Here is an 88835-nt window from a genome sequence, read left to right as displayed (position 1 = left end):
CGCTGCATCAAGCGCTACCTCGCCCGACGCCTCTACCGCCACCTCAACAACGCCGCCGCAACGACACCAGGGGTTGACGAGACATAGAAGCTTCATTCGTCCCCGGGCTCGCCCTGGCCCGCCTCCTCTACGAGGAGGCGGTGCGGCCGATCCTGGAAGAGGAACATCCGGGGATGCCGCACGCCGCCGCGCTGCTGGGTGCGGGCTCCGAGGTCCTGGGTTTCGACACGCCGCGGTCCACCGACCACGACTGGGGGCCGCGGCTGCTGCTCTTCCTCTCCCCGCAGGACGTGGCGGCGCACGGTGCCCGCCTCCACCGTGTCCTGGCCGAGCGCCTGCCCAAGCAGGTGCGCGGCCGGTCCACGCACTTCCGGCTGGTCAACGAGCGGGTCGGCCACCTGCACCCCACCGACGGGCCGGTCGACCATCGCGTGCTCGTGCTGGACGCCGGCTCCTGGTCGACCGGGCACCTCGGTTTCGACGCCGCCTCGGCCGAGCCCGCGGTCCGCGACTGGCTGGCCGTGCCGCAGCAGCGCCTCGCGGAGATCGCCGGGGGAGAGGTGTTCCACGACGGCATCGGCACGCTCACCACCGTCCGGGCGCGGCTGTCCTGGTACCCGGACCAGGTGTGGCGGTACCTCCTGGCCTGCCAGTGGCAGCGGATCTCCCAGGAGGAGGCCTTCGTCGGGCGCTGTGCGGAGGCCGGGGACGAGCTCGGGTCGGCGGTCGTCGCAGGTCGCCTCGTCCGCGACCTCATGCGACTGTGCCTGCTGCTGGAACGCCGCTACGCCCCCTACGGCAAATGGCTGGGAAGCGCCTTCGGCCGGCTGGCGGTGGCCGAGGAGCTGACCCCGTCGCTCCGGGGAGCGCTGGCGGCGACGGAGTACCGCCTGCGGGAGCGCCACCTGTGCGACGCCTACGCGAGGGTGGCCGCACTGCACAACGCGACCGGCCTGACCGGCCCGCTGGCGACCACCTGCCGGCCGTACCACGACCGCCCGTACCAGGTGCTGTTCGCCGAGCGGTTCGCGAACGCCACCGCGGAGACGGTGACCGATCCGCACCTGCGCACGCTGCCGCGGATCGGGACCGTCGACCAGTGGGCGGACAGCACGGACTTCCTGGGGTCGCAGGAGCTGGGGCGGTCCGTCCTCGACACCCTCCCCTGAGCGCCCGCCTGACCGACCGGCCCTGACCGACCGGCCCTGACCGGCCGCCCCTGGCCGGCCGCCGGGCGAAGATCCCGAGCCCCGGGGGCTGGCCCGCATCAGTAAATCTGACGTACCGTCAGGCAACTGATCCGGCAAGGAGGTCCGTGTGACGTTCCGCCCCGTCCCGCTGGACGAGTACCCCGTGCACCAGGTGCCGCTCTCCATGCGGCACGTCGCCACCGGCGACCGCAACGCGTACGACCGCTGCATCTTCCACGTCTTCGACCACGCGGGCCGCGCGCTGCTGATCGCCGGGCTCGGGGTCTACCCCAACACCGGCGTCATCGACGCCTATGTGACGCTCAAGGTGGGCGACACCCTGCACGCCGTCCGAGCCTCCGACGCCCTCGGCGAGGACCGGATGAAGCTGGCCGTCGGGCCGATCCGCATCGAGGTGGTCGAGCCGCTGCGCGCCCTGCGCCTCGTCTGCGAGGGCGGCGAGGATGGGGAGCTGGCGTGCGACGTTGCCTGGCACGCCCAGTTCCCGGCCGTGTGGGAGCCGCACCACGTCGGGTACAGCGGGGACCGGCTGACCCTGGAGGGCCGGCGGTTCGTGCAGGCCGGGGGAGCGGGCGGGTGGATCCGGGCCGGTGGGGAGGAGTTCAGGCTCACCCCGCAGGAGTGGACCGCGACGCGCGACCGCAGCTGGGGAGTGCGGCCGATCCCCGGCGAGCAGCCCGGCCGCGCCGCGGAGGAGCACCGCACCGAGGGGTTCCACTGGGTCTGGTGCCCGATCCGGTTCCGGGACCGGTTCGTCATGGTGATCCTCCAGGAGGACGCCGACGGCCACCGCTCCCTCAACGAGGCCGTCCTCGTCCACACCGACGAAACCCGCCGCGACGAACAACTCGGCTGGCCCTACGTCGACATCGCCTACGCGCCCGGCACCCGCGTACCGACCGGCGCCACCCTCCACCTCACCGACGCCGCCCGCAAGCCCTGGGAGATCCGCGCGGAACTGCTCGGGGGCACCCCGCTCGCCGTCGGCGCCGGCTACCCGCCCGCGCAGGACTGGCAGCACGGCACCTGGCAGGGCCGCGCCTGGGTGGACCGCCGCCGCTACGACCTCACCGACCCCGCCGACCTCGGCCTCGCCGGTTACGGCGTCACCGACCACGCCGCCCGGTTCACCCTCGACGGAGAGGTGGGTCACGGCATCTTCGAGCACGGCAGCTTCGGGCGCCACGACCCGTCCGGCTTCGCCGATTTCTCCTCCGTCGCCCAGTAGAAGCGGGAGCTCCGACCCATGGCCACCCCCAGCGCCCCGCGCCCGCGCACCTCGACCCGCGACCCCGAGCAGTTGCGCTCCCGCCTCCAGGCGTGGATCTCCGGCTGGCAGCCCGGCGCGACCGTCACCGAACTGAGCGTGCCCCAGTCCAACGGCATGTCCAGCGACACCGTCCTGTTCGACCTGCTCGGGCCGGACGGCGGCGTGCGGCCGTGCGTGCTGCGCCTGGCCGCCGACCCGGACGCCTACACCGTCTTCCCCACCTACGACATGGAGCGCCAGTACCGCTGCATGGAGCTGGTCGCCGCGCACACGAAGGCGCCCGTGCCGCGCCTGCTGCGCCTGGAGGGAGACCCCGAGGCGCTCGGCGCGCCCGCCTTCGTCATGGAACGCGTCGACGGACGCGTGCCGCCGGACGTCATGCCCTACACCTACGGCGGCAACTGGCTGCACGAGGCGAGCGACGCCGAACGCGGGCAACTCCAGCAGGAGAGCGTCGACCTGCTCGCGGAGCTGCACCGCGTGCCCGTCGCGCAGGCCGGCTTCCTGCGCTCCCGCGCGCCGGGCGACACGCCGCTGCGACAGCACGTCAACGAGGCGCGGGCGTACTACGACTGGGTCGTGCGCGGCCGCGCCGCCTCACCGCTGATCGAGCGTGCCTTCGCCCAACTGGAGCGCCTGTGGCCCGCGGACGAGGGCGAGACGGTGCTGAGCTGGGGCGACGCCCGGATCGGCAACATGATCTTCCAGGGCTTCACGCCCGTGGCGGTGCTGGACTGGGAGATGGCGGCGCTCGGCCCGCGCGAGCTGGACCTCGGCTGGTTCGTCTTCCTGCACCGCTTCTTCCAGGACCTCACCGTCGCCTTCGGCCAGGAGGGCCTGCCGGACTTCCTGGACCGGGACGCCGTCACCGCGCAGTACGCGCAGGCGAGCGGGCACACTCCGCACGACCTCGAGTTCTTCATCCTCTATGCGGCGCTGCGGCACGCGGTGGTGATGCTCAGGATCGGCTACCGCCAGGTCCACTTCGGCGAGGCGGAGGCCCCGGCCGACCCCGACCGGCTGATCCTGCACCGGGCGACGCTGGAGGCGATGGTCGAGGGCCGCTACTGGGACGCGTGACGACGCGTGAGGATGCCTGGCGGCGGCCGGCACTCAGGCGGCGGCGGCCTGCTGCTGGAGCGGCGTGGGGTGGCCCACGTGCGAGAAGGGCTGCCGGCGCCAGTCGAGCTCAGGGGGCAGCGTCAGGAACTCGGCGAGGGTGGGCTCCGGGCTCGCCAGCGGCCACTCCTCGTCGGCGTCGTCCAGCCAACGGCCGGAGCCCTGGCAGACGGTGGCGGAGAACGGGTGCCAGGCCGTGGTCACCACGGCGTGCTGCGGGAAGCGCTCCTCGTCGTCCAGAACGGCGATGGGACGGTGGCAGTCGGGGCAGCGGAACCGGGTGATCTCCCAGTTCTCGGCCTCGCCCGGGTCCACGCCCGGCGTTCTGACCTCGACGTCGGCCTCGTGGTTCCGGACAGCACTGAGCTGCTCGACAACAGTCATGTGAACTCCCCCTGGAGCAGGCACGCGGACCTGTGTGGTCGCGACCATAGCGAGCACTTCCCCGTGCGGGCACCCGATAATCCTGAGCGTGCCACGGGCATGGGCCAGGACCTGTGTCCTTGCTCACACGCCGGGTCGGATAGGTTGTCCGGGTGGAGGAACTCGACCGACAGATCGTGCAGCTCCTGGTCGCGGACGGCCGGATGAGCTACACCGACCTGGGCAAGGCCACCGGCCTGTCCACCTCGGCGGTGCACCAGCGGGTGCGTCGCCTGGAACAGCGGGGCGTGATCCGCGGCTACGCCGCGATCGTCGACCCCGACGCCGTCAACCTGCCGCTGACGGCCTTCATCTCCGTCAAACCCTTCGACCCGAGCGCGCCGGACGACACCCCCGAGCGGCTCGCGGGCATCGAGGAGATCGAGGCCTGCCACAGCGTGGCGGGCGACGAGAACTACATCCTCAAGATCCGTGTCGCCGCCCCGGGCGACCTGGAGGACCTGCTGGCCCGGATCCGCTCCGCCGCGGGCGTCTCGACCCGGACCACGGTCGTGCTGAGCACGCCTTACGAGGCCCGCCCGCCCCGCCTGAAATAGCCGCCTCCGGCGGCGGAGGCCGACGCCCGTGCGCAGGCCCGCCTCGGCGCCCGTCCCGCTCGTGCTTGCCGTCGCGCGCCCGTCGGCTCGCACCCACGGCCCGCAGGGCGCGTGCCGGGGTGTCCGGGGTGTCTCATAAGGTGGACCGCATGACCGCCGCCGCACCGCTCTCCGCTCTCGCCGACTCCGCCGCGCGCACCGTCCTGCTGCGCGGTGGCGACGTCTACAGCCCCGCCGACCCGTTCGCCACCGCCCTGCTGATGCAGGACGGCGTCGTCGCCTGGGTCGGCGAGGAGGGAGCCGCCGAGAGCTACGCGCGCGACGCCGAGCTGGTCGTGGACCTCGCGGGCGCGCTGGTCACCCCCGCGTTCGTGGACGCCCACGTGCACGCCACCTCGACCGGTCTCGCGCTGACCGGGCTCGACCTGACGGCCTGCCCGAGCCTCGCCGAGGCGCTGGCCCGCGTCCGGGCCTTCGTCGCAGCCTCCGGCGTCGGGCCGAGCGGCGTGCTGCTCGGGCACGGCTGGGACGAGACCAAGTGGCCCGAGCGCCGCGCGCCGAGCCTGGTGGAGCTCGACGAGGCCGCCGCCGGGACCGCGCTCTACCTCTCCCGCACCGACGTCCACTCCGCGCTGGCCTCCAGCGCCCTGCGCGCCCTCGCGGGCCCGGAGCTGAAGGCTCAGCCCGGGTACCTGCCGGAGGGGCCGCTCAGCCGGGCCGCGCACCACGCCGTCCGCGGCGCGGCCCTCGGCCACCTGACGCAGCGCCAGCGCGAGGCCGCCCAGCAGGCCACCCTCGCGCACGCCGTGACCCTGGGCATCGGCGCGCTGCACGAGTGCGCGGGCCCGCAGATCTCCTCCGAGGCGGACCTCACCGGCCTGCTGGCCCTGGCCGCCGCCGGCGGCGGGCCGGAGGTCTTCGGCTACTGGGGCGAGCTCGGCGCCGTCGACACCGCGCGCCGCCTCGGCGCCGTCGGCGCCGGCGGAGACCTGTTCATCGACGGCGCGCTCGGTTCCCACACCGCCTGCCTGCACGCCCCCTACACCGACGCCGAGCACACCGGCGCGTCCTACATCAGCGCCGAGGAGATCGCCGAGCACGTGCGCGCCTGCACCGAGGCCGGGCTCCAGGCCGGCTTCCACGCCATCGGCGACGGCGCGCTGGGGGCGCTGGTCGCTGGTGTGCACGCCGTCGCGCAGGACCTCGGCCTGGAGCGCGTCCGCGCGCTGCGCCACCGCGTCGAGCACGCGGAGCTGCTGACGCCGGACCAGATCGCCGCCTTCGCGGAACTCGGCCTGACCGCCTCCGTCCAGCCCGCGTTCGACGCCTTCTGGGGCGGCGAGTCGGGCATGTACGTCGACCGCCTCGGTGCCGAGCGCGCCCGCACCATGAACCCGTACGCGGCGCTGCTGCGCGCCGGCGTCCCGCTGGCCTTCGGCTCCGACGCACCGGTCACCCCGCTCGACCCGTGGGGCACGGTTCGTGCGGCGGCCTTCCACCACACGCCCGGGCACCGCATCTCCGCGCGGGCCGCGTTCACCGCCCACACCCGCGGCGGCTGGCGCGCCCTGGGCCGCGACGACGCGGGCACGCTCGTCCCTGGCGCCCCCGCGTCGCTGGCGCTGTGGGCCCCGACGGAGCTGGTCGTCCAGGCGCCCGACGAGATCATCCGCAACTGGTCCACGGACCCGCGCAGCGGCGTCCCCGGCCTGCCGGACCTCACCCCCGGGCGTGAGCTTCCGTGCTGCCTGGCGACCGTGGTAAACGGACAGCCGGTCTTCCTGGCCGACTGAGTCACACCTTGGGGGGAAAGTGACCGACTTCGCGGAGCCCGAGGGCCCGCTGCGCCGGCAGCTTGCTTTCGTCGGCCAGGAGGCCGAGAGGATCCTGGTGGCGGTGAAGCGGCACCAGAAGGGCGACCGCCGTCGCGCCTTCGGGCTGCAGATGGCGACCGTCACGCTCTCGGCCTGCTCCACGGTCCTGCTGGGCGTCCGGGTCGGCGATCCGGGCCGGCAGGTGCTGCTGGACATCGCGTTGGGCATCAGCGCCCTCGTCACCGTGCTGGCCGCCTGGGAGGCCTTCTTCTCGCACCGCTCCCTGTGGATCCTGGCCAGCCGCACCGTCCTGCGGCTGGAGATCCTCAAGGGCGACGTCGACTACTGCGCGGAGGGGCTCACCGGCGAACCGGACCGCGAGGCGGTCGACGCGTTCCACCAGCGGCTCAAGCAGATCCGCGAGGAGCACGAGACGGCGTGGGCCAAGCTGCGCGGCCGCGAGGACGCCACCGCGTAGGTCCGGGGAGTTCCTCGCCCCGCGTGCAGCCTCCCCGCCGTCCGCGGCATCAGCTCTGCGACAGGGAACACACGGAGCGGAGCAGGGGGTGGCACATCGCACCGCATCTGGCGGGGAAGGCCCTCCTGCCGGGCCTGCGCTGTGTGACCCGGGCCGACCGCTACGAGGGTGGCGGTCGGCCCGGCATCGTGGCACAGGAGCGGCCGACGCGCCCGGATACCGCCGAACGAAGGGTTGGACCGGACCAGGAAGAGGGACGGCCGCACCGCGCTGACCTGCGGTGTCAGGCCGTCTTCCCAGGTCGCGCGCCGGTTGACAGAGGCGCCGGACCCCCGAGTAGGTTCGTCGTCGTCCACCGGACAGCAGACCCACGCCAAACCCGTGACCGCCGTTGGCCTCCGCCGCCAGGAGCCCGCGCAGACGGACCGGGGAGCGTGGGCCTCGGCACCGGGGGCACGGCAGCGTGCCTCCGGACCGACAGGTGTGGACCCCGGGCTCGGCCCGGACGCTCAGTAGACAACGGCTTCTGGTCGACCCGCAGCCAGCAGGTCCCGAGCCGGACCGAAGAGCGTCCGGGCCGTTTCCGTGCCGTCCCGGTGCCGTCCCGGTGCCGTCCTGGTTCCGTCCAACTGCCGTTCGTGCGGGAGGACCGGAGGCACCTCTCTCACCTGCGCTTAACCGCAGGATGTACCGTCATCCCACAGCCCATGGACCCCACTGCTGCGGATTGGCGGCGAACGTGCCCTTGACCCTGGAATCGGAGGACCGTTCCAAGGACCTCGCGGAGTCCGGAGCGCGCCCCTCGCGCCTCCGCCGCATCGGCGCCCACCTGTGGCGTGGTGCCCCGCGCAGCGCCCTGGCGGCTCTCTGCGGGATCGCGCTCGCCCTGTCCTTCCCCTCGGCGGGCGTCTGGCCGCTGTCGGTCCTCGCGGTCGCGGGCCTCAGTCTGCTCACCTACGGGCGCACGGCCCGGCAGGGCGCGTGGACGGGCTTCGTCTTCGGCCTGGTCTTCATGCTCTGGCTGCTGACCTGGATCGACGTCATCGGCTACGACGCCTGGGCGCTGCTCTCCGTCGCGGAGGCCGCTTTCGTCGCGCTGATGGGAGCCGGGCTCGCCGTGGTCTCGCGGCTGCGCTTCTGGCCGCTGTGGACGGCCTGCCTGTGGGTCGCCCAGGAGTGGGCCCGCGACCGGGTGCCGCTCGGCGGCTTCCCCTGGGGCCGCCTGGCGTTCGCCAACACCTCCTCCCCGTTCACGCCGCTCGCCTCGCTCGGCGGGGCGCCGCTGGTCAGCTTCGCCGTCGCGCTCAGCGGCGCGCTGCTCGCCGCCGCCGTGCTGGTGCTGCGGACGCGTGAGGGCCGGGCGACCGGCCTGCGCGTCGGCATCGCGTCCGGCGTCGGCGCGGTCGCGGCCGGTCTGGTCGGCTACGCGATCCCGCTGCCGACCGCCGGTACCACCGCCGGCGGCCCGGCCTCCGCGCAGATCGCGGTGATCCAGGGCAACGTCCCGCACGCCGGAATGGACTTCCTGGGCCGCCCGATGCAGGTGCTGCAGAACCACGTCCAGGCGACCGTCAACCTGATGTCCAAGGTCGAGGCCGGCAAGGCGCCCCGCCCCGACCTGGTGATCTGGCCGGAGAACTCCTCCGACGTCAACCCCTACACCACCCCCGAGGCCTACGACGCGATCCAGGCGACCGCGCACCTCGCGGGCGTCCCGATGCTGGTCGGCGCGCTCGTCGACGGCCCGGACGCGCAGCACGTGCTCAACGAGGGCATCGTCTGGGACCCGGTCAAGGGCCCCGGTGCGCACTACACCAAGCAGCACCCCGTGCCGTTCGGCGAGTACGTGCCGTTCCGCTCGATCCTGATGAAGTACATCACCCGCCTCCAGCGCGTCGCCCGGGACTTCTACCCGGGCGACAGGACCGGCATCCTTCAGGTCGGCCCGGCGAAGGTCGGCGACGTGATCTGCTTCGAGGTCGCCTACGACGGCATCGTCCACGACGCGGTGGCCAAGGGCGGCCGGGTGCTGGTCGTGCAGACCAACAACGCCACCTACGAGCACACCGACCAGCCGGACCAGCAGTTCGCGATGTCGAGGCTCCGCGCGATCGAGCACGGCCGGGCCGTGGTCATCGCCGCGACCAGCGGCATCAGCGCGGTCATCGCGCCGGACGGGTCGGTCGTGGCCCGCACCCAGCTGGCCACCCAGGCCGAGCTCGACGTCAAGGTCCCGCTGCGCGACGGCCTCACCCTGGCCGACCGGGTCGGCGCGGGCCCGGAGTGGGCGCTGTCCTTCGTGGGCCTGGGCGCGGTGGGCTTCGCGGTGTGGACGCGCCGTCGCCGGAAGGCGTCCGGAACACCCGCCTGACCTCGGGCGTTCTACGGTGGAAGCCTGACCCGACCCATGAAGGGCCCTGCCGTCGTGCGCGCGTCCCGACTCAAGCGATTCCTGCCCCTGCTCGTCGCGGCCTACGTGCTGCTCGAACTGTGGCTCGTGGTGACCGTGGCCGGTCTGATCGGCTGGCTGCTGGTGCTGTTGCTGCTGCTGGCCGGCTTCGTGGCCGGCGCGTCCGTGATCAAGCGCGCCGGCCTGAAGGCGTTCGCGGCGGCGCGCAAGGGCAGCATGCCCGAGGGCGAGGCGCGGACCGCGGTGACCGTCGCGGGCGGGGTCCTGCTGATGGTCCCGGGCTTCCTCTCGGACGCCCTCGGGCTGCTCTGCCTGATCCCGCCGGTGGCCAAGCGTCTCCAGCGCGCCCCGATGGCCCTGCTGCGCCGCGGCCCCCTCGGTGACGCGGTCCGCCTCCAGGAGCAGGTCCGCATGCACCGCCCCGACGGCAAGGTCGTCCCGGGCGAGGTCGTCCACGAGGACGGCACCCCGGCCTCCGGCCCGTACGACTACGGCCGCCGCGACGACGAGGGCCCGTACGGCGAGCTGCGCCGCTGACCCGGAAGGGAGACGGGGGCATGGCTGACCCGCGGCGAGACCGTTCCGCCTCGTGGCCGGCCTGTCGCCTGAGCTCGAGCAACTTGCCGAGCGCCTGCGGTTGAGCATCGAGCGGAGCTGGGAGGACTTGAGCCGCTATGGAAGGCAACCCCTCCGGGGTTTCCTTCCGTGGGGAGATCGAGGCCGGCTTCGTCGACCTGCGGACCGGGTCGGAGGGCGGCTGACGCCGGCTGGAGAACGCGACGAGGCCCGGGCTCCCCTGGAGGGGGAGCCCGGGCCTCGTCGTCAAGGGCGCGCTAAGCGCTCTTGCGGTCCCGCGGGTGTACCGCGATGTTCATTCCTCCGGAGCGCAGTACCGCCAGACGCTCGGCGAGGACCTCTTCGAGTTCCTCACGCGTGCGCCGCTCCATCAGCATGTCCCAGTGGGTGCGGACCGGCTTGGTCTTCTTCTCTTCTGGCTCGTCACCGTCGATCAGCAGCGCTTCGCTGCCGCAGAACCGGCACTCCCAGATGTGCGGGATCTCGGCTTCCACCGAGAACGGCACCTCGAAGCGGTGTCCGTTCGCGCATGCGTACTCGACGGTCTGGCGAGGCGCCAGATCGATACCGCGGTCGGTCTCGTAGCTGGTCGCCCCGAGTCGCGTGCCGCGGAGAGCTCGCTCACTCATGAATCGTGCCTCCCGGGCTCTTGGCCCACAAGCCTGGATGTCGCTGTCTTCGTCGGTCCGTACAACGTGCGGCAACCGTCGAAGATTCCCGCGGTGGTGGCGTGACTTAGGTCGCGCCGACCAAGTTTGTACCCACCTGCGTCCGATTTGTCACATCTGAGGGCGATTATCACCCTCGGTTGACGTATCGTGCCGCGCAGTCACGAATGGACAGCCTCCGCCGGATGCTCACGAGATGTTCGGTGCCTCGTTGCCGACGGCCTCGATCGCCCGGCGCACCGGCACCCGGGTGAGCAGCAGGAAGCCGATCGCGAAGAAGACCAGCAGCGAGATGATCGCGATCCGGTAGCTGCCGGTCCACTGGAAGGCGAGCCCGAAGACCAGCGGGCCCATCCAGCTGGTGCCGCGGTCGCTGATCTTGTAGAGGCTGAAGTACTCCGCCTCGTGCCCGGCCGGGATCAGGTGGGAGAAGAGCGAGCGGGACAGCGCCTGGCTGCCGCCCAGCACCAGGCCGATGGCGGCGGCCAGCGTGTAGAACCAGATCGGCTGGTGCGCGGGCATCACGTAGCCGAAGGCGAGGGTGACCACCCAGGCGACCAGCGAGCCGAGGATGGTGCGCTTGGCGCCCCAGCGGCCGGCCATCCGGCCGAGCAGCAGCGCGCCGCCGATGGCGACGATCTGGACCAGCAGCACGCCCGCGATCAGCGTGGTCTGGCTCATGCCCAGTTCCTCGCTGCCGTAGAGGGAGGCCTGGGAGATGACCGTCTGGATGCCGTCGTTGTAGCAGAGGAAGGCGACCAGGAAGAGCAGCGTCAGCGGGTACTTCCGCATCCCGCGCAGCGTGCCCAGCAGCTCCCGCAGTGTTCCGCCCGCGTGCTCGTCCACGGGCCTGGTCACCGGGGCCAGCCCGGCGCGCTGGGGCAGCCGCAGCATCGGGAAGATCGTGAAGGTGGCCCACCACAGGCCCGCCGAGGCCAGGCAGAGCCGCACCGCGGTGCCGCTGGAGAGGCCGAGCGCGCTGTGGCCGAGGAAGAGGGCGAGGTTCAGTACGAGCAGCAGTCCGCCGCCGCCGTAGCCGAAGGCCCATCCCTTGGAGGAGATCGCGTCGCGTTCGTCCGGCGCGGCCAGGCCCGGCAGGAAGGCGTTGGCCAGCGCCGCCGAGACGGCGTAGCAGACGTTCGCGAGGACCAGCAGCGCTCCGCCGAGCAGGTAGTTGTGGCCGCCCAGGAAGAACATCCCGAGGGTGGCCGCCGCGCCGACGTAGGCGAAGGCGCCGAGCAGGGTCTTGTGCCGTCCGGAGCGGTCGGCCGCCGCGCCGGCCAGCAGCATGACGGCGACCGAGATGATCACGGAGAACGAGACCGTGTACGGGAAGTACGAGCCCGCGCGGACGGTGAGCCCGAGCGGGTGGACGTCGCCGTGGGAGTCCGCGGCGCTCTTGGCGATGTCGGTCAGGTAGGGGCCGAGGAACACCGTCAGGACGGTGGCCGAGAACGCGGCGTTGGCCCAGTCGTTGAGGTACCAGCCGAGCTGGGCCCGCTTGAGATCGGCGGTGGTCTCCGTCGGGGACGGCGCCGGTGCAGAAGTGATCAAATCCAGGCTCCGCGCTCGGTCAGGACATCGCGCAGGACGTCGATGCGATCCGTCATGATGCCATCAACACCGAGATCGAGCAGTGACGTGATTCGCTCGGCCTCGTTGACGGTCCAGACGTGCACCTGGAGGCCGAGCGCGTGGGCCGTCTCCAGGAAGGCGCGGTCGACCAGGCGCGGCCCGGTGTCGCCGCCGCCCAGCATCCGCTCGGGCACCTGCAGGCAGACGGCCCGGCGGCGCGCGGCACGGGCCAGCGGCACGCGCCCCCCGGCCAGCGCGCGCAGCTTGACCGCGGCGACCGCGCGCGGTCCCGCGGCGGTGGCCAGCCGCGGGCCTGCGGCCGCGCGGACCGCCGCGAGGCGCGCCTCGGAGAAGGAGCCCGCGCAGACGCGGTCCCAGGCGTTGGTGCGCCGCACCGCGTCCACGAGGGGGTGGACCGCGGCCGGCGCCTTCACGTCGATGTTGAACCGGGCCTCGGGGAAGGCGTCGAGCAGCTCCTCCAGGGTCGGTATGGGCTCGCGTCCGCCGATCCGGGCGGCGGAGACGGTGCGCCACGGCAGTTGGGCGATCGCGCCCTCGCCGTCGGTGACCCGCTCCAGGCGTTCGTCGTGGAAGGCGACCAGTACCCCGTCGGCCGTCGTGTGGACGTCCGTCTCCAGGTAGCGGTAGCCGAGCCGGACGGCGCGTTCGAAGGCGGCCACGGAGTTCTCCGGCCCGCCGAGGGTGCCGCCGCGGTGGGCGAAGGCGAGCGGGCCGGGGTGGTCCAGATACGGGTGGCGCACCGCTGGGCGGCCGCCCCCGTCAGTGGCGTGGAGCAGGGCGGAATGGCTGGTCACGCGCAGCAGTATGCCGTTTCGTGCGGGTTGTGCGGTGCATGACCGGTGTGGGCCTGCGCACGTTCTGGCGCGGGAGTGGCGCGCTGTTACCACACTGCCACCAAAAGTCATCAATCGCTTGACGGGCCTCACCCTCCTGGATGAAATTGAGGCGCCGACCGCGGGTGGCATATTCCACGGTGAGCTCCGTATTCTCCGGGCGTCTGTTCGGCATGCCTTTCTGCGCACTCTGTCATAAGTATCCGACGGAATCTGATCGAAATTGATAGGTCGATGTCTGAGCGAGATCGAATGACCCGTGCCTTACCTCAGGCCGTGGTCGCGGCGCTGACCGCGCAGAGCGGCGCGGGAGCGACCGGCACGCTGTCCGCCTCCGGCGACCCGGGCGGGCTGCTGCGGCTGCACGGTGGCCGTGTGGTCGGCGTCGAGAGCCCCGGCGCGCCGGGCGTGGAGGCGCTGCTGCTGCGGTCGGGCCGGGTCCTGGAGGCCTCCTGGGTCGCCGCCTACCAGGCCGGCGCGGCGCACGGCCGGCTGGCGATCGAGCTGGTCCGCCGCGGGCTGGTGGGCGCGGCCGAGCTGGAGGCGGTCTGCCTGATGGCCCTGTTCGACGCGGCCTTCGCCGTCGCGGCGGGGGCGGTCGACGACTGCCGCTGGGAACCGGCCGAACCGCCGGTTGCCGGCCCCGGGCCGGACCCGTCCGGCGGGTTCGGGGCCGCCGGAGGCGCCGGGCGTGAGTCGTGGACGTGGGGAGTGGCGCGGGTCGAGGTCGAGCAGGTGTGCGCGGAGACCGCGCGGCGGCTCACCGCGTTCGCGGAGCTGACCGCGCCGGTGCGGCCGGGGAAGGACAGGCTGGTGGCGGTGACCGACGTGGGCGCGGGGCCGGTGGCGCCCGGCGGGTCCGGGTCCTGGGCGGCCGCGCCGGGCTGGGGCGGCGCGGGACTGCGGGCCACCAGCGGTCTGCGTCGGGAGGTGCTGGGCCTCGCCGACGGGCGCCGGACCGCGCGCGACATCGCCTTCATGCTCGGACGCGGCGTCTACCCGGTCGCCGTCGAGGCCTCGCGGCTGGTCGCGGACGGGCTGCTGCGGATCGGCGGTGCGCACCACGAGGGCGGCGAGGTCCGCGCCCTGCTGGCGCCCCGCCATGCCGCGCCGCCGCCGGTGTCCCCGGCCGTCCCGGCCGATCCTCCGGGTGGCGCGACCTCCGGCGGGCCGGGCCCGTCCGGGCCGGTGGTGCTGCCGCGGCGGCCGAGCCGGGCGAGCCGCTCATGACCGAGGCCGGGACCTGGGCGGAGCACACGCACGGGGAGGCGGCTCCGGGGGCCCTGGAGAGCGCGATGCGGATTCCCGGAGCGGTCGCGGCGGCCTTCGGGGATCTGGGCAGTGGGCGGGTGCTCGGCACGACCTCCCGTCCGGCGCAGACCGGGGGCGTTCCGGTGCCGCTGGGAAAGGTGGCACTCGGTATAGCCATGGGCGCCGTCGCGGATTTCGGCGGGGTCGACGGCGGCCCACCGGAAAACGGTCAGGCGGTGGAGGAGGTCATCATCACCGGCCGCCGGTATTTCTGCCTCTGGCAGGCGGCGCGAATGCGTTCCGGTGAATGGCACGCGTTCATCCAGATTTCCCTCGACCGCACCAAGGCGAATCTCGCGATGGCCCGGCTGGACCTAAGGGCGGTCGCGGAATGCCTGCCTGGCGCGGTCGAGTACCACCGGCGTTCCGACCTGACGCGCACCGGCCCGCTTCCCGAGCCGCCCGCGGCTCCGGAGCCGTCGCCCGTGGAAGAGGGAGAGGACCTGCCGCGTCGTCGGCCGGGGGTGCAGATCCCCGGTGCGGTCCCGGCCGCGCGCGCCGCGCCCGTGGCGGAGTCGACGCTCCGTCAGATCCTGTGGGGACTCAAGCGGTACCGATGACCGGCGCACCGATGACCGGTGCCTGGGGAGGGAGAGAGTGGATGAGCCAGGAGGTGCTCGTCGCCGAGATCCGCGGACTGCGCGAGCGGCTGCCGGGGATCACCGACGCGGCCGTCGCCGCCGTCGACGGCTTGCTGGTCGCGGCGGACACCGCCGCTGAGGTGGACCCGGAGTCCTTGGCGGCGCTGGCCGCCGCCAGTCTGGGGCTGGCCCGTCGGACCGCCGCCGTATCCGGCCGCGGCCCGCTGCGCCGGACCGTCACCTACTGCGGCGGCGGCTACGCCGTCGTCTACGCGGTGGGGGAGACCGCACTGCTCGCGGTCCTCGGTGACGAGGGCCTCGACCTCGCGCGGCTGCATCTGGAGGCCGGCGCGCTCATCGAGCGCCTGGACGACCTGTTGCGCGGCCGCGCCACCTGACCGATCGCCACGACGTGAACTGTCGCGCCGCCCGAGACCGAGTGGGCGCCCGAGACCGAGTATGGGGAAGAGCATCATGAACAATCCATCGGCGAGCATGTCCGACCGGATCACCGAGCTCGTCAAGCATCTGCGCAACGACGTGCCCGACTGCCTGGCCGCGGGTGTGATCGACCTGGCCACCGGCATGCTGCTGACCGTGGAGACCGTCGACACCCACCCGCCGGAGGTCCTGGACCTGCTGGCCGCGGCGACCTTCGAGCTGTTCCAGGGCCGCAACGTGGTGATGATCGAGAACATCTTCAAGGAGCGGCGCGGGGTGAGCTCCGACCGGCACTACTTCCAGGAGGTGCTGGTCAACAGCGACAACCTGACGCACCTGTTCATCCGGATGGAGGGCGTGGACGAGATGGTCTCGGTGGTGGTCTGCCGCCGGACCGTGAACGTCGGGATGCTCTTCGCGCAGACCCGCCGGGTCATCAAGGAGCACGGCCCGATGTGAGGCGTCATCCGGCGAGCGTCAGCCCCTTCGCCGCCAGCGCCAGCTTCAGCAGGCGCAGCGCGCGGGGGCCGACGCCGTCCAGGGACCGGATGCGCGTCTCCGGAGCGCCGTGCAGGTCGGCGAGGCAGTGGTAGCCCGCCTGCTCCAGTGCGCGGCGGGCGGACTGCGCCAGCCCGGTCGGCAGGTCGTCGGTCGTCATGAGGGGAGGCCCTCCGGCGGGAGCGGGTGGGGACGGACGGGTAGGGAACGGCGCACGGCCGTCCCCTACCCGTTCCCGGTGCGCGGGTCACCTGGGCAGCGGCTCAGATGCCGCCCAGCTCACGCTCGACGGCCGCCAGTTCCTCGACGGAACCCTGCACCTTGGGCCCGGTGAACCAGTGCCGGGCCGAGAACAGCCACATGCCGCCCGCGAAGCCGAGCACCACCAGCACCGCGATCGGCGCGTAGTTGAAGCTGGTCCGGGTGACCGGACTGGTCGTCGGGAGCATGAACAGCACCGTGATGATCGCGACCCAGGCCACCGCGGCGATGCCGATCGGCCGGCTCCAGCGGCCGAGGTGCCAGGGCCCGCGCACGAACGAGTCGCCGAGGCGCACCCGCAGGAACGTCGGTATCACGTAGGCGATGTAGAGGCCGATGACCGCGATCGAGGTGACGGCCGTGTAGGCGGTCACGTTCCACAGGTACGGCAGCCCGAGCAGGAAGGCGCCGACGGCGGCCAGCCAGACGCCGTTGGTGGGCGTCTTGGTCCGCGGGTTGATCCGGTGCCACAGCGACGAGCCGGGGATCGCGCCGTCCCGCGAGAACGCGTAGATCATGCGGGAGTTGGCGGTCACCGAGGCCATGCCGCAGAACAGCTGGGCGCCGATCACCACCAGGAGCAGCAGCTTGCCGCCGGTCGCGCCGACCGCGTCCATGAAGATCTGCGCAGGCGGCTCGCCGGTGGGCGAGGCGAGCTCGCCGCTGTAGTTCTGGATGGCGAAGGTGATGCCGATGAGCAGCACCCAGCCCGCCACCAGCGAGACCAGGATGGACATCACGATGCCCCGCGGTCCGGAGCGGGCCGCGTCCTTGGTCTCCTCGGTCATGTGCGCCGAGGCGTCGTAGCCGGTGAAGGTGTACTGGGCCAGCAGCAGGCCGAGCGCGGCGACGTAGAGCGAGCTGGTCCAACCGGTGCCGTTGACGAAGTGCCCGAAGACGAACCCGGCGGACTGGTGCTTGCTCGGGACGATGGCGAGCGCGCCCACGATCACCAGCACCCCGACGATGTGCCACCAGACGCTCACGTTGTTGAGCAGGGCCACCAGCTTGACGCCGAAGGTGTTGAGGGCGCCGTGGACGAGCAGGATCACCCCGAAGGTGATCACGGTGTTGGCGGGCGTGGCGGCGTACCAACCCTGCAGCGCCGCCAGCGCGGTGATGAACTGCGCGGCGCCGAAGTCGATCGCGGCGGTCACGGCGACCTGGCCGAGGAAGTTGAACCAGCCGGTGAACCAGCTGTAGACCGGCCCGTTGTTCGGCGACAGCTTGGCCGCCCAGTAGTAGAGCCCGCCCGCGGTCGGGTAGCTGGAGCAGACCTCGGCCATGGCGAGGCCGACCAGCAGGGTCATCAGGCCGACGATCGGCCATCCCCAGACCAGGACGGCGGGCCCGCCGGTGCTCATGCCCGTGCCGTAGAGGGTCAGGCAGCCCGAGAGGATCGAGATGATGGTGAAGGAGACCGCGAAATTGGAGAAGCCGGACATGGTCCGGGCCAACTCCTGGGCGTAGCCGAGTTCGTGGAGGCGTTGTTCGTCGGAGGGGGCGTCGGAGGGGGCGTCGGCGGGGGCGAGTGCGGAGGATTCTGGGGACGACATGCGCACCTCTGCTGTGTGGGGTGCGGACTGCTCAATGGTATGAAGACAGTCCATTGGCGCCCTATTCAGCACCCCGGCGCGGGGCGCCGTCAAGGGTTCTCGCCCAGGAGGCGCCCAGGAGAGGCCAATTCTGTTGACCGGCACGGTGGAAGTCCGCGAGGCTTCCTCGCGATGACACGAACCGATCTGCCGCCGTCCTTCGACGAGCGCGCCACGCTGACGACGTTCCTCGACTACGCCCGGGAGACCGCCCGCGAGAAGTGCGCGGAGGTGAGCGCCGACGACGCCCGCCGCTCCCCGCTGCCCGGCTCGCCGCTGATGACCCTGTGCGGGCTGATCAGCCACCTGCGCTGGGTCGAGTACTTCTGGATCGAGGTGGTCTTCCTCGGTCAGCAGGACGAGGGCCCCTGGACGGAGGAGGACCCGGACCGCGAGATGACCATGGCGGTCGACATCCCGCTGGCGGACCTGCTGGCCGACTACGAGGCACAGAGCGCCCGTTACCGCGAGCTCGTGGCCGGCGCGGACCTGGACGCCCCGGCCGTCCGCACGCTCAGGGACGGCACCACCCGCCCCAACCTGCGCTGGATCCTCTTCCACCTGGTCGAGGAGACCGCCCGTCACAACGGGCACCTCGACATCGTGCGCGAGCTCCTCGACGGCAGGACCGGCTCCTGACGCACACCCACGACCGGCGCACGCCACGACGCAGCCCCCGATCGAGTCGATCGGGGGCTGCTGCGCTGACAGGTCCCGGAGGTCCCTCTCAGAGGAACCGCGGTGCCTCGGTCGGCATCGGGGGCACCTGGGGCATCGGGGGCAGTTCGACCGCCGGGAGGTCGAGCGGGGGGTGCTCGAGTCCGGACAGGTCGAGGGAGAGCGTCGGCTCCGTGGGCGTGGACGTGGACGCGGGTGCGGGCGTCGCCGGGATCGGCGCGAGGTCGGAGGTGGTCTCCGTGCGGGTGTCCGCGTGGGGGAGCAGGGCGATGACCGCGTCGCGCTGGTCGATCGGGGCCTCGTCGTCCAACGGGTCCGGGGTGGCCGGGACCTGGAGGCGGACCGGCGCCGCGTTGTTCAGCCGCGCGTAGCCGCGACCCGGCGGGGTGTGGCTGGACGGGGTGATGTCCAGCGGCGCACCCAGCGCGTCGAGCGCCATGTGCTGGCTGAGCGGCCCGAGCACGACACGCGCCTTGCAGCCCGCCCGGATGCCGGGACGGATCCGCTCCAGTGCGTCCAGGCGGTCCACCACCACGACGGTGACGTGCGCGGTGCGGCCGTGGCGCAGCGGGATCTCCAGCAGCTCCTGCGGATCGGGGCGGCCCTCCGCCTGGGCCAGCTCGCTGAGCTCGGAGGGGTGGTCGAGCAGCAGCCACAGCGGCCGCAGCGTGTCGGCGGGCGGCATGGCGCCGGTGCGCTTGGCCAGGTTGTGGGCGTCCAGGCGGCGTTGGGTCTCCGTGGCGGCCCACTCCAGTGCGGCGAGTGCGCCGTGCAGGCTGGTCTCCACGGTGAGGACGCCGGGGCGGCCCACCAGGCAGGCGTGCTCGCCCGTGCCCGCGCCGTCGACGACGACGATCTCGCCGTGCGGCAGCGCCTGCAACGCGAGCGAGCGCAGCAGCGTCGAGGTGCCGAAGCCGGGTGTGCCGAGCGCGAGCAGATGTGGCTCGGCCGAGCGCGGTCCGGTGCGCCACAGGACCGGCGGCTGGTGGGTCTGCGCGCCGTCCTGGTGGACCGGGATCATCCGGTTGGTGCTGGTGGTGTCGGTGAAGCCGAGCACCAGCTCGCCCGCGGCGGTGACGAAGCGCTGGGCGGCGATGTCGCCCGGCAGTGGCGGGAGCGCGGTCACCTGGAGGCGGTTGACCTCCTCGTCCCAGGTGAACCGGTACTCGCGGCTGCGTCCTACCTTGCCGTGGATCACCTGCTCGATCCGGGCGCGGGACTGCGGCTCGGTGTCGGTGAAGTAGGCCGGATAGCGCAGCTCCAGCTGGACCAGCCGGCCTTCCTCGTCGAACTCCCAGCCGCTGAAGGCGTCCTTGAAGTCGCCGCCGTGCGCGTAGAGCGGGTCGGGGTCGGACTCGTGGACCAGATACGGCGTCAGCGCCGTGTAGATCGCGGCGAGCTTGAGGTTGCTGGTGTCCGGCGCGGGCGGCGGCGGGGCCACGCGTTCGCGTCCGGCCCAGGCGGCGCTGCCCATCAGGGCGAGCAGGGCCAGCAGCGGCCCGTAGGGCAGCAGGGCGACGGCGGCGACCACGGCCACGACCAGGAACAGCGCGGGACCGCGCTTGTCCTTGGGAGTGTTGGCCCACCAGTTCTTCGCCCAGGCCAGGTGGGCCCGAAGGCCGCGGCCGATGGTGATCAGCGGGCCGAACATGTCGGCGGCGTGATCCCCGGCCGTGCGGGCCAGGGAGCGGCCGCGGGCCAGGTGTTCGGTGAAGGTCATCACGTGCTCCGGGGCAGGTGCGGGTGCGGTCGCGTCAGAACTTGATGCCGCCGAGCAGGCTGGCGAGGCTCGCTCCGCCGGCCTTGATGCTGGGCGCGATCGCGGTGCCCGCGAGGTAGAACCCGAAGAGGGCGCAGACCAGGGCGTGGGAGAGCTTGAGGCCGTCCTTGCGGAAGAACAGGAAAACGATGACTCCCAGCAGGACGACTCCGGAGACGGAGAGGATCACGAGGGGCTCCTCGGCTTTAGGGACAGCGGGGTGGTGTTGTCGTGGTGGCGGACCTGGTGGGACAGGACCGGTGCACTGTCGGTGTGACGCATCGTGAATCCATGGTCACGAAAAGTAATAAGTACTGGATAGCATGAGATCTGGTGATTCGCCGGGTCTGCACCTGCTTGCACGGGGATCGTGTCCCGTGTCGCCCGTCTGGCAGCGGCGGCGCGCGGGTGGTTCGCCCGGATGGCTGATCACCCGATTGGCCGGGGCCCGTCGGGCCCACCCCGTACGCTTCCTTCTGGCCGACCGGTTCCCTCGACAGAAAGCGCAGCGGAAGATGAGCGACCAGATCGACCCCGATGTCGTCGAGCTCGCGGGCAAGGTCTTCGACCTGGCCCGCTCGGGCGACGCCACGGCCCTGTCCGGCTACCTCGACGCCGGCGTCCCGGCCGACCTGACGAACGAGAAGGGCGACACGCTGCTGATGCTCGCCGCGTACCACGGCAACACGGCCGCGGTCCGTGCGCTCCTCGCCCACGGCGCGGACGCGAACCGCATCAACGACCGGGGTCAGACCCCGCTCGCGGGCGCCGTCTTCAAGGGTGAGCGCGACATCGTCTCCGCGCTTCTCGCTGCCGGCGCGGACCCGGACGCGGGCACCCCGTCGGCCCGGGCGGCGGCCGAGATGTTCGGTAAGACGGACCTGCTGCCGTAGCTGCAGGCCGCCCACCGCCCGCCCGGTGCCGGCCTCCGGCCCCGGGCGGCCCTTCCGCCTCGGCTACCCTCGCCGGACGTGCCCGGTCGCCGGAGCGGCTGGTCATGCGGGCCTGCTGCTGTGGCAGGAGGTGCGGATGGACCGGCTGGACATGGTCGAGGTGGTGAGCGGCCGCGCGTATCCGATGCCGAGGCTGCGGGACGCGTCCGGCGGCCGGTGGCAGCGCGCCGAGGTCGGCTGACCGGGGGCGCCGCGGCGGGCCCTGCGTAGACTCGGGCGCGGCACGTGAGGTGAGAGAACAGAGGGTGTGGGCGTGGAGCCGATACGAGTCGTCGGGTACGCGCACCCGGACGCGCAGCTGCTGATGGACGAGGTGCAGCAGGAGTACGTGAAGCGGTACGGCGACGGGGACGCCACCGTGCTGGACGCCGGGGAGTTCGAGCCGCCGAACGGCGTCTTCGCGGTCCTGTACGACCTGGACGACAGCACCCCGCTGGGCACGGGCGCGTGGCGCGCCCAGGAGGGCGGCGAGATCGGTCTCGCCGACGGCGACGCGGAGCTGAAGCGGATGTACACCCGCGCCGACGCGCGCGGCCGCGGCCTGGCCCGACGGATGCTGCGCTACCTGGAGGACGACGCCCGCCGGGCCGGCCGCGTCCGGATGATCCTGGAGACCGGCGACCAGCAGCCGGAGGCGCTGGCGCTGTACGCCTCCGAGGGCTACGAGCCGATCGTCAAGTTCGGCTACTACCGCGAGTACGACTCGGCGATCTGCCTGGGCAAGGCCCTCTGAAGGCCCTCTGACGGCTTCGGCGCCGACCCGCGCGGCCCAATCGGGGAGGCGGAGCGGGCGATCCCGCAGAAGACTGGACGCGTCTGCGTTCCCGCCGGACGCCGCTCCCGGGTGGCGTCCGGCGCAGTCCTCTCACGAAAGGGACGGCGCCATGGCCTGCCTGAACCGCAAGGATCTCGGACTGCTGGCCCTCCGGCTCGGCACCGGCGGCGTGCTCTTCGCGCACGGCGCCCAGAAGCTGTTCGGCTGGTTCGGCGGCGGCGGCCTGGAGGGCACCGCGAAGGCCATGGAGTCGATGGGCTTCCACCCGGGCGACCGCGCCGCGATCGCGGCGGGCCTGGGCGAGGCCGGCGGCGGCGTCTTCCTCGCCCTCGGCGCGGCCACCCCCGCCGCCGGCGCGGCGGCGGCCGGCGCCATGGCCGGCGCGGTCGCGGTGCACCGGCCCGGAGGCTTCTTCGCCATGAAGGGCGGCTACGAGTACCCGGCGTTCCTCGGCTTCGTCGCCGCGGGCCTCGGGCTGGCGGGCCCGGGCCGTTACTCCTTCGACCACGTGACCCGGCACCGCCTCGACCGCCCGGCGATGGTCGTCCTCGCCTTCGCGGCGAGTGCCGCCGCGGCGGCCGCGGTCGTCGGTAAGCGGGAGGCGACGGTCGCCGCACAGGCCGAGGTCGCCGAGGAGGAGGCCGAGGCGGAAGCGCAGGCCCAGGGTCCCTCCGGCTCCGCCTGAGCGCGCCTTTGCCGGGGCGCGTTGGCAGGTTGGCTACTCGTCGGTAATATCGCCTGCATGACCCAAGCCATGCCCTCGATCGCCGAGCTGCTGCCCGCCACCGTGCCGATGGTCCGCACGCTCAACCTCGCCTTCGACGAGTGCACCGCGACCCGCGCGGTGCTGCGGATGCCGGACCAGTCCGACTTCCACAACCACGTCGGCGGACCGCACGCGGGCGCGATGTTCACCCTGGCCGAGTCCGCCAGCGGCGCGATCGTCCTGGCCGCCTTCGGCGACCAGCTCTCCCGCGCGGTCCCGCTCGCCGTCGACGCGCACATCGCCTACCGGAAGCTCGCCATGGGCGAGGTCACCGCCACCGCCGAGCTCGGCCGTCCGGCGGCGGAGGTCGTCGCGGAGCTCGACGCCGGTCAGCGCCCGGAGTTCCCGGTCGAGGTGACGATCCGTCGGGCCGACGGTGAGGTCACCGGTGAGATGACCATCCGGTGGACCCTGAAGCCGAACCGCGCCCCCGAGCCCGGTCAGTAGCAGCTCCGGGCAGCACGTCACCGCGCGGCGGTGAAGGCCCCGTCCGTCAGGACCGGGACGACCGACGAGGCGTCCTGCTCGGTCGCGACGGCGACGTCGTCGGCGAAGCCGCCGTGGGTGAGTTCCCGTCCCGAGGAACTGCCCGCGACGGCGCGGCGCACGTCCGGCGTGGCCGTGAACGCGGCCGCCGCCGCGGCGGCCTCGACGGAGAGCGCGCCCTCGCCGGTCCGCTCCCGCAGCGCCGCGATGACGGCCCCCGCGCCCAGCAGGTCCTCCAGCGCGGGCCGCAGCGATCCGTCGGGCCAGTGCTCGCCCGAGGCGATCACCGCGACGGGCCGGGCGGGCGTGCCGTAGCCCTGCCGGTCCAGCCAGCGGCCCACGGCCGCCGCGTTGCGCAGCGCCCCGGCGACCACCGTGGCCCCGCGAGCCGTCGCGGCGATGGCGGACCCGTTGGGGGAGGGCAGCACCAGCCGCGGGGTGAACGGCGCCCGCCGCAGCGCGGCCGGTGACAGCGACCACGGCGACGCCGCCGTGGCCTGCCGGCGCCCGGCTGCCAGCTCCGCGTCCACCTGCCCGGCGAAGGCTGCGGCCGTCTCGTCGCGCCACCGGTACGGGAAGACCCGTGTCCCGGCCTCGGCCGCCACGGTGACGGAAGTGGTGAACGACAGGACGTCGACCACCACCAGGCACGCGACCCGCGCCGCCAGTCGCTCCGCGCCCGCGGCGCCCCACTCGAACCGGATCCCGTGCCCCGCCTGCGTGAACCATTCGTCCATGACGGACGATCATGTCATTCCACGAAGCGGGCAGGGGCCCGACGTCCGATCGTCCCACGATGCGTGGTCGCCCGACTACGCTGGGCTGCATGGTCGACAACCGCGTCCCGCCGCTCGCGATCCCTTCGAGGCGGCGCCCGCGCGGCGACGGGGCGGAGGCCGCCCCGGCCGGGGGCGGCGGAGGCCAGTGGATCCGGCGGGCGGGGCATCGGCCGCTGTTCGTCCGCCCCACTGGGCTCTCGGATGACGCCGACACCCGCACCGATGCGGCGCCCGACGCCGGGCCGGGCCCCGTCCGAGGGCGGCCAAGGGGGTCGGAGCGCTAAAATCCCACCATGGCAGAGCGCTCGGCAGCGCCGCAGCTCCTGCTGGAGACCGACGGCGACGCGAAGCTCATCAGCCCGGACCGCAGTTACCGGCTCGGGCGCGATCCCGACAGCGACGTGGTGCTCGCAGACCCGCGGGTCTCCTGGCATCACGCCGTGCTGCACACCGCACCTGACGGCCACTGGATGCTCGACGACGAGGGCAGTACCAACGGCACCTACGTCGACGGCCAGCGCGTCCGCCACCTGGACCTGTGTCCGGGCACTCTGCTGCGCTTCGGTGACGCCCAGGACGGGGCCTGGGCCCAGCTGGAGGCCGCGCCGGAGCCGACCAGGGTCAACCGGCGCCCCTCCGCGCTGACCGTGCTGACCGGCGCCTACCGGCCGCCCACCCGCATCGCGCCGCTGCCGCAGCGGGTCCTGCGGATCGGGCGCGCCGCCGACAACGACCTCGTCGTCGACGACCTCGTGGTCTCCCGCCATCACGCCGAACTGCTGGCCGACCCCATGGGCCGGACGTACGAGATCGTCGACCTGGGCAGCCACAACGGCACGTTCGTCAACGGTCAGCCCGTCGCCCGCGCGCCGGTCGGCCCCGACGACCTGATCGGGGTCGGGCACTCGCTGTTCTGCCTCGTCGGCGACGAGCTCCAGGAGTACGTCGACACCGGCGCCGTCGGCCTGGACGTCACCGACCTGACCGTCAGGGTGGGTGGCGGCCGGACGCTGCTGGAAGGGGTCACCTTCCCCGTCGCGGAGAAGTGCCTGCTGGCCGTCGCCGGACCCAGCGGGGCCGGCAAGTCGACCCTGCTGAACGCCCTCACCGGGCTGCGCCCGGCCGAGGAGGGCAGCGTCCGCTACGACGGCCGCGACCTCTACCGGGACTTCGCGGAGCTGCGACAGCGGATCGGGCTGGTCCCGCAGGACGACATCCTGCACACCCAGCTGACCGTGCGCCGCGCCCTCGGCTACGCGGCCGAGCTGCGCTTCCCCGGTGACACCAGCAAGGCCGAACGGCAGGCCAGGGTGACCGAGGTGATCGGCGAGCTCGGCCTGGAGCAGCGCGCCGACCAGGTGATCTCCTCCCTCTCCGGCGGGCAGCGCAAGCGCGTCTCCGTCGCGCTGGAGCTGCTGACCAAGCCCTCGCTGCTCTTCCTCGACGAGCCGACCTCGGGCCTGGACCCCGGCATGGACCGTTCGGTGATGCACATGCTGCGGCGGCTGGCCGACGACGGGCGCACGGTCGTCGTGGTCACCCACAGCGTGCTCAGCCTGGACGTCTGCGACCGGCTGCTGCTGCTCGCGCCCGGCGGCCGGATCGCCTTCTACGGCCCGCCCGCCGAGGCGTTGCCGTTCTTCGGCTTCCCCGACTGGCCGGACGCCTTCGAGGCGTTCGAGGACGACCGCTCCCGGGACTGGGCGGGGGAGTTCCGCGGCTCGGAGCCCCACCGCCGCTACATCGCCCGTGCGATGGCCCGTCCGGGCGGCGCCGATGGTGCCGCAGCGCCAGGCGGCTACGGCGGACAGGGCGGCGCCTACGGCGTGACCGGCGGGGCGGGTGCACTCGGCGGGGCCGGGGCCGTCGGCGCCGCAGGCGTCCACGCGGGGGTTCTGGAACCGCCGCCCAGCCCGCCGCCCCCGCCGGCGCAGAGCTGGGGTGCGCAACTGGGCACCCTGGTGCGGCGTTACGCCGCCGCGCTCGCCGCCGACCGGACCTTCCTCGTCATCATGATCGCGCTGCCCTTCGTCATGGGCGCCATGGCCCACGCCCTCGCCGGCAGCCGGCTGGACCAGAACTCGGCGCTGAACGCCCTGCTGATCCTCTGCGTCGGCGGCGTGCTGACCGGCGCCGCCAACGCCGTGCGCGAGCTGGTCAAGGAGCGCACGATCTACCAGCGCGAGAGAGCCGTCGGCCTCTCGCGTTCCGCCTACCTCTGCTCGAAGATCGTCGTGCTGGGCACCGTCACCGTCGTGCAGGCGGTGGTGCTCACCATGGTCGGCCTCTTCGGCGTGCGGCTGAGACCGCGCGGCGGACAGGGCGTGGTGACCGCGCCGCTGCTGGAGATCACGCTCACCGTGGCGCTGCTGTCGTTCACCGCGATGATGCTCGGCCTGCTGGTCTCCGCCCTGGTGCGCAAGGAGGAGGTCACCATGCCGCTGCTGGTGCTCCTCGCGATCGTCCAGGTCGTCTTCTGCGGCGCGCTGCTCAAGCTCAACGGCGTCCCGGTGCTGGACCAGCTCTCCTGGCTGGTGCCCTCGCGGTGGGCGCTGGGCGCCATGGCGGGCACGATCGACCTGCACAGCGTCGTCCCCGGCACGCTGACCGCCGATCCGCTCTTCGCGCACCGCACCGGCACCTGGCTGCTCGACCTGGGGATGCTGGTGGTCCTGTCGGTCGTCCTGGCCTTCGCCGTCGCCCGCCTGCTGCGGCGCCACGAGCCCGTGGTGATGCGGGGATAGGCGGGGGCTGATGTCGGCCTTCACACCGAGCCCGGCGCCCGGGACGCCCTCCGGGCTGAGCGGTCGGCGCGTCGCCGGGTACCTGCTGGAGCGGGAGCTCGGCCGCGGCGGTATGGCCGTCGTCTACCAGGCCAGGGACCTGCGACTGGAGCGCACCGTCGCGGTCAAGCTGCTGTCGCCGCAGCTCGCGCTCGACGACACCTTCCGGCGGCGGTTCGAGCACGAGTCGCGGGTGGCCGCCGCGCTGGACCACCCGCACATCGTGCCGGTCTACGAGGCGGGCGAGGCCGACGGCGTGCTCTACATCGCCATGCGCTACGTCCACGGGCGGGACCTGGCCGCCCTGCTGGACCGGGCCGGCCCGCTGCCCTCCGCGCAGGCGGTCAGGATCACCGCGCAGGTCGGCTCGGCCCTCGACGCCGCGCACGCCCACGAGCTGGTCCACCGCGACGTGAAGCCCGGCAACATCCTGCTGGCCGAGGGCACCGATCCGGAGCACCCCGAGCACGTCTACCTGACCGACTTCGGCCTGACCAAGAAGTCGCTCTCGCTGAGCGGCTTCACCACCGTCGGGCAGTTCGTGGGCACCCTGGACTACGTCTCCCCCGAGCAGATCAGCGGCAAGCCCGTGGACGGCCGCTGCGACGTCTACAGCCTGGGCTGCGTCGTCTACGAGATGCTGAGCGGCGCGCCGCCGTTCCGGCGTGACGACGACTTCGCGCTGCTGTGGGCGCACCAGTACGACACCCCGCCCGCCCTCACCTCCCTGCGCGCACAACTGCCCACCGCCGTCGACGCGGTGCTGGCCCGCGCCCTCGCCAAGACCCCGCAGGAGCGCTACGACAGCTGCCTGGACCTCGTCTCGGCCCTGCGCGCCGCCTTCGCCGGCCCGGTCCCCGTCGCGCCCGGGAGCCCGGTGGCGGGGCACGCCCCGACGAGGGTGGTCACCGCGCCTCGGCACGGTTCGGATGTCGAAGCCGGGCCCGGAGAGCCGCCGGTGCCGCCGCGCTGGGCCTGGCCGGTGTTCGCTCCGGGGGTGGATCCCCACTCCCACCTGCACGGTTGACGGCTCGTCGAACTCTGCCACACTATTCCACTAACAGAATAGTGAAAGGGTGGTGTGGACGTGATCGAGTACCGGATCGACCGGCGCTCCGGGGTCGCCACCTACCTCCAGATCGTCCAGCAGACCAAACAGGCGCTCCGGCTCGGCCTGCTCCAGCCGGGGGACAAGCTCCCCACCGCCCGCGAGGTCGTGGAAGCCACGGCCATCAACCCGAACACGGTCCTCAAGGCCTATCGGGAACTCGACCGGGAGGGGCTGGTCGAGCCACGGCCCGGCCTCGGCACCTTCGTCCGGCGCACGCTCGGCAACGCGGACGCCACCGGCGACGCGGCGCTGCGCGCCGAGCTGGGCGCCTGGGTCGACCGGGCGTTCGGGGCGGGGCTGGACCGGGAGGACGTGACGGCGCTGATGGGCGCCGTCCTGGACACATACGAACAACGGGAGTCCGCCCCGGCCGAGCAGGCCGTCGGCGGCAGGGAGGGGAGCGGTTGATGGGGGACAACGTGGCCGGGCGCGAACCGGCTCTGACCGGACGGGCCGTGGCCAAGAGCTTCCGGCGCCGCCAGGCGCTGCGCGGGTGCGACTTCGAGATACCCGTCGGAGCGGTCTGCGGCCTGGTGGGCCCGAACGGCTCGGGCAAGAGCACGCTGCTCTCGCTCGCGGCGGGCCTGCGGCAGCCGAGCCAGGGGGAGTTGCGCGTCCTCGGCCTGCGACCCGGCCTGGACGAGGAGTTGCGGTCGCGGATCGCCTTCGTCGCCCAGGACAAGCCGCTCTACGCGCGGCTGACCGTCGCCGACACGCTGCGGCTGGGCCGTGAGCTCAACCCGCGGTGGGACGACGCGCTCGCCGACGAGATCGTGCGGCAGGGCCAGTTGCCGCCGACCAGCCGGATCGGGCAGCTCTCCGGCGGCCAGCGCAGCCGCGTCGCGCTCGCCCTCGCGCTCGGCAAGCGGCCGGAGGTGCTGCTGCTGGACGAGCCGATGGCCGACCTCGATCCGCTCGCCCGGCACCAGCTCATGGGCACGCTGATGGGCCAGGCCGCCGAGCACGGGACCACCGTGGTCATCTCCTCGCACATCCTGAGCGAGCTGGAGGGCGTGATCGACCACCTGCTCCTGATCGAGGGCGGCCGCGTGCGGCTGTCCGGCGAGGTGGAGCAGATCCTGGACGCGCACCGGCTGCTGCACGGCGCCGAGGGACTCCCGCTGGACGCCCACGGCATCGTCGAGGACCGCCGCACCGGACGCGGCCGCACCGCGCTCGTCCGGGCCGACGGGCCGATCGCGGAGGGCTGGCAGGTCGAGACGCCCAGCCTGGAGGAGCTGCTCCTCGCCTACCTGCGCTCGCCGCAGGCGGATCCTGCCAACTCCACTGCCCACGCCTCGCGTTCGGAGGTCGCCGCGTGACCACCGCCACTCTCGCCCCTCGCCCGGCCACGCGGGGCGGCCTGCGCCCGCGCGGACTGGGCTGGTTGATCTGGCGTCAGAACCGCATCACCCTGGCCGTTCTGACGGTCGGCTGCGCCGCGCTGATCGCCTACCTGCTGCACGAGCGCTCCGCGCTGGACACCGTGGTGGCCAGGATGAACGCCCTGCACTGCGATCCGGACAATCTCTCCAGCACGGCGTGTGCGCAGGCCGACAGTGCGCGGTACGGCATCGCCGAATCCTGGCACCAGGCCGTCTCGGCCACGCTCCTGCTGCCGGGGATCTTCGGTGCGGTGCTGGCGGCGCAGCCGCTGGCGACCGACTTCGAGCGCCGTCGGCACCTGATGCTGTGGAGCCAGTCCGTCTCTCCGCGCAGCTGGTTCACGTACCGGATGGCCCTGCCCGGCGCCGCGTTGCTCGTGCTGAGCACGGTGCTGTCGGTTGTCGTCCGCTGGGGTGGCTTCTGGTCCCACCCCGGGTTCGGCCTCTCCTCCTGGGAATCCCCCGAGGACTTCTTCGCCGTGGTCCCGGTCTTCCCGGCGCTGGTGCTGGCCACCTTCGCCCTCGGGGCCCTGGTCGGACTGTTGCTGCACCGGCCGATCCCGGCTCTCGGCGTGACCGTCGTGCTGTACGTCGCGCTCGTCTGGGCGCTGGACAAGCTGCGCCCGCATCTGATGCCGACCTTCTCGATGGTCGGCGGAACGAACGCCACGGGCATGCCCGGAAACGCCTGGGTGGTCGACGACGGCATCGTGCTGAACGGCAGATGGGTCGGCTACGGCCAGTGCCCCGGCAGGGACTGCAGCAACGCGCAGTGGTGGATGCGCTACCACACCGTCGCCCAGTTCAGTCCGATGCTCTGGATCATGACGGGCATCCTCGCCGTCCTGACCGTACTCCTGGTCCTGGCCTCCTACCGCCGCCTGCGCGCGCTCACGCGCTGAGCGGCTGCCCGTCGCCCGCTTTGCCCGCCTTTCCCACGTGCTGAGACGGGTCGTCCCGCGCACTGGGAAGGCTGGCATGCTGGGACGGTGAGCGCGGTCCTGGAAACCCCCGTCCCGCGCCCGGTTCGCGTCGCGACCGGGCCCTCCCTGATTGCCACCGCCGTGCCCGGCCGTGGCCTGCTCGGGCGCCTTGCCGCGGTGCTGAGCGCGCACCCCGTCCAGGCGTTCGCCGTGCGGACGACCGCCGGCGGCCCGGCGGTCGTGGAGATCACCGTCGCGGACGCGCACCGTGCCCGGGTCCGGGCCAAGCTGCTGCGCATGGTCGAGGTGCTCGACGTCGTCGAGCCCTGACCACGTCGGGACCTGATCTCGTCGAGCCCTGAAGAGGCCGCGGACGGGCGGCGGGCGCATCCTGGAAGGGCCACCGGACCGTCCCGGGACGGCCCCGGGCCGGCGGCCGAGGGAGGTGTCTCGCGATCATGACTCTCTTCATGGACGTCCACCACGGCATGAACGGGATCACCGCCGAGCAGTTGGCGGCGGCGCACCAGGCCGATCTCGCCATTGAGGCGGAGGAACACGTCCACTTCAAGCAGGCCTGGGCGGACCCGGAGTCGGGCACCGTCTACTGCCTGTCCGAGGCGCCCTCGATGGACGCCGTCCAGCGCGTCCACGAACGGGCCGGACACATGGCGGACGAGATCCACGCGGTCCCGCTCATGGTCTGAGACCTCTCGCCTACCGTCGCCGGACCCGGCGTGGCAGCAGTGCCGGGACGCGGAGGCGGTAGGCGAGGAACCGATCGCCGAACTCGGCCGCCATCAGGTCGTCCTCGACCCGGACCCGGTGCAGTGCCCACGGCACGGTGACGGCCGTGTAGAGCACCCACACCCCGAATCCGAGGCCCAGCGCGGCGCCGAGCACCAGCCCGAGGAGTCCCGTGTAGATGGGATGCCGCACCAGGCCGTAGGGACCGGTGGTGCGCAGCTCGTGGCCCTCCTGCACCAGCGGGACACCCGCCCACATCACCCCGAGCACCAGCCGGGACCAGACCAGGAGCGCCGTCGCCGCGACGGTGAGGGCCGCACCCGCGACGCCGAGCACCGGGTTCCAGTACTGCAGGTGGCGCCAGAACGGGCCGTCCGGTCGCCGGGTCAGCTCGATCAGCACCAGGATGCCGGCCACCAGCGCCACCCGCGCCGGCATCGAGGCGCGCAGGCTGCGCAGCCACGCCCGACGGCGCTCCGGCGAACCGGCGCCGCGGGACCCGAAGTACACCGCCGCTCCCACCCAGGTCACGGCGAAAACCACGATGCAGCCGTAGACGACGCCGTGCACGGCAGTCTGCACTCCGCTCATGTCTCCAGGGTCGCGCGGCGTCGGCCTGCGCGGCCTCCACCCCGAGGTGGAGCCGTGGGTGGACACGTGTTTCTGACGCGCCAGTTGATTCGGTCACGATCGGGCAACTATGGTTCCCTTTCGAACCGCTGTGCAGTCGATCTTCCGAGGGGGGATCCGCGGCGGTTCCCGTCGAGTCTGTCGAGGGTTCGGTCGTTCCGCGCACGGCGTGGGCACCGGGGCCGAGACGGAGCCGGGGACCCACGTCCTCGGGGTGAATCGGCATCAGGTCGACCGCTACGCGCGGGCGCACGCAGGTGCGCACGGGCGGCGGCCGGTGAGATGTCGTAGGGCGAGACTTCCGGCCCGAACCCGTCAGCTCACCCGGTAGGCGGCCAGGAAGAAGGAGCCCGTCCAGGTGGCGTCCCACCGCCGTCCCGCCGCGCCCAGTCGTACCCGCACCCGAATATCCGCGCTCACCGTGGTCGCGGCCACCAGCGTCGGCCTCGCCACGCAGTCGGCCCAGGCCGCTCCGCAGCCGACCACGGCGCAGCTGAAGTCACAGCTGGACCAGCTGAACAACGCGTCCGACCAGGCCGTCGCCGCCTACGACCAGGCGCAGGCGCAGCAGCAGGCACTGCAGCACAAGGTCTCGATCCTGGAGGACGAGATCGCCCGCGAGCAGGCCAAGGCCAACACGCTGCTCGACAGCGTCGGCGCGATCGCCCAGAGCCAGTACATGACCGGTGCGGTGGACCCGACCGTCCAGCTGATCCTGACCAGCGACCCGAGCGAGTTCCTGCAGAAGGCCTCCTCGATGAACCAGCTGTCCGGCAACGAGGCCGCCCAGCTGAGCCTGCTCCGCACGCAGGAGGACCTCCTCTCGCGCGAGAAGGCCGAGGCGGAGCAGGAGCTCCAGGCCCTCCAGGCCGTCACCCAGCACGCCGCCGCGCTGAAGGCCGCCGCTGCCGCCAAAGTCAAGGCGACGCAGCAGCTCCTCAACTCGATGACGCCCAGCCAGCGCACCCAGCTGACCGGCGGCACGGGCTCCAACCTCCACCCGCACGGCACGGCGGGCGACTCGATCGAGATGGCGGCGTTCGCGGCGGCGAAGACCCGCATCGGCGACCCCTACAACTGGGGTTCCAAGGGCCCGAACGAGTTCGACTGCTCGGGTCTGATGCAGTGGGCCTACGCCCAGGCCGGCTACTCGCTGGGCCCGGACACCTACGCCCAGATGGCCGAGGGCACTCCGGTGGCCTCCGTCGCCGACCTGCAGATCGGTGACCTGGTCTTCTTCAACGGTGGCCAGCACGTGGGCATGTGGGCCGGTGGCGGGATCATCCTGCACGCCCCGCACACGGGGGCGTACGTGCGCATGGAGTCGATCACGACGGTCGGCACGATCTACATGATGCGTCACATCTGAGACACGGTTGCCGCGCGGCCTCCCGCCCACCGGGGACGGGAGGCCGCGCGTTCGCGTCACACGCGTCGTATGCGTCACATGCGCCAGTGCAGCGTCGTCGCGTCGTCGTGGCGCTTGCCGTGGAACGTGCCCTCGGCCAGGGCGAGTTCGGCCTTGCGGACGGAGTCGGTGAGGTGGGCCGGACCGTCGGCGGCGAGGGTGTCGAGCAGCTCGGTCCAGCTCCAGCCGAAGCGTTCCACCAGGCGGGTCACCCCGTCGGACAGCGCGGCGGCCTCGCGCACGCGGGCGAGTGGGAAGGACGCCGTCACCGCGTGCTCGGCGGCGTCCGGGCGGGTGGAGGCGACCCAGAAGCCGCCGGGCGTGTTGCGCAGCCCGCTGACCGACTCGCGGTCGTAGGCGGGCAGCTGGTCGATGCGGTCGTCCGCGACGACCTCGATCCGGCCCTCGGAGGTGCGGACGACGACGGGCGAGTCGGCGAGCACCAGGCAGTCGAGGCGGTCGGCGCCGGGGTCGGCACGCAGCAGCGCCACGGTGCTGGAGGGGCTGTCGGGGTTGCCGTGGTCGCACTGCGGGTGCAGGTCCCGGGTGCGCAGGATCGCCTGCCGCAGCACCTCCGGCAGCGGCTCGTCGGGGTGCGCCAGCAGGAACGCGCCGAGCTGCCCCGCGAGACGGGCCACGAACCACGGCACGTCGTGGACGCAGCCGGTCGGCAGACCGCTCGGCGTGGCGCCGTCGAGGACCAGGGCGAACTGCGGCCCGGCGAGGACGAAGTCCTCGTTCGCGGACGCGTCCGGGCTCGGCTCGCAGCTGTAGCGGATCTCCACGGCTCTCCTCGCGGGTCGACCTGTCGGGGGGCATATGCGACCTTCCCCGATCATGCCCCGAGTGGCCCCGGAGACGCGTGAGGCTTCTCTAGGCTGCTGCCATGGATCCCGAACCGGAGCCCGGCGAAGCGCTCGACGCCCGGGCCGCTGTCGAGGCCGCCTTCGGGGCCGCGAGCGGTGCTGCCTCCCGCTCCCAGGCCACGTCCGGGCCCGCTGGGGCCGCCGGGCCCGGACCGCGCGAGCCCGGTTCCGGGCCCGAGCCTGCGGTCGATCCCGTGGCCGATCCCGCGGCCGAGCGGGACGCCGGACCGCGTGAGCCCGCACCAGGGCCGCGTGAGCCCGCGCCAGGGCCGCGCCGGTTGGATCCGCCCGCCGCCGCAGCGCTGCTACGGCTCGCCGCGCGGGTCGAGCGCGACCTGCTCGCATCAGGGCTGAACGCCAAGCCGTACGAGGTGACGCCGTCGTCCCTGGCCGGCGTCGAGGTGGAGGTCGACGCGTTCGACGACGCCGTCGGCGGTGTCTGGCTGCACTGGCGCACCCACCCCTCGGTCGGTTCCGAGGGATCCGGCGCGACCTCGGTCCGGGTGGTGATGGCGGAGGCCCTGGTCCGCACCCTCACCGCGCTCGGCTACCGCGTCGAGCACGGCGACGACAGCCTGCGCCCCTACGCGGTGCGCCTGGTCGCGGGGCCTGACACGGCCGTCTGAGGCGGCGTTAGGTGGAAGACTGGGCCCGGTGAACGACGAGAAGTGGTGGGCGGACCAGTTCGAGACGCACCGGCCCAGGCTGCGGGCCGTGGCCTACCGGATGCTCGGCTCCTTCGCCGACGCCGAGGACGCCCTGCAGGACGCCTGGCTGCGGATCGTGCACGCGGACGCGCGGGCCGACGAGATCGAGAACCCGGCCGGGTGGCTCACCACGGTCGTCGGCCGGGTGTGCCTCAACGCGCTCCGCAGCCGCACGGCCCGTCGGGAGGAGGCGTGGGACGGGCACCTGCCCGATCCCGTGGTGGGCGCGGAGGGTCCGCCCACCCCCGAGGACGCGGTGCTGCTGGCCGACTCGGTCGGCCTCGCCCTGCAGATCGTTCTCGACACCCTCTCGCCGGACGAGCGGCTCGCGTTCGTCCTGCACGACATGTTCGAGGTGCCGTTCCCGGAGATCGCCGCCGTCCTGGAGCGCGAGAGCGCCGCCACCCGCCAGCTCGCGAGCCGCGCCCGCCGCCGCGTCGCCCAGGCCGACGCTCCCTCGCCCGACCGGGACCTGACCCGGCAGCGTGTCGTCGTCGACGCCTTCTTCGCCGCCGCCCGCAACGGCGACCTCGACGCCCTGGTCTCGGTGCTGCACCCGGACGTCGTCGGCCGGGCCGACTTCGGCGCCCTCCCGCTCCCGCGCCCGGCGCTGATCCGCGGGGCCGGCACGGTCGCCCAGAACGCCCGCATCGGCTACGTCCCGGGCGCGGAGCTGCGCCCGGTGCTGGTCAACGGCGCCGCGGCCACGCTCGTCCTGCGCGAGGGCCGGCCGTACGTGCTGATGGCCTTCACCGTCGTCGAGGAGCGCATCGTCGCGCTCGACATCTACGGCGATCCCTCCCGGCTGAGCGAGGTCGCGGGGTCCGTGCTGTGAGGTGACGTCAGTTCTGGCGCAGGGCGGGCATCGGAACAGGGACGCCGTAGGTGGACGACCCGACGCCGACGCCGCCCTGGCAGCTGTTGGGCGGGTCGGTGGTGACGCCCCTGGTCGAGGGCATCTCGGCCGCCCAGAACATGTAGCCGAGCATGCCCGGCGTGGTCCCGGCCCCGGCCGGTGCCGCGCTCTGCACCCAACTGCCCGTCGTGTTCTCCACGGAGGTCGAGAACGTCGTGCACTCCGGCCGCACGGACGAGCCCTCGGCGATGTAGAGGCTGCCGGTGAACTTCGCCGGCGCGAGCGGCGGGATCGGCGGGTTGTAGGTCGGCTTGCCGCTCAGGTGTTCCTGCCAGTTGGACTCGGCGGTGGAGGTGGACGGCTGCTTGCTGGGCACCATCGCGTTGGCGTAGTCCAGCACGGGGTTGCTGGTGTTGAGCCAGTTCGCGGTCGCGTACTGGTCCAGCCCGACCAACCAGCGGTCGCCCGCGGCGACGTCGATCGTGAGCCGGGCGGCAGGGTCGGCGCCGGTCGCGTCGTAGGGGTGGGCGGCGCGGTAGGCGGTGATGAACGCCTGGAGCCCGGTGAGGTCGGGGCTGGAGGAGTTCTCGTAGTCGATCTCGATGCCGACCCCGAGCCGGGTCGCGAGCGCGGCGGCCTTCTGGCCGAGCAGGGTGGGGTTCTGCGAGAGCGCGGTGTCCCAGTCGTTGACGTAGGTGATGCCGCCGATGGAGAGCATCACGCGGATGCCGTGGCTGGTGAAGTAGTCGACGATCGCCTGGGTCATCCCGTTCGGGACACCGCCTGTGTCGCCCGCGTCCGTGGTGCCGTTGAGGAGGCGCAGCGGGTTGACGAAGCTCAGCACGACGAGGTTGACGGAGGGGTGGCCGTCGCCGCGGTCGATCAGCCAGTGGTTCTTCTGGTCGAAGTCCGTCATGTCCCGCACGGTCGCCCACGTGCAGGCGTCGTCGGAGCAGTGCCAGGCGCCGTAGACCTGGATCGGGCTGGTCGCCGCGGCCGCCTGCGGCGTGGCGGCCTGCCCGGGCGCGGCGCCGCCGAGGGCGGCGGCGGTCAGTGCGAGCGTCGCGGCGGCGAGCAGGGTGGGGGTTCTGCCTCTGTGCTGGCGCATCCATCGCCTCCCGGCGAAGAGGGCTCGACAAGGTTGCCCCAAGGTTGGTGATCTGCTGATGCCCTGTCAATGGTCCGGACCAACTCCCTGGCGCCGCCCGGCGCCGCCCGGCGGCGTCGCGGCGTGCGCGGTTCCCGCCGTCACGTGGACGCTCCCGGAGCGGAGGGCCAGGGTGAACTGCTCAACTCGTCTCGGTGAAGGTGGCGTTGTAGCCGAAGGCGAGGCAGAGACCGGAGTCGGTGATGGCCTGGACGCTGATCGAGTAGGTGCCCGGGCGCGGGTAGTGGTGGGTCGCGAGGGTGGAGTAGGTGCCGGCGGGGCCGCCGGAGGTGGTGCCCTTGGAGGTGGAGCCGTCTCCCCAGGTGATGTTGCCGGTGAAGGTGCAGCCCTGGTCGCCGTTGCCGTGGAACCACTGCAGCACGACGGCGGGGTTGTTGCTGCTGCACGTGGAGCTGTTGATGCTCAGCACGCATCGTGGACCGAGCGGGGGTGTCGGGGACGCCGTCGCGGTGTGGGTGGGCCGGGTGGCGGGTGTGGTCCCGTTGCCGTTGCCGTTGTTGCCGCTTCCGGCCGTTGATCCGCTGCTGCCGGGCGTCGAGTTCGTGGCACCGGTCCGGCCGGGCGTGCCGGGCGTGCCGGGTGCGTCGGCGGACGGGCTCGGATCGGGGCCGGCGCTCGGACCGGCGCCGGGGGAGCCCCCGCGACCGCCCGCCGAGGTGGACGCGGAGGGCGGCGTGGTGCTCCCCGAAGGGCCGGAGCCGGCGGCGCCGGTCGCCGCGTGGGACGGCAACAGGTCCGGTACGAGCAGCAGGCCGGTCGCCACGCCGACCGTCAGCACCACCGGGATGACGACCGGTGCGAACCAGCGCCGGCGGTGGCGTGGGGCGGCCGGGGCCGGGAGGACGGGCGGTGTCAGGCGCAGGGTCGCCGGGTCCGGCGCGGGGAGCGCGGCGAAGGCGGCCCGGGCGCGGAGTGGGGCCATGACCGGTTCGGGCCAGTCGGGCGTGTCCAGGACGCAGCGCTGCCGGGCCAGTTGGGCGAGGCGGTCGGCGGTGGGGCGCGCGCCGGGGTTCTTGTCGAGGCAGGCCGCGACGGCCTCGGCGAGGTCGGGGGAGAGCGCCTGAAGGGCGCTCAGGTCGGGCTCGGTGTGCACGATGCGGTAGAGCATGTCGACGCCCGAGCCCTCGCCGAACGGCGGACGTCCGCACGCCGCGTACGCGATCAGTGCGCCCAGTGCGAAGATGTCGGCCGCCGCCGTCAACTCGCCCTTGCCGTTGGCCTGTTCGGGAGACATGTAGGCGGGGGTGCCCAGCACCACGCCGGTACGGGTGAGGCGGCTCTGGTCGGCGGCGCGGGCGACGCCGAAGTCGATGAGGGTGACCCCGTCGGTGGTGAGCATCACGTTGGAGGGCTTCAGGTCGCGGTGGACCATGCCCAGCGCGTGGACGGCCTTCAGCCCGGCGGCGGCCTCGCGCAGCAGCAGCCACAGGCGTGCCGCGTCCAGCGGCCCGCCGTTGACGGCGACGGCCCGGTCCAGGGTGAGGCCGGGTATGTAGGCGGTGGCGAACCACGGCGGCCGCGCCTCCCGGTCGGCCAGCAGCAGCGGCGCGCTCACCCGCTCCGGCAGGCGGGCCAGGTTGTCCAGCTCGTGGCCGAAGTGCCGATGGAACTCCTCGTCCTCGATGAACTGCGGCAGTACCTGCTTCACCGCTGCGTAGCGGCCCGACACGGTGCCCAGGTACACCCGGCCCATACCGCCCGACCCGAGCCGGCCCAACAGCGGGATCGGGCCGATCATCCGCGGGTCTTCACCGTCCAAAGGCTCGGCCCCACTGCCCGCCAGGTCGAACCTGGTGCCCTCGGTCCCCCCAAGTGGTGTCATGGAACCGCATGTTAGCCCGACCGGGGTGGCCTGCTGCGCCGTACTACTGACGCCTGCTCAACTCCGCCGGCCGGGCGGCCGGCGAGACGTGCTCCTGCTCGGCTTTCTCGCGCAGGGTGGCGAGCTTGTCGCGCTCGGCGGTGAAGTCGCCCCCGCCGCTCGATGCCCGGATCCGGAGCCCGACGCCAGCAGCCGCGCGCGGTGCCGACTTCCTGCGCGGTTTGCCGGGCGTCGGTCCGCGTCATCCGTTACCTTCGGTATCACCGTCCGGACGATGAGTTCCGGATGTGAGTTCCGGGTGAACAGAGCAGTCGTACCCTCGCACCCCCGTCAGTCGCGCGCCGTGCCGGGCATGGTCCCGGAACGAAGTCATCGAAGCCCCGAGGGAATCCACCGTGCCCAGATCGCGACGCTTATTCAGCACGCCCCTGGCCGGAACCGCGATGGCGGTCCTGGCCTCCTTGTCGGCCGCCTGCTCCGCCGACCCGCCGACCCGCCGGCGCAAGGGATCACCGGTCTGGTCACCGGGACCGGGATCGGCCCCACCAGCCAGGCGATCAAAGGACTGTCCACGCGCTTCCCGGTGGGGCAGACCGTCTACGTCTCGTTCTCCGCGGACATGGCCTCCGCGGGGGCGACGGCCCAGATCGATCTCTACCGCGACGGCCAGTCCGAGCCGGAGGCCCGCAGCCTGCCGATCACCCTCAGCAAGGGCTCCCACGTCTACACCAAGCGGATCACCTTGTCCGAGGCCGGAAACGTGCTGGTCGAGGCGCGCCTCGACGGAGTGGTCGCCCGTACGCTCACCATCGGGGTGGGGTGAGCCGCGGTGAACAGGATGACCGTCGCCCTCGTCTGCGCCTTCGCGACGACCCTGGCCGCCACCCTGTGCGGGTGCGGCGGCTCGGGAGCGGCAGCCGCCGCGGGCTGCGCGCCGACCCACGTCTACACCAACGTCAAGGACGACGGCACGGCCCTGGCCGTCGTCGACGCCGAGATGACGGAGAACAACAACGGCTCGGCCGAGTCCTGGAAGGTCGACGCCCGCCACGACCAGACGCTCACCATCGAGCACTCGACCTCCACCACGGAGAAGGTGCACGCGGCCGTCGCCGGGCAGGCCCTCGTCGTGGGCGCCTCGCCGTTCGTCCCGGTGGCCGAGGGCGAGGCGACCGCGGTGTTCGACTACGAGCGCCGGACCGACAGTTCGGTCACCCGGACCTCCACGGAGTCGAGCAACACCGAGATCACGGTGACCGTGCCGCCGGGCGCGACCGGCTACGCCCTGTACGGGGTGGTCATGAAGTGGACGACCGGAGATCTGCGCACCACGGGGTGTGGGGGGAAGGGCAGCGACACCGCCGGCACCTACCTGCTGCCCGAGGCCCACGCCTGGTGCACCTGGACCCGGGGGCCCGACCTCTTCACCGACGGCGACGAGAGCCCCTGCACCGTGGTGCCCGGCTCGGGTCCACAGACGTTGAACTGAGCCGGGCAGCAGCGGTGGTGACCGGTCAGCGCCAGAAGGCGCCGAGGTGGCCGGCCAGAGCCTGCCCCTGGGCGTAACCCGCGCGGGCGGCCGGCGGACGGGTGGACGGGTCCATCATGTTGGTGCCGAACGCGGTGAGCGAGTCGGCGTCGGGGAAGACCGACTCGACCCTGCTGCCGCCCGCGCGCAGTTCCTCGACCTGCGCCGTGAGCTGCATGCCCCACTCCAGGGGATGCCGGGTGCGGCCGCCGAAGGGCGACAGCACCAGCACCCGTGCGTGCCCGGCCGCCAGATCGGCGTTCTCGTTGCGCCGGTAGCCGCCGTCGATGTACCGGTGCTCGCCGATGGGGTAGGGCGGGACCCCGAAGCCGTTGGACGTGCTGGCCGCGACGGCGTCGACGAGGTCGACCCCGCTGTCCCGGTCGAACGCGACCGGTTCGCCGGTGTGGGCGTCGACCGCCGTGATGAGGATCCGCTGGTCCGGCCAGTCCTGACGCGGCAGCCGGGCGGCCACGGTGGTGCGCCACAGCGCCTGGGCGGAGCCGTCGGACGTCGCGTCCGCCTCCAGCGCCGCCGCACCCATGCGGCGGCGCATGTCGGCGGCGTCCGCCGCGGCGGCGATGATCCGGCCCGTCGTCTCCATGTGGTTCGCCGCCGGCCCGACGGGAGGGCGCCCGCCGCCGGAGCCGGCCGGGCGGGTCCCGCGCGGGGGCACGGGCGACAGGACGGCGGCGAACAGGTCGGCCGGGGATGCGGCGGTGATCTGGGCTGCCGCCGTCGCTCCCGCCGACGTGCCGACGATCAGGTCGGCGGTGGTGACGTCCAGTCCGGCCTCGAAGAGACCGGCGACGACGCCGATCTCCCAGGCGTTGCCGGCCGAACCGCCGCCGTGGAGGACCAGGGCTCGCTCACCCGCGAACGTCGGCGCGACGCCGGGCGGAGTGGAGGAAGAGGAAGACGTGGTGTTCATGGGAGTCGCCTTTGCGAAGTTGCCTGGTGGCGCTCCCGGCGGCGACTACGTCAGCCGCGCGATCGTGGACTGCGGGGGAGCACCCGTTGCGGACACTGCGTTCACGGGGCTCACCTCCTGCTGGTAGATCACGACCTTCGGAAGCTAGCACGGCGTCGACGAGAGGGGCAACCGGCGCTCCGAGTCGGCGGATCCCGTGAAGGACCCCGCCCGCCGACGGCATCCGCCCGTAGGATCGGCGTGACGCTCCGTATACGACTGGGGGATTCCTGTGCGACTGCGAAGCAGCAAGAGGCGACCGACGGCCACGCTCGCCGGGGCGGCGTTGGTGCTTGCCACGGCGGTGGCCGGCGTCGGGACCGGTGCGGGGAGCGCAGCGGCCGCGCCGAGGGTGAGGCCGCTGGAGACGATCGCGGAGCTGTCCGCCCAGCGGGTGGAGGTGGCCGACCAGGTGGCGGCGGCCAAGTACGGGACCAGCAGCCCGATCGACGACCCGGCGCGCGAGGCGGCGGTCATCGCCGCCGCCGAGCAGCAGGCCACCGCGCTGGGGATCGATCCCGCGCCGGTCGCGAAGATCTTCCGCGACCAGATCGAGGCCAACAAGGTCGTCCAACGCGCCCTCTACGCCGAGTGGGACGCGGACCCGTCGCTCGTGCCGACCACCAAGCCGAGCCTGGCCACCATCCGGACCGAGCTCAACACCATCGACGACGAGCTCGTCCAGGCCATCGCGGCTGCCGACCCCTCGCTCCAGGCGCCCTCCTGCTACGGGCAGCTGACCGCCGCCGTGGTCCACGCCGGGCACCAGGACGGCCTCGACGTGCTGCACTTCGCCGCCCTGCTCCGCGCCGTCCCCTCGGTCTGCGCGGACTGACTCCACGCCCGCCGGACTACGCCAGATCGAGGTACGGCTCGAACGCCCGCAGCAGCAGCGCGCGCATGCGCTCCGGCCGCATGGCCGTCGAGTCGGCGAGGATCTGGATCGCCAGGCCGTCGACCATGGCGGTGAAGCGTTCCGCGAGGGCCTCGACATCCGCGCCCGGTGCCAGGCCGCCCTCGGCCTGGCACTCGCGGAGCAGGTCCAGCACCACCTGGTGCCAGCCCGAGTAGGCCAGGCGCTGGACGGGACGCAGCGGGGGTTCCAGCATCGCCTGGTTCCAGAACTGGATCCACACCGACCACTCGTCGATGTCGTCGGTGGTGAGCGGCAGTTGGACCTCGATCAGGCGGCGCAGCTTGTCGCGTGCCGAGCTCGCCTGCTGGAACTCCACGTCGAGCCGGGAGCGGAAGCGCTGCGCGTAGTACTCCAGTGCGGCGTGCAACGTCGCTTCCTTGCTGGGGAAGTGGTAGTGCACGGTCGCGGTGCTGGTCCCGCAGTAGCGGGCGATGTCGGAGACCCGGACGTTGTGGTAGCCGCGGCGGGCGATGAGGACGGTCGCGGCCTGGAGGATCTGCTCGCGCCGCTCCTCGGCGGTGACGGCCTCGGCCCGGTCCCGGCCGCTCTCGGGCGGCAGGACCGGCGCCGGGCCGGAACCGTCGAGCAGGAAGGCGGTGGAGACCCCGCAGGCCTTCGCGATGGCCGCGATCTCCCTGTCGCGCAGCTTGCGCGTGCCGCGCAGCGCCTTGGACAGGGCGGTCGGGTCCATCGCGATCCGCTGGGCGAGCTCGCGCTGGGACAGCCCTGCCGACCGGATCGCCGTGCGGATCCGCTCCGGCAGGCCGGCTGCCGCCGCGGGCGCGGCGGCGGGTGTGACCTCGGCGGCAGGCGGGTTCTCGGTGCGCGTCATCACGCGGTCAGTATGGCAGCCGGCGCGTTCTAGCCGAGTTGCCCGGCGGCCTCCGCCGTCAGGGCGCCGACGACCTCTGCCGCCGCGCGCTCGCCGGAGGAGATCGCGCCGTCGATGTAGCCGGTCCACACCGACGCGGTCTCGGTGCCGGCCCAGTGGATGCGACCCGACGCGGTGCGCCACCCGCCGTGGCCGTAGGCGGTCCAGCCGCCCGGGGTCATGAAGCACGCGTAGCCGCCGATGGTCGGGCCCGTCCGGGGCCAGATCCGTTCGACGTAGTCGATCGGCTCCCCGGCCTGTTCGCCCACGACCTCGGTCAGTGCCGCCAGCACGGCGCGGCGACGTTCGGAGGCCGTCGCCGCGCTCCATTCGTCGAGCCGGTCGCCGTAGACGAAGGCGACGAGCACGCCGTGGGACGCGTCGTGCGGTGAGTTGTCGAAGACGACGCCGACCGGCCGGTCGCCGTAGAGGGTGGCGATGCCGGAGCGGCCCGCCGCGCGCCAGAAGGGCTGCTCGTAGACGGCGTGCACCTTGGCGACCCGTCCCATCGGGGCGTGGCGCATCCAGCCCGACCGTTCGGCCGGCAGCTCCGGTTCGAAACGGATCCCGCCGAGCGCGGCCGGTGGCACGGCGACCACGGCCCGGCGGGCGCGGACGAGGGTGTGCGCGGTCATGGCTTCGACTCCGTCGGCTGTTTGACGAACCGTCATGATGGCTTCCCCGAGCCGGATCCGGCTGCCCAGCGAGAGGGCGAGCGCGCGGGCGACCGAGTCCGCCCCGTCGCCGAAGCGCGAGTCCTGTGCGCAGCCGCCGGTCTCCATCAGCTGCTCGTACCCGCCACCCGAGGCCAGGTAGAAGAGCAGGTGGAAGAGGGAGATCTCACGCGGCTCGGCGCACCAGACGCCCTGGACGGCGAGCGCCAGCCGGCGCAGTGCGTCCTCGTCGTCGGTCTCGGAGCGGAAGAACTCCTCCGCCGAGCGGGCGTCGAACTCGGCGAACCTGGGGCTCTCCCACGGCTGTTCGAGTTCGACGCGGTGGGCCAGCTCGTCGAGCAGGGCGGTGACGCGTTCGTACTCGGCGATCCCCGGACCGCTGTCCGGCGCGGCGCCCTCGTAGTCGACGCGGGTGCCGTCGTGGCGGACCTCGACATGCTGCCCGGTCTCCCAGGTCGGGAACGTCGCGCAGCCGAACTCGGCTGCCAGGGCGTGGAACCGGCGCTGGGTCGGCCCGATCCACTGGCCGCCGTGGTCGACGCGCACCCCGGACGCGGTCACCTCGCTGAGCGTCCGGCCGCCCACGCGGTCGGCGGCCTCCAGCAGCACCACGTCGATCCCGGCGTCCGCCAGCCGGCGTGCGGCGGTCAGTCCCGCGTATCCGGCGCCCACGACCACGACCTCGGTGTCGACGACGGCTGAAGTTTCTCGTCTTGTCGCTGTCACGAGCGACACAGTGTCGCAACACTGTTTCTCTAGTCAATAGATTCGGAAAGTTGCGATCCGTATCTTGACAGTGCCCCGCGCCCCGATCAGGCTGACTCACCAATCAATCATTGCGTTTCGTTGCTAGTGCCTGTGTTTCCGTCCAGTCGGGAGTGGCAATGCCCAGAGAATCGCAAGACCGGGGAAGTGAGGGCGAGGGCTCGGACAAGGGCCTGCGCTCGGGCGCACTCGGGATGGCCACCAGCCTGATCCTGGCCGTGGCGTCCGCGGCGCCCGCCTACAGCCTCACCGCGACCCTGGCGTTCATCGTCGGGTACGTCGGCCTCCAGGCCCCGGCCGTGGTCGTGGTCGCCTTCGTGCCGATCCTGTTCGTCTCCTTCGGCTACGCCGCGCTCAACCGGCGGGACCCGGACTGCGGCACGATCTTCACCTGGGCCTCGCGGGTGCTCAGTCCCAACGTCGGCCTCCTCGGCGGCTGGGCGATCATCGCGTCCTTCGTGCTCGTCATCGGCAGCCTGGCGCAGGTCGCGGGACAGTACGTGTTCCTCCTCCTCGGCGCGAACGGCATCGGCTCCACCCCGGCGGATCCGCGCGTGCTGCTGGCCGGCCTCGGCTGGCTGCTGCTGATGACCCTGGTCTGCTACCGCGGTATCGAGATCGCCGCGGCCGTGCAACGCGCGCTGCTGTTCCTGGAGTTCGGCATGCTGCTGGTCCTGTCGGTGGTCGCGCTGGTCCGGGTCTACGACGGCAGTGCGCCCGCGGGCATGCACCGCCCGCAGCTGTCCTGGCTCAACCCCTTCGAGGGCAGCTCGATGAGCGCCTTCGTCAGCGGGCTGGTGCTCATGCTGTTCATCTACTGGGGCTGGGAGACGGCCCTGACCGTCAACGAGGAGACCACCGACCGGCGCCGCATCCCCGGCCGGGCCGCGACCTGGTCGACCGTCCTGCTCGTGGCGCTGTACCTGGTTGCCACCTACGCCGCGATCTCCTTCGCCGGGATCGGGGACACCGGCATCGGCCTGAACAACCCGGACAACTCCGGGGACGTCCTCTACCCGTTCGGCACCGCCGTGTTCGGCTCCGGTGGCTTCGGCTCGGTGCTGTGGCACCTGCTCATCCTCATGGTCCTCACCTCGGCCGCCGCCTCCACGGAGACCACCGTGCTCACCCTGAGCCGCACCATGCTGTCGATGGGCGACCAGGGCGCGCTGCCCCGCGCGCTGGCCCGGGTGCACCCCCGCTTCCGCATCCCGCACGTCGGCACGATCGCGGTCGGCGTCGTCGGCGCGGTGGTCTACACGGTGATGAACTTCCTCGGCCACGGGCTCGCCATCGGTGACGCGGTCTCCTCCTGTGGCGTGATGATCGCCTTCTACTACGGCCTCACCGGCGTCACCTCTGCCTGGGCGCACCGCACCGAGTGGCGCAGCAGCGCCGGGGACCTCTGGCTGCGCATCGTCCTCCCGCTGATCGGTGGCGCCGTCCTGCTCGCGGCAGGGGCCTGGAGCCTGGTCCACGCCTGGGACCCGGCCAACAGCAGCACCAGCTGGACGCTGCCCTTCACCTCCGGCACCCGCGTCGGCGGCACCTTCGTCATCGGCACCGGCACGGTCCTGCTGGGACTGCTCGTCCTGCTGGTCTGCCGGCGGGTCTACCCCGGCTTCTTCCGGCGCCGGTCCGTCCTGGGCGCGCCGGACCCCGCCCGGACGGTGGTGACGCCGCATGTCTGAGCCGCTTCCCCGTGCCTTCGTCGACCCCGCCTCCGTCGCGGTCGTCGGGGCCACCGAGGACCGGGCCAAGTGGGGCCACTGGCTCGCCAAGGGCGCCCTCGCCGGATCCCACCGGCGCGAGGTGTGGCTGGTCAACCGCCGCGCCACCGGCATCCTCGGGCGACCGAGCCACGGCAGCGTCGACGATCTGCCGGGCATCCCCGAGCTGGTGGTGCTGTGCGTGCCGGCGCCGCACCTGCGCCCGGTCGTGGAGTCCGCCCTGGCCAAGGGATGCCGTGCGTTCCTCGGGATCACCGCCGGGCTCGGCCCCGACCACGACGAGATCGTCGCGCTGCTGCGCCGCTCCGGCGCCCGGATCGTCGGACCCAACAGCCTCGGACTCTTCCGGGCCGCGACCGACCTCACGCTCGCCTGGGGCGGGTTCACGCCCGGGAGCCTGGCCGTCGTCTCGCAGAGCGGCCAGCTCGGCTCGGAGATCGCCGGACTCGGCGCCCGGGCCGGGCTGGGCGTCTCCTGCTTCTACTCCGTCGGAAACCAGCTCGACGTGGCCGCCGTCGACATCCTCGAATCCCTCGCCGACGACCCGTACACGAGCACGGTGGCGCTCTATCTGGAGAGCTTCGCGGGCGGCGAGCGGATCGTGGCGGCGATGCGGGCGCTGCGCCGCGCGGGCAAGCACGTGCTGGTGCTCACCACCGGGGCGAGCGACGGCAGCCGGCGCCTCGCCCGCTCCCACACCGGCTCGATGACCTCGGCCCTCGACGTCGTCGACGCGGCCTGCCGGGCCGCCGGAGCGCTCCGGGTCGCAACACCGGGCGAACTCGTCGACGCGGCCCGGCTGCTGGACGCGGGTGCGGTGCCGCGCGGCCGCCGGGTCGCCGTCGTCAGCGACAGCGGCGGGCAGGGCGCGATCGCGGCCGACGTCGCCGCGACGCAGGGGCTCGTGACGCCGGTCTTCAGCGAAAGCCTCCAGGCCCGGTTGCGGGAGCTGCTGCCCGCCTCGGCAGCGGTGGCCAACCCGGTGGACCTCGCGGGCGCGGGGGAGGCCGACCTCCAGGTCTACGCCAGCCTCGTCGAACTGGTCGCCGCCTCGGGCGAGGTGGACTCCGTCCTGCTCTCCGGCTACCTCGGCTGCTACGGCGAGGACACGCCGGGCCTCAGGGACGCCGAGCTGGCCGTCGTGGACCGGCTGGGCCGACGAGCCGGGGGAGCGGAGGTGCCTCTGGTCGTGCACAGCATGAGCGCCGGCTCCCCGGCGGTGGGCCGGATGGGTGACCACGCCGTCCCGGCCTTCGCCACCGTGGACGCGGCCCTGTCCGCCCTCGGCCGCGCGGCCGCGCTGGGCGCGGGACGCGCCCGCGACCTGACGGTCCCATGGCTCCCCGCCGAACGGCTGACCGCGGAACGGCTCCCCGCCGAACGGCCGTCCGCCGAGCGGTCGGGCGCGGGGCAGCCAGCCGCCGATCGGCCGTCCGCCGAGTGGCGGGGCGCGGAGGCGCCGGGCCCTGACGGGTCGGGCGGCGGGGCGCGCGGCGCCGAACGGCTGTCTCCCGCAAGGCCGAGCATCGAGCGGCAGGGTGGCGTGGCGTGCGGAGCCGAGGCGCCGAGCGCCGAACCGCCGGGTTCCGGCTACCTGGCGGCACGGGGGTTTCTGACCGCCCACGGGATCGCGGTCCCCGCCGCGCGGCGGGTCGCCGACCGCGCCGAGGTCGCGCAGGCCTGCGCGTTCCTGCGTGCTCCGCTCGTGCTCAAGGCCGCCTGGATCGAGCACAAGAGCGAGCTCGGCGCCGTCCGGACCGGGCTGACCCCCGAGACCGCCGTTGCGGCGTTCCACGAGATGTCCGCGCGGCTGGGCCCCGGCGAGTACGTCCTGGAGGAGCAGGACACGCGTTCCGGCGTCGTCGAGATGCTCGTCGGCGCCCGCCGGGACCGGGACTTCGGGCCGATCGTCGCCGTCGGCCTCGGCGGGGTCCAGGCCGAGCTGTGGCGGGACGTCGCCATCGAGCTCGCCCCCGTCGACCGGGCCACGGCCGCGGCGATGCTCGCCCGGCTGCGCTCGCGCGCCCTGCTCGACGGCTGGCGCGGAAAGCCGCCCGTCGACGTCGAGGCCCTGACCGACGCGATCGTCGCCGTCTCCGCGGCGATCGCCGCCACCGGCCGCGTCGAGGAAATCGAGATCAACCCGATCCGGGTCGCCCCGGAGGGCGCCCTCGCCGTCGACGCGCTCGTCGTCCCCCGCGCCGCGGCAGCGCCTGCGGCAACCACCGACCACCACCGTCATGAAATCCACCACGAAGCAGGAGCACCCGCGTGAGCACTCCCACCGAGCCCTGGCCGCTGACCGACGAGCAGCGCGCGATCGTCGAGCTGTGCCGGACCTTCGCCGCGAACGAGATCCGCCCTCGCGGCCGTGAGGTCGACGAGCGTGACGTCGAGTCGCCGCTGGACATCTTCCAGGCCGCGGCGAAGGTCGGCATCACCGACTTCATGCTGCCCGAGGAGTACGGCGGCGGCGGGTTCACCGACCTGGTGACCCAGTGCCTGGTCCAGGAGCAGTTGTGCTGGGGCGACCCGGGCATCGGCAACTTCGTCTGCTCCAACGGCTTCTTCGCCGACCCGCTGCTCGAACTGGGCACCGAGGCGCAGAAGGAGGAGTGGCTGCGCCCGCTCGCCGGACCGAACCCCCTGTACACCGCGCTGGCCACCACCGAACCCGGCTCGGGCTCGGACGCCGCCTCGATCGTCACCACCGCCACCCGCGCCGACGGCGGCTACCGGCTCAGCGGCCAGAAGGCGTGGATCTCCAACGCCGGACTGGCCGACCAGTACGTGGTGTTCGCCAAGACCGACCCCGCCCGGCGGTCCTCCGGCGTCTCCGCCTTCCTGCTGCGCAAGGGCGCGGAGGGGATGCGGTTCGGCGAGCCGATGCGGAAGATGGGCCAGCGTGCCATCGTGTGCCGCGAGATCTTCCTGGACGAGGTGTTCGTCCCCCAGTCCGACCGCCTCGGCGCGGAGGGGCACGGCTTCCTCGGGCTGATGAAGACCTTCGACGTCTCCCGCATCGTGCTCGCCGCGGCGGCGACCGGCGCCGCGCGCGCGGCCTACGAGTACGCGCTCCAGTACGCCCGGGAGCGCAGCCAGTTCGGCAAGCCGATCATCGAGCACCAGGCCGTCGCCTTCCGGCTGGCCGACATGGCGACCCGCATCGAGTCCGCGTGGCTGCTGACCCTGCACGCGGCACGGCAGTTCGACGCCGGTGCCGACAGCACCAGGCTCGCCGCGATGGCGAAGCTCCAGGCCTCGGAGACCGCGATGGCGGTCACCTGGGGCGCGGTGCAGACGCTCGGCGGGTGGGGCTACTCGCGCGAGTACCCGGTCGAGCAGTGGATGCGCGACGCCAAGCTGGAGGAGATCGAGGAGGGCACCTCCGACATCATGCGCCTGATCATCTCCCGCCGGCTCTGACCCCGCTCGCAGACCGTTCATCCGTCAAGGCAGCAGGAGTGACATGGCATTCGACAACGAGTTCACCCGGATGTTCGGGGTTGAGCACCCCGTGGTGTGCGGGGGCATGCTCGCGGTGGGCACCGCCGAGCTGATCTCGGCCGTCGCGAACGCGGGGGCGCTGGGCTTCCTCAGCGCGCTGACCCAGCCCACCCCGGAGGCGCTGGCGCGGGAGATCGCCCGCTGCCGCGAGTTGACCGACCGTCCGTTCGGCGTGAACCTCACCATCCTCCCCACCATCGAGCCGGTGCCCTACGAGGAGTACCGGGCCGCCATCGTCGACTCTGGCGTCATCGTGGTCGAGACCGCGGGCAGCAACCCGGCCCCACACCTGGCGGCCTTCAAGGCGGCCGGGGTCAAGGTGGTCCACAAGGCGGTCTCGGTCCGGCACGCCCTGAAGGCCGAGGCGCTGGGCGTCGACGCCGTCAGCATCGACGGCTTCGAGTGCGCCGGTCACCCCGGCAGCGACGACGTGCCCGGCCTGGTCCTGATCCCGGCCGCCGCACGGCGGTTGCGCGTCCCGGTCATCGCGTCGGGCGGCTTCGCCACCGGCGGTGGCCTCGTAGCCGCCCTGGCCCTGGGGGCCTGCGCCATCAACATGGGCACCCGCTTCGAGGCCACCGTCGAGGCGCCGATCCATCCCGACGTGAAGGCCCGGATCGTGGCCAACGACGAACGCGACACCCGCGTCGTCTTCCGCGAGTTCGGCAACACCGCCCGGGTGGCCCGCAACGCCGTCTCCGAGGAGATCGCCCGTCTCGGCGCTCTTCCCGGAGCCACCTTCGCCGACGTCGCCGAGCTCGCCTCCGGCCGACGCGGACGCCAACGCGTGCTCCAGGACGGGGCAGTGGAGGACGGCATGTGGTGGGCAGGGCAGGCGCAGGGCCTGATCGACAGTGTCGAGAGCTGCGCCACGGTGGTCCGCACCATCGTCGAGGACGCCGAGGCGATCATCCGGACGGGCCTGGTGAACCAGCTCACGCCGGACCTCGTGACGGCCCGTTCTTAACGCGTCCTTAACGCCTCCGTGCAGGTGGAACGGACCATCGGGGGGCGTGCGGGCGCTAGGGTCGGCGAGGTTTGATCGCTCGGCGATCGCTTTGTCTACAAAGACTCAAGGAGTCCTGGTGTCCGCGTCCACCCGATCGGGCACCGCGCCCGCACGTCCCGAGCGCCTGATGAGCTGGCTGCTGGAGGACATAGAACAGGCCACGCAGTCGGGTTCGACGGCCAAACCGGCCGAGGACCACGAGCAGCACGACAAACAGGTCTGGTGGAAGGTCATGTGCCTCACCGGCCTCGACTACTTCTCCACCCTCGGCTACCAGCCCGGCATCGCCGCACTCGCGGCCGGGCTGCTGTCGCCGGTGGCGACCGTCGTCCTGGTGATCGTGACGCTGCTGGGCGCGCTGCCCGTCTACCGCAGGGTCGCCGAGGAGAGCCCGCGCGGGGCCGGGTCGATCGCCATGCTCGAGAAGCTGATGCCGTCCTGGCGCGGCAAGCTGTTCGTGCTGGCGCTGCTGGGCTTCGCCGCCACCGACTTCCTGATCACCATCACGCTCTCGGCCGCCGACGGCGCCGCGCACATGGTGGAGAACCCGGGCCTGCGCGGGTTCCTGCACGGGCATCAGATGCTCATCACGCTGGTCCTGGTCGCGCTGCTCGGCGCGGTCTTCCTCAAGGGCTTCACCGAGGCGATCGGGCTCGCGGTCGGACTGGTCGCGGCCTACCTGGTACTGAACACCGTGGTGGTCGGCGTCGGCCTGTGGAAGCTGATCCAGGCCCCGCACCTGACGGTCCACTGGACGAACGCGCTCACCGCCCAGCACGGCAACCCGGCGGTCATGGTGGGCCTGGCCCTGCTGGCGTTCCCCAAGCTCGCCCTCGGCCTGTCCGGCTTCGAGACCGGCGTCGCCGTCATGCCCCACATCAAGGGCGACCCGACCGACGACGAGGCCAAGCCCGCCGGGACGATCCGCGGCACCAAGAAGCTGCTCACCACCGCTGCCGTGATCATGAGCGTCTTCCTGATCACCACCAGCGTCATCACCACCGTGCTGATCCCGCAGTCCGCGTTCCAGGACGGCGGACCGGCCAACGGCCGCGCGCTGGCCTACCTGGCCCACCTCTACCTCGGCCCCGTCTTCGGCACCTGCTACGACGTCTCCACCATCGCGATCCTCTGGTTCGCCGGCGCCTCCGCCATGGCCGGGCTGCTCAACCTGATGCCCAAGTACCTGCCGCGCTACGGCATGGCGCCGCACTGGGCGCGGGCCATGCGGCCGATGGTCATCGTCTTCATCGTGATCGCGTTCCTGGTCACCTGGCTCTTCGACGCCAACGTCGACGCCCAGAGCGGCGCCTACGCGACGGGCGTGCTGGTGCTGATCACCTCCGCCGCGGTGGCCGTGACCATCGCCGCGTGGCGGGCGCAGCAGCGCGGCCGGGTCTGGCTCTTCGGGATCATCGCTGCGATCTTCTGCTACACCACCGTCGCGAACGTCTTCGAGCGACCGGACGGCGTCAAGATCGGCGCCTGCTTCATCGCCGGGATCATCCTCGTCTCGATGCTCTCCCGCCTGGTCCGCGCGTTCGAGCTGCGGGTCACCGACGTGGTGCTGGACGAGCTCGCGAGCGGCTTCGTGCGCGACCTGGCCCGCCGCCGGGTGCAGTTCATCGCGGTGAAGCCCGAGCACGACAGCGCCGAGGTCTACCGCGACAAGCTGGAGCAGATCCGCGACGACCACGGCCGCCCCGACGGCGAGGACTTCGTCTTCGTCGAGGTCAGTGTCGGCGACCCGTCCGACTTCGAGTCCGAGCTGAACATCCGCGGCGAGGTCCGCCACGGCCGCTACCGGGTGCTGACCCTGCAGAGCTCCACCATCGCCAACGCCCTCGCCGCGTTCCTGCTGGACGTGCGCGACCGCACCGGTGGCAAGCGCCCGCACATCTACTTCGACTGGACCGAGGGCAACCCGATCTCCCAGCTGCTGCGTTTCCTCTTCCTCGGCCAGGGCGAGGTGGCCCCGCTGACCCGCGAGGTGCTGCGCGAGGCCGAGCCGAACCGCGCGGTGCGGCCCAAGGTCCACGTGGGCTGAGGCCGGGCCTGGTTCAGGGCCGGTTCACGCGTCCGGCCCAGGGCCCGGTTCAGGGCCAGGCGCGTGAGCCGGAGGGCCGCGCGCCCGGCCCGCCCGCGGTGCTGTCGGTCAGACAGACCAGGGTGCTGCCGCAGCATCCGAGCAGGACACCGTCGGCCTTGGCGGTGGCCCACGAACCGGTCGCACCGGTAAGGGGCTGGTGCCAGGCCTGGTGCCCGGTGTCCGGGGCGAAACCGTACAGGCCCGACGCGTGCCCGGAAGCGGCCGCGACCAGGAGGCCGCCGACCGCGCCGAGGAAGTGCAGGGCGCCCAGATCCGTGCCGACCGTCCACAGCGGTCGGCCGGTCCGCAGGTCGACACCGCGGACGCCCTTGTCGACGTACCCCACCGTCCGGCCCGCGACGTCGTAGCCGTCGATCTCGGCCGCGATCGGGGCGTCGAGGGACCAGCGGGGCGCGCCCGTCGTGGGATCGAAGGCGGCCAGCAGTCCGCTGCGTGGAGGGTCGTTCTCGTCCATCATCGGATTGCAGAACAGCGTGCCGGACAGCAGTCGCAGGGAGAGGAAGTACTCGGTCTCCTGTGCGTTGGTGGGCTTGGGCAGGCCGCTGGCCCGGCTCCAGCGCACGGTCCCGCTCGCGGCGTCCACGCCCTGGAGGTTCCGCTGGGCGTCGAGGGCGTTGAGCAGCCCGCCGGTGGACGGGGCGTAGAGCTCCCGAAGCGGCCGGGACCACAGAGGGGTCCCGTTGCTCCGGCTCGCGACGGTGTAGAGGTTGCCGACGCCGGGTGTCTTCGACACGCCGTTCAGCACCAGCGGGCCGCCGGTCACCGCACCGGTCAGGAAGTCCCCGCCCTCCACAGGACGGCTCCACCGCAGGGCACCCGAGACGGCATCGAGGGCGTGGAAGGTCTGGTCTGCGGCGACCACCACCAGCGACTCGTCGGCGTACTGGAGTTGGGCCGAGCCACCGCCTCCGGGCAGAGGCGTGGACCACCGCTGCGCTCCGGTGCGGGCGTCGAGGCCGTGAACCTTGCCGTCGACGCGCAGGGCGTAGACCCAGCCGCCGTGGGCCTTGGCGCTGGTCGTGCTGCCGTCGCTCTCGTGCCACAGCGCCTTGCCGGTGGCCAGATCGAGGCAGGCGGCACCGGTGCGACCCCAGCAGAGCACCGTGGTGCCGGTCACCGACTGGATGTTCATGTCGGTGGCCGGGAGGGGTGCGGTCCAGGCCAGCCGCGGACCGGTGGCGGAACCGGAACCGGCGCCGGAGGGACGCAGGAGCCAGGCCGCCCCGCCCGCCGCCGCAGCGGCCAGGACGGCGGAACCACCCAGCAGCAGCCCGCGCCGGGTGGGGCCGGGCGGGGTCAGCGCCTGCGCCAGCTGCCGCTCCCGGACCGCGACCTGCTGCTCGGCCGGACCCAGCCAGCCCGCCGTCCTCGCACCGGGGCCGGGACGCAGCCAGGCGAGCAGGTGCTCCAGCGGCGGGCGCCGGGACGGGTCCTTCTCCAGGCAGGCGGCCACGATGCCGAGCAGGCCGGGCGGGACGCCGTCGAGCGAGGGCGGCTCGTGGACGGTCCGGTACAGCACGGCGTGGGTGGCGCCGACGCCGAACGGGGGCCTGCCGGTGGCCGCGTAGGCGAGCACGGCCCCGAGCGAGAACACGTCGCTCGCCGCGCTGAGCTCCCTCCCCTCGCAGTGCTCGGGCGACATGTAGCCCGGGGAGCCGATCAGCTGGCCCTCGGCGGTCAGGGCCGTCCCGTCGGCCGCCTTGCTGATGCCGAAGTCGATGACGCGCGGACCGTCCAGTGCCAGCAGGATGTTGGACGGTTTGAGGTCACGGTGGACCAACCCCGCGCGGTGGACCGCGATCAGCGCCTCGGCCAGGCCCGCGCCCAGCACCCGCAGGCTCGGCTCCGGCATCGGGTCGCCGGCGTCGATCGCCTCGGAGAGCGAGGGGCCCGGCACGTAGGCGGTCGCCAACCAGGGCGGGGTGCCGTCCGGATCGCAGTCCACGACGGGCGCGGTGAACGCCCCGGACACGGCCCGCGCCGCGTCCGCCTCGCGCTGGAACCGGCGGCGGAAGTACGGGTCGGCGGCGAACTCCGGGTGTACCACCTTGACGGCGACGGCACGCCCGGACGCGGTCGCCGCGAGATAGACCCGGCCCATGCCGCCGGCCCCCAGCTCCCGCAGGATCCGGTAGGGCCCGATGTGCGTGAGCGAGGGCGCGGCGGTCGGTGCCGTCATGAGGCAGGACTCCGGAAGGCGTAGAGGGTGGTCTGCGAGGCGGCGAAGGCGAGGCGCCCCGAGGCGAGGACGGACCAGGCGAACGTCGACGTCGAGGCGGGCTCCTGGTGGGTCCACAGGACCTGGCCGTCGACGGGTCGTAGCGCGACCAGTCCCGGGGCGCCGGAGGTGGCGAGGACCAGCAGGTCCGGCGAGACGGCGATGTCCTGGGCGAGCGACCGCGCGGCGGCTGTGTCCAGGTCCAGGGGGCTGACCTTGTGCCAGACGTCGCGTCCGTCCAGGGCTCCGAGGGCGGAGATCCGGCCCCGGTCGTCGGCGACGAACGCCGTGCCGCCACTGACGACGGTGGGGGAGAGCCCGGCCCCACCGCCGTTGGCGCCCGCCCACTTCTGCTTCCCGGTGGACGCGTCGAGGGCCCGGACCTGGCTGTCGGTGAGCAGCACGCGCCCGGCGGCCGTGCTCAGGCCGATCCCGGAGCCCGGCGTGGTGATCCCGGAGGCCTTCCAGAGCTCGCGGCCGGTCCGCAGGTCGAGCGCGCAGACCGCGTCGCCGTCCAGGACGTACCAGCGCTGTCCGTCGGTGGTGGCGGTCGCGTTGCTGTCCGTCGGGCGGTCCCACAGGTGGCTGCCGTCGGTGAGGTCGATGGCGCGGTACAGGTAGCCGGGCAGGTCCAGGCGGATCAGTGCGACGCCGCCTGCGACGTCGAACAGTTCCCCGACCTGAGGGGCGAAGCCGGAGTCGTCGGGCCCGCTCACCTTGTGGACGAAGCGCTGTTTTCCGTTCTGGTCCAGGCCCACGAGATAGCCGTTGACGGCGCCGCCGAAGAGGGTGTCAGCGCTCGCGCCGAGCCAGCTGACCTGGTCGGTCGAGTCGGACGGCAGCTGGGGTGCGGCGGTCCACAGGGGGTGCCCTGTGGTCGTGTCGAATCCTGCGGCCTGCTGGTTGTCGAACTGGACCAAGGTGCTGCCGACCAGGGCGATCCGCCCGCTGGTGGAGCTCTGCGCGAGGTCGCGCCGCCACAGCGTCGCGAGCGCGGGAGGGGCGGAGGCGGTGCCGGATCCGACCTTCGGGGTGGGGCCCGCGGACGTGGTGCCGGCACCACCGCGGTCGGCCGCCCACACGGCCGCCCCCGTCGCGACGGCGGCCGTCGCGGCGACCGCGCCGACGACGCGCAGGAAGCGCCGCCGGTCGGGAGGCGCGGCGACCGGAGGCGGCGCCAGCACGGTGGGCGGCAGTGCGGGAGCGTCCGCGGCCAGGGTGCTCCGCTGCCGCCGTTCGGCGAGGTCGGCCCGCAGGGCCGGGGTGAGCAGCGCGGCCGAGTCCGTCGGGCCGAGGCCCGCGAGCAGGCCGGCGACCGAGGGGCGGCGCGCCGGTTCCTTCTCCAGACAGGACGTCAGCAGCCCGCGCAGCCCGAGGGGGATGCCGTCGAGGCGTGGCGGCTCGTGGACGATCCGGTACAGCACGGCGGCCGTCGAGTCCGTACCGAACGGGCCGTCGCCGGTCGCGGCGAAGGCCAGGACGCAGGCGAGCGCGAAGACGTCGGCCTCGCGTCCGGTGTCCCGGCCGGAGACGACCTGCTCCGGGGCCATGAACCCGGGTGTGCCGATCGTGGTGCCGGTCCCGGTCAGGCGGGTGCCGTCGAGGGGCTTGCTGATGCCGAAGTCGATCACCTTCGGGCCGTCGTCGGCGAGCAGCACGTTGCCCGGTTTCAGGTCGCGGTGGACCAGCCCGGCGCCGTGGATCGCCAGCAGCGCCTCGGCCAGTCCGCTGCCGAGCGCCGCCACCGCTGGTGCGGAGAGTGGTCCGTGCGCGCGGACCACCTCGTGCAGGGTGGGCGCGGGCACGTAGGCGGTCGCCAGCCACGGCAGTGGGGCGTCGGCGTCGGCGTCCAGCACCGGCGGGGTGAACAGCCCGCTGACGCGGCGGGCGGCCTCCGCCTCGCGCCGGAAACGGCCCCTGAAATCCGGTTCCTGGGCGAACTGGGGCCGGATCACCTTCAGTGCGACCAGGCGTGCGCCCGGCGACCGGGCCAGGAAGACCTGGCCCATGCCGCCCTCGCCCAGCAGTCGCACCAGCTCGTAGGGCCCGATCCGGGCAGCCGACGGCAGATCGTTCGCTCTCATAGTGTCCCCCACACGGGGGGCAGCATAGCGGGCACCTGCACGGCTTTCCGGGGCGTCCGAATCCCGTCCGGTCCTCGCCGGCGGGAGCCGTCGCCGTCACGTGGGGTGAGGCCGTGCGGATGCGCGGGCCGGGGGTCGGGCGGAGGATCGAACCGTGACCGCGATCCTCGTCGTGCTGGAACTGGAGCCCGCGACCGAAGTCGTGGACGCCGAGGTCGGTGAGACCGACATCGGCGCCCGGGTCCGCGCCGTCCACGCGGCCGACGCCGACCCGGACGTGCCGGGCAAGCCGTCCGCGCGCGCCCGGTGCGGGATGAGCACGGACGAGCTGGAGCCCGAGCCCTACACTCCTGTCGGGCCCGGTGCCCCGTGGTACCCGCCCGAGTACCGGACCCGCCGCTGCCTGGACTGCGAGGCCGCCCTGAGCGGGGCGTGACTCCCGGAGGGTCCCGCAGACTGGATTTTCGGTCAGGATCTTCGTCTGCGACCGGTCACACGTGTAAGGTGCCGGGTTATGGCCGACCGTAGAACGACGATGCTGGAAGCGGCCGCCAGGGTCATCGCCCGGCGGGGGGTCCGCGGGCTCAGGGTGGAGGAACTGGCGGCGGAGGCCGGTGTCTCCACCGCGCTGATCTACTACCACTTCAAGAACCGTCAGGGCATCCTCCGCGCCACCCTGGACTTCATCAACGACCGCGCCGAGAACTACACCACCGACCGCGACCCTGACGCCCCGCCGCTGGACGCGCGCGGCGAGCTGGAGCAGACGCTGCTGCTCGAACTCCAGGACGCCCCCGAGGTGCGCGAGAACAGCACCGCCTGGGGGGAGCTGCGCGCGAGCGCGGTCTTCGACCCGGACCTGCGCGAGGACCTGGCCCGCGCGACGCTGGTGTGGGTGCAGGACGTCGCCGAACTGCTCGGCAAGGTGCACCCGATGGCCGGCGCCGGGGCTCTCGCTCAGGCCGCGGAGCGGCTGACGGCGCTGCTGGAGGGCCTGAGCGTCCGCTGGCTGAGCGGCAGCCTGCCACTGGCCCACGCGCGGACCCTGATGGCGGAGGCCATCGACGTCGAGCTGGACCGGCTGGGCCGAGCGGCGTTCTGAGCCCCGTCCCGACCGGGCGGGGGGCAGGCGGCCACCGCCAGCGTGGTCACGGGAGCGGCTGCTGCATGGTCGAGCAGTGGATGCCGCCCCCGCCGGCCATCAGCCGGTCGACGTCCAGCTGCACGACCTCGCGGCCGGGGAAGGCGGCGGCGAGGGTGCGCCGGGCCTCCTCGTCCTTGACCACGTCACCGAACTGGGCGGTGATGACCGCGCCGTTGACAAGGTGGAAGTTCAGGTAGGAGTCGACGAAGTCGGCCTTGCGCGAGCGCACCCGCTCCGGACCCTCGACCCGGATCACCCGGAGCCGGCGCCCCCGGGCGTCGACCGAGCTCTCCAGGACGGCGAGCTGCTCGCGGGCGTCCCGCGCCCACACGTCGGAGCGGCGGGTGGGCGGCATCTGGACCATGACCACACCCGGGCGGACGAAGCGGGAGGTGACGTCGATGTGGTCGTCGGTGATGTCACGGCCCTTGATGCCGGGCACCCAGATCATCCGTTCGGCGCCGTAGGCGTCCAGCACCGCGCGCTCGACCTCGTCGCGGCTCATGCCCCGGTTGCGGTTCCGGTTGACCAGGCTGCTCTCGGTGGCCATCACGGTGCCGTCGCCGTCGGTCTCGATCGCCCCGGCCTCGCCGACGAACGCGGCCGCCTCGAAGGGCAGGCCGACGCGGGTGGCGACGCCGCGGGCCACGGCCGCGTCGCGGGAGTGGGCCTGCTTGCGGCCCCAGCCGTTGAAGTTCAGCCCGACCGCGTCGAGGCCGCCCTGCGGGGTGCGGCGGAAGACGGCGCAGCTGTCGCGCATCCACAGGTCGTCGGTGGGGATCGAGGCGGTGACCTCGACGGCGGCGCCGCACAGCGCGCGGGCCTCGGCGGCGGCGTACTCGTCGGCCGCGCACAGGGTCACCGGCTCGAAGCGGGCGACGGTGCGGGCGATCAGCGCGATGTCCCGCTGGACGCCGTCCAGCTGTCGCCCCCAGATCGAGTGCGAGGCCGGCCAGGACATCCACGTGCGGGCGTGCGGCACGTCGTCGGCCTCCACGCGCCCCCGGTGCCGCGCCGGTGCGGGTTCCCCGGACTGCTGCGGCCTGCCGAAGAGGCGTCCGAACAGAGACTGCGGTTCGTTCATGCCTCCACAGTGGCATCGACTGAAAATTCAGTCAAGAAGGGACGTCGTCCGTCCGGCGCAAGGTGGGCGGCGGGCTTGGCCTGTCTGGACATACTTAGCGAAACGGCATCTAGGACCCAAGGAACGGGGCCGCCATGCACCAGCCCGGGCTGTCACGCCGCACGCTGCTCCAGGCAGGCTTCGGGCTGGCCGCCGGGGCCGCCCTGGCCGCGTGCAGTTCCGGTGCCGGCTCCGACGCGAGCCTCTCCGACAGGGGAAGCACCCCCTCCGGTGAGCCCGCCGGCTACGCGATGCCCGCCGAGTGGCTGGAGCACGAGCGCACCTTCATGGCCTGGCCCGCGCTCACCGAGGTCTGGGGCGACCAGCTCGGCGCCGTCCGCGCCGACATCGCGGGCCTCGCCAAGGCCATCGCCCGGTACGAGCCCGTCGTGCTGATGGCCCGACCCGACCAGGCCGACGACGCGCAGCAGCAGGCCGGCAACGACGTGGAGGTCATCGCGCTCCAGGTCGACGACCTGTGGGCGCGCGACACCGGGCCGACCTTCGTCACCGGCCCGGACGGGGGCATCGCGGGCGTCGACCTGAACTTCAACGGGTGGGGCAACAAGCAGACCCACGCCAACGACAGTCATGTCGCGGCCAACCTGCTGGCCAGGTACGGCATCACCCGGATCCAGGCACCGATCACCGGCGAGGGCGGCGCCGTCGAGACCGACGGTGACGGCACGCTGATGGCCACGGAGAGCAGCCTGGTCAACAACAACCGCAACCCCGGCAGGAGCCGCGACGAGATCGAGGCCGACCTGAAGGCGCTGTTCGGCGTCCGCAAGGTCATCTGGTTCAAGGGCGTCGCCGGGCAGGACATCACCGACTGCCACGTCGACGCGCTGGCGCGCTTCGTCGGGCCCGGCGTCGTCGCCCTCCAGCGTCCCGCCTCCAACACCCCGCCGGACATCTGGTCCACCGCCTCCGACCAGGCGCTCACCGTGCTGGACGGGGCCACCGACGCGAACGGCCGCAGCATTCGCGTCGTCGAGATCACCGACCCGAACCTCGACCTGATCCAGGGCACCGGCAAGGACTTCCTCGCCACCTACCTCAACTTCTACGTCTGCAACGGCGCCGTGATCGTGCCGAAGTTCGGCGACCAGCAGGCCGACGACAAGGCCGCGTCGACGCTGCGGGACCTGCACCCCGGACGGGACGTGGTGCAGGTGTCCATCAACGCGATCGCCTCCGGGGGCGGCGGCATCCACTGCTCAACCCAGCAGCAGCCCAAGGCCGGCGCGGGCTCGCCCTCGGCGGCGGCCTCGTGAGCCCACTGCGCCGGGTGACCCGGGCGGCCACGCAGCGTTCCCGCCGCCTGCCGCGATGGCTGCTCGTCGTGGTGCTGGTGCTCGCGCTGTGCGGTGCGGGTATCGGGCTCTACCTCAACGAGCGGAACAGCCGTCAGCAGGTCAGCGTCGTGGGCAATCCGCAGGCGGAGGACTGGATCGAGCTCGATGTCACGGCGCAGGGCGTGGACACCTCCGCGCTGGAGGTCTCGTTCTCCGTCCTGGCGATCCCGCACGGCAGCCTGGCCGAGTCGCCGGACTCGCTGGTCTTCACCCGCGAGGTGGAGATCACGGCCGGCTCGCTCACCACCTCGACCTTCCACACCACGGCCGGCGACGTCGCCCCGCTCCAGGTGGTCACGGCGGGCCTCTACAACGGCACGCCGACGGACTACCCGTTCGACCACTACGACATCTCTGTCGGCTGGATCGCCACCGACCACGGAAAGACCGTCCCGCTCTCCCTCACCTACACCGACTCCGACCCGTTCTTCCTGGTCCGGCCGACCAAGCAGGCGAGCGGCGGGTCCTTCGCCCGCCTGGAGGCCAGGGCCGGCCGCACCCGGGCGACGTTCATCCTGGCCTGGTTCATGATCGCCGCGATGTGGGCCCTGGCCCTCGCCGTCCTCGGCGGCGCGGAGGTCCTCGCCCGCCGCCGCTCGGGCCTGGTCTGGCCGGCCCTCGGCTGGATGGCGGCCACCCTGTTCGCTCTCGTCGGGCTGCGCAACGCGGCTCCGGGAAGCCCGCCCATCGGCTCCCTGATGGACTACGTCGCCTTCTTCTGGGCGGAGGGCATCATCGCTGCGAGCCTCGCGGTCACGGTGGCGCTTGCGATCCGCAACGAACGCCGCGACCTCGCCGCGACCGGCTCCGACGCGGCGCCGTAGGGCGGCGCGCGCCCTACGCGTGCTCGTCGCGCCAGACGTGGAAGTGGGTCGGCAGCGCCCGGAGTTCGGCCAGCCGGCGGGCGAGGTCCGGGGCCGTCATCTCCAGACGGTTGCCGTTGACCAGCGGAGCGGACACGTAGATCTTGCGCAGCGAGAACTCCAATGTCGGGGCGGTCGGCGGTACAGCTTCGGCCACCGCCGTGCGCAGCAGGTGCGGGGCGAGGCGCAGGGCGGTGGCGCCCTCGCGGGTGCCGGGGTCGGCCTCGAGGACGGCCCACAGCTGGGCGTCCGTCAGACGGGCCAACCGGGCGGGAGTGAGGCGGTCCCGTGCGAGCAGGTCACGGACGAGTTCCCGGAGGACGGCTGCGGGCGCGACGCTCTCCCACGAGGTGTGCAGCCCCACCTCGCCGGAGATCAGCCGGGTGAGGGTGTCCGCCGTCCCGCGGTCGGTGTCGACGGCGCCGTCGAGCAGCCGCACCCGGGCGAGCAGGCTCGCGGGATCGGCGTGCAGCCGCGCCCCGGCTCTGGCGCTGCGCACCAGGGAGTCGAGGTGGTCGATACCGAGCAGGCCGCGCGGGGGCTCCCAGCCCCCGGATCCGGATCCCGTTCCCGAGAGCAGGGTGAGGACCTCTGACGGGTCCACGCCGTGGGACTTGAGCAGGTCCACCAGCGCGGCGTCCCCGATCAGCTCGGCGGTCAGCTCGTGGTGGTCGAGCCCGGCCAGGCCCTCCAGCGTGTGGCTGAACGGAAGGTGCCCGACGTCGTGCAGCAGGGCCGCGGCACGCAGGAGTCCGTCCTCCGGCCGGAGGTGCGCGACGAGCGCGAGGACCCCGAGGGAGTGTTCGAGCCGCGAGTAGGTCTGCAGCGTCGTGATCGAGGTGGCACCGGCGTGCGCGACCCCGTGCAGTCTCCTCACCGGCGCGCTGCGCAGCAGCGCGAGCTCCAGCTCGCTGAGGCTCACGGTGACGCCCCACAGGGGGTCGGTGAACCACCTCTCCCGTCCCCCGACGCTGTTCGGTACGGGCCGCGTCACCGAGGTCGCACTCCGGTGGGTCACAGGGCCTCCTGAGGGCACGGCGCAGGTCCGGCCCCCGCGCTGGTCGCTGCTCTCGAACCTAGCGCAGGCTCCCGGCGAGGTGGCGGGTGAGGAAGCGCTGCCACAGGTCTGACGCGTCGTCGGGTGGGTGGGAATGCCCGCCCGGGTGGCTGTGGAGTTCCTTGGCGGCGTTCGGGAAGGCGGCGAATAGTTCGAGCTGGCCCTCGCGCGGGAAGAGCTCGTCGTCCCGGTTCAGGTGGAACAGGACCGGTGCGGTGATCCTCGCCGCGTCGTCCAGCGCACGACGCGGGGCCGCCAGGCCCGGGTGCAGGGCGGTGGACGCCCGGGTGCCGAACTTGCCGAAGACGGCGCAGCGCAGCGACGGGCCGAGCGCCACCGCCGTGGCCAGGCCGAAACGGGTGCCCATGGAGAGCCCGACATAGGCCTGACGGTCCGGGTCGGCGAGGCCCGTCCGCACCAGCGCGTCGCGGGTGGCGAGCCAGTCGGCCGCCATCCGGTCCAGGACCCGCTCGACGCCTTCGCCGGCGATCAGGGCCTGGTACTGGGCTGCGGTGAGCGGCTGCGGCACCCGCTCGCCGTGGTACGGGCCGTCGATCGCGACGGCCGCGTAGCCGGAGTGTGCGAGCTGCTCGGCCCTCGCCACGATCCGGGTGCTGTGCCGGTCGCCGCTGCCGCCGTGTCCCAGCAGGACCAGCGGGAGCGGGCGTTCCGGTTCGGCCGGGGTCCAGACCGTGGCGGGGACGGGCGCGCCGGGACGGTCGACGAGGAACGGGCGTTGGCGGACGCCGGACGGGCCGTCGTGGTCCCGGGGGAGGGGAGGGCGCGGGCTCATGGGACCAGCGAAGCAGACGGGCCCGGGCCCGCGGGAGCGGAGTGTGGCGTTCGTCTTCTCGATGCCGTTTGTGCAACCAGCGGACTGGTGGAGTCCCATCAGGGCCACGACAATCGTGCGTCGTGGCCATTGGGCTAGCCCAATGGCGACAGCCCCTGTCGTCGCTCCCCTCCCTCAGAAGGACGCCCGCGATGAGACGATCCGCTCTCCCGCCGCGCACCGCCCGCCCCCGTCCGACGCTCGCCGCCGCGGCAACGCTGACCGCGCTCGTCGCGGCCGTCGCGCCCGTCGCCATCGGCTCCGCACAGAGCGCCCAGGCCGCCACCCAGAGCGCGAACCTGCTGCTCAACGGCAACGCCGAGACCTCGCAGTGCAGCCCCGGCGGATGGGAGGAGACCACCGTTCCCGGCTGGCAGATCACCTCCGGCGACCCGGTGATCAACTGCTATGGCGTGCCGACCGGCGCCGCCACCACCACGCCCGGCTCGCCCACCAAGGGCACCGCCTACTTCCAGGGCGGCAGCCGCGGCTCCTCCGAGATGACCCAGGTCACCGACGTCTCCTCGGCCTCCACCGCGATCGACGCGGGCGGCGTGCACGCGACCGTCTCCGGCTGGCTCGGCGGCGTCGGCTCCTACAACGACGCGGCCCAGGTGACCGTCACCTACCGCAGCGCCTCCGGTGCCTCCCTGGGCACCTCGACCATCGGCCCCGCGCTGGCCACCGACCGCTCCAACACCACCGAGTTCGTGCAGCGCAGCACCACCGCGACGATCCCGACGGGCACCCGCTCGATCCTCACCACCGTCGACTTCACCATGACCGGCACCCAGAACGACGGCATGGCCGACGACCTGTCGCTGACCCTGGACACCCCGATCACGGCCCCGACCCTCACCGTCCCGGCCTCCGGCGTCCCCGGCTACGACCACGTGTTCTTCGTGATGATGGAGAACAACAACTACTCCGCCACGTCCAACACCAAGGACGGCGGCGCCGGCGTCATCGGCAACTCCAGCGCGCCCTACATCAACAACACCCTGGTCCCGATGGGCTCGCTGCTGACCAACTACCACGCCAACACCCACAACTCGGACCCGAACTACGAGGCCGTCGCGTTCGGCAACTCCTACGGCCGCAGCGCGAACGCGGTCGGCGGCAACAACTCCAACTGCATCACCAGCACCTCCTGCACGGCCACCAACAACGGCCTGGGCGACAACCTGGACGCCGCCGGGAAGAGCTGGAAGGAGTACATCCAGTCGCAGACCAGCAACTGCCAGACCACCACCAGTGGCGAGTACGAGAACGACGACGCGCCGTTCTACTACGCCGCGAAGATGAAGAACGACAACGCCTACTGCCAGGCCCACTGGCAGCCGCTGCCGCAGCTGCTCAACACCGACCTGGCCTCCACCGCCACCACCCCCGCGTTCGTCTGGGCCGACGCCGACTCCTGCGACGACATGGAGGACTGCGGCATCGCCGCCGGTGACACCTGGCTCTCGCAGACCCTCCCCACCCTCTTCAGCTCCCCGGCCTGGACCCAGCAGAAGTCGCTGCTGATCGTCACCTGGGACGAGGACGGCGCCAACTCGCCCGGCGGCTTCGGCCCCGGCCAGACCAACCAGGTCGCGACCATCGTGGTCGGCTCCCAGGGCACGGTGAAGGCCGGCTACCAGGACGCCAACCGGTACGACCACTACAGCACCGCCCGCGTCATCGACAGCGCCCTCGGCCTGCCCGCCATGACCAACAACGACAAGTGGGCCACGCCGTACAACGAGGTCTTCACCGGCAGCCAGTCCACCGGCAACACCGTGACGGTCACCAACCCCGGCAGCCAGAGCGGGACCGCGGGCACGGCCGTCTCCAACCTTCAGCTGGCGGGCAGCGACTCCGCCTCCGGCCAGACCCTCACCTGGTCGGCGAGCGGCCTGCCGGCCGGGCTGAGCATCAGCACCTCCGGCCTGGTCTCCGGCACGCCGACGACCGCCGGCACGTACAACGTGACCGCGACCGCCACCGACGGCACCGGCGCGACCGGCTCCGCCGGCTTCACCTGGACCGTCGCCGGCTCCGTCACCACCTACCAGGTGCCGCTCGCCAACCCCGGTGCGGAGACCGGCTCGTGTGGCCAGGGCACCGGCGGGTACCCGGCGCAGGGCTGGACTGCCACCTCCAACATCCCGCAGCAGGTCTGCTACGGCGCGCCCAGCTACCCGACCACGGCGCAGGGCCCCAAGGCTCCCGCCACGCCCGGCAACGCCTTCTTCGACGGCGGCCCCTACGCCTCCTCGCAGATGACGCAGAAGGTCGACGTGTCGAGCGAGTCGGCGCAGATCGCCTCCGGCACCCTGCCCTACGACCTCTCCGGCTGGATCGGCGGCTACAGCTCCCAGGGTGACAACGCCGGCGTCGTCGCCACCTTCCTCGACGCGAACGGTGCCTCCCTCGGCACCGCCACGCTGGCCCCGGTCACCCCGGCCCAGCGCGGCAACCAGACGGAGCTGCTCCAGGAGCAGGCCACCGGCACGGTGCCGGCCGGCACCGTCTCGGTTCAGTTCACCGTCAACTTCCAGCGCAAGGCCGGGACGGACGACGACGGGTACTGCGACGACCTGGGCATGACGTTCGGCAGCTGAGCATGTTCGGCAGCTGAGGCTCCCTGCCTGTCACAGCGCCCGGCCCTCACCCCCTGCCATGGGGGTGGGGGCCGTCGGACGTCAGCCGTGAGGACGCCGACAACGACCCGCCCCGGCCGGTCCGATCCGCCTCGCAGCCTCTCACCACCCGCTTTAGGCTGATCTTGCCCGGGTTCGCCTTTGTGTGAGGAAGCGATGGTTGCCGATGGCACAGGAGACCTCGCCGGTCGTGTCCGGTCGGATGCTGGCACCGTCCGAGGCCTTGCATGCGGAGCCCGCCGAGACCGTGGCGTACACCGTCGTCGTTCAGGGCCCGTTGCAGGTGCTCGCGCTGTCCCGGGCGTTCGAGGCGTCATGCCGGGCGCATCCGGTCTTCACCGCGCGCCTTCGGTCCGGGGCAGCCGGGAACGAGATCGTCGTCGCCGACCATTCCGTCCCGGCGGTCCGCGTCCGTGCGGCAAGCGGGGAGCCGGTCCCGGCGACCCGCAGGCTGAACCACGACTCCGATCTCGTCGGCCTGGAGGTGTCCCACGCCGGTGACCGTGCGGCGGTCACCCTGCTGACGGATCACTGCGTCGCGGACGCCGCCGCGTCGGTCGCGCTGCTGGCCGAGCTCTGGGGTCACTACACCGACATCCTCGCCACCGGGCAGCCCACACTGCTGCCGGTGTCCCCGGTGCCGCGCTCGCTGGAGTCGCTCCTGGCGCACCGTGGTGTGCCCAGACGTGAACGCCACGGCATGGAGGCGCTGTTCGAACCGGCACAGCCCTCGAACCGACCGGAGCCGGCGCCATCGACCGCGGAAGCGCGCGGTGCCGGGTCGGGGGGCCACACCGGTCGACGGATTCGCCTCACGGCCGGGACGACCTCGGCGCTCGCCCGGCTCGGGCGCGCGGGCGGGGTCTCGATCCACGGTCTGATCTCGGCGGTCGTCATGATCGCCCACGCGGAGGCGGGCGCCGACGGCGTGGAGGAGATGTCCGTTCCCCTGATGTATCCGGTCGACGTGCGCAGCCGGATCAGCCCGCCGGTGGACCCGTTGGACGGGACGAACATCTTCGGAACGGTCGGCTTCAAACGATCCGTCGGCATCGACACCGACCCGCTGCAACTGGCCAGGGACCTGCTCGGCGAACTCCACGAGAGCATCCGGGAGGGTGTCGTGCAGCAGGCGCAGCTCCATCTGACCGGCCGGGACGGCGAAGCAGCGGACGGTCCTGCGATGGTGCTGTCGCCCGACACCGTCCTGCTGACGAACTGGGGCAGGATCCCGGAGCTGCGCACGCCGTCGGACCTCACCGTCGAGGACTTCCGCGGCGCCATCCTCCAGCAACCGCTCCGTCCGGCGGGCGCGACGGATTCGGACGAGCCGCCCGCGCCGACCTCCACCTACATCGTCACGACCTGCAAGGGACGCCTCAGCGTCGAACTGACCACCGCGCACCCGGCCGCGCAGGCCGACGCCATCGTCTCCGCCATGGAACGACTCATCGGGCGGCTGGCCGGTTGACCCGGGTGTGCCCAATACGCGGCCTGTGACTGGGAAGCGGACGACAATTCCGTGGCCGGCGAGCGGGCACGGGCCCAGAATGGCGGGGTGATCACCATTCGCGTCGCCACCGTCGACGATGTCGCCGAGCTTGCGGCACTCACTCTCGTCGTCCACGCGGTGCACACCCCGCACCGGCCCGATCTCTTCGTCGCCGCGCCGTCAGCCGTCGGCCTCGAGGCGCTGCTGCTGAGCCAGTTGGCGATGCCTGAGCTGACCTTCCTGCTCGCGCAGGACGCCGCCGGGCGGCCCCTCGGCTACGCCTTGGCGGAGATCGCCGAGCGTTCCGGCAGTGCGCTCATCCTCGCCGACACGGTGGTCTCGCTGCGCCAGATCGCCGTGGACCCGAACGCCGGCGGCGGTGGCGTGGGCTCGGCGCTGCTGGAGGAGGTGCGAGCCCTCGGCCGGGCCGCGGGCTGCCGACGGCTGGTGACCCAGGTGTGGGACTTCAACGAGGACGCCCACGCCTTCTACCGGAAGTCCGGGCTACGGCCGATGACCAGCGCACTCGACCAGGAGCTGTGACCGCGCAGCCCCGTGTCGTTCTGACGGAGCAACCCGCCGCGAGTGTCATCTCAGATCTGAGATAGTGTGACGCGCGTGACTGAAGACTACCTCGTGCGCATCGGCAAGCTCATCCGCACCGCCCGGCAGCACAAGGGCCTCACTCAGGCCGAGTTGGCCGAAGCCCTGACCACGAGTCAGAGCGCGGTCAACCGGATGGAGCGCGGCCAGCAGAATCTCAGCCTTGAGATGATCGCGCGTATCGGCGAGGCCCTCGACAGCGAGATCGTCTCCCTCGGCTACGCCGGTCCGATGCATCTGAGGGTCACCGGCGGTCGCCGCCTGACCGGGGCGATCGACGTCCGCACCAGCAAGAACGCCGGCGTCGCCCTGCTCTGCGCGTCCCTGCTCACCACCGGTAAGACCACGCTGCGGCAGGTGGCCCGGATCGAGGAGATCTACCGCATCCTCGAGGTGCTGACCAGCATCGGTGTCAAGGCCCGCTGGATCAACAACGGCAGCGACCTGGAGCTCACCCCGCCCGCGCGGCTCGACCTCGACGCCATGGACGCCGACGCCGCCCGCCGCACCCGCAGCGCGCTGATGCTGCTCGGTCCGCTGATGCACCTGGAGCCGCACTTCAAGCTCCCCTACGCGGGCGGCTGCGACCTCGGCACCCGCACCGTCGGCCCGCACCTGGCGGCGCTTCGGCAGTTCGGACTGCGCGTCAACGCCACCGACGGCCAGTACCACGCCGACGTCGAGCCCGGCGTCTCGCCCACCCGCGCGATCGTGCTGACCGAGCGCGGGGACACCGTCACCGAGAACGTGCTGCTCGCCGCCGCGCGGCACCCCGGCGTCACGGTGATCCGCAACGCCAGCCCGAACTACATGGTCCAGGACGTCTGCTTCTACCTGGAGCGCCTCGGCGTCAAGGTCGAGGGCATCGGCACCACCACGCTGACCGTCCACGGCCGCGCCACCATCGACTGCGACGTCGACTACGCGCCCGCCGAGGACCCGGTCGAGGCGATGAGCCTGCTGGCCGCCGCCGTGGTCACCTCCTCCGAGCTGACCATCCGCCGGGTGCCGATCGAGTTCCTGGAGATCGAGCTGTCGGTCCTGGAGGAGATGGGCCTCGACCACGACCGCAGCGAGGAGTACCTGGCCCGCAACGGCCGCACCCGCCTGACGGACCTGACGGTGCGCCCGTCCAAGCTGACCGCGCCCGCCGACAAGATCCACCCGATGCCGTTCCCCGGCATCAACATCGACAACGTGCCGTTCTTCGCCGTGATCGCGGCCGCCGCACACGGCGACACCCTGATCCACGACTGGGTCTACGACAACCGCGCGATCTACCTCACCGAGCTCAACCGCCTCGGCGCCAACATCAAGCTCCTCGACCCGCACCGCGTCCTGGTCCAGGGCCCGACGACGCGCTGGCGCGCGGCGGAGATGATGTGCCCGCCCGCGCTGCGTCCGGCCGTGGTCGTGCTGCTGGCGATGCTGGCCGCCGAGGGCACCTCGGTGCTGCGCAACGTCTACGTGATCAACCGCGGCTACGAGGACCTCGCCGAGCGCCTCAACTCGATCGGCGCGCGGATCGAGACCTTCCGCGACATCTGAGCGGTCACTGCGTGGGGTCTGCCGCCGTCCACTCGATCGTCGGGGGGACGACGCGTCCGCAGCGGGGGTGGCCCTTGGCGTCGGTCAGGCCCAGCACGCCCACCAGGGCGCCGCGTTGGCGCGCCTCGGCGAGGACGGCGGGTGGGACGTCGGCGAGCATGAGCTTGGCCCGGCGGAACATCCGCGCGTCCTGCTGGTGCGGCTGGACGCCCGTCCAGGAGAGGTAGACGAACCGGCCGCCCAGGCGGTTCTGGACGTACGGGCCGCGCAGCTCTCCCTCGGGGGTGAACGAGCAGGGCAGCGTCCACGCGGCGCCCGCCGCGTCGCCGGGCTGCGGATCGAGCAGCTCGGCGGGCCGGTCCTTGCGCTGGACCGCGACCTCGATCGCGTCGACCCCGGGGAAGTCCGGCCCGGGGCCGCACGTGCGGCCGGGCAGGGTGTGGGCTTCGATACGCAGCTGCATGGTGCCAGTGTGGCGTCAGCGGCCCGCAGCGTCCCACAGGGGGAGCCGCAGATCCAGGCCGTCGGCGTCCCGGTCCGTCCGGGCCAGGGCCTTGGCGACCGGCTCGGGGAAGGGCCAGGCGCCGAGGAGGGCGCCGGTCAGCAGCGCGGTGAGACGGTGCCAGGTCGTTGCGCGGCGGAGCATCGCGTGGTCGCTGCCCGGGATCACGCACCGCGCCGCCTGCGCGCCGACGGCGCGGGCGCGCGCGGCGAAGTCGAGAGACTCCCGGGGCGGGGTCACCTTGTCGTGGTCCGAGTGGACGATCAGCACCCGATGGTCGGCGAGCTGGGTGACCGGCTCGTTGTTGGGGCACCAGGGCGCCAGCGCGACGACCCCGGCGACGGAGGCGTGGCCGCCGACCCGCAGTGCGGCACGGCCGCCCATGGAGTGGCCCAGCAGGACGACCGGCATCCCGGGGCCAACCTCCCGTACCAGTTCGGCGAGCGCCTCCTCGGCGTCGACGGCCGCGTCCGCGCGCTCCCCGTTCCACCCCCGGCACCGGTACCCGACCTCGGCCACCCCGAGTGTCTCGCCCAGCGGCGAGCGCCGCAGCGCCCGTTCGAACGGCCGCATCCGCAGCAGCGGCGGGTTCAGCCGCGACGGTGGCTCGACGCCGTGCTCCTCCCCGCCGTGCAGCACGAGCACGACGCCTGCGGGCGGCGGCGCGGGGCGGTGACGCCAGAGGAGCGACACGGTCGCGGCTCCCTCGGTTCGAAGGTCCGGCGGCCGACGGACCGCCTGTCGGCCCGAGCCTACGGTTCACCCCGGACGTTGCACCATCCGCCCCTGAGATGGTGCAGCTACCTCTCTGCCAGCAGTGCCGGCCGCAGCGCCGCGAGGTCCACGTCGAGCGCGGTGAGGACCGCGACCGCCGTGGCGGGCTCGGAGTCGTTTCCGCCCACGGCCAGGAGCCCCAGCAGCATGTGCTCGGTGCCGAACCGCTCGTCGCCCAGCGCCTTCGCCTCCCGCAGCGTCTGCTCCAGCGCGGCCTTGGCGTGCGGGGTGTACGCCGGGCGCGGGAACTGGAAGGCGCCCGCGCCGAAGTTGTCGTCCGCGCGGCGCTGGACCTCGGCGACGTCGATGCCGAGCGCCGCGAGCGCGTCGCGGGCGGGCTGTCCGCCCGTCGCCGGGACGCCCGCGTCCGTGAGCAGGCGGACCGTCACCTCGCGGGTGCGGTCGAGGTCGACGCCGTGGGCGGCGAGAACCGCGCCCGCCGTGCTCTCGGGGTCGGCGGCGAGGCCGAGCAGCAGGTGCTCGGTCCCCATGAAGTCGTGGCCGAGGGCGATCGCCTCGTCCTGGCCCGCGACGATGGACCGCTTGGCGCGGTCGGTGAAAAGGTCGAACATCCTCAGCTCTCCTTGCCCGTGGCCTTGCGCCTGCTCGCATGCTTCTCGTGGACCGACTGGCGGCTGACGTTCAGCGCCGTGGCGATGCTCTGCCAGGTCCAGCCCTGGTCCCGCGCGTTGTCGACGTGGAGACGCTCCAGCTCCTCCAGCAGCCGGCGCAGCGCGACGACGGCGCTGAGCCCGACGGCCGGATCCCTGGCCGTGACCTGCCCGAGCAGGTCGGCGGCCGCGCCCCCGTCCGCCCTGTCGGCGGACTCCTCAGGAACTCCCATGCGTGTCAGGGTAGCCTGACAGGCGGTGCGTGTGTCAAGGATTCCTGACACGCGCACCTCCTGTCGGCCCGGACGGGGGAGGGGCCTACTTGGCCAGGCGGCCCAGCAGCAGTGAGGCGGCGGTGACGCCGAGCGCCGCGGCCACGGTGAGGACGGCGAAGTCCGCGCCCAGGTGGGAGGGGATGCCGAGGAGCAGGCCGCGCAGCGCGTCGACCTCGTAGCTGAGCGGGTTGGCCTTGCTGACCGCCTGGAGCCAGCCCGGCATCACCGAGACCGGGTAGAGCGCGTTGGAGCCGAAGAAGAGCGGCATGGTGATGGCCTGGCCGATGCCCATGAGCCGGTCGCGGGTCAGCACGATCCCGGCGATCGACATCGACAGGCAGGAGAAGAACGCCGACCCGAGCACCACGACCACCGCGACCCCGAGCAACCGCAGCGGGTTCCAGGTGAGGGCGACGCCGAGCAGTGCCGCGATGACGACCACGACCAGCGCCTGGATCACCGACTTCACGCCGGCGGCGAAGGCCTTGCCGGTCACCAGCGCGGCCCGGGGGGTCGGTGTGACCAGCAGTTTGGTCAGCACCCCGGAGTCCCGCTCCCAGATGATCATGATGCCGTAGAAGATGGCGATGAACATCGCGGACTGGGCGATGATCCCCGGCGCGAGGTAGTCCAGGTAGGGGATGCCACCGGTGGGTATCGCGCGGATACGGGTGAAGGTCTCGCCGAAGATCAGCAGCCACAGGGCGGGCTGCACGGCACGGGTGTAGAGCTCGGTGCGGTCGTGGCGCAGCTTCTGCAGTTCCACCGCGCACATCGCGCCCATCCGGGCCAGCACCAGGCGCCAGGCCCGGCGCGGGGGCGGCGGGGTGAGCAGCAGGCGCAGCTCGACCGGCCGCGGGCCGGCGAGCAGCGTGGCGGTGGCGGTGGCGGTGGCCGTCGTGGTCGCGGTCGCGGCGGAGGCTGCGGGCTCGGCCGAGAGCGCGGGATCAGCGGCGGGCTGCGGCGCGGGAGCGGCGGACATCGCGGAAGTCCCCTCCTTCGTCGGGTCGGTCGGCACCGGTCAGTCCGGCGCCGGCGTGGTGGCGGAAGACGTCCTCGAGGCTGACCCGGTCCGGGTCGGCTCCCAGCTGCGCGGCCAGCTCGGCGCGCAGATCGGCGGGCGGGCCCATGGCGCGGATCCGGCCGCGGTGCATCAGGGCGACGCGGCCGCAGTGCTCGTCGGCCTCGTCCATGTAGTGCGTGGTCACCAGCACGGACATGCCGGTGGCGGCGCGCACCTGGGCGATGCAGTCCCAGACGCCGGCGCGGGCCAGCGGGTCCAGGCCGATCGTCGGCTCGTCGAGGATCAGCAGGCGCGGGGCGCTGACCAGCGCCTGCGCCAGCTCCAGGCGGCGGACCATGCCGCCCGAGTAGGTCCCGGCCAGCCGACCGGCCGCCTCCGTCAGGTCGACGGCGGCCAGCGCCTCGTCCACCCGCTCGCGGCGCTCCGATCGCGGCACGTCGAAGACGCGGGCGAAGAGCTCGACGTTCTCCCGTCCCGTCAGCCCGCTGTCGGCGGACAACTGCTGGGGGACGTAGCCGAGCAGCCTGCGGACCTGCATGCGCTTGCGCGCGCAGTCCAGGCCGAAGACGGTGACCATGCCCGCCGGGACCGGCAGCAGCGTGGTGATCGCCCGGATCGCCGTGGTCTTGCCCGCGCCGTTGGGCCCGAGCAGGCCGAAGACCTCGCCCTGCGCGACCGTCAGGTCCAGTCCGTCCACGGCGCGGGTGGCGCCGAAGGAGTAGGTCAGGCCGCTGCACTGCACTGCGGGGGCGGCCGCGTCGGGGGATGGGCTGGTGGTCATGGGGTGGCCTCCTGGTCCGGTCCTTCGGTGCGCAGTCCCTCGGCCAGGCGGCGCAGCGCCGGGAGCGCGGCCGCGAGGGCGAGGTGGTCGGCCTCGTCCAGGCGTCCGAGCTGGTCCGCGAAGAGCGCGCTGCGGCGCGCGTCCCAGGCGGCCAGGCGGGCGACCGCCTCCGGCTCGGCGTGCAGACGGGCGGCGCGCCCGTCCTTGGGGTCGGATTCGCGGCGCAGCAGGCCGGCCTTGGTCAGCTGGTTGACCAGTGTGGACACCGAGTTGTCGGCCAGGAACAGCTCCTGCGCCGCCTCGGAGACCCGCAGGCCGGGCCGGGTCGCTACCAGCCGCAGCAGCTCGATCTGCGCACCGCGCAGCCGTGGCAGGGCCAGGCCGCTGCGCAGTCGTCGTCGTACCAGCCGCTGGATCGCGGGCAGCAGCTCCGCGAGCTCGGCGGAGGGATCGGGTGTCGTCGTGCTCACCCCACTATTACCTCTCAATAAGAGGTAATAGTCCATGGGTCCCGGCTGAGAGGTTCCTGGGACCCTGGGACCGTTCCATCCCGGCATTCCAGGGTATGGCGTAGGCGCAGGTCGGCGCGGTAGGGGCGTTCCACCGTCCCGACCCGCCGCGATCTTGTGGCGGGACGGTCGGCCCGGCCGCGAGGGTGGCGGCAGAAGCACTACCGAGAGGGAGAAGAAGAGATGACCTCGATCACGCGACGGGTGGCCGGACTGATCACGGGCGCCGCCGCCCTGGTGGCCACGGCGGCAGTGCCGGCCTCGGCCGTGCACGGCGGCACGGACGTGTCGGCCGGCAACAAGTACTGCGACGCGCAGAACCCGGACTCGGTCTTCACGCGCGTCAGCACCGTCGCCCCGGAGCTGGGCCTGGGCTGAGGCCCGTTCGGGGGCCTTCCCGGGAGCTGTGCGTCGGTCGGCAGGGTCGAGGACCGAGGTCAATGCGGCGCGGAGCTGTTCGTCCTCGCGGATCATCGTATGGTCGGACCCGGAGACGACCGGGCGGCGGTCCCCGGTCGCGAGCGCGACCAGGCGGCCGTGCTGTTCCGGTGTCAGGGCGGCGGTGCCGAGCGCCCGCAGGGCGTCGCAGGCGCCCTTGAGGTCGGCACGGGCTTCGGCCGATTCAGACCCTCGCAGAACGCCGCATCCATCGCCCGGCGCCGGGGGTCACCCTAGGCCGCGACGACCGAGGCGCGGTCGGCGGCGATGCGGAAGGCGAGGCCGGCGAGGACCGTGCCCATGACGTAGCGCTGGATCCGCAGCCAGCTCGGACGGCGTGCGAAGAAGGCCGCGATCGTCCCGGCGCAGAGGGCGATCAGCGCGTTGACGCTGACCGAGATGGCGATCTGGGTCAGGCCCAGCAGCAGCGTCTGCTCGGCGACGTGGCCGCGTGACGGGTCGACGAACTGGGGGAGCAAGGAGACGTAGAGGATCGCCAGCTTCGGGTTGAGCAGGCAGGTCACCAGGCCCATGGTGTAGAGGCGGCGGGGGGAGTCGGGTGGCAGCGGCTGCGGGGCGAAGACCGCGGTCCCACCCGGCTTGAGCGCCTTCCACGCGAGCCAGAGCAGGTAGGCGGCGCCCGCGAGCTTGATGGTGGTGTAGAGGACGGGCACCAGGGCGAAGATCGTGACGATGCCCGCCGTCACCGCGACGAGGTAGACCACGAAGCCCGTGGCGACCCCGGCGAGCGAGAGCAGGCCCGCGCGCCGGCCCTGCACGATCGACCGGGAGACCAGGTAGATCATGTTCGGCCCCGGGGTGAGCACCATTCCCAATCCGACGGCAGCAAGGCCGAGTTCTGCGTGCAGGCTGATCGCGTCCATGGGTTCGAGCGTAGGGTCGTGTGGATCTCGGTGCAATATGGGTATTACCCTCGGTGCAATGGACGACTTCCGGCAGCTCGCGGACGAGATCGCCGCGAGCATCGCGGCCGGGCGGATGCGGCCCGGCGATCGCCTCCCCACCCAGCGCGCCTTCGCGCACCGGCGCGGCATCGCCGCGTCCACGGCCGGACGCGTCTACGCGGAGCTGGTGCGGCGCGGTCTCGTCGTCGGTGAGGTCGGCCGGGGCACCTTCGTCCGCTCCACGGACGGGCTGCCGGGCGCGGGCCTGCCACTGATCGAGCCCTCCCGGGCCCGCGTCGACCTGGAGCTCAACTACCCCGTGGTGCCCGGGCAGTCCGCGCTCCTCGGCGCGGGGCTGGCCCCGCTGCTCCGCCCGGACGCGCTCGACTCCGCGCTGCGTCCGGTCCGCGCCGAGGGCACACCCGCCGCGCGCGAGGCGTTCGCGGCGCTCGCGGGGTTCGCGGCGCTCGCAGGGTTCGCGGCGCCGAACGTGGCGGGCCCCGACGCCGGTTGGGCGCCCGCGCCGGGGGCGTTGCTGTTCGCGGGCAGCGGCCGGCAGGCGGTCTCGGCGGTCCTCGCCGCGCTCGTCCCGCCCGGACAGCGTCTCGGCGTCGAGGAGTTGACGTACCCCGTGGTCAAGGCCGCCGCGCGGCAGCTCGGCATCGTCCCCGTGCCGGTCGCGATGGACCGGGACGGTCTCGACCCCGACGCGCTGGCCGCCGCCCACCGCTCAGCCCCGCTGCGGGCCGTCTACCTCCAGCCACGCGTCCACAACCCGCTCGGCGTCACCATGCCTCCGGCACGCCGGGAGCGGCTCGTCGCCGAGCTCCGCCGGCTCGACCTGCCTGCCGTCGAGGACGCGATCTGGGCGTTCCTGCGGCCCGACGTGCCGCCGCTCGCCGCTGTCGCCCCCGAGCGGATCGTCCTGGTCGACAGCCTTTCCAAGCGCCTGGCACCCGGGCTCAGCACCGGGTTCGCCGTGGTGCCCGAGGGGATGCGCGAACAGGTGGCGGCGTCGTTGCGGGCGGGCAGCTGGCTGCCCAGCGGCTTCGCGCTGGAGGCGGCGGTCCGCTGGATCGGCGACGGCACGCTCGCCGCGATCGAGGCCGCCAAGCGGGTGGACGCGGCGGAGCGCCAGATGCTGGCCCGTGAGCACCTTCCCGGCGCCAGGCTGCGGGCCGACCCCAGGTCCTACTACTGCTGGTGGGAGCTCCCGGAGCCGTGGCACGCCGAGTCGTTCGTCGCCGCGGCCGCCCGCGCGGGCATCGGCCTGACGCCGGCCGCCGCGTACGCCGTCGGCTCGCGGGTCCCGCCCTCCGCCGTCCGCCTGGGCCTCGCCTCCCCGCCGAAGCCGCTGCTCGCGGAGACCCTGACCACGCTCGCCCGGCTCGCCGACGGGGGGCCGCAGGACGGCTCCGCCTGACGCCCGATCCGCCTGACGCCCTACGGCCCCGCGGCTCCTCGGCCCGTCGGCCCCGCGGCCCCGCGGCAGGCGTTGCACCGCCGGCACCTGGCCCGGGCCGGGCCAGCCGCGCGAGCTGCCATAACGCCCCAGGTCCGACCGGCTTCCGGCCCGGCTCCGGCCTTGTGCGGCCCCGGCCTGCCCGGTGAAGACAGGCCGGCCGTCCCCTTCCGGCTCAGCCTGCCGCCGGCTGCGCGCCGTCGCCCTTCGCGCCTGTCGGGCCCGCCGTCGTGCCGCCACCTGTCGTGCCGCCGTCCGTCGGGTGTGTCTCGTCCGCCGTCGGCGGGGGCGCGCCGCGCGAGGCGAACGCGCCTGCCGCCGTCGCGGCGGCGATGGAGACCAGGGCGCCGAGCAGCAGCGCCGCCGACTCGCCGGGGCGCAGCAGGTGCAGTTGCGTGCCCAGGGTCGCCGCCGCCACCGGCACGCCCAACTGGGCGGAGGCGAGCACGCCGTAGGCGACGGGCTGGCCCGTCAGCCGCATGGACGCGTGGGAGAGGATCGTCGCGGCGCCGACCAGCAGGCCCAGCAGGATCGCGGACGGGTGGCTGCCCAGTTGGCGCAGGTCCAGCGACGCGCCCAGCCAGACGAAGAACAGCGGGCCCAGAAAGCCTTCGGTGATCGCGAAGAGCTGCTTCGCCAGGCGCCGCGGCTCACCGATCGCCGCGACGACGAGCCCGAACGAGAAACCCGCCAGCATGATCGAGACATGGGTGTGCGTGGCCAGCGCCGCCAGGGCGAAGACGATCGCCAGGCTGATCCGCAGCTCCAGTGCGAACTTCCGCTGCCGGGAGAGCCGGTGGACCCGCCGGTGCCAACCGCGGCGCTCCGCCTGCCGCAGGATCAGGAAGAGGACGGCCGAGCAGCCGAGCACCGCCGCCGCGCCGAGCGCGGCGCGTCCGGCGTGGGCCGGGTCGACGGCGAGCGGCAGCGCGACGATGCAGGCGGTGTCCGCGACGGCGACCTGCGGCAGCAGGGCCAGCACGTCGGGGCCTCCGAGTCGCAGCGAGTCCAGGACCGGCAGGATCAGCGCCGCCGAGGAGGAGGCGAACAGCACGGCGTAGAGGGCCGTGTGGCCGGTGTGGAAGCCCTGCGCGAGAGCGAAGGCCGGCACGACGCCGACCGCCGCGACCGCGACGGCGCGCAGCATGCCCTTGGCCAGTCCGCCGCGCAGCGCCCGGTCCCGGACCGGGACGTGGGCGCCGGCCACGAACATGATCAGCGCGAAGCCCATGTCGGCGAGGAAGGCGAAGGTGCGGTCCCCGGCATGCAGGTAGCCGACGAACGTCGGCCCGAGCAGCACGCCGGCCACCAGCTCGCCGATGACGACGGGGATCCGCCAGCGGGTCGGCAGGGCCAGCAGCGGGCCGAGCATCCCGGCCACCACGATGACCGCCAGGGTCGAGAAGTCCACGCGCTGTCACCCTCCACCACCGCTGTCGCGTTCACCGCACGCCGGTTCAGGTGCGGTCCGGCGTGGGGGAAGCGTAATGCCCGGTGGGGCGGGTGGCCGTCAGGCGCAGGCGCGGAAGACGGGCAGGTGGGTGTGTGGGGCGGGCGGGGCCAGGCGCACGCGGGTGCCCTCGGGCACGGTGCCCGGGAGTGCGTCGTCGAGGGAGGCCTGGACGGTGAAGCCCTCCTCCATCACGACGAGGCAGATGGTCTCCCCGTCGGTGTACTGGCGGTGACGCGGCGTCAGCAGCCGGTGCACGATGCCGGCTCCGGCGCTGGACTGCTCCTCCAGCTCGGAGGAGCCGCAGATGGGGCAGAGCAGGGTGGCCCGGCCGGTGGGCGAGCCGCACCAGCGGCAGCGGTGGTAACGCAGGGCCGGTGCCGCGGGCGCGGCCGCCTCTTCGCCCGCGGGGGCGGTGGCGAGGGGCTGCGTGGGCAGCAGCGGACGGGAGATGAGGGTGGAGGTGGGCATGGGGGCTCCAGTGAACGGGGGTGGAGGGGTCGTTCAGCGGCGCAGTGCCGGATCGACTGTATGGCACTCAGTGCCCCGCGTAAAGGCACTCAGTGCCCTCGCTTGATCGGCCTGTGCAATCTGCTCGGTTCGCCCGGTCTTCGCCCGCCCGTCACCGGCGTGTCGGCTACTCCCCGAGCGCGCCCTCGACGTCGCGGACGACCCGCCACAGCGGCGTTCCCTTGCGGGCAAGCAGCACCACCACCTGCTCGTCCTCACCGTCCACGGCAGCGGCCGCCGCCGTGGACCGGGCGGGGGAGCCGGGAGAACCGGGGGAGGCCGGTGGGGTCGGGGAGAAGGCGCGGGTGACGTAGCCGAGCGCCTCGTCCATCGCCGCCTGCACATCGCCCTCGCCGCCTGCGCGCAGCCACGTCCGTAGCGCGTGGTTGTGCGCGGCAACCACGGCCGCCGCCACCACGTCCGCGCGCAGCGCGCCGTCGGCGCGCTCGGCCCCGCGCTCGCGCAGGTGCTCGGCGAGTGCGCGCTCGTAGCGCCACACCACCGACAGCTCGTGCGCGCGCAGGCCGGGGACCTGCCGGGTCAGCCGGTACCGCTGTACGGAGAAGACCGGGTCGGCCGCGTACATCCGCAGCACCAGCCGCGAGGCGTCGCAGGCCTGCGTGACCGGGTCGCCGTCCGGGGGCGCCGCGCGCAGGAACGCGGTCATCTCGGCCAGGCAGCCCTCGTGGTCGGGAAAGACCACGTCCTCCTTGGAGGGGAAGTACCGGAAGAAGGAGCGGCGCCCGACGCCGGCCAGGGAGACGATGTCGTCAATGGTCGTCTGCTCGAAGCCGCGCTCCAGGAACAGCTGGAACGCGGCGCGCACCAGCGACTCCCGCATGGTCGGTTTGGTGTCGTCCCCGATGCCCACAGCTGCTGCCATGTGCAGAACGTAACACCAGATCGGGGTCCGGAGCTCCCCCGCGATGGCACTGAGTGTGCATAATCGAGGGTACTGAGTGCCATTTGGGTGCCGTAGGGGTGCCGACAGATCTCGGGAGCGACCGTGAGCGCAGATTTCGACCTGTTCCAGATCTCGGAGGAGCACCAGATGCTCCGCGAGACGGTCCGGGGCCTGGCCGAGGCGAAGATCGCCCCGTTCGCCGCCGAGGTGGACGAGCAGGCGCGCTTCCCGCAGGAGGCGCTCGACGCGCTCATTTCCTCCGAGCTGCATGCCGTCCACGTCCCCGAGGAGTACGGCGGCGCCGGCGCCGACGCGCTCGCCACCGTCATCGTGATCGAGGAGGTGGCCCGCGTCTGCGTGTCCTCCTCGCTGATCCCCGCGGTCAACAAGCTCGGCTCGCTCCCGGTGATCCTCTCCGGCTCCGAGGAGCTCAAGCGTCAGTACCTGGCCCCGCTCGCGGCCGGCGACGGCATGTTCTCCTACTGCCTCTCCGAGCCCGACGCGGGCTCCGACGCGGCCGGCATGAAGACCCGCGCGGTCCGCGACGGCGACGACTACATCCTCAACGGCGTCAAGCGCTGGATCACCAACGCCGGCGTCTCCGAGTACTACACGGTCATGGCCGTGACCGACCCCGAGAAGCGCTCCAAGGGCATCTCCGCGTTCGTCGTCGAGAAGGGCGACGAGGGCGTCTCCTTCGGCGCGCCGGAGAAGAAGCTCGGCATCAAGGGCTCCCCGACCCGCGAGGTCTACTTCGACAACGTCCGCATCCCGGCCTCACGCATGATCGGCGCCGAGGGCACCGGCTTCGCGACCGCGATGAAGACCCTGGACCACACCCGCATCACCATCGCCGCCCAGGCCCTCGGCGTCGCCCAAGGCGCGCTGGACTACGCCAAGGGCTACGTGCAGGAGCGCAAGCAGTTCGGCAAGGCGATCGCCGAGTTCCAGGGCATCCAGTTCATGCTCGCCGACATGGCCATGAAGCTCGAGGCTGCCCGTCAGCTCACCTACGCCGCTGCCGCGAAGTCGCAGCGCGTCGACGCCGACCTCACCTTCTTCGGTGCCGCGGCCAAGTGCTTTGCCTCCGACGTCGCCATGGAGGTCACCACCGACGCTGTCCAGCTCCTCGGCGGTTACGGCTACACCCGTGACTACCCGCTGGAGCGCATGATGCGCGACGCCAAGATCACCCAGATCTACGAGGGCACCAACCAGGTCCAGCGCATCGTCATGGCGCGCAACCTGCCGTAACAGCACGCCAGTGACGCTTTGTTGGAGGGCCCGGCCGATCCTTCGGCCGGGCCCTCGGCGTACTGGCAAGCCTCAGTGGTAGAAACCTGGTAGATCGACTTCAGGGCTCCATGGCAGCTGGGGAGAGCGAGTTACTCGAGCGAGCACCAGCCACCCGCCGAGCCAGCACGAGTGCGGGCATCGCGACTGTTCTGACCGGAGTGCAGGTGCCGCGCATGAACGCACTCATGGAACGCTGGGTCAGGACGCTCCGAGCCGAGCTCCTCGACCGGACCCTCGTCTGGAACGAAGCCCACCTGCGTCGTGTGCTGCGGATCTACGAGCGGCACTGCAACCAGCACCGTCCCCACCGGACCTTGGCCGGCGCCGCGCCCTTGCGAGCCCTGCCCGCACAGTTCGAACCGCACCAAATCGAGCGCCTGGACGTACGCCGACACGACCGACTCGGCGGAGTCATCCACGAGTACCGAAACGCCGCTTGAACTGAACGGACAGGGATTTCGGCACCCACAGGGTCGCCGTGGTGCGGTGGTGGCCCAGACGGCGGTGCTTCAGGTGGTAGCGACGGCGCCGCTTCGCAGGGTGCTTCAGGTGCCGCTTGTGCTTGAGGTGGTAGCCCTTGCGGTGCTTCCGGTGCAGGCCGTGCTCGTGGTGGCGGCCCTTCAGGCGCTCGCTGATCTTCTTCCGGGTCGCGGCCGGGAGTTTGTGCCCGCGGTGGTGGTGGCCGGAGTGGGCCCGGTAGTGGTGGATACCCCAGGTCACCGAGCACCTTCGGTCACCAAGTACAGTCCGCGCATGCGATCAGGGATATGCCCCAAGTGCGGGTCCACCGAGGTACACACGAGGTTCGGCGGGATCTTCCGTGGCCAGACGCGCTCGATCGTGGTGGCCGGTGGCCTCCTCGGTTCGACCCGGGCTACGTCCGACGACTACGTGTGCACCGACTGCGGGTATTTCGAGCAGTACTTCACCAAGGGTCGGGCTCTCAACCGCATCGCTCGGAAGTGGCCCCTTGTCAGCGAACTCGTCCCAGAGGACGGCCAGCCGTAGCAGCAGGCTTCCTCACCTGACGTAGCGGTCGAGGATGTCCTCGGCCTTCGCGCGCAGCTGGTCCGGGTCGTGGCCGTGCTGCTGCTCCATCGGATCGAGCTCGGTCGCGGCAATGGACGGGCACCTGAGCTTGTTCGCCTGCACCAGCGAGGCCGGGACGGTCTGGTAGCCGCCGCGTAGCTGACGACGATCTCCGAGGCCGCGGGGATGAACTGCCCGAGCTGGAACCAGAGGAACCCGGTGTCGGGCTGCGGGCCCAGCGTCAGGTTCCCGGACAGGAGCGTCTCGCTGCCGCCGTACGAGCGGACAGCGGCGTGACGCTGTCGCTGGTCGGTGGGCTACGCCTCGGTCACGCGGCGGCGGCCACGCGCGGGCTTGGCCTCCTCCGGCTCCGGCCCCGGGGCGGGCTCGGTGACCAGCTCCGGCTGTTCGCCCGCGCCGTCCCCCTGGTCCTCGCCGTCGTCGTCCTGGTCGCCTTCGTCCTCGGGCTCGACCGGGAGTTCCGGGAGTTCCGGGAGAGCCTCGAACTCGTGCGGCGCGATCGCGACCAGCTCGGCCGCATGCTCCGCCGGGATGTCGAGAATCTGGCCCGGCTCGGTCCACTCATAGCCGTGGGAGCTGGACCCGGTGCCCATCTTGCGTACCCGCACAGCGGGCCTCCTTCCATGCCGGGGTCCGGCCCCGGAGTAGTCGGGGCCGGACCACCGGGGGCTGAAGGCTGACGAGCACGTTCGAGAGCTTCGCCATGAACTTCGGCGCCCGGACGGCCAGGCAGGTGTCCGTGGCCACCGCCACCGCGGGGACCTGTCGTCAGGGCCAGATCTGGAAGGCGTCCAGCTGGACGTAGCTGCCGCCGGTCTTGACCAGCTTGAGTGTGTGCGCCCCCGGGGTGAGGCCGCGGACCTGGTAGAGGAACTGCTGCGGGGTGTAGGCACCGGAGTAGGCGGCTTTGGTCGTGCCGACCTGGACGCCGTCGAGCAGGACGTTCGCCGTGCCGTCGGCGGACTCCATGGGGGCGATGACGTCGATTCCGGTTCCGGTGAAGCTGACGGTGGCGCTGTCTCCGTTGGTCGCCGTCCAGTGCACGTCGTCGCCGTAGTCACCCGCGCCGCGACCGGTGGAGTGGGTCCAGCTGCCGGAGTAGGCGATGGCGGCGTCCGTGTCGTTCAGCGTGGTCGGGTTCGGGACGGTGCGCAGCGCGTCGAGCTGGAGGTAGCCGGCGTCGACCTTGGTGACGGTGATGGTGTGCGTGCCCGGGTTCAGGTGCCGGGCTCCGTACAGCACGGCCTGCGGGGTGTACGTCGTGGCGTACTGGCTGAACTGGCCGATCGTCACTCCGTCGATGGCGACGCTGAAGTGCTGGCTGACGTTGCTCTTCGGGCCGATGACGTCGATGCCGGTCCCGGTGAAGGTGTAGGAGAAGGAGTCGCCGTTGGTCTTGGTCCAGTGGACGTCGTCGCCGTAGTCGCCGGCGCCTCGGCCGGTGGCGTGGGTCCAGGTGCCGGTGTAGGTGATCGCGGCGTCGGTGTCGTTGACGGTGGTCGTGCCTGTGGGCACGGAGGGGGCGGTGCCGCGGACGGCCTGGCGGACGTCGCCGAGGATGCGCAGGTCGTTGGGATTGACGGTGCCGTCCTCGTACATCATCAGGTCGAAGCTGATCGGCACGTCGCGGCTCGCGGCGCTGGTGGCCCAGCCGATGGCGGCGGCGCTGGTGACGCCCGAGGCGGTGGTGATGGTGGCGTTCTGGGTGTGCACGCCCCAGTCGTTGTCCATGGTGAACATGCCGTGCTGGAGCAGTCCCTGGTAGGGGCCCGAGGTGAAGACACCGTTGCCCCCGGCAGCCGCGCTGCCGGTCTGTGGGCCGCCGGTGCTGCCCTCGCCGAACCAGACGTCCTGGAAGTCGGTGACGGCGGGGAGGATCCAGTTGTTCCAGGACACCAACCGCTTGGCGTTGCCGGCCCGGGCGGCGGCGTGGAGCTGCTCGTAGGCGGCGGGGTAGTAGAGGACCATGCCGTCGTCGAAGAAGAAGCCGTCGAGGTCGGTACCGTAGCGGTTGCCGATCTCGGTGACGACCCTGGTCCAGTTGGCGAAGAAGGTGCTGCGGTCGCCGGTGCCGTTGGTGGCGAAGGTGGCGGGCCAGTTCTGGTAGGGCCACCAGGCGGAGTCCTCGTCGCCGGTGTGGTAGTAGAGCAGGAAGTGGATCCCGGCGGCCTGGCAGGCGGTGGCGACGTCGCCGATCAGGTCGCGGGTGGAGGTGAGTCCGGGGCTTGCCGGTCCGCCCGCGGCGGTCACGATCGCGTCGGGTGAGGAGAGGGCTGCGTCGAGGTGGTAGCCCCACCAGCTGATCGACCAGATGACGTATCCGGCGCCGGTCTCCTTCACCATGTCCACGAAGGCGCTCACGTTGAAGTCGGCGGCCTGCTGGTCCAGGGACTTGGCGGTGCCGACGTTGTGCGGGTAGCCCCAGGAGCCGTACTGGAACATCAGGCCGTAGCCGGACGTGCCGAGCCAGGTGGTGTCGGCGCGGGCGGCCGCGATCCGGCTGTTGCGGGCCGCGACCTCGGACGCGCGGATCAGTTCGAGCGACTTGACGTTGACGTCGTGGGTGAGGGTGTTGCGAGTCAGGCGGATGGTGCTGGTGCCGGTCGGCAGGGCGAGATTGCCGACCAGGACGCGGTTCCAGCCCGCCGGGGCGGTGAAGGTGACGGACGAGGAGGTGCCGACGACGGCGAGCGTGAACGTCTCGCCCGCGTCGGTGTCGACGAGCAGGGAAGCCTGGTAGGAGTCCCCGGCCGCGACGTGGACGTCCCAGGTGAGGTAGTCGGAGGAGGTCAGGAAGGTGTCGACGTAGAAGTTCTTGCGGGTGTCGCCGCCCTGCACCGCCATGTCGGACATGCGGCCCGCGGCCGTGGCGAGCAGCACGGTGACGTTGTCGGTCGTCGCGGTCTGGTCGATGACGACCGGATCGGCGCCGGCCTGTGGGACGCCGGTGGCGGCGGAGGCCCGGGTGGGGGTCGCGACGCCGAGTACGGTCGCCCCGAGGGCCGCGCCTGCGAGCATCCGCAGGGCGCCGCGTCGGGTCGGCTCCCGCCAGGATCCAGGTGCGGGCATGCGGGCATGCGGCATGGCGAGCCTCCTTGCTCGACGGGGTGGCAGACGCGGCCGGGGGCGCGGCACACAGGGACGCCGGGCGTCCCGGCCCGGGCCTCCTGGCGGATCGTCGCGCACGGCGCGGTCGCCTGGTTGAAGCGTGAACTTATGTCCCGCTCCACCGCCGGTCAAGAGTTTCGTCTATAGAAGAGACTAATTACTGGAGGGGAAGGCCCGGGTGCCGTCCGCGTAGGAGAGCAGCACCGCCAGGGCGGCCCCCTCGACCGGCGCCCAGGCCCCGAGGGCCGAGACCTGCAGCTGCTCGCGGTCGTCGCCGGGCAGCAGCAGCGACTCCCGGAAAGCCCCCCGGGCCGGCACCAGCAGCCACGGCGCGAGCCGGGCGTAGTGGCCGCCCAGCACGACGGAGTGCGGGTCGAGCATGGCGCAGACCAGTGCCGCGCCCCGGCCGAGCCAGCGTCCCGCCTCGGCCAGCGCCTCGACGACCCCTTGGTCGCCCGACTGCGCGAGGGAGGCGACCTGGTCCACACCGGCCGACAGGGTCAGCGGCCGACTGGTCCGGCGGACGCCCTTGGCGGCCCCGAGGGCCGCGTCAAGGATCGCGGACATCCCCGCCCTGGTGTCCAGGCAGCCGTTGCGGCCGCAGACGCAGCGCAGGCCGTCCGCCTCCACGATCAGATGGCCGACCTCGCCGGCCATGCCGCGCTCGCCGCGCCACAGGTTGCCGCCGGCGACGATGCCGGCGCTGATGCCGTAGGTGCCGGTGAGGTAGACCAGGCTCGCCTCGGTCCCGCCGTTGCGGCGGCGCTCACGCAGTTCGGCCAGGGCGGCGTAGTTGGCGGTGGTGTCGATCAGTACCGGTGCGCGGCCGCCCAGCGCCTCGGCGACGCCCTCGCTCAGGGCGATGTCCCGCCACCCGAGGCTGGGCGCGTACTTGATGGTGCCGCTGGCGGCGTCGACCAGGCCGGCCACGCTGACGCCGACGCCGAGCAGTTCGCGGCCGTCGTCCTCGACCAGGTCGAGCGTCTCCTGCAGCACCATCGCCGCACGCCGGAGCAGGGCACGGGGGTTGACCGCGTCGGCCTCGGCCGGGCGTTCGACGCGCAGCAGTTCGCGGCCCTGCAGGGTGTGCACGGAGGCGAGGATCTTGTCGAAGCCGATCTCGATGCCCGTGACGGCGTAGTGGGTGTCGTCCAGGTCCAGCAGGGTGACCGGTCGCCCGCGCTGGCCGCTGCGCGGGGTGTCGATCTCGGCGAGCAGACCCCGGCGCAACAGGTCGTTGGTGATCGCCGAGGTGGTCGCCCGGGCCAGTCCGGTGCCCTGCTGCAGGTCGGGGCGGCTGAGTGGGCCGTGGTCGACCAGGTGGCGCAGCACCTGCAGCGCGGTGGCGTCCGGGCCTGCGGGCATGGGAGATCTCCTTCGACTCGATGTGGATCATGTTGCTGCGCGGCTGTGAATCTAACAAGCCCGTAACAGGGGATTGTTTTCGTCGCCACGGTAGACATTAATAGGGCCACCCCCGATCCACCCCCTGGGAGGGAAAGCATGCGCAACGATGCGCAGGTCTGCCGCGGTCTCGTGGCGGCCGCCACCGCACTGGTCCTCAGCCTGTCAGTCGCCGCCTGCGGCAACAGCGGCGGCGTGGGCGGCAGCGCCGACGCGGGCCAGGCCACTGTCGGCGCCGGCCAGAAGGTCACCTTGAACTACTGGACCTGGTTCCCGGCCCAGGCCACGGTGCAGAAGTCGATTGCCGCCTTCGAGGCCGCGAACCCGAACATCACGATCAACCTGCGTGAGTTCTCCAACACCGACTACCAGAAGGAGTTGCCGCTCGCACTGGGCGGCGGGCAGTCCTTGGACATCGTCGGCGTGCAGGTCTCGGCCATGACCAACACGGTGCGCACCCAGCTCCGCCCGGTCAGCGACTGGGCGGGCGACCTCCCGGCCGACTGGAAGAGCAGGATCAGCTCGACCATGCTCGACCAGACCCAGAACATCGCCAAGGACAAGACCCTCTACTCGGTCCCGATGGGTTCGATCGGCAGCGCGGTCGTCTACTCCAACGCGGACGTGCTGAAGAAGCTGGGCCTGGCCTTCCCGCAGACCCAGGCCGACCTCGCCGCCGACGTGGCGAAGATCAAGGCGGCCGGCAACGGCGTCACGCCCGTGGTCTTCAGCGGCGAGGACTGGTGGCAGGACGAGATGTTCTTCACCGTCGCCGACCAGATCGACCCCAAGCTCTCCGACGAGCTCTACACCGACAAGGTCGCCTGGAACAGCCCGCAGTTCGTGCAGGCCCTGACGGCGTACCAGAACCTCTTCAAGAACAGCGTGCTGGACAAGGGCACCCTCAGCCTGAAGGAGGCCGACGCCGACAACGCGTTCAACTCCGGCAAGGCCGCGTTCCTGGTCGAAGGCTCCTGGAACAGCTCGGTGCTCTCCTCGGCCTACCGCAAGGCCAACGGCATCACCGTCGGCAACGTCGGCGCCGGCGCCTTCCCCGTCGTCGTCCCCGGCGGCCGGCCCGCGGCCCGCACCTTCGCCGAGGGCGGCCTGGCGATTCCGAAGAGCTCCAAGTACGCGGCGCAGGCGGCCAAGTTCATCCAGTTCATGACCACCGACCCGGCCGGGGTCAAGACCTGGGCCTCCGACCTGGTGCTGGTACCGTCGCTGAACGGCTACACCGTCGACCCCTCGGTGCTGACCACGCCCGAGGCCCGGTCCGGCTACGCCGCGGTCCAGTCCCTGATCAACGCGCCCGGCTCCGGACGCGGCCAGTACTCCACCACCTTCACCAGCGACGTGCTGGACAACACGCTGCTCGACGTGGCCCGCGGCAACACCGCCCCGCAGGCCGCCGCGAACAGCCTCCAGTCCGCCTGGACCAGCGGGCGGTACCCGGTCCAGTGACATCGCACCTCACGACGCCGTCGCCTGACGCACCCCCCGCCGGGGCGCGGCAGGCGACGCCGGATCCCGCCTCCGCGGCCCCGGCCGCCTCCGCCGCGCGTTCACGCGCGCGGGCCCGTCGGCGCGCGCTGCTGCCCGCCGCACTGTTCCTGGCGCCGTTGCTCGCCCTCTACGGCGTCTACTACCTCTACGCGTTCGTCTTCCTCGGGCAGACCAGCCGGCAGTCGGTCGACCTGTCGTTCACCGGCGCCACCGACGTGGGCTGGCGCAACTTCCAGCTGGTGCTGACCGACCCCGTCTTCTGGCGCGACATCGGCAACAACCTGCTCTTCGCCGCCGTCTCCATCCTCGTCGCGCTCACCCTGGGCTTCTTCCTGGCCGTGAGCCTGGCCAGCGGAGTGCGGGCCCGCAGGTTCTTCTTCGTCGTGTTCCTGCTGCCCTCGCTGGTGCCGATGTCGCTCTTCGCCACCGTCTTCGGGCAGCTGATCCAGACCAACGGCGGAGCGATCAACCAGACGCTGCGCGCCGTCGGACTCGGCGCGCTGGCCCAGGACTGGACCGGCAACACCACCTCCGCGTACGTGGCGGTCTTCATCCTGCTCACCTACCTGGTCGGCCTGCCGGTCATGTACTACACCTCGGACCTGACCACCGCGAACACCGCCGTCCTCGAGGCCGCGATGATCGACGGCGCGGGCACCTGGCAGATGTACCGGATGATCCTCTTCCCGATGCTGCGCGGCACCCACAGGACGGTGATCCTCTCGGTGCTGCTGGGCAGCTTCCGCTGGTTCGAGCTGATCTACTTCTCCACCGGCAGCCAGCCCGCAGGCCGCACCGGCATCCCCGGCACCTACATCTACGACCAGATGTTCCCCTCCACCGGCGGCGGCCAGATCGGCTACGCCTCCGCCGCCTCCCTGGTCGTCCTGGTCGTCGCCATCGCCGTGTCCGCCGTCAACGTACTCGTCCAGCGGAGGCGCTGATGTCCGCGACCACCGGCTCCGACCAGAGCCCCCTGCACCGGCTGCGCCAGCGGCCCCGCGACAGCGTCGTCGTCTACGCGACGCTCGCCAT

General features: G+C 72.6%; 86 protein-coding genes, 1 pseudogene and 1 riboswitch (1 of these 88 running past the window's edge). Of the genes and pseudogenes, 50 read left to right on the top strand and 37 right to left on the bottom strand.

Translation table 11 applies throughout. The features are described from left to right. Nucleotides 1-173 precede the first annotated feature (173 nt). From ABH931_RS21000 to ABH931_RS20990, 3 genes are all read left to right on the top strand, one after another. A complete protein-coding gene (locus ABH931_RS21000) occupies nucleotides 174-1169 on the top strand; it encodes a DUF4037 domain-containing protein (RefSeq protein ID WP_370115429.1) in 996 nt (331 codons plus the stop codon). A gap of 205 nt (nucleotides 1170-1374) precedes the next feature. Beyond that, nucleotides 1375-2439 (top strand): hypothetical protein, encoded by a 1065-nt coding sequence (locus tag ABH931_RS20995; RefSeq protein ID WP_370115447.1) that lies wholly within the window; start codon nucleotides 1375-1377, stop codon nucleotides 2437-2439. A gap of 18 nt (nucleotides 2440-2457) precedes the next feature. Then, nucleotides 2458-3561, top strand: coding sequence for a phosphotransferase family protein (locus tag ABH931_RS20990; RefSeq protein ID WP_370115427.1), 1104 nt, complete (start codon nucleotides 2458-2460; stop codon nucleotides 3559-3561). A gap of 33 nt (nucleotides 3562-3594) precedes the next feature. On the opposite strand, the gene ABH931_RS20985 is transcribed toward ABH931_RS20990, so the two are convergent. Beyond that, nucleotides 3595-3984 (bottom strand): hypothetical protein, encoded by a 390-nt coding sequence (locus ABH931_RS20985; protein WP_370115425.1) that lies wholly within the window; start codon nucleotides 3982-3984, stop codon nucleotides 3595-3597. A gap of 152 nt (nucleotides 3985-4136) precedes the next feature. On the opposite strand from ABH931_RS20985, the gene ABH931_RS20980 reads away from it, so the two are divergent. The 5 genes from ABH931_RS20980 (at nucleotide 4137) to ABH931_RS20960 (ending at nucleotide 9819) form a co-directional block, all read left to right on the top strand. Beyond that, on the top strand, nucleotides 4137-4580 hold the full coding sequence (locus ABH931_RS20980) for an Lrp/AsnC family transcriptional regulator (RefSeq protein ID WP_370115424.1): 444 nt from the start codon (nucleotides 4137-4139) through the stop codon (nucleotides 4578-4580). 149 nt (nucleotides 4581-4729) lie between these two features. Then, complete coding sequence (locus ABH931_RS20975) at nucleotides 4730-6373, top strand: amidohydrolase (RefSeq protein ID WP_370115422.1); 1644 nt, start codon at nucleotides 4730-4732, stop codon at nucleotides 6371-6373. Between the two features lie 19 nt (nucleotides 6374-6392). Next, complete coding sequence (locus ABH931_RS20970) at nucleotides 6393-6872, top strand: SLATT domain-containing protein (RefSeq protein ID WP_370115419.1); 480 nt, start codon at nucleotides 6393-6395, stop codon at nucleotides 6870-6872. A 685-nt stretch (nucleotides 6873-7557) separates the two neighbouring features. Then, complete coding sequence (gene lnt, locus ABH931_RS20965; RefSeq protein WP_370115417.1) at nucleotides 7558-9243, top strand: apolipoprotein N-acyltransferase; 1686 nt, start codon at nucleotides 7558-7560, stop codon at nucleotides 9241-9243. Nucleotides 9244-9279: 36 nt separating this feature from the next. Continuing rightward, complete coding sequence (locus tag ABH931_RS20960) at nucleotides 9280-9819, top strand: FxsA family protein (RefSeq protein ID WP_370115416.1); 540 nt, start codon at nucleotides 9280-9282, stop codon at nucleotides 9817-9819. Nucleotides 9820-10115: 296 nt separating this feature from the next. Here the strand turns inward: ABH931_RS20960 and ABH931_RS20955 are convergent, their stop codons facing one another. The 3 genes from ABH931_RS20955 to ABH931_RS20945 all read right to left on the bottom strand — a co-directional run bounded on the left by ABH931_RS20955 (nucleotide 10116) and on the right by ABH931_RS20945 (nucleotide 12916). After that, the gene (locus ABH931_RS20955; protein ID WP_370115414.1) at nucleotides 10116-10487 is read right to left on the bottom strand and encodes an RNA polymerase-binding protein RbpA; all 372 of its coding nucleotides are present in this window, start codon (nucleotides 10485-10487) and stop codon (nucleotides 10116-10118) included. Between the two features lie 228 nt (nucleotides 10488-10715). Then, nucleotides 10716-12080 (bottom strand): MFS transporter, encoded by a 1365-nt coding sequence (locus tag ABH931_RS20950; RefSeq protein ID WP_370115412.1) that lies wholly within the window; start codon nucleotides 12078-12080, stop codon nucleotides 10716-10718. Further along, nucleotides 12077-12916, bottom strand: coding sequence for a glycerophosphodiester phosphodiesterase (locus ABH931_RS20945; RefSeq protein WP_370115410.1), 840 nt, complete (start codon nucleotides 12914-12916; stop codon nucleotides 12077-12079). The genes ABH931_RS20950 and ABH931_RS20945 overlap by 4 nt, the downstream gene beginning before the upstream one ends. Nucleotides 12917-13207: 291 nt before the next feature. Between ABH931_RS20945 and ABH931_RS20940 the strand changes: the two genes are divergently transcribed. The 4 genes from ABH931_RS20940 (at nucleotide 13208) to ABH931_RS20925 (ending at nucleotide 15747) form a co-directional block, all read left to right on the top strand. Beyond that, entirely contained in the window at nucleotides 13208-14185 is a 978-nt protein-coding gene (locus tag ABH931_RS20940) for a MarR family transcriptional regulator (protein WP_370115408.1), read from the top strand. Beyond that, nucleotides 14182-14826: a hypothetical protein gene (locus ABH931_RS20935; RefSeq protein ID WP_370115406.1), complete on the top strand. Its 645-nt coding sequence runs from the start codon at nucleotides 14182-14184 to the stop codon at nucleotides 14824-14826. The genes ABH931_RS20940 and ABH931_RS20935 overlap by 4 nt, the downstream gene beginning before the upstream one ends. Nucleotides 14827-14867: 41 nt before the next feature. After that, nucleotides 14868-15245, top strand: a complete 378-nt coding sequence (locus tag ABH931_RS20930) for a roadblock/LC7 domain-containing protein (protein WP_370115404.1) — start codon at nucleotides 14868-14870, stop codon at nucleotides 15243-15245. 97 nt (nucleotides 15246-15342) lie between these two features. Beyond that, the gene (locus ABH931_RS20925) at nucleotides 15343-15747 is read left to right on the top strand and encodes a hypothetical protein (protein ID WP_370115446.1); all 405 of its coding nucleotides are present in this window, start codon (nucleotides 15343-15345) and stop codon (nucleotides 15745-15747) included. 4 nt (nucleotides 15748-15751) lie between these two features. On the opposite strand, the gene ABH931_RS20920 is transcribed toward ABH931_RS20925, so the two are convergent. Then, nucleotides 15752-15946, bottom strand: coding sequence for a DNA-binding protein (locus ABH931_RS20920; RefSeq protein ID WP_370115402.1), 195 nt, complete (start codon nucleotides 15944-15946; stop codon nucleotides 15752-15754). A gap of 103 nt (nucleotides 15947-16049) precedes the next feature. Then, entirely contained in the window at nucleotides 16050-17603 is a 1554-nt protein-coding gene (locus ABH931_RS20915) for an amino acid permease (protein WP_370115400.1), read from the bottom strand. 171 nt (nucleotides 17604-17774) lie between these two features. Between ABH931_RS20915 and ABH931_RS20910 the strand changes: the two genes are divergently transcribed. Next, on the top strand, nucleotides 17775-18281 hold the full coding sequence (locus tag ABH931_RS20910) for a DinB family protein (protein WP_370115398.1): 507 nt from the start codon (nucleotides 17775-17777) through the stop codon (nucleotides 18279-18281). Nucleotides 18282-18369: 88 nt separating this feature from the next. Here the strand turns inward: ABH931_RS20910 and ABH931_RS20905 are convergent, their stop codons facing one another. Both ABH931_RS20905 and ABH931_RS20900 read right to left on the bottom strand, forming a co-directional pair. Next, nucleotides 18370-20040, bottom strand: a complete 1671-nt coding sequence (locus tag ABH931_RS20905) for a hypothetical protein (protein WP_370115396.1) — start codon at nucleotides 20038-20040, stop codon at nucleotides 18370-18372. A 34-nt stretch (nucleotides 20041-20074) separates the two neighbouring features. Further along, a complete protein-coding gene (locus ABH931_RS20900) occupies nucleotides 20075-20269 on the bottom strand; it encodes a hypothetical protein (RefSeq protein ID WP_370115394.1) in 195 nt (64 codons plus the stop codon). A gap of 325 nt (nucleotides 20270-20594) precedes the next feature. Here ABH931_RS20900 and ABH931_RS20895 point away from each other — a divergent pair, with 325 nt between their 5' ends. From ABH931_RS20895 to ABH931_RS20880, 4 genes are all read left to right on the top strand, one after another. Continuing rightward, nucleotides 20595-20972 (top strand): ankyrin repeat domain-containing protein, encoded by a 378-nt coding sequence (locus ABH931_RS20895; RefSeq protein WP_370115393.1) that lies wholly within the window; start codon nucleotides 20595-20597, stop codon nucleotides 20970-20972. Between the two features lie 364 nt (nucleotides 20973-21336). Then, nucleotides 21337-21765, top strand: coding sequence for a GNAT family N-acetyltransferase (locus ABH931_RS20890; protein ID WP_370115444.1), 429 nt, complete (start codon nucleotides 21337-21339; stop codon nucleotides 21763-21765). Between the two features lie 151 nt (nucleotides 21766-21916). Beyond that, complete coding sequence (locus ABH931_RS20885; RefSeq protein WP_370115392.1) at nucleotides 21917-22492, top strand: DoxX family protein; 576 nt, start codon at nucleotides 21917-21919, stop codon at nucleotides 22490-22492. Nucleotides 22493-22549: 57 nt separating this feature from the next. Continuing rightward, the gene (locus tag ABH931_RS20880; protein WP_370115391.1) at nucleotides 22550-23020 is read left to right on the top strand and encodes a DUF4442 domain-containing protein; all 471 of its coding nucleotides are present in this window, start codon (nucleotides 22550-22552) and stop codon (nucleotides 23018-23020) included. A gap of 17 nt (nucleotides 23021-23037) precedes the next feature. Here ABH931_RS20880 and ABH931_RS20875 read toward each other — a convergent pair whose 3' ends face one another. Next, nucleotides 23038-23796, bottom strand: a complete 759-nt coding sequence (locus ABH931_RS20875) for a 2-phosphosulfolactate phosphatase (protein WP_370115389.1) — start codon at nucleotides 23794-23796, stop codon at nucleotides 23038-23040. Between the two features lie 335 nt (nucleotides 23797-24131). Here ABH931_RS20875 and ABH931_RS20870 point away from each other — a divergent pair, with 335 nt between their 5' ends. From ABH931_RS20870 to ABH931_RS20840, 7 genes are all read left to right on the top strand, one after another. Next, complete coding sequence (locus tag ABH931_RS20870; protein WP_370115387.1) at nucleotides 24132-26582, top strand: FHA domain-containing protein; 2451 nt, start codon at nucleotides 24132-24134, stop codon at nucleotides 26580-26582. 10 nt (nucleotides 26583-26592) lie between these two features. Further along, nucleotides 26593-27648 carry a serine/threonine-protein kinase gene (locus ABH931_RS20865; RefSeq protein ID WP_370115385.1) on the top strand — a complete coding sequence of 352 codons (1056 nt, stop codon included), beginning with the start codon at nucleotides 26593-26595 and terminating at the stop codon, nucleotides 27646-27648. A gap of 60 nt (nucleotides 27649-27708) precedes the next feature. Beyond that, a complete protein-coding gene (locus tag ABH931_RS20860) occupies nucleotides 27709-28140 on the top strand; it encodes a GntR family transcriptional regulator (protein WP_370115383.1) in 432 nt (143 codons plus the stop codon). Continuing rightward, nucleotides 28140-29054: an ABC transporter ATP-binding protein gene (locus ABH931_RS20855; protein ID WP_370115382.1), complete on the top strand. Its 915-nt coding sequence runs from the start codon at nucleotides 28140-28142 to the stop codon at nucleotides 29052-29054. Before ABH931_RS20860 ends, ABH931_RS20855 begins: the two co-directional genes overlap by 1 nt. Then, nucleotides 29051-30019: a hypothetical protein gene (locus ABH931_RS20850; protein ID WP_370115381.1), complete on the top strand. Its 969-nt coding sequence runs from the start codon at nucleotides 29051-29053 to the stop codon at nucleotides 30017-30019. The genes ABH931_RS20855 and ABH931_RS20850 overlap by 4 nt, the downstream gene beginning before the upstream one ends. Before the next feature lie 87 nt (nucleotides 30020-30106). Then, a complete protein-coding gene (locus ABH931_RS20845; protein WP_370115379.1) occupies nucleotides 30107-30370 on the top strand; it encodes a hypothetical protein in 264 nt (87 codons plus the stop codon). Nucleotides 30371-30498: 128 nt separating this feature from the next. Then, a complete protein-coding gene (locus ABH931_RS20840) occupies nucleotides 30499-30747 on the top strand; it encodes an SCO4226 family nickel-binding protein (protein WP_370115377.1) in 249 nt (82 codons plus the stop codon). A gap of 10 nt (nucleotides 30748-30757) precedes the next feature. Here the strand turns inward: ABH931_RS20840 and ABH931_RS20835 are convergent, their stop codons facing one another. Further along, nucleotides 30758-31378 carry an isoprenylcysteine carboxylmethyltransferase family protein gene (locus ABH931_RS20835; RefSeq protein WP_370115375.1) on the bottom strand — a complete coding sequence of 207 codons (621 nt, stop codon included), beginning with the start codon at nucleotides 31376-31378 and terminating at the stop codon, nucleotides 30758-30760. A 203-nt stretch (nucleotides 31379-31581) separates the two neighbouring features. Further along, nucleotides 31582-31765, top strand: a riboswitch (cyclic di-AMP (ydaO/yuaA leader). Nucleotides 31766-31838: 73 nt separating this feature from the next. On the opposite strand from ABH931_RS20835, the gene ABH931_RS20830 reads away from it, so the two are divergent. Then, a complete protein-coding gene (locus ABH931_RS20830; RefSeq protein WP_370115373.1) occupies nucleotides 31839-32786 on the top strand; it encodes an NlpC/P60 family protein in 948 nt (315 codons plus the stop codon). A 74-nt stretch (nucleotides 32787-32860) separates the two neighbouring features. Here the strand turns inward: ABH931_RS20830 and ABH931_RS20825 are convergent, their stop codons facing one another. Then, nucleotides 32861-33610: a hypothetical protein gene (locus tag ABH931_RS20825; protein ID WP_370115372.1), complete on the bottom strand. Its 750-nt coding sequence runs from the start codon at nucleotides 33608-33610 to the stop codon at nucleotides 32861-32863. Between the two features lie 101 nt (nucleotides 33611-33711). On the opposite strand from ABH931_RS20825, the gene ABH931_RS20820 reads away from it, so the two are divergent. Beyond that, nucleotides 33712-34317, top strand: coding sequence for a hypothetical protein (locus tag ABH931_RS20820; protein ID WP_370115370.1), 606 nt, complete (start codon nucleotides 33712-33714; stop codon nucleotides 34315-34317). 28 nt (nucleotides 34318-34345) lie between these two features. Continuing rightward, entirely contained in the window at nucleotides 34346-35233 is an 888-nt protein-coding gene (locus ABH931_RS20815; RefSeq protein ID WP_370115369.1) for a sigma-70 family RNA polymerase sigma factor, read from the top strand. Between the two features lie 7 nt (nucleotides 35234-35240). Here the strand turns inward: ABH931_RS20815 and ABH931_RS20810 are convergent, their stop codons facing one another. Further along, on the bottom strand, nucleotides 35241-36362 hold the full coding sequence (locus tag ABH931_RS20810) for a hypothetical protein (RefSeq protein ID WP_370115367.1): 1122 nt from the start codon (nucleotides 36360-36362) through the stop codon (nucleotides 35241-35243). A gap of 181 nt (nucleotides 36363-36543) precedes the next feature. Further along, the gene (locus tag ABH931_RS20805; protein WP_370115366.1) at nucleotides 36544-38244 is read right to left on the bottom strand and encodes a protein kinase; all 1701 of its coding nucleotides are present in this window, start codon (nucleotides 38242-38244) and stop codon (nucleotides 36544-36546) included. Nucleotides 38245-38827: 583 nt separating this feature from the next. Here ABH931_RS20805 and ABH931_RS20800 point away from each other — a divergent pair. Both ABH931_RS20800 and ABH931_RS20795 read left to right on the top strand, forming a co-directional pair. Then, nucleotides 38828-39067, top strand: a complete 240-nt coding sequence (locus ABH931_RS20800; protein ID WP_370115364.1) for a hypothetical protein — start codon at nucleotides 38828-38830, stop codon at nucleotides 39065-39067. A 15-nt stretch (nucleotides 39068-39082) separates the two neighbouring features. Next, nucleotides 39083-39733 (top strand): hypothetical protein, encoded by a 651-nt coding sequence (locus ABH931_RS20795; protein ID WP_370115363.1) that lies wholly within the window; start codon nucleotides 39083-39085, stop codon nucleotides 39731-39733. A gap of 25 nt (nucleotides 39734-39758) precedes the next feature. On the opposite strand, the gene ABH931_RS20790 is transcribed toward ABH931_RS20795, so the two are convergent. After that, nucleotides 39759-40703 (bottom strand): patatin-like phospholipase family protein, encoded by a 945-nt coding sequence (locus ABH931_RS20790; protein ID WP_370115361.1) that lies wholly within the window; start codon nucleotides 40701-40703, stop codon nucleotides 39759-39761. A 271-nt stretch (nucleotides 40704-40974) separates the two neighbouring features. Here ABH931_RS20790 and ABH931_RS20785 point away from each other — a divergent pair, with 271 nt between their 5' ends. Further along, on the top strand, nucleotides 40975-41577 hold the full coding sequence (locus ABH931_RS20785; protein WP_370115359.1) for a chorismate mutase: 603 nt from the start codon (nucleotides 40975-40977) through the stop codon (nucleotides 41575-41577). A 16-nt stretch (nucleotides 41578-41593) separates the two neighbouring features. Here ABH931_RS20785 and ABH931_RS20780 read toward each other — a convergent pair whose 3' ends face one another. Continuing rightward, nucleotides 41594-42490 carry a TetR family transcriptional regulator C-terminal domain-containing protein gene (locus ABH931_RS20780; RefSeq protein ID WP_370115442.1) on the bottom strand — a complete coding sequence of 299 codons (897 nt, stop codon included), beginning with the start codon at nucleotides 42488-42490 and terminating at the stop codon, nucleotides 41594-41596. 29 nt (nucleotides 42491-42519) lie between these two features. Next, a pseudogene (locus tag ABH931_RS20775) lies at nucleotides 42520-43944 on the bottom strand (flavin monoamine oxidase family protein); the annotation flags it as partial. A gap of 143 nt (nucleotides 43945-44087) precedes the next feature. Between ABH931_RS20775 and ABH931_RS20770 the strand changes: the two are divergent. From ABH931_RS20770 to ABH931_RS20750, 5 genes are all read left to right on the top strand, one after another. Beyond that, on the top strand, nucleotides 44088-45659 hold the full coding sequence (locus tag ABH931_RS20770; protein WP_370115357.1) for an APC family permease: 1572 nt from the start codon (nucleotides 44088-44090) through the stop codon (nucleotides 45657-45659). Further along, entirely contained in the window at nucleotides 45652-47973 is a 2322-nt protein-coding gene (locus tag ABH931_RS20765; protein WP_370115355.1) for an acetate--CoA ligase family protein, read from the top strand. Before ABH931_RS20770 ends, ABH931_RS20765 begins: the two co-directional genes overlap by 8 nt. Further along, nucleotides 47970-49124: an acyl-CoA dehydrogenase family protein gene (locus tag ABH931_RS20760; protein WP_370115353.1), complete on the top strand. Its 1155-nt coding sequence runs from the start codon at nucleotides 47970-47972 to the stop codon at nucleotides 49122-49124. The genes ABH931_RS20765 and ABH931_RS20760 overlap by 4 nt, the downstream gene beginning before the upstream one ends. Nucleotides 49125-49167: 43 nt before the next feature. Beyond that, entirely contained in the window at nucleotides 49168-50172 is a 1005-nt protein-coding gene (locus ABH931_RS20755; RefSeq protein ID WP_370115352.1) for an NAD(P)H-dependent flavin oxidoreductase, read from the top strand. Between the two features lie 169 nt (nucleotides 50173-50341). Further along, nucleotides 50342-52261, top strand: a complete 1920-nt coding sequence (locus tag ABH931_RS20750; RefSeq protein WP_370115439.1) for an amino acid transporter — start codon at nucleotides 50342-50344, stop codon at nucleotides 52259-52261. A 49-nt stretch (nucleotides 52262-52310) separates the two neighbouring features. On the opposite strand, the gene ABH931_RS20745 is transcribed toward ABH931_RS20750, so the two are convergent. Both ABH931_RS20745 and ABH931_RS20740 read right to left on the bottom strand, forming a co-directional pair. Then, a complete protein-coding gene (locus ABH931_RS20745) occupies nucleotides 52311-54503 on the bottom strand; it encodes a PQQ-binding-like beta-propeller repeat protein (RefSeq protein ID WP_370115350.1) in 2193 nt (730 codons plus the stop codon). Beyond that, a complete protein-coding gene (locus tag ABH931_RS20740) occupies nucleotides 54500-56626 on the bottom strand; it encodes a PQQ-binding-like beta-propeller repeat protein (RefSeq protein WP_370115348.1) in 2127 nt (708 codons plus the stop codon). The genes ABH931_RS20745 and ABH931_RS20740 overlap by 4 nt, the downstream gene beginning before the upstream one ends. Before the next feature lie 154 nt (nucleotides 56627-56780). Here ABH931_RS20740 and ABH931_RS20735 point away from each other — a divergent pair, with 154 nt between their 5' ends. Next, the gene (locus tag ABH931_RS20735) at nucleotides 56781-57062 is read left to right on the top strand and encodes a hypothetical protein (RefSeq protein WP_370115346.1); all 282 of its coding nucleotides are present in this window, start codon (nucleotides 56781-56783) and stop codon (nucleotides 57060-57062) included. Nucleotides 57063-57140: 78 nt separating this feature from the next. Beyond that, on the top strand, nucleotides 57141-57728 hold the full coding sequence (locus ABH931_RS20730) for a TetR/AcrR family transcriptional regulator (RefSeq protein ID WP_370115344.1): 588 nt from the start codon (nucleotides 57141-57143) through the stop codon (nucleotides 57726-57728). 46 nt (nucleotides 57729-57774) lie between these two features. Here the strand turns inward: ABH931_RS20730 and ABH931_RS20725 are convergent, their stop codons facing one another. Then, the gene (locus tag ABH931_RS20725) at nucleotides 57775-58854 is read right to left on the bottom strand and encodes an agmatine/peptidylarginine deiminase (protein ID WP_370115342.1); all 1080 of its coding nucleotides are present in this window, start codon (nucleotides 58852-58854) and stop codon (nucleotides 57775-57777) included. A 134-nt stretch (nucleotides 58855-58988) separates the two neighbouring features. Between ABH931_RS20725 and ABH931_RS20720 the strand changes: the two genes are divergently transcribed. Further along, nucleotides 58989-60170 (top strand): agmatine deiminase family protein, encoded by a 1182-nt coding sequence (locus ABH931_RS20720; RefSeq protein WP_370115340.1) that lies wholly within the window; start codon nucleotides 58989-58991, stop codon nucleotides 60168-60170. Next, nucleotides 60167-61075 carry a DUF4436 family protein gene (locus tag ABH931_RS20715; protein WP_370115338.1) on the top strand — a complete coding sequence of 303 codons (909 nt, stop codon included), beginning with the start codon at nucleotides 60167-60169 and terminating at the stop codon, nucleotides 61073-61075. Before ABH931_RS20720 ends, ABH931_RS20715 begins: the two co-directional genes overlap by 4 nt. 13 nt (nucleotides 61076-61088) lie before the next feature. Here the strand turns inward: ABH931_RS20715 and ABH931_RS20710 are convergent, their stop codons facing one another. Then, nucleotides 61089-62132 (bottom strand): HD domain-containing protein, encoded by a 1044-nt coding sequence (locus tag ABH931_RS20710; RefSeq protein WP_370115336.1) that lies wholly within the window; start codon nucleotides 62130-62132, stop codon nucleotides 61089-61091. Between the two features lie 58 nt (nucleotides 62133-62190). Next, nucleotides 62191-62964 (bottom strand): dienelactone hydrolase family protein, encoded by a 774-nt coding sequence (locus ABH931_RS20705; protein ID WP_370115334.1) that lies wholly within the window; start codon nucleotides 62962-62964, stop codon nucleotides 62191-62193. 191 nt (nucleotides 62965-63155) lie between these two features. Here ABH931_RS20705 and ABH931_RS20700 point away from each other — a divergent pair, with 191 nt between their 5' ends. The 4 genes from ABH931_RS20700 to ABH931_RS20685 all read left to right on the top strand — a co-directional run bounded on the left by ABH931_RS20700 (nucleotide 63156) and on the right by ABH931_RS20685 (nucleotide 69291). Next, complete coding sequence (locus ABH931_RS20700) at nucleotides 63156-65609, top strand: alkaline phosphatase family protein (protein ID WP_370115332.1); 2454 nt, start codon at nucleotides 63156-63158, stop codon at nucleotides 65607-65609. Between the two features lie 205 nt (nucleotides 65610-65814). Further along, a complete protein-coding gene (locus tag ABH931_RS20695; protein ID WP_370115330.1) occupies nucleotides 65815-67119 on the top strand; it encodes a hypothetical protein in 1305 nt (434 codons plus the stop codon). Between the two features lie 87 nt (nucleotides 67120-67206). After that, nucleotides 67207-67683, top strand: coding sequence for an N-acetyltransferase family protein (locus ABH931_RS20690; protein WP_370115328.1), 477 nt, complete (start codon nucleotides 67207-67209; stop codon nucleotides 67681-67683). 75 nt (nucleotides 67684-67758) lie between these two features. Further along, nucleotides 67759-69291 carry a UDP-N-acetylglucosamine 1-carboxyvinyltransferase gene (locus tag ABH931_RS20685; RefSeq protein ID WP_370115326.1) on the top strand — a complete coding sequence of 511 codons (1533 nt, stop codon included), beginning with the start codon at nucleotides 67759-67761 and terminating at the stop codon, nucleotides 69289-69291. A 4-nt stretch (nucleotides 69292-69295) separates the two neighbouring features. Here the strand turns inward: ABH931_RS20685 and ABH931_RS20680 are convergent, their stop codons facing one another. From ABH931_RS20680 to ABH931_RS20650, 7 genes are all read right to left on the bottom strand, one after another. Beyond that, nucleotides 69296-69754, bottom strand: coding sequence for a DUF5990 family protein (locus ABH931_RS20680; protein ID WP_370115324.1), 459 nt, complete (start codon nucleotides 69752-69754; stop codon nucleotides 69296-69298). Between the two features lie 15 nt (nucleotides 69755-69769). Then, nucleotides 69770-70486, bottom strand: coding sequence for an alpha/beta hydrolase (locus tag ABH931_RS20675; protein ID WP_370115323.1), 717 nt, complete (start codon nucleotides 70484-70486; stop codon nucleotides 69770-69772). Nucleotides 70487-70593: 107 nt separating this feature from the next. Next, nucleotides 70594-71139 (bottom strand): Clp protease N-terminal domain-containing protein, encoded by a 546-nt coding sequence (locus ABH931_RS20670; protein ID WP_370115321.1) that lies wholly within the window; start codon nucleotides 71137-71139, stop codon nucleotides 70594-70596. 2 nt (nucleotides 71140-71141) lie between these two features. Further along, a complete protein-coding gene (locus tag ABH931_RS20665; protein WP_370115320.1) occupies nucleotides 71142-71411 on the bottom strand; it encodes a hypothetical protein in 270 nt (89 codons plus the stop codon). An 85-nt stretch (nucleotides 71412-71496) separates the two neighbouring features. Next, on the bottom strand, nucleotides 71497-72435 hold the full coding sequence (locus ABH931_RS20660; protein ID WP_370115318.1) for an ABC transporter permease: 939 nt from the start codon (nucleotides 72433-72435) through the stop codon (nucleotides 71497-71499). Beyond that, a complete protein-coding gene (locus ABH931_RS20655; RefSeq protein ID WP_370115316.1) occupies nucleotides 72401-73258 on the bottom strand; it encodes an ABC transporter ATP-binding protein in 858 nt (285 codons plus the stop codon). Before ABH931_RS20655 ends, ABH931_RS20660 begins: the two co-directional genes overlap by 35 nt. After that, nucleotides 73255-73728 (bottom strand): MarR family winged helix-turn-helix transcriptional regulator, encoded by a 474-nt coding sequence (locus tag ABH931_RS20650; RefSeq protein ID WP_370115314.1) that lies wholly within the window; start codon nucleotides 73726-73728, stop codon nucleotides 73255-73257. Before ABH931_RS20650 ends, ABH931_RS20655 begins: the two co-directional genes overlap by 4 nt. Before the next feature lie 222 nt (nucleotides 73729-73950). Here ABH931_RS20650 and ABH931_RS20645 point away from each other — a divergent pair, with 222 nt between their 5' ends. After that, on the top strand, nucleotides 73951-74145 hold the full coding sequence (locus ABH931_RS20645) for a hypothetical protein (protein WP_370115312.1): 195 nt from the start codon (nucleotides 73951-73953) through the stop codon (nucleotides 74143-74145). 293 nt (nucleotides 74146-74438) lie between these two features. Here the strand turns inward: ABH931_RS20645 and ABH931_RS20640 are convergent, their stop codons facing one another. Beyond that, nucleotides 74439-75089, bottom strand: coding sequence for a LysE family translocator (locus ABH931_RS20640; RefSeq protein ID WP_370115311.1), 651 nt, complete (start codon nucleotides 75087-75089; stop codon nucleotides 74439-74441). 58 nt (nucleotides 75090-75147) lie between these two features. On the opposite strand from ABH931_RS20640, the gene ABH931_RS20635 reads away from it, so the two are divergent. Then, nucleotides 75148-76533, top strand: a complete 1386-nt coding sequence (locus tag ABH931_RS20635; RefSeq protein WP_370115309.1) for a PLP-dependent aminotransferase family protein — start codon at nucleotides 75148-75150, stop codon at nucleotides 76531-76533. 214 nt (nucleotides 76534-76747) lie between these two features. Here the strand turns inward: ABH931_RS20635 and ABH931_RS20630 are convergent, their stop codons facing one another. From ABH931_RS20630 to ABH931_RS20620, 3 genes are all read right to left on the bottom strand, one after another. Next, nucleotides 76748-77983, bottom strand: a complete 1236-nt coding sequence (locus tag ABH931_RS20630) for a cation:proton antiporter (RefSeq protein ID WP_370115307.1) — start codon at nucleotides 77981-77983, stop codon at nucleotides 76748-76750. 99 nt (nucleotides 77984-78082) lie between these two features. Further along, nucleotides 78083-78493 carry a Zn-ribbon domain-containing OB-fold protein gene (locus tag ABH931_RS20625; RefSeq protein WP_370115305.1) on the bottom strand — a complete coding sequence of 137 codons (411 nt, stop codon included), beginning with the start codon at nucleotides 78491-78493 and terminating at the stop codon, nucleotides 78083-78085. A 166-nt stretch (nucleotides 78494-78659) separates the two neighbouring features. Continuing rightward, entirely contained in the window at nucleotides 78660-79415 is a 756-nt protein-coding gene (locus tag ABH931_RS20620) for a TetR family transcriptional regulator (RefSeq protein WP_370115303.1), read from the bottom strand. 123 nt (nucleotides 79416-79538) lie between these two features. On the opposite strand from ABH931_RS20620, the gene ABH931_RS20615 reads away from it, so the two are divergent. Both ABH931_RS20615 and ABH931_RS20610 read left to right on the top strand, forming a co-directional pair. Then, on the top strand, nucleotides 79539-80690 hold the full coding sequence (locus ABH931_RS20615; RefSeq protein WP_370115301.1) for an acyl-CoA dehydrogenase family protein: 1152 nt from the start codon (nucleotides 79539-79541) through the stop codon (nucleotides 80688-80690). Nucleotides 80691-80800: 110 nt separating this feature from the next. Beyond that, the gene (locus ABH931_RS20610) at nucleotides 80801-81172 is read left to right on the top strand and encodes an integrase core domain-containing protein (protein ID WP_370115299.1); all 372 of its coding nucleotides are present in this window, start codon (nucleotides 80801-80803) and stop codon (nucleotides 81170-81172) included. On the opposite strand, the gene ABH931_RS20605 is transcribed toward ABH931_RS20610, so the two are convergent. The 5 genes from ABH931_RS20605 to ABH931_RS20585 form a co-directional block, all read right to left on the bottom strand. Next, on the bottom strand, nucleotides 81144-81452 hold the full coding sequence (locus ABH931_RS20605; protein WP_370115298.1) for a hypothetical protein: 309 nt from the start codon (nucleotides 81450-81452) through the stop codon (nucleotides 81144-81146). The genes ABH931_RS20610 and ABH931_RS20605 overlap by 29 nt on opposite strands. Before the next feature lie 300 nt (nucleotides 81453-81752). Further along, nucleotides 81753-81884 (bottom strand): hypothetical protein, encoded by a 132-nt coding sequence (locus tag ABH931_RS20600; RefSeq protein WP_370115297.1) that lies wholly within the window; start codon nucleotides 81882-81884, stop codon nucleotides 81753-81755. 194 nt (nucleotides 81885-82078) lie between these two features. Then, nucleotides 82079-82390: a hypothetical protein gene (locus ABH931_RS20595; RefSeq protein WP_370115295.1), complete on the bottom strand. Its 312-nt coding sequence runs from the start codon at nucleotides 82388-82390 to the stop codon at nucleotides 82079-82081. A 160-nt stretch (nucleotides 82391-82550) separates the two neighbouring features. Beyond that, the gene (locus tag ABH931_RS20590; RefSeq protein ID WP_370115293.1) at nucleotides 82551-84866 is read right to left on the bottom strand and encodes an alpha-L-fucosidase; all 2316 of its coding nucleotides are present in this window, start codon (nucleotides 84864-84866) and stop codon (nucleotides 82551-82553) included. Nucleotides 84867-85043: 177 nt separating this feature from the next. Beyond that, nucleotides 85044-86255, bottom strand: a complete 1212-nt coding sequence (locus tag ABH931_RS20585; protein ID WP_370115291.1) for an ROK family protein — start codon at nucleotides 86253-86255, stop codon at nucleotides 85044-85046. 138 nt (nucleotides 86256-86393) lie between these two features. Between ABH931_RS20585 and ABH931_RS20580 the strand changes: the two genes are divergently transcribed. The 3 genes in view from ABH931_RS20580 to ABH931_RS20570 are tightly spaced (each overlapping or abutting the next) and all read left to right on the top strand, a layout consistent with a single transcriptional unit that may run on beyond the window. Next, the gene (locus tag ABH931_RS20580) at nucleotides 86394-87758 is read left to right on the top strand and encodes an ABC transporter substrate-binding protein (protein ID WP_370115289.1); all 1365 of its coding nucleotides are present in this window, start codon (nucleotides 86394-86396) and stop codon (nucleotides 87756-87758) included. Beyond that, entirely contained in the window at nucleotides 87755-88744 is a 990-nt protein-coding gene (locus ABH931_RS20575) for a carbohydrate ABC transporter permease (protein WP_370115287.1), read from the top strand. Before ABH931_RS20580 ends, ABH931_RS20575 begins: the two co-directional genes overlap by 4 nt. Continuing rightward, on the top strand, nucleotides 88744-88835 hold the beginning of the coding sequence (locus ABH931_RS20570; protein WP_370115285.1) for a carbohydrate ABC transporter permease. The gene runs 757 nt beyond the window's last position; 92 of the gene's 849 nt are visible here — the first part of the coding sequence; the start codon lies at nucleotides 88744-88746; the stop codon falls past the right edge of the window. Before ABH931_RS20575 ends, ABH931_RS20570 begins: the two co-directional genes overlap by 1 nt.

Source organism: Streptacidiphilus sp. MAP12-33 (assembly GCF_041261265.1).
In the GTDB taxonomy this organism is placed as follows: domain Bacteria; phylum Actinomycetota; class Actinomycetes; order Streptomycetales; family Streptomycetaceae; genus Streptacidiphilus.
This window is presented reverse-complemented; position numbering and strand designations above follow the sequence as displayed.

Coding starts and splice junctions, on each gene's coding strand:
- ABH931_RS20960 (WP_370115416.1), top strand. CDS start 9,280: ATGAAGGGCCCTGCCGTCGTGCGCGCGTCCCGACTCAAGCGATTCCTG.
- ABH931_RS20930 (WP_370115404.1), top strand. CDS start 14,868: ATGAGCCAGGAGGTGCTCGTCGCCGAGATCCGCGGACTGCGCGAGCGG.
- ABH931_RS20810 (WP_370115367.1), bottom strand. CDS start 36,362: ATGCGCCAGCACAGAGGCAGAACCCCCACCCTGCTCGCCGCCGCGACG.
- ABH931_RS20770 (WP_370115357.1), top strand. CDS start 44,088: ATGCCCAGAGAATCGCAAGACCGGGGAAGTGAGGGCGAGGGCTCGGAC.
- ABH931_RS20895 (WP_370115393.1), top strand. CDS start 20,595: ATGAGCGACCAGATCGACCCCGATGTCGTCGAGCTCGCGGGCAAGGTC.
- ABH931_RS20925 (WP_370115446.1), top strand. CDS start 15,343: ATGTCCGACCGGATCACCGAGCTCGTCAAGCATCTGCGCAACGACGTG.
- ABH931_RS20935 (WP_370115406.1), top strand. CDS start 14,182: ATGACCGAGGCCGGGACCTGGGCGGAGCACACGCACGGGGAGGCGGCT.
- ABH931_RS20745 (WP_370115350.1), bottom strand. CDS start 54,503: ATGACGGCACCGACCGCCGCGCCCTCGCTCACGCACATCGGGCCCTAC.
- ABH931_RS20865 (WP_370115385.1), top strand. CDS start 26,593: ATGTCGGCCTTCACACCGAGCCCGGCGCCCGGGACGCCCTCCGGGCTG.
- ABH931_RS20645 (WP_370115312.1), top strand. CDS start 73,951: ATGACCTCGATCACGCGACGGGTGGCCGGACTGATCACGGGCGCCGCC.
- ABH931_RS20590 (WP_370115293.1), bottom strand. CDS start 84,866: ATGCCGCATGCCCGCATGCCCGCACCTGGATCCTGGCGGGAGCCGACC.
- ABH931_RS20795 (WP_370115363.1), top strand. CDS start 39,083: ATGACCGTCGCCCTCGTCTGCGCCTTCGCGACGACCCTGGCCGCCACC.
- ABH931_RS20805 (WP_370115366.1), bottom strand. CDS start 38,244: ATGACACCACTTGGGGGGACCGAGGGCACCAGGTTCGACCTGGCGGGC.
- ABH931_RS20670 (WP_370115321.1), bottom strand. CDS start 71,139: ATGTTCGACCTTTTCACCGACCGCGCCAAGCGGTCCATCGTCGCGGGC.
- ABH931_RS20915 (WP_370115400.1), bottom strand. CDS start 17,603: ATGTCGTCCCCAGAATCCTCCGCACTCGCCCCCGCCGACGCCCCCTCC.
- ABH931_RS20910 (WP_370115398.1), top strand. CDS start 17,775: ATGACACGAACCGATCTGCCGCCGTCCTTCGACGAGCGCGCCACGCTG.
- ABH931_RS20765 (WP_370115355.1), top strand. CDS start 45,652: ATGTCTGAGCCGCTTCCCCGTGCCTTCGTCGACCCCGCCTCCGTCGCG.
- ABH931_RS20700 (WP_370115332.1), top strand. CDS start 63,156: ATGAGACGATCCGCTCTCCCGCCGCGCACCGCCCGCCCCCGTCCGACG.
- ABH931_RS20955 (WP_370115414.1), bottom strand. CDS start 10,487: ATGAGTGAGCGAGCTCTCCGCGGCACGCGACTCGGGGCGACCAGCTAC.
- ABH931_RS20740 (WP_370115348.1), bottom strand. CDS start 56,626: ATGAGAGCGAACGATCTGCCGTCGGCTGCCCGGATCGGGCCCTACGAG.
- ABH931_RS20695 (WP_370115330.1), top strand. CDS start 65,815: ATGGCACAGGAGACCTCGCCGGTCGTGTCCGGTCGGATGCTGGCACCG.
- ABH931_RS20635 (WP_370115309.1), top strand. CDS start 75,148: ATGGACGACTTCCGGCAGCTCGCGGACGAGATCGCCGCGAGCATCGCG.
- ABH931_RS20625 (WP_370115305.1), bottom strand. CDS start 78,493: ATGCCCACCTCCACCCTCATCTCCCGTCCGCTGCTGCCCACGCAGCCC.
- ABH931_RS20585 (WP_370115291.1), bottom strand. CDS start 86,255: ATGCCCGCAGGCCCGGACGCCACCGCGCTGCAGGTGCTGCGCCACCTG.
- ABH931_RS20990 (WP_370115427.1), top strand. CDS start 2,458: ATGGCCACCCCCAGCGCCCCGCGCCCGCGCACCTCGACCCGCGACCCC.
- ABH931_RS20755 (WP_370115352.1), top strand. CDS start 49,168: ATGGCATTCGACAACGAGTTCACCCGGATGTTCGGGGTTGAGCACCCC.
- ABH931_RS20880 (WP_370115391.1), top strand. CDS start 22,550: ATGACCCAAGCCATGCCCTCGATCGCCGAGCTGCTGCCCGCCACCGTG.
- ABH931_RS20750 (WP_370115439.1), top strand. CDS start 50,342: ATGAGCTGGCTGCTGGAGGACATAGAACAGGCCACGCAGTCGGGTTCG.
- ABH931_RS20725 (WP_370115342.1), bottom strand. CDS start 58,854: ATGAACGAACCGCAGTCTCTGTTCGGACGCCTCTTCGGCAGGCCGCAG.
- ABH931_RS20875 (WP_370115389.1), bottom strand. CDS start 23,796: ATGGACGAATGGTTCACGCAGGCGGGGCACGGGATCCGGTTCGAGTGG.
- ABH931_RS21000 (WP_370115429.1), top strand. CDS start 174: ATGCCGCACGCCGCCGCGCTGCTGGGTGCGGGCTCCGAGGTCCTGGGT.
- ABH931_RS20655 (WP_370115316.1), bottom strand. CDS start 73,258: ATGACCACCAGCCCATCCCCCGACGCGGCCGCCCCCGCAGTGCAGTGC.
- ABH931_RS20720 (WP_370115340.1), top strand. CDS start 58,989: ATGCACCAGCCCGGGCTGTCACGCCGCACGCTGCTCCAGGCAGGCTTC.
- ABH931_RS20995 (WP_370115447.1), top strand. CDS start 1,375: ATGCGGCACGTCGCCACCGGCGACCGCAACGCGTACGACCGCTGCATC.
- ABH931_RS20820 (WP_370115370.1), top strand. CDS start 33,712: ATGGATCCCGAACCGGAGCCCGGCGAAGCGCTCGACGCCCGGGCCGCT.
- ABH931_RS20855 (WP_370115382.1), top strand. CDS start 28,140: ATGGGGGACAACGTGGCCGGGCGCGAACCGGCTCTGACCGGACGGGCC.
- ABH931_RS20610 (WP_370115299.1), top strand. CDS start 80,801: ATGGCAGCTGGGGAGAGCGAGTTACTCGAGCGAGCACCAGCCACCCGC.
- ABH931_RS20580 (WP_370115289.1), top strand. CDS start 86,394: ATGCGCAACGATGCGCAGGTCTGCCGCGGTCTCGTGGCGGCCGCCACC.
- ABH931_RS20780 (WP_370115442.1), bottom strand. CDS start 42,490: ATGACGCGCACCGAGAACCCGCCTGCCGCCGAGGTCACACCCGCCGCC.
- ABH931_RS20840 (WP_370115377.1), top strand. CDS start 30,499: ATGACTCTCTTCATGGACGTCCACCACGGCATGAACGGGATCACCGCC.
- lnt (WP_370115417.1), top strand. CDS start 7,558: ATGTACCGTCATCCCACAGCCCATGGACCCCACTGCTGCGGATTGGCG.
- ABH931_RS20835 (WP_370115375.1), bottom strand. CDS start 31,378: ATGAGCGGAGTGCAGACTGCCGTGCACGGCGTCGTCTACGGCTGCATC.
- ABH931_RS20620 (WP_370115303.1), bottom strand. CDS start 79,415: ATGGCAGCAGCTGTGGGCATCGGGGACGACACCAAACCGACCATGCGG.
- ABH931_RS20870 (WP_370115387.1), top strand. CDS start 24,132: ATGGCAGAGCGCTCGGCAGCGCCGCAGCTCCTGCTGGAGACCGACGGC.
- ABH931_RS20985 (WP_370115425.1), bottom strand. CDS start 3,984: ATGACTGTTGTCGAGCAGCTCAGTGCTGTCCGGAACCACGAGGCCGAC.
- ABH931_RS20905 (WP_370115396.1), bottom strand. CDS start 20,040: ATGACCTTCACCGAACACCTGGCCCGCGGCCGCTCCCTGGCCCGCACG.
- ABH931_RS20665 (WP_370115320.1), bottom strand. CDS start 71,411: ATGGGAGTTCCTGAGGAGTCCGCCGACAGGGCGGACGGGGGCGCGGCC.
- ABH931_RS20660 (WP_370115318.1), bottom strand. CDS start 72,435: ATGTCCGCCGCTCCCGCGCCGCAGCCCGCCGCTGATCCCGCGCTCTCG.
- ABH931_RS20680 (WP_370115324.1), bottom strand. CDS start 69,754: ATGCAGCTGCGTATCGAAGCCCACACCCTGCCCGGCCGCACGTGCGGC.
- ABH931_RS20975 (WP_370115422.1), top strand. CDS start 4,730: ATGACCGCCGCCGCACCGCTCTCCGCTCTCGCCGACTCCGCCGCGCGC.
- ABH931_RS20640 (WP_370115311.1), bottom strand. CDS start 75,089: ATGGACGCGATCAGCCTGCACGCAGAACTCGGCCTTGCTGCCGTCGGA.
- ABH931_RS20890 (WP_370115444.1), top strand. CDS start 21,337: ATGGACGAGGTGCAGCAGGAGTACGTGAAGCGGTACGGCGACGGGGAC.
- ABH931_RS20940 (WP_370115408.1), top strand. CDS start 13,208: ATGACCCGTGCCTTACCTCAGGCCGTGGTCGCGGCGCTGACCGCGCAG.
- ABH931_RS20885 (WP_370115392.1), top strand. CDS start 21,917: ATGGCCTGCCTGAACCGCAAGGATCTCGGACTGCTGGCCCTCCGGCTC.
- ABH931_RS20705 (WP_370115334.1), bottom strand. CDS start 62,964: ATGAGCCCGCGCCCTCCCCTCCCCCGGGACCACGACGGCCCGTCCGGC.
- ABH931_RS20730 (WP_370115344.1), top strand. CDS start 57,141: ATGGCCGACCGTAGAACGACGATGCTGGAAGCGGCCGCCAGGGTCATC.
- ABH931_RS20790 (WP_370115361.1), bottom strand. CDS start 40,703: ATGAACACCACGTCTTCCTCTTCCTCCACTCCGCCCGGCGTCGCGCCG.
- ABH931_RS20920 (WP_370115402.1), bottom strand. CDS start 15,946: ATGACGACCGACGACCTGCCGACCGGGCTGGCGCAGTCCGCCCGCCGC.